We start from the raw sequence: 115,343 nt of genomic DNA, 5'->3' as shown, positions 1-115,343 counted from the left end.
GACAACGTCCCCATGGCAGGTATTCCTGAGTCCTTCAAGGTGCTGGTGAAAGAGATCCGCTCCCTTGCCTTGGATATCCAGCCCATGCAGGAGCGCTCAGCTGAGCCTGCGATTGATCTGAACGATCTTGACCGCGAAACCGAGGATGTTTTGGCAGACCTTGCTGACGCTTCCATCATCGATTCCGTCGACGCCGCCGCCGATGAGCTTATCGGCGAGCCTGTGGCGACTACCTCTGCGAAGGAGTAAGCACTGTGGCAGATTTCGAAGCTAGCGATTTCGATGCGGTAAAGATCTCCCTTGCCTCGGCTGACCAGATTCGTTCTTGGTCACATGGTGAGGTTAAAAAGCCTGAGACCATTAACTACCGCACCTTAAAGCCCGAGCGTGATGGCCTGTTCTGCGAGAAGATTTTCGGTCCTGCAAAGGATTGGGAGTGCTCGTGCGGCAAGTATAAGGGCATCCGTTTTAAGGGCATTGTCTGCGAGCGCTGCGGTGTCGAGGTTACCTCGGCCAAGGTTCGCCGCGATCGCATGGGTCATATTGAGCTTGCCGCTCCGGTAAGCCATATCTGGTACTTCAAGAGTCCTACGAGCTTCCCCATGAGTCGTCTTTTGGATATTAAGTCCAAGGATCTGGAGAAGGTACTCTACTTCGCGAGCTATATCGTGACCGAGGTAGACTACGAGGCTCGCGAGGCCGATGCTGACGATCTGCGTGAGGAGCTCGCAGCCGATCTGGAAGAGATTGATGCCGAGTGCGCTCGCCAGGTTGAGAGCCTGAAAGCCCAGGGTGACCCTGAGAACTTTGATGACTTCTCTGATGAAGAGCCGCTGACTCCCGAAGAGGTTGCTGCGGGTATCATCGACATTGAAGAGGAGATGAAGGAAGAAAAGCAACTCCGCAAGGATGCCTTTAACGCCTTCATGAAGCTCACCGCTCGCGACCTGGTGTCTGACGAGCCGCTTTTCCGCGAGATGCGCCGCTATTACTCCATGTACTTCAAGGGTGGCATGGGTGCCGAGGCCATTCGCGAACTTTTGCGTGGCATTGACTTGGCAGTTGAGGCAGAGGAGCTCAAAGAGATCATTGCCGACGTTGATGGTCAAAAGCAGCGCCGTGAGAAGGCAGTGAAGCGCCTCGAGGTGGTAGACGCCTTCTTAAAGGGTGGCAACGATCCAGCCAATATGGTGCTTGACGTGGTTCCGGTTATTCCGCCTGATCTGCGCCCCATGGTGCAGCTCGATGGTGGTCGCTTTGCCGCGTCTGACTTAAACGATCTGTATCGTCGCGTGATTAATCGTAACAACCGTCTCAAGCGCCTGCTTGACCTGGATGCCCCTGCGATCATCGTAAACAACGAGAAGCGCATGCTTCAGGAGTCGGTTGACGCCCTCTTCGATAATGGCCGTCGTGGTCGTCCGGTTTCTGGACGCGGTGGCCGTCCGCTCAAGTCTCTTGCTGAGGCCTTGAAGGGCAAGCAGGGTCGTTTCCGTCAGAACCTGTTGGGTAAGCGCGTAGACTACTCCGGTCGTTCGGTTATTGTTACCGACCCCAAGCTCAAGCTTCACGAGTGCGGCCTGCCTAAGGCCATGGCACTTGAGCTGTTCAAGCCCTTTGTTATGAAGCGCTTGGTAGAGCTGGGCAAGGTTGAGAATATCAAGAGTGCTAAGCGCGCAATTGATCGCAGCGCCAGCTTTGTGTGGGACATCTTGGAAGAGGTCATCGACGGTCGCTTGGTGCTCCTCAACCGTGCCCCAACGCTGCACCGGTTGTCGATTCAGGCCTTTGAGCCCGTCCTCGTTGAGGGTAATGCCATTCACCTGCATCCGCTCGTCTGCGCTCCGTTCAACGCGGACTTTGACGGCGACCAGATGTCGGTTCATGTGCCCTTGTCGTTGCAGGCACAGGCCGAGGCTCGCGTGCTCATGCTTTCCTCAAATAACCTGCGCTCCCCGGCATCAGGCAAGCCTGTGAACATTCCTTCTCAGGACATGATCATCGGCGTGTACTACCTCACTCAGGCTCGCGATGATCTGCCTGGCGAGGGTCACATTTTTGCCAGCTTTAACGATGCGCTTGCAGCCTACGATGCTCGCGCCGATGTTGATTTGCAGGCCAAGATTCAGGTTCGCGTGAGCGCTGAGAATGCCAACGCTGAGGAGGATGGCAAGCTCATCTTCCGCGTGATGCAAAATCGTGGCGAGTATGTTGACTTTGACGTGACCGGAAAACGTACGGCTCGCTTTGAGACGACGATTGGTCGCATCATCTTCAACCGTCAGTGCCTGCCTGAAGACTATGAGTTCATCAACTATAAGATGATCAAGGGCGATGTGGCTCGTCTCGTAGCAACCTGCTGCGACCGCTATCCGCAGGCTCAGGTGGGTCCGATTCTGGACGCCATTAAGTTCTCTGGCTTCCACTACGCTACCCGCGCAGGCCTTACGATCTCGCTTTGGGATGCTCTAATTCCTGAGGATAAGCCTCAGATCTTGGCGGACGCTCAGGCAAAGGTTGACCAGATCAACGAGTACTACGAGGAGGGCTTCCTCAACGAGCAGGAGCGCCATATCGAGGTTGTTAATGAGTGGACTTCAGCAACCGATGCGGTAGCTGCTAAGATGCTTGACCTCTTTGACGAGGAGAACCCCATCTACATGATGGCCGACTCCGGTGCTCGTGGTTCGAAGACGCAGCTCCGCCAGCTTGGTGGTATGCGTGGTCTGATGGCAGATATGTCTGGTGAGACGATCGACCTTCCCATTAAGGCAAACTTCCGCGAGGGTCTGCTCCCGCTTGAGTACTTCATCTCTACGTACGGTGCTCGTAAGGGTCTGGTAGACACGGCATCACACACGTCTGACTCCGGATACCTCACTCGTCGTTTGGTCGACGTGGCACAAGACGTGATCGTTCGCGAGGACGACTGCGGCACCACCGAGGGCGTAACCTATGACCTCGTGGCTGCTGGCACCGATGACTTGAATGTTGATCTGGTGGGTCGCTGCCTGGCAGACGACGTTGTTGCATCAGATGGCACGGTGCTGTTGGCTCGAGATGCCTATATTGAGTCTGAGGCCGATCTTGAGCGCCTAGTTGCTGCGGGTATCAAGAAGATTAAGCTTCGCGCCCTTCTGACCTGCCGCTCTCACTATGGCGTTTGCCAGAAGTGCTATGGCTGGGATCTTTCAACCCGCCGCCCGGTTGCCATTGGTACCGCCGTTGGTATTATTGCTGCCCAGTCCATTGGTGAGCCGGGTACACAGCTGACGATGCGCACCATTCACTCCGGTGGTGTTGCTGGCGTTGACGATATTACGCAGGGTCTGCCCACCGTTGGTCGTATGTTTGACGTTGTTGGCAACGTGAATGAGAAGATCTTGGGTCGCGAGGCCGATCTGGCTACCTTCACCGGTCATCTCTCTATTAAGCCGGAGAAGTCCGAGTACGTACTGACGATCACCGATCCGGATGACGCCACTCGCGTACTGGAAGAGAAGCGCGTGCCTGCATCGGTTCGCTTTATGCCCGAGATTGAGGATGGTTGCGAGGTTCGCGCTGGTGATCAGATCACCAAGGGCTTTGTGAACTTTAGAAACCTGCGTCGTCTGACCGATATTGAAAGCACGATGCACACCTTCGTGAAGAGCGTGAAGGACGTCTATACGAGCCAGGGTGTTGACCTGAACGATAAGCATATCGAGGTCATTGCTCGCCAGATGCTGCGTCGCGTTCAGATTACCAACCCGGGTGACTCTCGCTACTTGCTGGGTCAGTATGTGGATCGCTACGAGTATGCCGATGAGGTTGAGCGCGTGGCTCGCGAGGGTGGTAATCCACCTACGTCCGAGCCGGTTATCTTGGGCACCTTGAAGGTTGCCTCAAGCATTGACTCGTGGCTGTCTTCTGCATCCTTTATCCGCACTGCTGGCGTGCTTACCGAGGCTGCCATTGAGGGCAAGGTTGATCGCCTGCTGGATCTGAAGTCCAACGTTATTGTGGGCAAGAAGATTCCTGTGGGTACGGGTTTGAAGCCCTATGACGATGCTCAGCTTACCTACCGTACAGCCGATGGGTATCGCGCCATTGAGCGTGCGGCTCAGGGTCAGAAGTCCTTGCCTGACTGGGCACCTGAGGAGCTCAAAGAGCTCGATGGGCAGCTGCCACAAGAGCTCGATTGGGCTGGCTACGACGAGTTTGGCGGCGTAGACGGATCCCTTACGCGCAATGGTCGTACCATCTCTGCTGAAGATGCACGCCTGTATCTCTTTGATGATCTGGGCGTATCTCAGCGCTGGACAAATAAGTTCAGTGAGGTTGGCATTGAGAACGTGGGCGATCTGGTTGGCAAGTCTGAGGAAGATCTCCTGCGCATCGATGGCATTGGTGCGAAGGCGATCGAGGAGCTTCGCGATGGCTTGGAGCAGCACAACCTGCTTCATATCCTGGATAAGCCTGAGGACATTGCCGATGATGAGGATCTCTCGCAGCTGTTGCAGATGGTCTTCTCGCCAGATGGCTCTGACGACATCTTGCTCGGCTCAAGCGCTCCGCGCAGCCACTTCAACTCCGATGAGGAGATGATTGGTGCCCCGGCAGACTCTTCTGCTTCTAAGGCCGGCGGCGTTATTAACGAGGACATGGCCTCGTTGGATGAGCTTCTCAACCAGCTTGTTGAGTCAGATGACGCCGATGGCCCTGAGGAGAGCGAGGACTAAGCTGTCCGTTCTCTCAGCTACTGAGAGCGATTGCTTGTTGTGAGCGCCCCGGATCCGCTATGCTCGGATCTGGGGCGTTTTCTTAATCGTTGTGAGCTGGTGATTTGTACCGAATACGCGACTGGTGCTATAGCAGGGGAGGCCAGCCGATTCTCAGAGCGGATCTCGAGGATTTCTGGTGGTACTTTGTTGGAGCCGTATGTATATTTGGCACGCTGCTTACCGCCGTAAACGCTATCAACCTCTATGCGATTCTTGCAGAAGTGAGCGGCTCTTCTGACGCTTAAGGTGCTTTGCTAACCATCCACTACGAGCAGGGCTTGTCGTGCTATGGTTGTGCGGTTAGCTGTGAAGCCGGCTTGTCCGGTGTGCACCTGGAGGATGAACTCATGGCTCTATCGATCGGCATCGTCGGCTTGCCCAACGTTGGCAAGTCAACCCTGTTTACCGCTCTCACTAAAAAAGGCGGTCTTGCTGCTAATTATCCATTTGCAACAATTGATCCGAATGTTGGGATTGTAGACGTGCCCGATGCTCGTCTTCATGAGCTTGCAAAAATCGTGCAGCCAAAGCGAATCTTACCTGCAACTGTTGAGTTCGTAGACATTGCAGGCTTGGTGAAGGGTGCCAACGAGGGCGAGGGTCTTGGTAATCAGTTCTTAGCAAATATCCGCGAGACGGATGCAATTTGTGAGGTAGTGCGCTATTTCAAGGATCCTGACGTGGTGCATGTAGATGGCAGGGTAGACCCGGCAAGTGATGCTGAGACTATCATGACCGAACTTGTACTTGCCGACATTCAAACGCTTGAGAAGCAGGTTCCCAAACTGGAGAAGGAGGCGCGTCGTGATCGCGCCTTGGGAAATAAGCTCGACCTTGCCCGCCGACTCATAGCATGGCTGAATGAGGGTAATCGAGCAGCGGCTCTGGAGATGAGCGCGGAGGAGCGAGCCTGTGCACGCGAGTTTTTCTTGCTCACCATGAAGCCCATGCTCTATGTTGCCAACGTTGATGAAGATGCCTTAGGTGAAGAACTGACCCCCATCGCGGGCGTGCCTCCAATTCCCATTTGTGCCAAGGTTGAAGCTGAGCTTTCTGAGCTCGAGCCTCATGAGGCTGCAGAGTATCTGGCCGATTTAGGTCTTGAGCATTCAGGCCTTGAGACCTTGGCGCAAGCTGCATATCGCCTCCTTGGCTTGCAGAGCTATTTTACCGCCGGTGAACAGGAAGTTCGTGCGTGGACGGTTCGCCAAGGTGCTACGGCTCCTGAGGCTGCCGGTGTGATCCATACTGATTTTCAGCGTGGTTTTATTAAGGCCGAAGTTATTTCGTATGACGACTATGTTGAGCTTGGTGGAGAGCAGGGAGCTCGAGCTGCTGGCAAGCTCCGCATGGAAGGAAAAGACTACGTTATGGTCGACGGTGATGTGGTTCACTTCCGCTTCAACGTTTAAACGAGGAGACACTATGTTCTCAATATTTGCATTTGGCAAGCGTGGCGGCATCATGGCGATGGTGCTCATCGTGTTGGCATTCATTCCTATGGTGGCTGCGGCTCTGATTGTTCCGGGCTTAGCTGAAAGCGTACCCATGAGGATTGCGCAGGACGGGGAGGTACTGCGCTGGGGCAGTCGTTTTGAGCTCCTCCTCTTGCCTGTCCTTTGCTTGCTGTTGAGTTTGGCCACACTTGCAAGTGGAAAAAAGTCGGCATCAGCTCTTAATGATGAGCCATCCATGGCAGTGATGACCTTTGAGCGCTTTATGCGCAACGGCATCATTACCGCTTTGATTCTTAATGCTGCGAATGCGTACATGCTTTATATGGTTATAACGGGACATGGACTGGGTTTCTAAGACAGAGAGCTTCCAAGAACCGACCTCTGACACCAATCGGTTGCGTGCGGTACCTGTTGGCCAAGAGGATGCGGGGACTGACGCAGCTATTGTTCTTACCGATGCTCGCGTGAGCATGGGAGACGTGCAAATCCTCGATGGCGTATCGTTCACGCTGTGCCCCGGTGAGCTGGTGGCACTTGCAGGTGAGAATGGGTCGGGAAAAACTACCCTTGCTCGCCTTGCTGCAGCCACGCTGGTATCGGATGCGGGAACAGTTCGTATATGCGGTATGGATCCTGCTGCCACACGTCGTTCGCGTGCGCGTGCTCGCCGCTTTGTGGCATCGGTTGCGCAAGACCCAACCGACCACATTGTTGCCGAGACGGTCTTATCTGAAGTTGCTTTTACACCGATTAACCGGGGCTGTGCCGAGTCTGAGGTACGCGAACGCGTGACGGCGGCGCTAAAAGCAACAGGCCTTTTGGGTTTTGAAGAGCGCGAGGTCTGGACGCTCTCGGGTGGAGAGCTCGTGTGCGTGGCAATTGCCGGTGCACTTGCTGAGCGCTCGCGCTTTTTGGTGCTTGATGAAGTGACCGCCATGCTCGATCCAGCCCTTCGTACGTCGATCTTCTCAATGGTGAAGCGGCTTGCTCATGATGAGGGTCTGGGCGTGTTGCTCGTGACTCATAACCCGTATGAGATGGTCGCTGCCGATCGTGTGGTGGTGCTCGATCGGGGAAAAATTGCTTTTGATGGCAGGCCAGAGAAGCTGTTGAGTCATAAGCAAGAGCTTTGGGATCGCATTGCAGGTCAGGGTCATGCTGCTCGTGAACGTGCAGCCAGCGTGTGTGCAGCGCCCACTCAAAGCGAGGAACATCGTGCCTTCCCGTCATCAGGCTCGCTGCTTGAGATGCGCGATGTTTCGTTTTTTCACAACGGCTCAAAGACTCCCGCGCTCGCACACATTACCCTTACGGTTGCGCCAGGAGAAATCCTTTTAATCATAGGTCCTTCAGGTTCTGGAAAATCAAGCCTTGCAGCACTTGCAGCCGGACTGCGTCGCCCCTCGAGCGGAGAAGTTCTTATTGCAGGTGCGCCGGCCATGCCGGGATGTGCAGCCTTGGCTCAGCAGCGGCCAGAGAGCCAGTTTTTCTTAGAGACGGTGCGCGAGGAAATCTCCTATGCTCCTCTGCAAGCAGGTTATTCTTCTCAGAATGTGGCTGATCGTATGGTTCGTGCCGTGGAGGCGGCACAGGTGCCCGCCGCCCTGCTGGATCGTGATCCGTTCTCGCTCTCAGGTGGCCAACAGCGCCGTGTTTGTCTTGCTTCGGCGCTTGCCCAAGGGAGCGATGTCTATATCTTTGATGAGCCAACAGCCGGAATGGATGCGTCTGGCGCAGCTGATGTGCATCGTTTGGCGCGGCAGTGCGCTCATGATGGCGCAGCGGTGCTCGTCGTTTCACACGATGTTGATGAGTGGCTTAATACCGCAGATCGAGTTGGTTGCTTATGTGCAGGGCAGCTAGCCTTTTTAGGAACCACCGACGAGTACGCTTCTCTGATACAAGAAGCAGGCTCTGGGGTGGACACACCCGCGTTTGTAGGGCGTGCATCTCTGCCCATTGCGCTGAGCGCAAGCAATCCCTTGCTCGCTCCAGCTCCAGCGCCTTCCATGCCTGCACAGCACGTGCATGGAGCGCATACATCCACTCTTGAGTCTGAGCGGTCTCTCCCTGCATTGCCTACAGTCCGCGTATCAGTTCTTGAGCTTGAAGGCACTTCCTCTAAACGATCGAGCGCGTATAGAGCTGTTCTGGCACGCTCGCAATCGCTTATGAGCGGATCGCACCCGCTTGACGCTCGGGTAAAACTTGCACTGTTTATCTGTATGCTGGTGCTTGTGCTCGTAGCTCCGATACCTCTGCTTGTGCTCTCACTCATCCCGCTTGGCGTTTTGCTTCTAGCAAGCGCTACACAGGGGTCACGTATTCTTCTACCACTTCCAGCCTTGGGTATTGCGATACTCGCTCTGGTGGCAAATCTCGTATCGTGCGATGGCTCTGCATCAGTTGCTGTATACGGCCCTGTTGGCCTTGATCCTCATGCAGCCTTGCGGTGCGCCCATGCGCTTTTACGGCTCGGGATTGTTCTTGGCTGGGCTCAGGTCGTGGCGCGTACCACGCGCTCATCAGATTTGGCTGATGCTGCAGTAGAGTTGGTGTCTCCCGTTTTGCGTCGGCGTTCTTCGGTTGTCGCAGTGCGTACGATGGTGTCTATTGCGCTTACCACCATGCCGCTTGTGGCAAGGGAGTATACGCGCATTGGTGATACGCAGCGAAGCCGTGGTGCTCCGCTTGATCGCGGGTCACTTCTCGGGCGCATTGCAGCCCATAGTGCCATTCTCATACCCTTGACCTCAGGGCTTTGGCGTCGCGCTGATCGGCTTGCCGCCTCTATGGAGGCACGTGGTTTTGATCCGGCGCGGCCTGCCGTATCCACCCCGCTTCCCGCACGAGATCGGCGCATACTCGTAGCTGGTCTGATTGCATCAATCATTCTTTTGATGCTTGTATTGGTTATTCGGTAGGTATTCCCAGGGGCGAAAGGCAGTTATGTCTCAAGCACATACATCTCATCCTAGTGGCGTGGCGTCTGAGCGTGGTGCCTCGCATGCCGATGGCTCTGAAAAGGGGAGCGAGCAGCTTTCTGTGCACACGGATGCTACCAGCGAAAACGCTACACTTCATGCTTTGCGCATGGAAGCTCCGAGCGCGGACAATATATGCGCTTTTGCAGAGTCCTTAGGTGTGGGTGAAAACGCGCTGGATACCGATGAGCTACAAGCTACAGCAACAGCGGTGCTTAAGCTCTCATACAACGGTTCTGCCTTTTCTGGCTTTGCTGAGCAGCCCGGTGAGGTTCGAACGGTAGCAGGGGATCTTCGAGTTGCTCTCGAGACGTTTTTGCGTCGTCCCGTTGAGCTTACCTGCGCGGGCAGAACTGACGCGGGTGTTCACGCAGTTGGTCAGTACGTCAGTTTTCCGATTACGTGCGAGGAGCAACAGATGAGTCAGCGCCGGTGGATGCGGGCGCTCTCGGCGCTGTTGCCAGCAGATATTGGAGCTCAGGCTCTGTATCATGCCGCTCTTGGTTTCTCAGCTCGATTTGACGCGAGAGCTCGCACCTACACCTACCGAATAGCGACCGGGGAGGTGGCTCCCACGCTCACGCGGCAGTTCACATGGTGGCACTGGGGCGAGCTCGATATTGCTGCTATGGAGCTGGCTGCAGCCGAGCTCGTGGGTGAGCAGGATTTTAAAAGCTTTTGTAAGCTTGCCTCTGCGATAGGTCGCCCTACGCATAGAAACGTCCATGCGGTGTCATTTGCTCGTGAGGTGCAGCTGGGAGAGGAGCTTATTGCCTTTACCATTACGGGAAACGCCTTTTTGCATTCCATGGTACGCACCATCGTAGGCACGCTTGTGCAGATAGGGGAAGGCAGGCACGAGCCTTCATGGATGCGTGAGGTAATTGATGCATGCGATAGGCAAGCGGCAGGGCCGACTGCTCCTGCGGCTGGTCTGTGCTTTATGCGTGTGTCCTATGATGAGGGCGTGTTGACCCTCTGTTCTTGATGTGCCGCTGGCGCAACGTAGGTTTGGGCGTAAATACTCTGCGATACCATGCAAACAACCTGATGAACAGGAGGCTTGCGTGGCTCGAACAGGCGTTAAAAAACCCCGGATTTCGGTAGTTCTGCCTGTCACACATGCTGGCCAGAGTATTGCTCGCACCATTGAGAGTATTCAAAACCAGAGCTTTCGAGAGTTTGAGCTCTTGGTTGTTGAAGAGGGCTCCAGCCGCTATGAGATCTCTTTTGCGCGTCGTGCAGCCGAGCATGATATCCGCATTGAGGTACTTGAGCGGTCTGCCAACAAGACGCTTGTGCAAGCAGGCGTGCTGGCTGCTCGGGCATCTCAGATCATGGTGATGGAGGCGGGAGACTGGATTGGGCCTGATTTTTTGCAGGCACAATTGGTAGCAGAGGCCTCGAGCCGTCCATCAGTGACGGTACCTGCTGCAGAGGGCTTAGATAATCCTTCCGCTCCTGGTCTTCATGTGTTGGTTCCCGAACGCGTGAGCCAGCATGCTCAGACTGACCGGGATGTTCATACACGCGCGTTGCCTTCACGTCCGCATACAGATGTCCAGCATGCGCGCCAGGCCTTTATGGAGCTCATTGCTTCAGGTATGTTGAATCAGGGTACCGGCGTGCTCATGCCTGCCGCTGCCGCACAGCAGGCAGCAGAACAGGGTGCAGCTGATGCGTTTGAGCTGCTCGTCGCTGTTGCTCAAAACCTTGATTCGCTGAGCTTGGTGCATGATGCGCGTTATAACGATGGGGTCATGCAAAGAAAGCCCGTCCGTTTTGATGCTGAGCTCTATGGTCGCTGCGAGCGTCATCATATGCTGCTCGCAGACTTGGTGGCTCGTTGGGATTTATTGGATGATCCAGCCACGGTTGAGGCCTTGCATCGCCATCATTTGCTCGATGTAATCAGCTGTATTGAAAATGCCTGTGCCCCCACAGCAGCGCTTACCGCACCTGAGCGCCGTCGCCTTGTTCAACGCATGATTGATACGGCATCAACACGTATCTCAATTGAAAAGCTTCGCTCTTCGAGCCGGGAGTTTGGCCCTATGTTTGGAGCCATCGCTTGCCGATCCGTTCTTGCATGTTGCATGGGTGCGTGGATTCACGGGCTGACGGAGCGTTTCTTTACACCCTTTTCTTTGGAGGGATCACCTGCGTAAGGTGTGAATGTTGCGCAGAGCCCTCTCAGCTTGGCTTCTTGCTCGCTCGATTGTTGTTTCTTGAATACCTTCCCGCAGGTAGAAGATGCTGGAATAGGGCTCATGCTTTCCCACATGCGCCACTGTCCAGCACTGTTGAGCACTCGTTTCTTCACGGCATACTGCCTTATCATCCCTCTCTCACTCAGGGCACATCAGCTGGGGCAGCTCGCGTCAGTTGTCCGTTTATTCGGATGATTTATGCAAGGTTTTAATATACGTTCAGAATGCACGATACGTATAAGCTATGCAGTGAGCATAGGTTTCTTCTGGGTGTATAGGAATATCTGAGTAAGAAGAGATAAGATATAGAAAACAACGTCGACTGCCGTGTCGATGTATATCCAATACTGAACGAAGATGGAAGGTACAAGATGGCTAAGAAGCGAAATAATCGCCAGGATGCAATTCGTGAGATTGTGCGCGATAAGGATATTCGTACGCAGCGCATGTTGGTGGACGAATTGCGTGAGTACGGTTTTGAGTGCACGCAGGCTACGGTCTCGCGCGATATTGCAGACATGGGTCTCAGAAAGCTGCCCGAGGGCATCTATGTCTTGGCCGAAGATCTGCACCTGCAGCGGATGGTCTCTGAGTTGGTAGTAGGCGTTCAGCGTTCGGATAACCTGGTGATTGTGAAAGCTCAGCCGGGCACTGCCTCAGGTATTGCAGCTGCGATCGACGGAGCCGAGATGCCTGATGTTTTGGGCTCGCTTGCTGGCAACGATACGATTTTGGTGATTGCGAGCACGGCAGAGGATGGGGAGCGCTTTGAGGGCATGATCAGTAAGCTCAGGAGTGTTCGCAAATAACTTGGCGCACATACGAAAAGTAGGTACGAGCAGATGCATCTCACTTTGATGCGTGCTCGTACCTACCATCGAGGTCGAAGCTCTTGTTTCAATCTATACGCGAGCTACTCCTCAAAGTCGTCTCGATCGTCATCGGGGTTCTCGTTGTGGCCACCAGTGCTTGGTTGGTTATGAGTACCCGGCTGAGGATTTTCTGGAATATCGGCGTTAGGCAGGTTGCCCTGGTTTTGGCCGTGTTCCTCTGTCTCCTCAACTTCCTCTTCCTCATCTTCGTCCTTCTCGTCCTCTTCTTTCACAAGAGGCTTAGAGAACTTCCAACGAGTATTTTCCTTATATGCTGGTGCGTCTCCTGTGGGGAATTCTTCACGCTCCACGCCTTCAAGCGCAGCGGTCATAAAGTTTCTAAAAATCGGCAGCGGCAGGGCGTGAGTGTTGTAGCCAATATTGGCATTGCTTCCAGAATGACCAGTCCAGATGGCGCAGCAAAGCTGCGGGGTATAGCCAACAAACCAGAGGTCAGTCGTAATGCCGTTGTTACCAGCCGTACCGGTCTTACCTGCAGCGGGTTGGTTCACGCTTGGAGCAAAGCCAGCACCAGTACCACCGCCGTGCAACACGCCTTTCAGCACCTCGGTTACCGCAGCAGCCTCGCCTGCTGAGAGCACCTGGTCAGGCTTATCATCGTGTTGATAGAGCGTCTTGCCATCGCGCGAGAGAATCTCAGTAATGGCAACGGCCTTGCGATGCTTGCCACCGTTTGCAAAGGTTGCATAGGCCTCTGCCATTTCAAGGGGCGTAAGGTTGGCGGTACCCAAGGTCAGGTTGGGCTGTCCTACAAATTCTGCACGCTCAGCGGTCGTGTTAATGCCGAGCTTTTTGCACATATCTGCTACGGCACCATAGCCAATGGCTTCTTGAACCTGGATATAGCCGGTGTTAGAAGACACGGCTGTTGCTGCGGCGAGTGAGCGCACACCATAGTTAATTTTGCCGTAGTTTTGAACGGTAAAGCGCTCTCCGTTAACCGTAAAGTTCATCGGGGAGGAGCAATTGAGCAAAATGCTTGGGTTCATACCCGCATGAATGGCAGCTGCAAGCGTGAGGCCCTTAAATGAAGAGCCAGCAGAGCGACGAGAGAGCGTATGGTTGGTGTGAGCACCGGCTTCGTCGTAATAGTTGCGACCGCCCACCATGGCTTTGATGTAGCCAGTCTTGGGATCAAGGGCGATAAGACCAACATCGAGGCTGTCTGCGCCCAGATCCTCAAGGCGACCAACGGCAGCTTGCTCAGCCTGTGCTTGGATGGTGGGATCGATGGTCGTTTTAACCGTGAGTCCACCTTTATAAATCACGTCGGTCGTAAACTCTTCCTGTAAAAGCCCACGTACGTAATCAACAAAATAGGGGAAAGCGAGGGTTCCGCTGGCAGGAATCTCCTGCACGTTCAAGGTGAGCTCTTCTGCCTGGGCAGCGTCGTGCTCCTCCTGGCTAATGATCTGGTTTTCTAGCATTCGATCCAAGACGATATTGCGGCGCTGAACTGCAAGATCGGGATTAATGGTTGGGTCGTACTGAGAGGGCGCATTGGGCAGACCAATGAGCAGTGCAGCCTCAGCGAGGCTCAGATCCTCTGCCGATTTGGAGAGGTAGGTTTCTGCAGCGGTTTGGATGCCATAGGCTCCATGGCCGTAATAGATGGTGTTCAGATACATCATCAAGATCTCGTCTTTATTAAAGATCTCTTCCATCTTAAGAGCCAAGAATGCCTCGCGAACCTTACGTTCAATGGTGACATCAAACTGCTCTTCAGAAAGGATGGTATTGCGCACGAGCTGCTGAGTAATGGTCGAAGCGCCCTCGTGGCCTCCCGTGAGCTGCACCAAGGTAGCGCGGGCAATGCCAATAAGGTCTACACCGTTGTGCTGATAAAAGCGGGAGTCCTCTGTGGCAATGGTACCTTTGAGCACATAAGGAGAAACATGCTCCAGTGAGGTAGTCTGTCGGTTTTGCACATAGAGGCTTGCGATCTTGTTGTTATTGGCATCCAAGATCTCTGTTGGCTCGCTTGCCAGATAAGCATTCACATTGGTGTAGTCAGGCAAATCAGAGAGCCAGCGATGAACGTTGGCAACCATGCCAATGCCAAAGGCAACGCCTGCGATGATAAAAAATCCGAGCAGTGAGACGAGAACAACCGGAATAATATGCGTTTTTGCTCGCCTGCGGCTCGCGCGCTCGCGTGGGCCCATGCGCACCTCCAAAGGAGTGGGTATACACGTACGTTCTCAACAGATTACTGCAAGCGGGACATTTGCGCTGCGGCCTTCTGCGAGCAGGTTGAAGAAAACACAGCTTTGCAGACAGCTTTGCGGGGATGGGCAGCTGTGAACTTGGGCTGAATTTTGCCCGACGAATCGAAATAACACCAATTTCTAGCAATTAGGGCTTGCTTTTTGTGGCGGGGGGGGGGGGTACTCTCTCGAGAGATACCAATATGTGCTGAATACCTTGGGGTGCGATCCATGCGGAAGGGCAGAGAACAAAAGAACATAGCAACTGCTCGTCCGTTGTCTGCGGATATTGCCTCCTTGCTTTTTAAAGTGGCCTTTGTTGGAGCTCTCTTCTTAGGCATGTTCTCGTTTATCTTTGGCGCTTTTCGCTGCGCCGATATCTCAATGTCCCCCAGCATAAAAGACGGGGATATGGTTTTGGACTATCGCCTTGATAAGAATTTCCATCTTCATGATGTTGCAGCATTTACCTACGAAGGTACGCGCATGGCTGCTCGGGTAGTCGCACTTCCTGGAGACGAAGTTGCGATTACCGCCGATGGTCTCGTAGTAAACGGCTCGGTTCAGCAGGAATCGGGAGTCTATGGATCGACGACGCAAGTAGCACAGGGCATTACCTTTCCTCTCACCGTCGGAGACGGACAGATCTTCGTACTGGGTGATAACCGCGAGCAAGCAATCGACAGTCGAATCTTTGGATGTGTGGATGTGGCACATGCAGAGGGCAAGGTAGTTGCCATTCTGCGCACACGAGCTGTCTGAAGCGAGCGGGTGATACGTGGTCATACCGTCCAAATGGGGGCGTACGACATAGATAAGAGGGAGCTCAAACGGGTTTCCGCTGAGAAAAAGAGAAAGGTATTGCGTATGAAGATCATGGAGCAGGTGAAGCATAAGATAGTGGTCTTGGCTACAGCTTGTGCTTTTGTGGGCACTGCGGTGTTTGGTGCCGCGACGCCCGTGCTGGCAGATCCCGTGCCGACCACAAACGGTGATGTAACCATTACCAAGACGCTAAAAGGCGCTACGACTTCTTTACCAGCGAGCCAGACATTTACCTTTCATTTTGCCAAGAAGGAGCTCACTGAGACTGGTGCTGCTGCTCTGAGCGAGACCCCGGAGATTGCCGATAAGGTAATCACGATCGGTTCTGATCAAGGCAACTATCTCATGAAAGAGGTTGAAGGCGCTACCACGACCTTGACTCAAAACCTGAAGTTCAACGTTACTGATGGGCTGACCTTCCCTCACGCTGGTGTGTATGCCTGGACTGTTACCGAGACCGGCAGTGTTGCTGGCATCACCATGTCAAAGGCAGAGTACACGTTGCGGATTTATCACGACAATAACGGGCACAATACCGTGACGGTCGAAAAGAAAAAGAACGATGCAGGCGAGGAGAACGGTACCGGCAAGGTCGCGCCGAATCCGACAGATCCTACGAATCCAAACGATCCTGATAACCCTGATAATCCAGATACCCACAAGTCTGGTTTCATCTTCAATAACGTGATGATTCCTGGTGAGATCACCGGTAACAACAATCTGAAAATCACCAAAACGGTTAACGGCGACTTTGGAGATCGAACCCGTCCGTTCCAGTTCCACCTCACACTGACCAAGCCTACGACAGCTACAGCAGCAGCTGCTACGGCTTATGTGTACAACGCCGATAACAATAAGGCATCTAACGACGTCCTTACCTTTACCTATGGAACATCTCAGGCCTTTACCTTGAAGCATGGCCAGTACCTCAAGTTTGAGGATGGCATGGTAGACGGTACGACCTATGTGCTTACAGAAGATGGTGTGCCAAGCTACACCGCTGCTGCAACCACCGTTATGGGTGGCGGTTCCGGAGTTGCCGCCAATAAGGCAGCTGACGGCCGGAGCGCCATTAGCGCAGGCAATGGTGTCTACGCTGCTGCTGGTGCTACAAACGCTGGCGCTAATACCGCAGACGTTACCAATACCTTTGCTGAGGTAACCCCCACCGGCATCGCTATTAGTGTGCTTCCCTTTGCCGTGATGGTACTCATCCCGGTTGCTGCGGCTGCAGCCTGGGTTATCTCTCGTCGCCGTAGCGGCGAGGGTGCCTAAAGCACCTGTAGGAGCATCTTGAGAGCGCGACACCAACGTGTGGGTGATGCACCCGTTGCTGGTACGCCAGGCGTCGGTAAGCGATATGCACGCCTGATCGTACATAGGCTTTCTCAGGCCTTTGATGCCGCGTTGTTTGCCGCGCTCTTCTTGATGCTGGTGGTGGGTCTTTACGCCTTGTGGGATGCAAATGCTGTGTACCGTGCAGCAGATGCAACCCGATGGCAGGCCTATATGCCCACTGATGCCGATCACGGTAGCTACGATGAGCTGGTGGTACTGAACTCAGATGTCGTCGGGTGGATCAACATCTATGGCACGCATATCAACTATCCCTTAGTACAGGGCAAGAGTGATTTTGAGTATCTGAACAAAGATGCCTCTGGCACCTATTCACTGTCTGGATCGCTCTTTCTTGATTCTCGATGTTCAGCTGAGTTCAGAGATTTCAACACCATCATCTACGGCCACCACATGGATCGCGATGCGATGTTTGGTGAGATAGGCAACTTCGCCGATGCGAAGTACTTCGACGCGCGGGAATACGGAACGCTTTATGTCGGTAAAGGCTCGGATGCAGGCAAAATCTTTGGTTTGCACATCGTAGCCTTTGTCCCTGCAGACGCCTATGACGGTACGGTCTACCGACCGGGCGTCGAAGGTGCAACCGATCAGCAAGCTTATTTCAACCATGTACGAGCTCAGGCCACGCTGACGCGGCCAGTGGATGTGGATAGCCAAGCCGGTGAACGGGTGGTGTTGCTCTCAACATGTTCCGATGAGAGCACAAATGCACGTTCGATTGTTGTTGCAAAGATCGAGCAGGAGGTTCATGAAGACACCTTCAAGGAAGAGGTCAGAACCGGAGTCGGCATTGATATTCCAGAAGGATGGCTTGATTTTCCTTGGCTCGGATGGGCAGCGCTCGTAACGCTGCTAGCGCTCTTGCTTGCCTTCATCTTGCGCTGGGCTGCAAGAAGAAAAGCGCGAGCAACGCGCGGTGCTCACTTTGCAAAGGATGCGTAGATCTTTCCGCTTGCGCTGGATTGGTACCGGAAGCTGAAAGACGAGAGATAGGAACTGAGACATGAAAGTGATGATGCAAAGAAAAGCGAGGCGGACAGGCACGGTTCACGTGATGGTGCTGTACGTCACGCTTATCTGTCTATCTCTGCTTTTTGGCGTCTGCCGCCCTGTATCAGCGGCGCCAGCCGAGGTCTCCGTCGGCGTGCATCAAACACTTGATTACCCGGCAGGCGAGAGTGGCCTTATCAAGAAATGGCGGTATTCCCTTGAGCGGAAAACCCCAGGCGCTCCGCTGCCTGAGGGCGCAGAGGGTGATACGTACGTTTGGTCAATGGAAGGCAACACTGCTTCCGCTATTCAGATCGTCGCCCCTGTCAGCCCTGGTAGCTATTGGTATCAAATGCGCCAAGAGGTTCCAGAGGGTCTGTCCGCTTCTTACACGACCGATTCCACCGTCTATGACGTCTGCGTGCACGTGGGTTCAGAAGGCGCATTGACGCTTATTTACTACGACGACGGCATGAAGGTAGTAGATCCAGGTTGGACAGTTGGATATACAAAGCCTTTGCCCAAGCCTCAAAAGCCAGAAGGAATCATAAGCGCGATTGCCTCTGCACTTCCTCAGACCGGCGATATGTCTTGGTTTGTGATGGGAGCTGCTGCCCTTCTTGCGTTTATTGGCGTCTGTATAGCGCTGGTGGGTCGAGCAATCTCGAGGCAAAAGACGGCATTGCCAAAGAATAAAGGAGCAAACGTTGATGAGAACTAAGAAGAATAACCGCTTGGCGCGGATCCTTCTCGCTGCCACAATGGCTACAACGCTTACGCTCGCTCCTGTGATGCCTGCGATTTCGGCGGCTTTCACCTCATGGAACATCAGGGTTGCAGAGGCGCAAGAAGTTGTACGTGAAGGTGACCTCGCTGCATCATCCGATACAAGTGCTTCCGCCGCTGACGCTGCAGATGAGGTACCGGCAGCTCAGTCTGAATCGCTGGAGAAAGCAGAGGGCGATGAGAGCCAAGGCGCTGCTTCTGGCGAGATTGATGGGAAGTCTGCTGCCGCTGAGAATATGCCCTCTGGTTCGCCACGAGTTGTTCGATCAGTTTGGCCAAGGTATTCTAGCACCTGTATTAATACAAGAACCCATCAGCATTACAGCAGTATCTATGAGGCGTTGACGGACACGGTCTATCCCGTGCGGTCTGACGACGTGATTGAGATGATTGCTGCTAACGATTTCGAGACCAAAACGATAGATATTCCTGCCAATATGCGCATTACCATTACAACGGCCGATGGCGTGGACAGCTCTACCATTTCTTTTCATACCAGCAAAAAGAACGGCGATCCGCTCTTTTTGGTTCATGCAGGTGCCACGTTGACGATCGACGGTACGAAAAACGGTCAGAATGGATCTGAGCATAACGGCATTATTCTTGATGGCTCTACCTCTAAGGGCGTAAGGGGTATACAGGTCGGTACTGCCAATGATGCCGAAGCCAGGTTAGAGCTCACTGATGTAACGGTACAGAATTTTGATGCGGCCAATCAGCTCGACATTAATAAAGATCGTTATGCAGCGGGTATTTCGGTGTATTGTTCTGCTGCCACACTTGCCGGTACCACCCTTGTGTCCGCGTGCACGAGCTCCTATGTGGGCAACTCTGTCTATCACAAAACTGCCGGCGGTGTTGCGGTGGTTGGTTCGGGAACTGCAAGAACCCCGAATACCGCAACACTGGAGATGGGCAAAGATGCTACGGTGAGCGAATGCGTTGGTGAGACTGGTGGCATCACGGTAAACGGCGGTGGATATGCGCATATTCAGGGCAGCGTTACTGATAATAAAACGGTGAGTACCGGTGTTAGCTATCACTGCGCTGGAGGTATCTATATAGGTGGCGTGAAGGGTAGCGGGTATCCGAGCACCTATGACGAAGACCCTGCTATGACAGGCCTGGGTGGAAATGTACTGATCGAAGGCGCTTTTATCACAAATAACAAATCCCTTCCATCCAATGATGATGCATACCATCCCTCAGCTGGAGGCGTCTTTATCGACGCCGGGCGTCTCACCATTCATGGTGCAACCATTACAGGTAACAACACTATCTCCTTCGGGCGTAACTCGGGTGGTGGTGTTGCAATGAACGAAGAGCGTATAACCGATGGAATTAGATGGCAGAATACAACGATGATTTCCGGTCTCACGCTGTCCGGTAAAGTAATCGCTAAAGATAATACGGTGGGAGTCGGTGCCAACATATTCAGGTCAAATATCAATATTTCATCTGACCTTGCGCTCGGTACACAGGTGTTGAGGATAGACGGCGACCTTACCCCAGACTCCTATGTGGGGATTGCAGCAACCATGGGAAACAGGATGGGGCCGCGTTCTACGTTCCCCACCTGGCCTAGTAAGAGTATATGGAGGGGAACTTTCGCTGATGACGTGGTGCCACTGCGGAGCTACCCGGGTGTTGAATTTGCAGCTGCGGTGAGTTCAAATCCAGATGAAAACAGCGATATTTATCTCACGGCTAACGCAAGTCCTCGATATACGAGACCCGGAAACCTTACTTATCCTGCTGATCCTGACGCCATTGCCCACTGCCCCAATCCAGACTTTCCCTACTCCACCTCGACTTTGGATACGCAGAGTGTGAAGTATGATCGGAATAGCTACAACGGTAGATACTCAGGAGATGCACGTCAGATAGCCAATTTGCACACCTTGGTAAATGATTTCGATGAAAATCTAAGTGCTGTTGCGGCACCTGAGAACTTTGTGCCTTTTATGCATGACTACAATCATACGGGATACGTGAAGGGTCGTTCTGACCAGTCGACTGCCTATTCGCCTGGATATCCAGTGACCTCTCCTTATGGCACTGCTGCCATCATCTGGGGTTACAATGGCACCCTGAAGGTGACTAAAGAGCTTGCTGCCGATGCGGATTCGCCGTACAGTGTGGATCGCGAGTTTTCCTTTACGGTGAAAACTTCTACAACGGATGGCTCGACTCCTTCTTCGTACAGAGGATTTATTTACAACGCCGACAATACCTCCACCGGCACCTCTGTGACCGCGACGCCTCAAGGAGAAGAGTTTAAACTGAGGAACGGTCAATATCTCCTATTTGGAGGACTCCCCACAGGCGAGGTAGGACAGGAACAAACAAGACAAATAACGGTGACCGAGACGGACGGCACCTCAACTGCAGGAAGCGATCCTACTCGAACCTTTGCGACGACGGTTGCTGAGGCGAATGATCTAGGTAATGCGGGATCTAACAGTTCAGGTGAGGCAGCTTGGACAGGCTTTCCAACATATCAGGATAAAACGAATGAAGTGACCTTTACGAATAAGCTGCGTACGGGATCTTTGTCGGTTACCAAGGTAGTGACAAATCTTCCGGAAAACACGACGGCTCCTTCGTTTAATCTCACCCTTACCGTGACCCTTCCTGCTGGCGTGATGGCCGATGCGTCCAATTCCTATGAGGCATCGCTCACGCAAGGAGCGGGAGCCTCTGCTGCGGTTACTCCTGAAGTGAGAGTGGGCGCATCTTCTGCGCTTATCTATACAGCGAGTATCACGGATGGGTCTGTGCTCACTATCCCGAACTTGCCGGTAGGATCTACCTACGTGCTTTTGGAAGATGGTTCAGATACCTATCGGGCGAGTGCTATCGTTCGTACTCTCAATGCAGACGGCAATGCCGTGAGCGATACTCATTCGAGCGGTGTTGGGCAGAGTTTACGTCTGTCGTATGCAGAAAACCCCGAGGGTGACGCTGGTGAGATAGACAAGGCTCGCATTGCCTACGTTGATAATGCAGCTGCTCAGGACATACCGAACCGAGTTGAGCTAACGAACATTCGTGCTCTTGGCTCGCTGCATATCTCTCAAGAGACGACCGGTGCTTTAGCGAATCTGGACGGAGAGTTTGACGTGACCGTCATACTCTCTTTGCCGGACGGCTGTACGCTTCCCGCTGACTATGCAGCAACCAAGACTGATTCGAGCGCAGCGGGTAACGCTGCTGCCACGAGTGCTGTTCAGGCAGAATATGGAACACCGTATACGTTCAAAGCTAAGCTCGCTAACGGTGATAGCCTTGATTTCAATGATGTACCTGAAGGAACTACTTACACCATTGTTGAGGATGGGGTGGATGGGTATACCGCGTCCGCTGCCGTCTCAACTGCAAACGCGCAAGCGGAGACCATTACTGGCGTGCGTGGTCAGGGAGTCACTGCGCATTATGATCAGACTTCCGATACTGCTGTTGGGAGAACGAAGAATGCCATTATTGCCTTAACCTCAGCTCAGGGAGGGGAAAGCCCTAATAAGGTTCAGCTGACCTCAGTGATGGCGAGCGTGCCCATCACGGGATTGACGCTATTCGGTAGCGCAGGCATGAGCATACTCGCTACCGTGGGCGTTCTGGTTGCAATCGCTGCAGGAACCTACATTGTGTGTCGTCGGATACGCAGCTAGATTTCGACGTAGAGAAGGAGCATGGCTGTAGCTGAGCGGTGAGTTTCATAACCGTCTGATGAGATGACTCACACAGTAAAACTCTGGATCACGGGCGTTGTATAACGGCGTCGGCGGCTGAGGATCCAAGAGATATTCGCGAGCAGAGAGGACTGAGGTTCTCTTTGCTCCCTTTTTTTGAGTTGCGAGCGGGAAGAGCAGATGTGTTTTTGAGGCATTGGGGTTTTTGAGCCACAATTCGGATTCTAGTAGGAAAAAGATTCGGATTTTGGTAGGGGAATCATTCGGATTTTGGGAGCATGGTGCTAAAGAGCTGGAAGTAAGAGGTGTGCATGGCTCAATCTCAAGACCATCAAGTCGTTCGTCCTAAAGGTTATCGCCCGCGTATTGTTGATGCACAGATTCAGGCATATCTTAAGCTGTTTGGCGCGATTGAAGTTTCGGGAACAAAATGGTGCGGCAAAACGTGATCATCTCTTACTCATGGGTCATCGGTGACATATGTTGACCGTGGGGCAAATCTCCAAATCGCCTTGGCAGACCCTTCCTATGTGCTTGTGGGAGACCGTCCGCATGTGATAGATGAGTGGCAGCGTGTTCCTGCAATCTGGGATACCGTGCGCCATGCAGTCGACGATCTGGCGGGCGAAAAGGGAGCATGGATTCTTACAGGATCATCAACGCCACAGAAGGAGCAGGTTGCTCATAGTGATGCCGGTCGGATCGGTCGTATCCGCATGCATCCGATGACACTTGCTGAAATGGGAAAGTCCACCGCCCAGGTGAGTTTGGCAGGTCTTTTTGAGGATCAGTTCGAACCTTGTGCTTGTGAGAGCGGAATCGAGGACTTGGTTCAGTTGGTTGTTCGTGGCGGATGGCCAGATGAGCGCCTGAGCGATTCGCGTGATGTACTGATTGTGGTGCGGGATTATTTGGAGTCGGTGTTCACACAAAGCGTGGTGCAGCTGGGAGAGAGTGAGGAACTGTCGCGTCGTACTGCGAACTCTCTCGCGCGAAACCTTGGACAATTTGCCAAGATTGGAACCCTTGTACGTGATGTGTATGCCTATGATGCCGACGATGAGATACTGCAGAGCGATAGGAAGACGGTTGCTGCTTGTGTAAATACGCTCTGTCGCCTGTATCTTATCGACGAGGTGCCTGGTTGGGTGCCCGCTTCGCGTTCTCCTAAGCGCATGCGCGTGAAGCCCAAGCGTTACTTTGCAGATCCTTCGCTTCCCGTTGCACTGCTGGGGCTTTCTCCTGAGGCATTGCTGCAAGACTGGCAGACGTTTGGCTTAGTGTTTGAGAACCTTGTTATGCGAGATCTAGACGTGTATGCGCGTGCACTTGACTATACATTGGCAAATCCTGTGCGCTATTACCATGATGACTCTGGTCTTGAGGTCGATGTAATTATCGAGAGGGTAGATGGGCGATGGGCGGCGGTTGAGATAACAGTGAGCCCCGATAAGGTTGACGAAGCCGCCGAGAACCTGCGCGGAATGAGCGATAAAGTGTGTAGCAATGAGCGAGCAGGTATGCGCAAACCGTCGTTTCTTGCTGTTATTACGGGGGTGGGTGAGGTTGCGTATCGCCGGAGTGACGGCGTGTATGTCATCCCAATCCGTGCTCTTGGAGCATAGAGGCCTTGCCTGCTGATGCTCGATCATCACGTTTCTGGCGCATTTTAGAAAGGCGTGAATATGACCTTCATCCAGCTTACGTACGTGCTTGCGGTTGCTCGCGAGGGCTCCATGAGCCGTGCAGCAAAGGCGCTTTTTATCTCGCAGCCAAGCCTTTCTACTGCTATTCAAGAACTTGAGGCTGAGCTTGGCGTCACACTCTTTTATCGTACGAGCACCGGCGTTGTAGTAACAACGGATGGCGAGGAGTTCTTAGGCTATGCGCGCCAAGTCATAGAGCAGACCGACCTGATTGAGGAGCGTTATTTTGGCAGCGCTCCCGTTAAGCATCAGTTCTGCGTCTCGTGCCAGCACTATTCATTTGCCGTAGAGGCGTTTGTTGCCCTCATTAAAAAGTACGGCGGCAGAGAGTACGATTTTCGTATCCGCGAAACCCAAACATACGAGATTATTGAGGATGTCGCTGCACTGAGAAGTGAGGTTGGCGTTTTGTATCTGAATGAGTTCAACCGCTCGGTGCTGATGAGAACGCTTACAGACAAAGCATTGCGCTTTACCCGCCTATTCATTGCAAGCCCCCATGTATTTGTGGGAAAGGCGAGCCCGCTCGCGAGCCGTGAGCGTGTTACGCTCGCTGACCTTGAGCCCTATCCACGCCTTTCGTATGAGCAAGGCGAGCATAATGCGTTTTATTTTGCTGAGGAGCTTGAGAGTACGCGAGCAAGCGCTAAAGACATTTTAGTTCGAGATCGGGCAACGCTTTTCAATCTCATGGCTGGGCTTGACGGATACACAATTAGTAGCGGTGTGATTAACTCTGATTTGTACGGGCCAAATATTGTAGCTGTACCTCTTGAGGGTGATGACGCCATGGAGATCGGCTATATCACACATACACGCGTAGCTCCGGGTTCATTTGGTGAGCACTATATTGAGGAGCTGACCCGTACTGCCGAGGCTGCTCGGCGTATGGGTAAAGCGCGGTAGAGCGCACGCGCGCACGACTCCGCTACCTCAGAAACTGAGAACTTGCACTACGTCAGGCACCGCTCCGATTATGCTTCGTCTCAAAAATCCATGCATGACCTGCAGCTATAGGCATGAGCTATGGCGCTATATCAACAGTCCGTATTGGGCAGGCACGTGTTTGCCCGTTAGGATTGCTTGCAATACACATCAGGGTTTCGCGCTCGCACCCATGTTGAGAGGACAGATGTCATGGCAGTACCTACCGCCCCGTTTCGTTACGACTTTGTAGGGAGCTTTTTGCGCCCCGCACGTCTTGCTGCTGCTCGCGCCGATTATGCAGCTGGAAAGATTGATGATGCTGCACTTCGCGCGGTTGAAGATGATTGCATTCGAGAGCTTGTTGCCAAACAGCAGGCGGCCGGCTATCCCGTTATTACCGACGGAGAGTTTCGCCGCAGCTACTGGCACCTTGACTTTATGTGGGGGTTCAACGGGATTGAGCATATCGAGCTTGATCACGGTTATTACTTCCATGGTGAGGAAACGACCCATGGTTCGGCCGAGCTCTCAGGAAAGATCAGCGGCGAGTCCCATCCCTTTGTTGAACATTTTCGCTTTGTGAAAGCACTTGAGGATGAGCATACCGTTGCTAAGCAAACAATTCCTGCTCCGGCTCAGACCTTGGCTGAGCTATTCCGCGAAGACAATGGAAAAAAGACTCGCGAGATCTATCCGAACGATGATGAGCTGATTGAAGATCTTGCCGCAGCGTATCGCACGGTCATCCGCGATCTGTATGATGCGGGCTGTCGCACGATTCAGTTTGATGATTGCACCTGGGGCATGATTGTTGATGAGGGCTATTGGCGCAACAAGATGGGCATCAATTCGTCCATTGAGGTTGAAGCCGAACGGTATTTGCGTGTGAACAACTTAGCGCTTGAGAACAAGCCTGCTGACCTTGCCATTACAACACACGTTTGTCGGGGCAATTACCACTCTGCTTATGCAAGCAGCGGCCCTTACGACAAAATTGCCCCCTACCTGTTTGCTCAAGAGCAGGTAGATGCCTTCTACCTTGAGTTTGACGACGAGCGCTCCGGGGGCTTTGCGCCTTTACGTGAGGTGCCAGCGCCTAAGAAAGTTGTTTTGGGACTCGTCACGACCAAGCATGCTGAGCTTGAGAATGAAGCAGTGCTCCGTGCCCGTATTGATGAAGCTGCAGCCTTCGTGCCAAAGGATCGTCTCTGCCTCTCACCACAGTGCGGCTTTGCCTCGTGTGAGATTGGTAACAAGCTCACTGAGGATGAGCAGTGGGCAAAGCTTGCGCTGGTGAAGCGAGTTGCTGAGCAGGTGTGGGGTAAGTAAGATCGTGTAGCGAGCGTGTTGAGCGAGCTTTGAGCCGCTATCTTGTGCTAGCGATTCCTCCCAGTAGTCATGGATTGATTCCCACTCTTCGTGCAACGTGTTGCGATAAGGTTGGGAATTAACAGCGATCCGAATAGCTCACCTTTTCACCTTAAACTCGCATCTCCCGCCACCTGATGCGCATGCTAGCTAGTATAGTGGGGAGGTTGCAACGCGTATGAGCACCGCCTGGTTGGCGAGGGTGCTATCCCACTGAGGAGGACAGAGTCGTGCTTTCCGTAGATGAGCAAATGCGCATTATTGCGTCGGGTGCCGCACAGATCGTTCCCGAGGCAGATCTAAAGAAGAAACTTGAGCGCGGAACGCCCTTAAATATTAAGTTAGGTGTGGATCCTACCTCGCCCGATCTGCATCTTGGTCATGCAGTGCCTTTGCGCAAAATGCGCCAGTTTCAAGATCTTGGGCACCGTGTAACGCTCATTATTGGCAACGGTACAGCCATGATTGGTGATCCGTCGGGCAAAAATAGCACGCGCCCGCAGCTTTCTCAGGAACAGGTTGAGGCAAATGCGGCTACCTATGTTGCGCAGGCGATGAAGATTCTCGATCCTGAGCGCACGACTATTGTGCATAACGGTGACTGGATTCTCTCGCTTGATCTAAAAGATCTTCTGGCAGTTGCCAGTAAGTTTACGGTGGCGCGTATTCTTGAACGCGATGATTTTACGCGGCGCTATCAAAATCAGACGCCGATTGCCTTGCATGAGTTCCTCTATCCGGTTATGCAGGCGCTTGATTCGGTCAAAATTGAATCAGACGTCGAAATGGGTGGTACTGACCAACTCTTTAACTTGCTCGCTGGGCGTGAACTGATGGAAAAGATGGATATGGAGCCCCAGATCGCGCTCACCATGCCGCTTCTTGAGGGAACTGACGGTGTGCGCAAGATGAGTAAGTCGTACGGCAACTATATTGGTCTGACCGATGCTCCGGCTGAGATGTTTGGCAAAACCATGTCGATTCCGGACGAGATGATTGCCAAGTATTACCGGCTTGCAAGTTCAAAAACACCCGCTGAGGTTGATGCGCTTGAGGCTGCTCTGGCAGACGGCACGGCTGATCCATATGAGCTGAAGCGCGCGCTTGGTCGCGATCTTTGCGATACCTATCATGGAGCTGGTGCAGGAGATGAGGCACAGGCTGAGTTCGATCGGGTCTTCAAGCAAAATAAGCTGCCTGATGATATTGAAGAGGTCACGGTTGATTTAAGTCCCGCTGAAGATGGCAGCCTGTATCTTGCTGGCCTGCTTAAGGAGGCAGGGCTTGCACCTTCGGCTGCTGAGGCTCGCCGCCTCATTGATGGGGGCGGTGTCAAAATTGATGGTGAGGCCGTGGCAGCTAAGAGCTATAACGTCGACGCTCAGCTACTCAAATCGGGTACCATTTTGCAGGTAGGGAAGCGCAAATTTGCCCGCCTTGCATAACGCACTGCCTGCCTTGTCTGTTAGTTGGTGACAGAGGCGCTGAAGTGCTGTTTGAGGCTATGGCGAGGTTCTCGTGTTGAATCGTGCGCGCCTGTAACCATGCGCGCCTGCTCATGGCGGCGATGCGTTCTTTTCGCATGTGGTGGCGCATGCCTTGGAATCGTGCGAAGATATACGCGTCTAGCATCGCTAGACCACCGCGGACGGGCAGGGGCCCCGACGCGATCGTCGTGTTATTGAACCGCGCGTCCTCGCCCTGGTGGCCGCGCCTCCTGCAGGGTGGCGGCGTATGCGTCCTGCGAGTATTCATCGGAGAGAAGGGACACGCCGATGCGCATTATTCGAACAGCTAATTATGAGGAAATGAGCGTCCGGGTAGCAGCAATTATTGCTGCTCAAATTACGCTTAAGCCCGCATCTAAGCTGGGCCTGGCAACAGGGTCTACGCCTTTGGGAGCCTATCGCGAACTTGTTGCCGCCCATCGTGAGGGTGCACTGGATTTCTCCCAGGTCAGCACCTATAACCTTGACGAGTATCGCGGCCTTTCTGGAGATGATCCTCAGAGCTACCGTTATTTTATGGACGAGCATCTGTTTTCTCAGGTCAATATTGACCGAGCTCAGACCCACGTTCCCGATGGTTCGAATCTAGACGCTGCTGAGGCGTGTGCGTCATATGATCGCCTACTTGAGGCGGCAGGATACGTGGATCTGCAGCTGTTGGGTATTGGCAATAATGGTCATATTGGATTTAATGAGCCTGACGATTGTTTTGCCACTGGTACACATTGCGTCGATTTGACCGAGAGTACGATTGAGGCAAATAGCCGCTTGTTTGAGAGTCCTGATGATGTGCCTCGCCAGGCTTATACCATGGGTATTCAGGCAATTATGTTTGCCCGCCGCGTGGTTGTGGCAGCAAGTGGTACGAAAAAAGCTGAAGCCGTTCGTGCCATGTGTGAAGGCCTTGTCACGCCTTCTTGCCCGGCCTCTATTTTGCAGCTGCACCCCGACGTGATTCTTATAGCTGATGAAGAGGCGCTGTCTCTTTGCCACTAAGCGTGAGTAATGAGGGCGCATAGCGAGGGCGTATTGTAGACGTATGGGCTCTCATAATCGTTCGAGTTTTCTGAGGCTCTCTGCCAAAGGCGGAGAGCCTCTTTTTACCTGCATGTTGAGTTTTCCATAGCAGGGGTTAATTCTATGCTCAATCTTACAGATTGCTAGCCTCAAACCAACATGATGACCACGAGAACAAGGCGCTTATGGGTCAATCTAGCGATTCATACAGGTAGTTAAAAATAAGATGATAAATTAGACAATATGCTGGGTAGGTACTGAATGTAACACTGCTTTCTGTGCATGTATGCAACATGGTGAGAGGAGGGGTTCTTACGGATATCTATCAACGAAATGGGAACATACACAGCCCTTTCTAACAGAGGCTCGCCGTTCTTCTTATTCACACCCGCCTCTTCACGCTCATGCCATAGCGTGGTCTTCCACAGCGGCAGGGAGGTTTGAAATGGCTGAGTTTGATGAGGCATCTGAACAAGGATGGATGGTTGAGCGACCCTTTTCGTCAGATATGGGGTCTTTTGTAGACGAGCCTATGGGCGCGGCGATGTTTGTTGATCGTGCACGGATTGTGCGTCGGCTTATCGAGGCGGCGACGTCTGCTGGGATTGCGTTTGTATGTGCACCCAAAGGTTTTGGTAAAACGGCAATCCTGCTGCAATGTGCCGCATCCATCCGCACGAGCTCAACTACCTATTCTGGCAAACCGGCCCGTTCGGTTGCTTTGATTGGCGGTGCTTCTCTGAGTGCGCCTGATTTATTTGAACGTATGGAGCAAGCGCGGATGGACTGCGAACATCCAGAGGGTGCGGTACTGCTCATAGATGGTGTGCCTGCATGTACCGATAGTGAGGCGGAGCAATTTATCAGACGCATGCGGACGTACCGCGAGCATAGTATGACCATCATTGTTGCGTGTACACCTCCAGCACGTCCGATAATTAATGCAGTTGGCGATTCATATAAGATGAGCGCCGCTACGCTCAAAGTTCAGCCTGCCGAATATGCGAAGTGGGCAAAAGCGCTTGTTATTTCTCCGACCCTTGATGTGTATCAGTTGACCTTAGGCATTCCCGCACTGGTGTCGGCTCTGGGGAGCTTGGCTGCTGGCGAGGGAGGAGATGAGCATCTTGATTGTGCGGTCGCAGACCTGTATTCAGAAGTACTTGCAGAGGTAGCGCGTATAGGTGGGTCGCTCAGTCGTTTGATGCCTTTGTTAATCTTGCTCGAAGCGGGTCGCATTGCAGATCTTGAGCGTGTGGGTATGCGCGTTGCGGGTCCTGTACTGCGCCGCTTGATTCGTGAGTACCCTGTTTTTCATTTTGACGAGGACGATCAGTCATTTTCTTGCTTGGGTACACATGCGGGTGTGCCGATGAGAGTCTTGCGGTCAACGATTTGTGCCGACCATCCAGAACTGCTCACTAAAGCCATTCGTATTCATTTGAGTGCAAATAGGGTAGATGCAGCAATTGAGCTGATGGAACAGAGTTGCACCGCTGATCAGATTCTTGAGATGGTGGGTTCATATCCGGTTGCTTTTACCCTCGCGGGACGCTCGAGCTTTGTGCGCACGGCAGTGGCTATTTTGGATGCAGAGGCTGCTGCGCAGATAGATGTTGGCGTAATTGCAGCCTTATATCTCTCGTCACTTTCGTCGGGAGACTATCGGCTTGCTCGCTCTGCTGCGCGCATGTTGTGTCGTCGCGCTTCTGAGATAGAAGAGAGTATTGATCCAAAGGATTGGGCGTGTGTTTTGGCGGCTCGCCAGCTGTGGGCTTCGTGCACAGGTATTGATCTTCCTGAGCTGTCTGGAGACTACCTACGCCATGCGATCGATGACCGTGCACGCCTGTTGCTCGAGCATGCGCGCTCTGAGCGCGAACTGCTTGCCCAGGGCTCGGCAGACGTGCGAGATGTGCCGGCCTTGAGCGCGGCTCAGATTACCGGGCAAGCGCAGCTCAATCTGATAGATGTGCTTTCTGCTTTGGATGGCCTGGTACAGACTTCAATCGTAGCGGGTGAGCTTGCCATCAGAGATGATGATCGGCTACTGTCTGATCTTACGCGCGTTTTGACTACCAGAAAGTTGGCTCCGATCGCCGCGCGAGCTCGTGCCGTTGCCTCGCTTCGTCGACTGTTTGCAGGCATGCCTGTGGTGGATGAGCGAGCCTTCTGCGACATGATTACGGTGGCAGTTCGTGAGTCAGATCTTGAGATGCAGCTCTTTTTCATGGTTGCCGATGGCTGGCAGTCGCTCGCGGTTAATCAGCTGGTGAATGGGCGTTTTCGTGCGCAGCAGGTTTTGCGCCTCGCCGCGAGCGAACATAGCTTCATTCGTCGCTGGGCTGAACTATTAGAGCGAACGGCAATTGTGCTCAATAGCTCTCGGGTGACGCTGCGCGAAGAAGCGGAAAGTTTGAACCTATCCCATCTAGCAGATGACCCAGCAGAGGCTTGGTGCGTTGCCTTGCAGCTCTCGGCTGCTCGCTTTGACTCCGATCTTTCTGCGTGGTTTTCGCTTAATCGAGCGACCTTGCTTGATGAGGGGTTTCGTCCGGTGGTGCGCCTTGCCTTGGCGCTTGCAGCCGCGCGCTCAGCAGCACTTCGGCGGCTGATTCCAACTGATTTGGCTGCATCCTATCTCTTTCAAACTGATGAGGAGACAGGTGGTTCGCTCCCCTCGGGTGCCAATATCGATCTCGTCTCTGGGATTGTTGAGATTGGCCAGCTTGAAATAAAGCTCTTTGGCGGTTTTCAGATATCGCGCAACGGACATCATCTTACGAGCAGAATTTGGCATCGGAAAAAAGCGGGCATTTTGGCCGCACGACTCACGCTTTCGCTTGGAGCCTTTGTGGGTCGTCATGTGCTAAGTCAAGAATTATGGCCATCAGCAGATATGCGCCATGCTCGCCAGAGTCTCTACACAGCAACATCTGCATTGCGCGCAGCGCTTGGCCAGGTAAAGGGAGGGCCGCAGTATTTGCTTACCCAAGGGGAGGGTATGGCGCTCAATACCAATTATGTGTATTCGGATACGGCAGAATTTGATGTGCTTGCCAGAGAGATTCTCTTGCAGCGCACAGGTAGCACGCCGCGCCCGGTGCTTGATGCCTGTCTTAAGCTTGAGCAGCTCTATCAGGCTCCGCTCTATGTACCGGGCACAGCAGACATTACCTTCTTCACGCGGATGCGCGATTCATATGCCTCTCGATTCGCGGATTGCATGGTGCGAGGGATGGAGCTTGCCTTTGAGGATGAGGATCTGGTGGTTGCAAGCTGGCTTGCGGAAGCGGCGTTTAAGTTGGCACCACGGCGAGAGGACGTGCTGCGCTGGGTCATGCGCATTCTGAGCGAGACCGGCAGAAAGCGAGAGGTGGTCGATCTCTATAGCGCGCATTTGCAGTATCTGGAGCGAGACTTGCACCATGAGCCTGACCGGGAAACGGTGAGGGTCTACGAGCAAGTGATGAGCTCAGGTGGGCTGCGGGCGTTTCAGTAGGTGAGGCGTGTGTGCACGCTCAGACGCGTATGTATTCTTACTGAGCGTACGTGAAGGTTGTTACATCAAACATGCCCTCAGGACGGATTCTCAGCTCAGGGATAACCGGCAGCGGCAAAAAGATCATGCCCATGATCGGATCCAGAGGCTCTTGAATGCCGAGCGCACGAGCCTCAGCTACAAAGGCCTCATGTTCTTGAGCTACATCCTCTGCGGTTCCATCAGACATGAGACCTCCCAGCGGAAGATCCATCCGCACACGTACTTGACCATCTCGTGCAATAACAAAGCCGCCTTGGCCAACACCTTCAACTGCTGCGAGCATATCGTCGGGGTTATCGCCCACCACGCAGATATTATGAGAATCGTGACCAATGCTTGAAGCAATTGCTCCTCCAGAAATGGTAAAGCCACGTACCCAGCCACGACCAATGTGCTTGCCAATCAGGCCGCTGCCAGCAGGTCTTTCGCCATCTGCTCCCGCTGCTTGCGCAGCTACTCCTCGGCCATGGCGCTCAAGTAACATGATGCGGCGAAGTCCCTCATCATCGTCTGGTCGGGCAGTTTTGGTGACGGCAAGGCCGGGGATCACATCAATCACCGCCTCGCCAGGCTTGAACTCATAATCAAATACATCACGTGAGAGCTGAGGCAGCTTCACGGAGCTATGCAATAGTGCTTCGAGACGCTCGACCTCCTTGGTCGTGGGTGCAATCTCACCAACAAAGGTACCCTCGCGAGCAACTAGGCTTCCTGCAGCAAAAACAGCATGCGGCGGTGCGGTAAAGGTCAAGTCATCAAGGAGCAACATGTCTGCACGATGCCCCGGAGCAATGGCTCCTCGACGCTCGAGCGGAGATAACGTACTTGCTCCATGCTCAAGTCCCATGCACTCAGCGGTAGAAAGGGTTGCCATGCTAATAGCCAAGATCGGATCAATGCCAGCCTCAACTGCTACGCGGCAGGCATTATCAATCATCCCTGAGGCGAGGGCATCAGAGGGTGCACGATCGTCAGTTGCAAAGCAGCAGCGCCGCGCCCGCATTGGATTCTCCAGCAGGAGTGGCGAGAGATTTTCTAGGTCATGGCTGCAGGTTCCCTCACGGAGCATGACATACATGCCACGAGAGATCTTATCTAAGGCCTCCTCGGGCAGTGTCGATTCATGATCGGCAATAATGCCGCAGGTAGCGTATGCATTGAGGTCTCTGCCAGCTACGAGTGGAGCATGCCCATCAACCAAGGTGGACGTGGTTGCTTTCGCTGCTTCAATCCGAGCCACCGTTTCTGGATCAGCGGAAAATACGCCGGGGAGATTCATCATCTCGCCCAAGCCAAAGACCTCACCCGGTCGAGCTTGTATAAACTCAAGCATGTCTGCAGCGCTAATGGTGGCACCCGCTTGTTCGTCGGGCAGCGCTGGCACACAAGAAGGCATCATAAACTTGAATGAAATGGGGGCGCGCTTTCCATCTTCAATCATGAAGGCGAGGCCATCTAAGCCGCATACGTTTGCAATCTCATGGGAGTCTGCAATGGCGGTGGTCGTGCCGCGCGTGAGTGCTAAACGAGCGTATTCGGAGGGGCGAATATTGGAGCTTTCAATATGAAGGTGTCCGTCAATAAAGCCCGGGCAAAGTAGGCGACCCTGGCAGTCAATCACTTCATGTGCCTCATAGCCAGCGGCGCAGTCAGGCTCGCGGTCTCCAAATAAAACGCCCACAATAACCCCGTCTTTGACGGCAACTTGACCTGGAGCAATGCGATTTCCCAAGACATCTACAATGCGGGCATTCACAAAAAGGGTATCGGCCAACATACGACCTTGAGCGGCATCAATGAGGCGGGCGAGCTCAGGCTGAGACATTAAGGGCTCCTCTCAAGGGCGGTGATCAAGCGGTGATAGTCTTATGGTAGCGTGCCAGAAGAGTCTATGTGTCGGTAATTGGATGAAGGGTTTTGTTCCTTCGTTTTTTGAGCGCTCTAAATCATACACGAGGCAAAGATTGCACTCGTTTTGCTTAGCGACATGCTGATCTGTACAGACGTACAACATGGAGGGTTTCGTCTCTTCGCCAAGCGTCGGCAAAGCTTTTGTGCTCCTAGGGTATGCTGAATCGGGTACACAGAGCTCGGCGAGTACGCACCTCAGCACGTGTGTACCTGCGCGTGAGCCTGTGCGCCAGGGCGTGCATATGACCAATTCAGTCTGCTGGGCTGTACGGCAGATAGAGACGATAAGATACTGACGGAACCAAGACGTACGACATAGACGTAAAACTCCCAAAAGGAGGAGACATGATTAAACTCATTGCATCAGACATGGATGGCACGCTCTTAGACGAGCACAGTGAAGTACCAGCAGAAACATTTGAACTCATCTTGGCCTTGCGTGAGCGCGGCGTGCATTTTGCAGCCTCATCTGGCCGCCGTTTTGATCGACTGTGCGAGTTTTTTGCCCCGGTTAAAGACCGTATGGACTTTGTAGCGTCAAACGGTGCCCAGGTCTATGTTGAAGGCGAGCAGATTGACCGCGAGGTGTATTCCCACCTCGCCATTAAAAAGCTTGCTCGGACAGTCAAGATGTTTCCCAATATGCACCTTGCTCTTTTCGATCGTGTGAAGTCTTTCTTGCTTGACGATGAGGATAAGTTCATTCGCGAGCTGGATAAGGATCTGCCCAATGTTGAGCGGATCTATGAACTGCCAAGCCCTGAAGTCAATATTTTGAAGGCAACCATTTTTTGCGATGATGGCAACGTGATGGATAACGCCTATGTGCTCCAGCGTGAGCTGGGCGATCTCTTTACCTTCGCTCCCTCGGGAAGCTCCTATATTGACTGCATGCAGCCAGGAATCTCCAAGGCATCGGGTATCAATCAGATCATGGAGTACTACGGCATTGAGCGCGAGGAAGTTATGGCCTTCGGCGACTCCATGAACGACTACGAGATTATTCGATTCGTAGGCGTAGGCTGTGCGATGGCCAATGGCCGTCCGGCTCTCAAAGCTGTTGCAGATCGGGTGATTGGTAAAAACACCGAGCAGGCGGTTCAGGCTGAGATGCGTCGTATTTTGGAGAACCTGTCCTAAACCCTTCGTGGCTACGCTCGGTGGCGACCGCCTTGAGTGCTGACCGCCTTGAGCGGCACCCGAGTGTGCGCACCCGCTCCAAGCGACTGCCTTGCGCGGCCAAACTCAGTGCCCACCGCTCTGAGCGTTTCTGTTCTAGGTAGATGCCCGGGGCGACCGCTTTAAGTGGCGGCTCCCTCAACCTGTCCTGATTACAAGCACCTTCGCTGTTCGTTTGTGAGGCCATGTGCGCTCGCGATCGCTCTAAACGAACACTTTTCAAACCTCATCTTTGTGCTCGATACACTGTCCGAATGGTATGGGGGCACTGTGCTCCCGCAGGATAGGTATCTCGCATATGCGAGGTAGGGAGGGGTGCTCGATGCTCAAGACCGTCATCATCGCCGATGACCTTACGGGTGCAAATGATACGGGAGCCATTCTTGCCCAAGATGGGTTCCACGTTGGCACCGTTATCAAACGCGATCGGATGGAGGATTTTTCCTCCTTTAACACGCTCTGTGTGAGTACAGACAGCCGGGCAATGTCTGCCGAAGATGCCTATGAGGCAGTGCGCTCTGCCGCCGCTCTCTTTCCACACCACCCCGATATGCTATGGAGCAAGCGCATCGATTCAACACTGCGTGGCAATGTGGGAGCAGAGATCGATGCCATTTTGGACCATTTGGGCGAGGACTACCACGCTATTGTGGTTGCATCCTTTCCCGGCTCTGGCCGCAGCTGTGTTGGCGATATTCTGCTTGTGCATGGTGTGCCGCTTCAGCTGACTGAGGTCTCCCGTGATCCCATTACGCCAATAACGACCTCACGCGTGACCTCAATCGTGCGCCAGCAAACGCGCCACGAGGTTGGTTATATTGGCCTTGAGGTAGTAGCCGGTCCCTCACTTGGCTTGCTTGAGGAGCTGCATGAGGTGCTCAAGAAGCACCGAGTCGTTGTTATTGATGCGGCAACACCTCATGATATTCGTGCCATTGCAGCATGCTGTGCTGCGAGCGGCGAAAAGATTGTGGCGATTGACCCCGGTTCGTTTACTGCAGCTCTGGCAGACTACACCTTTAATCGCGCGAAATATGAGACTGAGCAGTCGATCCTTTGTGTGGTTGGCTCTGCCACTGAGCTAACACAAAAGCAGATTGCCTATCTTCGTGCGAAGGACGACCCCTTTGTGGTGAAGGCAGAAGTTGCGCGTTTCTTTGAACCCAAGACCCGCGCAGAAGAAATTAATCGGCTGGTAGAGGCGATCACCTCGGCGCAAGACCGACAAATCTTAGCGATTGTTACCACAGAATCTGCTGCTGATCTTTTGAATTTTGACGATATTCCAGCCACTGCTGGCATGAGTCGTCGTGAGTGTGCAACAACCATCACGGCCGCCCTTGCTGAGGCATCCGAGCGCATCTTGGAACTGTCTGGCGAGCGCATTGGTGGACTGTATGCCTCGGGCGGCGATGTCTCAATCGCCATTTGTGAGCGCTTGGGCATCTCCGGCTTTGACGTAAAGATGGAGGTCATTCCGCTGGCGATCTATTCTCGCTTGGCGGGCGGCACTCGGCCTCAGATGCCGGTTGTTACCAAGGGTGGCCTTGTGGGCAAAGAAGACACCCTCTTCCAATGCGTGGACTACCTCAAAGAAAAGATCAAGTAAGCAAGACAAAGGCGCGATAGCCGAGACTGTCGTATCAAGTAACCTTTGTTTTTTAGATTAGGAGACACCATGGACGATGGCATTCGGATGCTGCTCAGTTTGGTGATAGGCCTCGCAGCGCTCGTCATCCTCATTACCAAGACGCGAGTACACGTGTTTCTAGCGGTCATTCTCTGCGCGATCTTCATTGGCCTTGCAGGGGGCATGGAAGTCAACGACGCGATGACCGCGATTACGACCGGCTTTGGATCGTCGCTTTCAAGCATTGGCATCATCATCGGCTTTGGTGTCATGCTCGGCAAGTTGCTTGAGATCTCAGGCGCAACCAATGTGATGGCCGGTACCTTTATTCGCCTCTTTGGGCGTAACCGGGAATCAGAGGCACTGGCGCTTTCCGGCTTTGTGACCTCGCTTTCGATCTTTTGTACCTCGGGCTTTATCATTTTGGCACCGCTTACGAAAGCGCTCTCGCGCCGCTCGGCAAAGTCGGTGGTTACCTTAGGTATTGCGTTGGCTGTTGGTTTGGTAGCGAGCCACTCGCTTGTTCCTCCGGCAGCAGGGCCGATTGGCGTAGCTGGAATCTTAGGCGTAAACATTGGCACCTTTATGTTCTATGGCACGATCGTGTCGATACCGCTCATTGTGGTGGGTGTGATCTATGCCAACTGGGTAGGCAAGCAGATTTTTCAGGTACCCGATGCAGGCGAGGGATGGACGCGCGACCGAGCAGCCGCTGAGGCGCTCGCTCAAAGCTTAGAAGATGAAGAAGAGACTGAGCAGGCAGGGGAGCATATGTCTGCGCTCGTGGCCTTCGCTCCCATTTTGACTGCCATCCTGCTCATTTTGATGAAGACTGTCTTAGCTCAGCTTGGCATTGAGCATCCTGTGATTGACCTTTTGGGTCAGCCCGTCTTTGCGTTGGCTATGGGTTTGCTGGTTGCAATCTTTGGTTTGACGCGCCAGTTCAGCACTGCAGAAACGCTGGCGGCAATGGAAGAGGGTCTCAAGGCTTCAGGCAAGCTGATGCTGTTGGTAGGTGGTGGCGGGGCCTTAGGTCGCATTATTCAGGTGAGCGGCTTGGGTGACTATATTGCACAAAGCATTATGGCAACTCCGATTCCGCCGATCTTGCTGCCCTTCCTCATTGCGCTGTTGCTGCGCGTAGCACAAGGGTCAGGCTCGGTAGCCATGATGACGGCAGCTTCGGTGGTGGCACCCATGGTTCCGGTTCTAGGTTTGAACCCGGCACTCGCTGCCTTGGCTGCCTGCGTAGGTGCTCTGCCGTTCTCTCACTTTAATGACTCATATTTCTGGGTGATCAACGAGACGATTGGAATTGAAGAAACCCCTGAGCAGATGCGGGTATGGTCGGTAACCTCCACCTTAGTAGGGTTTACTGCCCTCATCACCCTGCTCATTATGAACGCCATTCTCTAGCACTATTATTGGCTGGTAGCCAAAGCTACCGCCTCGAAAGGAGCATGTATGAAACCCATCATTGCGATTCCTCTGGGAGACCCTGCTGGCATTGGCCCGGAGATTACGGTCAAGTCGGTTGCGAGTCTTGAGGTAGCTGCCAAGGCGCGCTGTGTGGTGGTAGGAGATGCCAAGGTAGTTCGCCGCGCTATTGAGCTTACCGGCGTTGACTTGAAGCTGCAGATTATTTCCAAGCCGGCAGAGGCTGTTTGGGAAGGTGGGGTGTTGAACCTGATCGACCTTGATAATGTGGACATGGAGCGCTTCCATTTTGGTGAGATCTCAGCCATGTGCGGCCAAGCGGCGTATGACTATATTGAGCGCACCATTACCCTTGCTATGAATCGCGAGGTAGATGCTGTTGCCACAACCCCTATTCATAAGGAGGCGTTGCGCGCAGCAGATATTCCGTATATTGGCCACACTGAGATCTTTGGTGCGCTCACGAATACCGAAGATCCGCTGACCATGTTTGAGGTTCGCGGCATGCGTGTCTTCTTCCTGTCTCGCCATGTGTCGCTGCGTCAGGCCTGCGATATGGTGACCGAAGAGCGCGTTACTGACTATGTGCGTCGTTGTACGGAGGCTCTGCGGCGTTTAGGTGCCGAGGAAGGCACGATGGCAATTGCGGGCTTGAATCCTCACAGTGGCGAGCATGGTTTATTTGGCGATGAGGAGATGCGCGCAATCTACCCAGCGGTAGAGAAGCTGCAGGCAGAGGGTTATAACGTAGTGGGCCCCATCGGTGCAGACTCGGTCTTTCATATGGCCTTGCAAGGACGGTTTACGAGCGTGCTTTCGCTCTACCATGATCAGGGCCATATTGCGACGAAGACGCTTGACTTTGAGCGCACGATTGCCATCACCAACGGCATGCCTATCCTTCGCACCTCGGTTGACCACGGCACTGCTATGGATATTGCAGGCAAGAATATCGCAAGTGAGGTCAGCATGGCAGAGGCCATTATGCTTGCGGCAAAGTATGCTCCCAACTTTGTTGCCTGATACACTCTAGGCAACGGGTCTGCCCGGAGCCGGCCTCGTGCTGGTTCCGGTCGCGTGCTTTTTGAGGGGGATCCGATGACGGAATACGCAGAAGAACGCAGGGAGCGTATTGTCCAGCTGATCTCAGAGGGCGGCCGCATCCAAGTGCAGCGCCTGGCTGAGCTGTTAGAGGTGAGCCCGATGACCATTCGGCGCGACCTTGAACGTCTGGAGTCTGAGGGGTCGATCTCTCGTGTGCACGGAGCTGCGAGCCGAGGGCGTGAGCGCGGCTATGAGCTCAAGCGTGCCGATAATGTGGGAGAGAAGCGTGCCATTGCCGAGGTTGCTGCTGATTTCGTTCATTCGGGTGATACGGTATTTTTGGACGCAGGTACCACGACCTTTGAGATTGCCCGGAGAATCCTCGATGTGCCCGATCTTACCGTGGTAACCGTTGACATTAAGATCGCCTTTTTGTTTACGCAGTGCTCTGACGCTGAGGTGATGTGCTGTGGTGGCTTTGTTCAGCGCGAAACGGGATGCGTGGTGGGAACGTTTGCGAATCAGATGGTGGGCTATGTTCAGTTTGATTGTGCGTTTTTAGGCGTTGCCTCAATTAGCCGTGATTTCAATGTGCTCACACCAACCATGGACAAGGTGACGATGAAGCGCACGGTTATTGCGGGCTCTGAGCGTTCGTATTTAGTTGCCGATGCTTCTAAGTTCAATCGCAAGGCCTTGCTGAAGGTGAACTCGCTCGCGGCGTATACGGAGGTCATAACGACGCGGACGTTTAGCCCCGATGAGGAGGCGCGCCTTGCTGCCTTAGGTGCGTGCATTCATGCGGTGACGGTCTGAGTGCTTGTGCTCGTGGCGATGGGCTACTTGCACGCTATGCTCGCAGACGAGCGACCAAGGAGTTCCATAATCGTTTGAGCAACCCCATCTTCATCGTTGGTGGCGCAGGTGAGATCTGCAACAGCTGCTGCTTCTGCCTCTGCATTGGCCATAGCAACGCCGGTGCCAGCGCGTGTGAGCATTTCTACGTCGTTAAGGTTGTCTCCAAATGCCCAGGTATGTTGTACATCCTCGCCTAAATAGCGGCAGAGCCACTCAAGAGCTCGGCCTTTGGTGGTTCCTCCCTCCATGACCTCGATGTTAACCGGATATGAGCGGGTAACTTCAATGTCTGCAATGTTTGCAAGACCCTTCATCACGGCATCGCGATCAGCCGGGTCTTTCCAATACATGGCGACGCGCTCGAGCAGCTCAACGCGGGGAATAATCTCAGCTGGATCCTCGTCAATTGGGGTGCGCGTGCGTCTCATGCCAGCAAGTACATGAGGGTCAGGAACAAATTCACCCAGGCGTTCAAACTGATCGCGACGGGTAAGACAGGCTCCATCGGCAAAGATATCAAAGGTCACGTCTCGTGTTTGAGCAACTTCCCAAACTGCCAGGGCTTTCTTTCGGTCGAGCGGACGGCTGGAGAGGTACTGGGCGGCCTCGAGCTTGGTAGGATGGGCTGAGGAGAGTTTTAGAATTGCAGCTCCATTGGCAGTGATGACATAGTGAACTGCGGGGTGCGCAAGAATCGGTGCCGGAATGCCGCCTGCTGCCCGCCCGGTGCAGGGGACAAACTCAATAGCTGCCTGAGCTAAGGCGTCAAGGGCACGCTCGCTTGCCGCGCTCATCGTTTTGTTCGTGGTGAGAAAGGTGCCGTCAAGATCAGAAAAGATGATCATGGTCTGTCCTGTCGTCTGCCGAGTTGTCGTGAACATCGTTTGCTGCTGCGTGCTCTCCGATGGTGTCGGTATTGTTTGCTTGTGCGCGCTCTCTGTTGCTGCCCTCGGTGTTGCTTGCTTGCTCACACTCGCCGGTGCCGCTGTCCTCAGCGCGCTCGACGTTATCATCCGTGGGAAAAACAAGCGGACGCTCGGTGAGGGGAATATAGGTGCGCTCCTCGAGCACCGGATTATAGGCGGGGCGGATAATCCGATGGGCTCCAAAGAGCTCTTCCATTCGGTGCGCTGACCAGCCAGCCATGCGTGCCACGGCAAAAAGTGGCGTAAACAGCGCCTCGGGAATGCCGAGCATGAAATAGATAAATCCGGTATAAAGATCAATATTGGCGCAGATTGGCTTATTCATGTTCCGAACGTCACGCATAACGACAGGGGCGAGCCGCTCAATGCGTTCAATTAAGCCAAACTCAGCTCCCAACCCCTTGGTTTCAGCGAGATGCTTGGCGTAGCGCTTACAGAGCTGGGCGCGGGGGTCGCTCAGGGTGTATACGGCGTGCCCCATCCCATAAATTAAGCCGCTACCATCAAAGGCCTCGCGGCGGAGGATCTTTTCCAGATAGGCAGCCAGCTCATCCTCATCTTCCCAGTTTGTTACATGGTCGCGAATATCGCGATGCATGTCGACCACCTTGGCATTTGCGCCTCCGTGGCGCGGGCCTTTGAGTGAGCCGATGGCGGCTGCATAGGTGGAATAGGCATCCGTAGCAGAGCTCGAGAGTACGCGGCAGGCAAAGGTTGAGTTATTACCGCCGCCATGTTCAGCGTGGAGCATCAACATAACGTCGAGCAACATTGCTTCCTCGTGCGTAAAGCAGCCGTCTTCACGCAGTACTTGCAAAATAGTCTCGGCAGTTGAGAGCGAGGCATCAGACGAAGGGATGACCGCGCGCCGTCCTTCTTGGTGAGCAGAAGCAGAGGCGTGTGCGATAGCCGCGATCCGTGGTAGGCGCGCGAGGAGCGAAACTGCGATGTCCATCTCGTGCTCAGGCGAGGTATCGTCGGGGTCTGCGTCAAAGGCGTAGAGTAACAGCACGGCGCGGGCAAGCACATTCATGATGCTTGTTGAGAGGGTAGAGGTGGGAAACTGCGTGAGATACCCTTCAGAGATATGGCGGTTTGCTCCTATACGATCAAGGAAGTCCTTCAGCTCAATCTCGTTAGGAAGGGCACCGGTGAGCAAAAGATAGGCCACTTCTTCGTAGCCAAAGCGGTCTTCTTCGCGCGTGGTGGTAATGATGTCTTCAATGTCATAGCCGCGAAGCGATAGTCGACCCTCATCGGGGATAACGCGGCCTCCCTCGCGCACATATCCGTGAACGTCGGCAATACGAGTAAGACCCGCTACCACACCTGATCCGTCGCTATTGCGAAGTCCTCGTTTAACGTTATGACGAAAGAAGAGATCCTCGTCGTATTCCTGGATGGCAGCACCCTGGTAGAGCCGCATGCTTTCTGGGGTGATCTGGCGGCTTGCCTCATAGTCTACGACCAGACGAGAGAGGGCGTCGTCAAACCGATACAGGATATTTTGGGTCGTATAGGGCACGATGCCCTCCCTTCCAGTGTTCTCGCGTGCGTGCGGCTTGCGGATGTGTGGCTTGCGTGCGTGGTAAGAGCTGCTTTCCTCTACACCTTGCTTGCGGATGTGTGCCTCATGCGCGCTACTCGCTGCTTTCCTCTACACCTTGCTTGCGCACGTGCGCCTCGTTCGTGTTACTCGCTGCTTTCCCTGCACGCTGCTTGTGGATATCATCACCCAGCAGGTCAACGATGCCGAGTGATTCTCCAGGATCGAACGGCTGAGAGGTCGAGTGATTCTCCAAGACCGCACAGCTTAGAGGCGATACATGAAGTTGAAGACATCCTCGCGCTGCATTTGGATGGAAACCCCAACCTCCTCCGCTGCCTGAGCGAGACTTGCCTGGAGATCCGCGAAGGTGGTGGACGCTCCTTCAAGATCAGCGATCATGGTCATGGTAAAGATGTCACCCACGATGCTTTGAGTAATGTCTTTAATATCCACAGAGGCGTCACCTAAGATCTGGGCAACAGCCGCCACAATGCCGGCGCGGTTTTTGCCCAAGACGGTAATAACAATGCGGTTGGACGAGGTTTCTGCCATGGATCCTCCTGTGCTGCATTCGGATAGTTTACGAAGCGTCGGTGCAGAGATCGTAGGTTGCCAACGTACGTGCCTGAAGCTCACGTGCATCTCACCAGCATACGCTTCTGCGGGCTTGCTCGTGTTTTGCTTATGCTGGCGACGAGCTGATTCGCGATCGTATCGACGCTGATGATGACGTGCGTACCTTCGATCGTTCTGCGTTGGCGTCTGCGAGTGTGCTCGTGACGCAGTTCATCCATTGTACCGAGTCTGGGCTTTTGTATGCCCAAAACTCAGTTTGAAACCAGAGAAGCAATGCTTGTGGGCGAGTGGCGCTTTTTGATGTGATGCTCTTCGACAAATGATGACCCGGCAAACTTTTCAGCGCCCAACAAATGGCGGCTCTGACAGGTGGGGTGCTCAATCAGTGGTGTATTCGGTAAATGATGCACACGGCACGTAATAAGTCCGTCAAACTCTCAGTGCCCATTAGTGGTGTCTCTCATAGCCTCAAAGCACCCCGCCAGTGGTGACCAATCAGTGGCGTCTCGACAAGTGGTGCCCTGACAAGTGGTGTCGCCGCCCTCGTTGGTGTCCGCCTGCGAAATTCCTGTGCGCATATCGAAAGTTTTTACGGCTGTGTTACACTACTCAACTGCTGTAACGAGCCTTGGTCGGAAACCAAGGCACCCTTTCGTTCTGGTCGGTAACCAGAACACGAGACAAGAGGAGCCCTGCCATGAAACCTGGAATCCATCCTGAGTACGTAGACTGCACGGTGCAGTGCAGCTGCGGAAACACCTTCAAGACTCGCTCAACCAAGGCTGAGATTCACGTCGAGCTTTGCAATGAGTGCCATCCGTTCTACACCGGTCAGCAGAAGTTTGTAGACACCGGCGGACGCGTCCAGCGCTTCTCCAGCAAGTTTGGTGGTGCTGCCCAGGCCGCTCTCGATCGTGAGGCTGCTAAGCGCGCCGAGCGTCAGAAGGCCGCTGAGGAGGCTGCCGCTCAAAAGGCTGCCGAGCGTGAGGCAAAGGCTGCTGAGAAGGCCAAGCGTGCTGAGCGTTATGCTGCCGAGGCTGCTAAGAAGGCCGAGGAGGCTGCTGCCGCCGCTCCTGCTGAGGCCGCTGCTGAGGAGGCAACTCCCGAGGCTGCCGCTCTTGCTGCTGAGGAGACCACCGAGGCTGCTGAGTAAGCAAACTCGTGCTCGGAGCGCAAGGTCCTTGCTGCTGAGTAGGTTCTTCAATGCACGAGGTGCAAGGTCGTTGTTGAGCAAGTAGGCTCGTGTTCACAGTACAAGTCTTGTGCTGCTCAGCTAACGTCCAAGTTTGCTACAAGAGCAAAGCCCGAGCGCATACATTCGTTCGTAACAGGCTCGCATCCACTTATGGGTGCGAGCTTTTTTGTTGGGAAGAACGTGTGAGGCGTCCGTGCTTGCGTCCACAAACGGGTGCGTGCCTTTTTGTCGGGAGAGCGCGTGGAGCGTCCGTGCTCGCATTCGCTCATGGGTGCGAGCTTTTTTGTTGGGAAAAACGGGTGGGGTGTACGTTTTGGTGTCGTTGCGACCATTTTTGCCTGCACTTCGCGTCAAATCTGTGTCTAGAGGACAATAAATGTACTAATACAAACCCCCGTCTGGGCTTTACTGGCGTTTTCAAGCTTTGTATACATCGTCGCCCGCCTCACCCACACCACCTCGCACGCGCCAGCTACGCCGCCACCCTCACCCCGCCCCACCCACGTAACCCCGCCCGCACTGCCCACATATGCGACAGATGTCGATATGTCCGTGGTTTCTCCGTGCGTACATGCATTGTGCGCACTTCAAAGCGACCGAGCAGCTAGAGTTAGTGCGATTCAGCGTTTTTCGAGTAAGGGAAAACCACATGGGATTCGTTTCTAAGCTACTCTCCTTCGGCGCCGATAAAGATTTGAAGCGCTACCGCAAGATCGTCGAGCAAATCAACGCGCTCGAGCCATCATTTGAGCAGCTCTCCGATGCAGATCTGCGCGCCAAAACGGCAGACTTTCGCACGCGCTACGCCGCCGGTGAGACCTTAGATGCCCTGCTGCCTGAAGCCTTCGCAACGGTTCGAGAGGCTTCTAAGCGCACGCTTGGCATGCGCCACTTCGATGTTCAGCTCATCGGCGCTATGGCCTTGCACGCCGGTCAGATTGCTGAGATGAAAACGGGCGAGGGCAAGACCTTGGTCTCCACGCTCGCCGGTTATCTGAACGCCATTGCTGGCGAGGGCGTCCATATCGTGACGGTTAACGACTATCTGGCAAAGCGTGACTCTGAGTGGATGGGTCAGATCTACCGCTTCTTAGGCATGAGCGTTGGCCTACTCCAAAACGGCATGGCACTTGAGCAAAAGCGCCCCGCCTACGCAGCAGACGTTACCTATGGCACGAACTCAGAGTTCGGCTTTGATTACCTGCGTGACAATATGGTTGTCAGCGCTGAGCAGCGTATGCAGCGCGGCCATGCCTATGCCATCGTGGACGAGGTTGACTCGATCCTGATTGACGAGGCGCGTACCCCGCTCATTATTTCTGGTGCGGGAACCAAGAGCGCCACAACCTATAAAGACTTTGCTCGCGCGGTCAGGGGTCTTGAGCGCGGCGAGGAAGTTCCGTTTGATGCGCTGATGGGCGGCGAGCCGGTTGAGCCTACGGGCGACTTTGTTATGGATGAGGCAAAGCACACCATTGCCGCAACCGATCGAGGTCTCAAAAAGATCGAGTCCCGTCTTGGCGTAGAAGACATCTACGCAGATCTTTCTGGCCAGCTGGTCAATCACCTGCAGCAGGCCTTGAAGGCTCAATACATGTTCCACCGCGATAAGCAGTATGTGGTCACAGGCGGCGAGGTTAAGATCGTCGATGAGTTCACGGGTCGTATTATGGAAGGTCGGCGCTACTCTGAGGGTTTGCACCAGGCAATTGAGGCCAAAGAGGGTGTGCTGGTTCGTGAAGAAAATCAAACGCTTGCCACCATTACGCTGCAAAACTACTTCCGCCTCTACACTAAGCTCTCAGGCATGACCGGTACAGCTCTTACGGAAGACGCTGAGTTCCGCGAGATTTATAAGCTTCCGGTTCAGGTCATTCCGCCAAACCGTCCGGTGATTCGTAAGGATCACGAGGATCTGGTCTATCGCACTGAGGCTGTCAAATTTGAGGCAGTGGCAGACGATGTAAGCGAGCGCCACGCCAAGGGTCAGCCCGTGCTGGTAGGTACGGTTTCAATCGAGAGCTCAGAGCGGCTGTCTCGCCTGTTGAACAAGCGCGGTATTCGCCACGAGATCTTGAACGCTAAGCTCCACGAGCGCGAGGCGCATATCGTAGCTCAGGCAGGTCGCTTAGGTGCCGTTACCATTGCAACGAATATGGCTGGTCGTGGTACCGATATTTTGCTCGGCGGCAACCCCGACGAGCTTGCTCGCGAAGAGATTATGGGCTTGGATTTTGGCATTGATCAGCCCACGCTTGCCCAAATTCTTCTGCTAGGAAATCCCGCTCGCATTACGCCTGCAGATTTAGCGGCACTTGGTCTTGAGGTTGAGCAAGAAGCGCTCGATGCCATTGCGAAAGCGTTGCAAGAGGCAGAAAAAACCGCGCGTGCTCGTTGTGCTGCTGAGCGCGAGCAGGTGCTCCAAGCTGGTGGTCTTACGGTTATTGGTACCGAGCGCCACGAGTCACGCCGTATTGATAATCAGCTGCGAGGCCGTGCTGGTCGTCAGGGCGACCCGGGCGAGACGCAGTTTTATCTCTCACTCGAAGACGACCTCATGCGCCTCTTTGGCGGAGACCGCATGGATCGCGTCTCTAAGATGATGGTCAGCTCTGATATGGCGGATTTGCCGATTCAGCACAAGATTATTTCGAAGAGCGTCGAGGGTGCCCAGCGAAAAGTTGAGAGCATCAACTTCTCGATGCGTAAAAACGTTCTTGAGTACGACGACGTTATGAACAAGCAGCGCCAGGTGATCTATACCGAGCGCAATAAGATCTTGGATGGCAAGGATCTCTCTGAGCATGTAGACGAGGTCATTCACGATACCGTTCGCCGCTGCGTAGGCGAGTTTGCTCTGCCCGACGCCCGCGATGAGCACGATTTGGATGCCCTGCATCGCTGGATGGTAGAGCTTACCGGCAGACCGAATCTGGCAGTTCCCGAAGATGGTGCGCCTGAGAAGGTTATCGATGAGGTGCTCGCTGTGGTAGAGAAGCTCTACGCAGAGAAGTCTGCTCGCTTGGGCGAGGAGCTCATGCGCGAGTTGAACCGCCAGGTCATGCTTCGCGTTATTGATACGCGCTGGATGAATTACCTCCAGGAGATGGACTACTTAAAGCAGGGCATTGGCCTGCGTGGCTTTGGCCAGCGCGACCCTCTTGTTGAGTATAAGAGCGAGGCGTTCCAGGCCTTCCATATCTTGGTTGATACCATGTATGAGGACTATCTCAGAACGGTGCTTCGCATTGAGGTTGCCGAGGCGCCGCGTGCGGTTCCTGCATCTGCAGAGGTACCGTCGCTTGCCGGAGCATCCTTCTCAGGACCTGCTCAGGTTGATGGAGATTCTGGATCCTCAACCTTTCGGCGCGAGGCAGCGGCGAGTGTAGACCGTGTTGCTGGCCGAGCTCCGCAAGGCGAGGGCGGCGCTGGTTCATCGGTGCGCACCTATGTAAAGGCAGAGAGCGGAGACGCCTATGCCTCAGTTGGCCGAAATGATCCATGCCCTTGTGGCAGCGGTAAAAAATTCAAAAACTGCCATGGGAGGAATCGCTAATGGCATCTGAGTCCGATATCGATTCAGCTGAGGTTACTGCAGCTGACCTTGATGCGATGGCAGATCGCCTCGCTGAGGTTGAGCAGTACCTGCATGTTGAGGAGAAGCGGGCGCGTGTGTCGGAGCTGGAGCGCAAAAGCGCTGAGCCGAGCTTTTGGGATGATGCAGATGCTGCGCGCTCGGTTATGGCCGAGCTGTCCCGAGCAAAAGATGATGTTTCCTCGATTGAGCAGGCTCGTGAGCACCTTGCTGATATCCGTGCTGCCCTTGAGCTGGCAGAAGAGATGAATGGCGATGACGCCCAAGAGCTTGCTCATGAGGCAGCCGCTGGTGCTGCCGCACTGACTCGAGCCCTTGATGATATGGAGCTTACGAGTTGGTTTACCGGTGAGTTTGATCACGGGAGCGCCATCGTAACCATTAAGCCGGGGCAAGGTGGCCTGGAAGCGCAAGACTGGGCTTCTATGCTGCTCAAGATGTATCTCAGATACTGTGAGCGTCGCGGCTGGAAGGTAACCATTAACGATTGCCCGGCAGCTGAGGTTATCGGCATTGATCGCGCAACCTTTACCGTTGAGGGTAAAGACGCCTTTGGTATGCTGCGCGCAGAAGCTGGTGTGCATCGCTTGGTACGTATCTCTCCCACTGATGCAAAAAAGCGTCGTCAGACCTCGTTTGCTGGTGTTGAGGTTATTCCGCAGTTGCCTGACGATATTGAGATTGATATTGCCCAAGATGATCTGCGGATTGATGTATATCACGCCAGTGGACCGGGTGGTCAGGGCGTAAATACGACCGACTCTGCCGTGCGCATCACGCACCTTCCAACCAATATTGTGGTTACCTGCCAAAACGAGCGTTCTCAGATTCAAAACAAGGCTGCCGCTATGCAGATCTTAAAAGCTCGTCTGTATGAGCTGGAACTTGAACGTCGTGCGGAGCAGCTCGATGAGATTCGAGGTCCCAAGCAAGCAGCAGGCTTTGGTAATCAGATTAGAAGTTATGTTCTTTATCCTTATCAGATGGTTAAGGATCTGCGCTCGGGCGTAGAGACAGGCAACGTGGAGGCCGTTCTAGAAGACGGTGACCTCGATCCCTTTGTGGTGGGCTATCACCGCTGGCTGCTCGGTGGCGCGGAGTATGTGCCGGGCGCTACCGATGAGGAAGATGAGGCCTAGGTGCCCCCCATGATGTCGGACGAGAGCCCTCAAAACCGTGTGCGCTTCGTGGAAGTACACTAAAAGAAACAAATTTATCGTTTTTCTTACAGTTCTGGATTTTTGCCAGCGCTCCACATTACCTGCACATATCTAAAAATCCCCTACGCGCCGAATCGCGATAACGACGCTTTTAGGAAATTGTTTCTTGCGCAGGGGGTGCCCTATCATGGATTGAAAATGATACTCGTGAGGGGGCGATTTAAGGTGAAAGGGCGCGGACAGCATGCCGCAGCATATACAGCTGTCCAGCCAGCCGGACACGTTCGTCCGCTTTCTGCCGACATCGCATCCCTTCTGTTTAAGATAGCACTAGCAGCTGCCATTTTCACGATTGTGTTCTCTTTTGTTTTTGGAGCCTTTCGTTGTACGGACATTTCAATGTCGCCCCAGATCAAAGATGGAGACATGATCATTTCCTACCGTTTAGATAAAAAATTCCATGCTCATGATGCAGTTGCCTTTGTATACGACGGCAATCGTATGGCATCTCGTGTGGTGGCACAAGCCGGAGATACGGTAAATATCACCGATCAGGCTTGGTTGTAAACGGATCACTACAACAAGAATCAGGCGTTTTTGGAGCCACCACCCAAGTGGTTGGAGGCGTGACATTTCCACTTACCGTCGGAGAAGGCCAGGTCTTTCTTCTAGGCGATAACCGTGAGCAAGCAAGCGATAGCCGGATCCTTGGTTGCGTTGATATCGCAAAAACCGAAGGAAAGGTTGTTGCCATCCTGCGTACACGGGCGGTGTAGGTCGTTTAAGTGCGACGGCTACCGGGTGAGCTACCTGGAAGCGGTTGAGCTTGAACGGGAGCAACCTCAATGAATGCAAATTCAACGAGGTTGGTTCTAACCGATCGGAACCGCTGGTTTGGTCGGATCTGCGTGGCGCTCATGAGCCCTTATACATCCCTGCGCGTGGGTGTTGGGATACCGGGGCGGCTTTGACTTCTTCTACAAGGCCGCTGGGATGAAAGAACGGAAAGGAAGAAAGCATGAAAGTTCAAGGTATCTGGAAGCAAAGCGGGGTGGGTCGCTTCGCAGCTATGCTGCTTGCACTGGTAGCGGTGCTGGGCTTTAGCACTCCTGTATTTGCAGAGGGCGTACCGACGTCCAATAACAATGAGGTGACGATCACCAAGACCCTCCAGGGTGCAACAACTGCCCTGCCCACAGGTCAGGAGTTCACCTTCACCTTTACGCCCCTGTTCCTCAATGGTGAGGACGGCGCAGCTACCGCTGAGGAGACTCCGACGATTGATGCCAAGACGATCACCATTGGTACGGGTAATGGCAACTTCATCATGAAGAAAGTCAACGGTGCTACCACGACACTGACTAAGAACCTGAAGTTCGACGTTACTCAGGGGCTTACCTTCCCTCACGCAGGTGTCTATGGCTGGACCGTTGTCGAGACCGATGGCGGCGTTGAGAACGTGAGCTACTCCAAGGCAAGCTAGATTCTTCGTATCTATCGCAAGCATGATAAAACGAACGTTGTTACCGTTGAGAAGAAAAAAGATGATAAGGGTGGAGAAGCCAATACAAAGGTTAAGCCCAATCCTGATGATCCAAGCAACCCGAATGACCCGGAGAACCCCGATAATCCTGATAAGCACAAGTCTGGCTTTGCCTTTGCCAACAAGATCATGTCTAAAGCCATTACGGGTAATAACGATCTGAAGATCTCTAAGACCGTTGCTGGCGACTTTGGCGACCAGACCAAGCTCTTTAGCTTCACACTGAAGCTTACCTTCCCTGCGACCGCAACTTCTAAGGACCCAATCAAGGCAACCGTTGTGAAAGATAAGGACGGTACGACGGTAACCACTGCCCCTGGCTCTGCTCAGGGTGTTTACACCTTCAATAATGGTGAGACGGTTACCTTCAAGCTCGCTCATGGTCAGAGCTTGAAGTTTGCCGACGGTATGCCTGACGGTACGACCTATGTCCTCGTCGAGGAAGGCGTGAACGGCTACACCGCTGCCGCTCAGACCGTAATCGGTGGCGCTAACGCTGTTGCTGCCACCAATGCTGGAGCTAATGGTGACGTTGTCATTGCAGAAGGAAATGGCGTCTATGTTTCCGCTGCTGCGACCACTAAGGGTGAAAACAGCTCTCAGGTGACCAACACCTACAAGACCGTAACCCCGACCGGCATCGCCATTAGCGTGCTGCCCTACGTCCTCATGGTTGCTGCTCCTGTTGGTGCTGCCGCAGGCTATGCTGCTATGAAGCGTCGCCAGGGCGCTCAGGCGTAAGTGCACCGAGCATCCCTGCCCGCGTGACGCCCCCGCGATTTGATCAAGCCCGCTCGGTTGCTGAGCCCACCGATCGCATGCCAGTTGCTGGCATGCGGTGGGCTCGCACCGGGGTGCGCGTGGCCTCAGCAGCCTTTGATGCTTTGGCCTTCGCCTTCCTCTTTGTGGTCTTTATTGTGGGGCTTTACGCCTTGTGGGATGCGCAGGCGGTGTATGGATCGGCAAGCGCTCCTCGTTGGCAGGCTTTTATGCCGACGCCTGAGAGTCAGGAGAGCTACGACGAGCTTGTTGCGGCAAATCCCGATGTTGTTGGTTGGCTTGATATCTATGGCACTCACATCAACTACCCCTTGGTGCAAGGTGAAACAGATAGCAAGTACTTAAACCGTGATGCAAAGGGTGCATACTCGCTCACCGGCTCGCTCTTCTTGGATTCCAGCAACGCGCGAGACTTTACCGATTTCAACACCGTGATCTATGGACACCACCTAGATTGCGAGGCCATGTTTGGTGAGATCGGTGAGTTTGCCAATCCGAGCTTTTTCGCTTCACGTGAGTTTGGGACACTTTTTGTTGGAACAGGCCCTTATGCAGGCATGACCTTTGGTTTGCATATCTTGGGTTTTTTACCAGCAGATGCCTATGACGGTGCGGTGTATCGACCCGGCGTGGTGGGAGCCTCTGAGCAGGAAGCGTATCTGGAGCATCTGCGTTCACTGATGACCTGTTCGCGCACGGTTCAGGTGGTACCCAGCGACGGCGATCGGATTTTGTTGCTCTCAACCTGCTCTGACGCTGCTACGAATGCTCGCTCGATTCTGGTAGTAAAGGTTGAGTCGGAGGTTCATGAAGACACCTTCAAAGAAGAGGTCAGAATCGGAGTTGGCATCGACTTGCCTGAGGGCTGGTTGAGCTTCCCGTGGACTGGATGGGCAGCACTGCTTGCCTTGTTGGCTTTGCTGGTTGGTGTGATCTTGCGCCAGCTTGCTCGCCGCCATGCCAAAAAGCGTGAGCGGCGCGTGGAGGGAAAGCACTTTAGCTCTTGAGCTACGTTCATCCACAAGCTCAAGGCAGATACGTGAGTGAGGCAGGCGGATACGTGTGCGGTACGGAGAAAAAGATAAGGAGGACATGGTGAAGACAGTACATACATCAGTACGCATGAAGGCTCTAAGCTTGAGCTTGTTCGTGTGTGCTGTGCTCATTGTTGCCCTTCTTGGTCTGTTCCCATCATGTGCGTGGGCAGAAACCACACCAGAGTTCACACTCTCGGTCTTTCAAAAGCTCAACTACTCAGCAGGGGAGAGCGGGCTTATTACCAGCTGGGACTATGAGCTCACGGCGCAAACTGAAGGAGCGCCCCTACCAGAAGGTGCTCAGGGCTCAGTCTTTTTTTGGCAAATGAGAGGTAGCGACGAGCGCACCTGGAAGCTTTCTGCACCTGCCGCCGGGCAGGAGTATCGCTATGAGATGCGCCAGGTAGCTCCTGCTTCCTTGCCGAGTGTCTATACCCCCGATGCTCATGTCTATGATGTGCGCGTGATTACGGGAACTGACGGCTCAATTACCGTCCTCTGCTACCTCGCAGATACCAAGGTGGCAGATCCAGGTTGGACGGTTTCATATGAGCGTCCACAAGAGCCCGGCAAACACCCCGGAGGCTTTGTTTCAAAGATCATGTCGCTTTTGCCTAAGACCGGAGACCTCTCTCAGATGGGTTTGATTGCGGCAGGCATGATGGCACTTGCTGGTTCAGGTCTCATGTGTGTTCGTAAAGGCGTTGTTGGTGCTACACACGTTGATGGTGAAGATGCAAGTCAGAAGGATATCCACGATGTTGAGGAGTAAGAGATCGGTGCTAGCGCAAGCTCTGGCCGTCATCCTCATGGCGGTATCCTTAAGCTTGCTTCCCCATGCAAATCCATTTGCCTTAGCGGATGAGACTGCTTCTGTTGCAGCGTCTGAGCAATCGAGTGGCGAGGCTGAAGCAAGCGTGGCTGCTGAGGGTAATGTCGCTACCAGTGCAGATGCTGCTCAAGACCAAACGAGCGAGGATGCTACCGGTGAGGCATCTGTCGCCGATGGACGTGGCGAGCCGATGGCCTTCTTTGCGCGCCCTGCCCGCGCAAGCGGTGGCTGCTATGTGGCGAGTGACCCGGGTCGTCTCTATACAAGCATTGAAGAAGCTCTCGCGAATGCCCAAGATGAGGACACCATCTTTCTTGTGAGCGATGTGAATCTTTGCAAGGGTGTCTTAACGAGCACTGATCGTGACGTCATGGTTACGAAAAAGAAGATCACCATTAAGAGCGCGGGCATTGCTACGAACAAGGTAAATTTCTATAAGAAGTGGTCACTGAGTGTCCTTCGAGACACAACACTGAATTTAGAAAATGTTACCTTAAAAGAGGCGAGTACAACCCTGATCGGTCGTCGTGAGAGACCTATGGTCTCCGCCATGGGAGAGCTTGTGCTTGGTAATAGAGCATCAATTACCGTAGCCAGGCCAGATCTGACGCTTCAAAAGACTGCGCGCTATCAATCGACTTCTGCTGTGTATGTTGGTCAGTCGGGCACCTTTACCATGCGCGATGGGTCTGTGATCACGAATTTCAAGCAACCGAATACAGATACGGCGGGTGCTGCTGTAATCATCGATGCTGATGGAACGATGAATCTTGAGGGTGGTTCCATCACCGATTGTTCTGCATCCTCTGGTGGAGCGATTCTCAATAAGGGCACCTTCAATATGAGTGGAGGCGAGATCTCCCACTGTACTGCTACGAAGGGCAATGGCGGGGCGATCTACTCTGGCTTATCGTATGCGAAAGCGGTCAATCTGACTGGTGGATACATCTCTACATGCACAGCAACCGAAGATGGCGGTGCTATCTATACGGAGCAGCCAACCGAGATCTCCCGCATGAGAATCGACGGCTGTTCTGCCAAGCGTGGGGGAGCGATTTTTATTGCCAAGGGAGCTCCGCTGACGCTCGGTAATACAACGGTGCAATCAAATAAGGCTGCTCGGTATGGTAGTGCCATCTATGCTGCTGGTGGCGGTCAGCTTACGTTTAATGATGGAACAATTATTGCCGATAATATCGTGGATAATTTCAATGTTACAGGCGTTGACAGATTTCTGCCCTGTGCCGTTGCCGCTCCTATGGGATCTTCAAAGCTGAGGATAGGGGGTAACGTTCAGGTTGCTTCGAACCTGAACAATGGTGGCAAGGCGAATATTTCATATAATTTGTGCAATGAACGCATTGGTGATGGAAAGCCCATTGATATCATCGCTGATCTCTCTGAGGACTCAAGCATTGAGCTGTATGGTCCTAAAGATGATACTGATGCGCTCTACCATCCTGTTGCGGTCTTTGCACCTTCTACTACTCCTTCGCTCGAGCAGGCAAAGCTGTTCTTCTCAGACACGGGCAATGTTGCCTTTAACGTTGATGGTCGAGATGTGCGTTGGCGTGGTGCCTGCCGCCTCAAGCAAGGAGATGGTGACTGGGGGTATTACTTAACCTTAAGTGATGCCATTAAAAGTGTATGGCCTATGGGTCAAGAGGCGCATATTGAAATGTTGGTCGATCACTATGCGACCGAAAATCCAACTCAGTCAGATTTGCGAACCATTTTTGAGATTCCTGCAGGCAAGAATGTTAAGATCACGGCTTCACCAGGCGATGATTTTAAGAACGCGCACTGCACCTTTGACTTTCCTAAGCGCGACTTTGTAGCTTTTCGAGTTCGAAGCGGAGCGGCGCTTACGCTTGATGGTCTTAATTCGACGGATGAGTCTTCGGGCAATGGACTCGTCTTTAGCGGCGGTGTTTCTACGCCAGTTGAGTCGATGAGACAGATTGACTCCTATCGTCAGGTTATGCTTCGAAACGAAGGTCAATGCTCTATCAACGATGTTACCTTCGAGAATTTTAACAGTCGCGAAGACTCAAATGATCAGTGGCTCTACGGCTTGTTGACGTCCTATACCGATAATGTACGCCAGGATCCCGAGCAGTGTCGTTTGGAGCTGCAAGGTACGACACTGATCAATAATATTCGCATGTACGGCGGAGCTATTCATGAGCTTGCTGGAGGCGTGGGTGTCTTCGGTGGCAAATTTAATATTGGCCCGGATGTACTCATTTCCCACTGCCATGGTCCAACAGGTGGCCTTGCCGTTGTAGGAGGTGCCGTTGGGTACTTCTCGGGTACGATCTATAAGTGCTCTACCTTGGGCAATGGCACCGATCAGATGACGAACCAGGCTGCTGGCGGCATCTTTATGAGCACAATTAATTCGCTCAAACATCCAACGACTCTTGTGGTTGAGAATGGCAAGATCATCGACTGCAGAGGTTTGACATCAACGCCGGACGTTGCAGCTTCTTTGGGTGGTATATACGTTTATGGTGGCAGCCTGGAGATTCATGGCATTACGATTGAAGACTGCTCTACCAATGCGTATTGGAGAAACGCCGGCGGTGCCATCAGCTTAAATACGCAAAAGCCCGTTAAAGCGAATGTGTACATGGATGGTCTTTGCATCATTCGAAATAACAAAACCAAGCATCCTGACGGAAATCGTAATGTCAATCTTGGCTCAGACATGTCTATTGACTATCGCAGCATATACCTCAATGTGGGAGATATGGATCCTCGGAGTGAGGTGCATGTATGGGCATCATACGGCGACTCGCTCAATCTGCGGCGCAATTCAGTTGATATTCCCTTTGGCATTGCTAGCCTTAGCGGTGTTGCCTCTGACGCTAAGAATTTGAATACGTTCATTAATGACCGAGACCCACATCTGAGAGGTGCGGCTTCGTATAAAGGATGGGCACCCTCCAATCTCGATGCTGATGCTCCGCACTATCCTGCCGCCGTCATCTGGGCTGAGACAAAGACGGTGCAGGTGTCCAAGAGGCTTGAGGACGTGTACGTGTTCGGCCCCGGACCTGGGCCTATCGCATTCAAGTTCAAGGCGAGCTCAGCCACGCAGGGCTACGCAGGCAAGGTGTACGACTCCGACAATAACGTGATTAACGATCTCGTGACTGCTTATCCCGAAGATGAAGAAACGCCCAATTCCTACTTCGAGCTGCGAAATGGCGACTACGTGAGGTTCGAGAATGTCTCAGCTCAGCCCGCGAGCCCGGATCTCGAACAGATCGTGATCACCGAGGTCGACGAGCGCGTGTCAGACACTAATCCGGACACAGGGCGGCCAGTCGATCCTACGGCTCCCTTCATAGCAATTCCTAGCGGCGAATCACACAGTTACCCAGATGGTGTGGTTGTTTACGGTACTCGTCCTGCGTGGGCTTCTACGGTGCCCTCTAAACTTCCCGAATTCTGTGTCTTTTATAATATCCTGCAGACGACGTCGCTCAATGTGAACAAGCAGGTAAAGGGTTCGTATGCCGATCGCACGAAATCCTTTGATTTTCATATAACCTTCCACTTCCCTAAGGGGCTGCCCGACAGTGAGAATGGCTATAAAGTCTGGTTCTCTGGCACCTCCTCTGGGAGTGTGCAGCTTAAATCTGGTCAGGCATGGCCATTCTCGCTCAAGGATGGGCAGGATATTACCTTCAGCAATTTGCCTGCGGGGACGACCTATGAGCTCGTTGAAGATGGCGCGGATGGGTATCGCTCATCTGCCAAGGTTGAGACGCTGTCGAAGGACGGGAAGGCTGATTCGGCAAACATTGCTGCCGGTGCTGCGGGTGCGGGACTCACTATTGATCCGACTCATACGCCCCAGGCGCGTCTTGCTTATAAAGACCGTGGAATCATCGTGAACAAGGTGTCGGTCACCAATGAGATGCCCGAGATCGTGCCAACGGGTATTCCTATTGGCGATGATACGTTACCACTTTGGCTTGTAGGCTTGTCTGCAACTTTCGTCGTTGCCCTAGGTGTTGGTGGCATTGTCTGGCGTCGTCGGCGGAGTCATCATCGCTGTCGTCACGCTCGATCGTCGTAAGCGCGGGTGTAAGCGGCGGGAGAGGCTCTGCCGCGCGGGCGTGGCGAGAGCGTGGCCTGAGCGAGGTCTAAGCGGGGTCTGCACGCGGGCGAGGGTCTGCGTGAGAGCGTGCATTTTGGTGTTGTTAGGAGCATTTTTGCCCGCACTTCGCGTCAAATCTGTGCCTCAAGGACAATAAATGTACTAAATTAAACCCCCTATTCCTTTCTTGAGCCATGCGCACGAACGTTTTGGCTACAAATTTCAAACGGGATCTAGCGGATTTGTGGTACCTTCCCTAAGCAGTTTGGCGCACTGTCGGAACTACTGGTGAGCGACAGCATGCGTGTTGCCGGAAGCATTCACCTGCTGCACATCGAGAGTGCCGCAGGATCGTATGCGAGAGTCATATGCGAGCTGGCGTTCTGTGCAGCACAGCTTAAGAACTGCTGGATCGTGTAAGCGCTGCGGAATCGTGTGAGCGTTGCTTGCACGTATGCATGCTGCTAGACAGGAGTATGCGGGCTGGTATTGTGGACAGCGCAGCATGCGTGTTACCGAAAGCATTCACCTGGTGCAGGCCGTGCGTGTCGCAGCATGCGTGCCGAAGAGAGTATGAGCGCCGCTTTGCAGTGTGTGCCACCAGGTAGGGAGGGATCGTTCGTGATACGTCGTCGCATTGATATTAAGAGCATCATTCGATCGCGCTTCATTGGTGATCTCCCCTTAATTGTTGCGGGTTGTGCGATCGCCGCTTTTGCCACCGATGCGTTCATGATTCCAAATGGACTCGCTGCCGGTGGCCTGACGGGTCTTGCGACCATTACTGCCGAGGTTGCTCGCTGGCATGGCATCGTGTTGCCGGTTGGTGTGCAAACGATCGTGATGAATGCCTTGCTGTTGTTGATGGTGGTGCGTGCTGGTGGCGTTCGGTATGCCGTGCAGACAGTCACCGGCTTTGTACTCCTGGGATTTTTTACTGACTTGTTCTCCCCCTTTGTGGCTCCCTTGGGATCTGACGACGTGATGCTCGCCGCGCTTTGGGGAGGCATCATCTCGGGCATTGGTTATGGTCTGGTATTTCGTTGCGGTGCAAATACGGGAGGCTCAGATACCATCGGCCAAATTATTTCTCGTAAAACCTCTCTGCCCGTCGGCAGCACCGTTATGGCAATTGACGTGGCAGTGTGTGCTGCTTCCGCTCCGGTCTTTTCTCTTGAACAAGCACTCTACGCTGCCATTTCTATGGTGCTCATGGGGTTCATTGTGAACGCCGTGGTAGACGGAGGAAATCGCCAGCGTGCCGCCTTTATTATCTCGGATGCGTATCGTGAGATCGAGCGCGTGATCTTAACTGATATGGATCGTGGCTGCACCGAACTTTTGGCGCGTGGAGCCTATACGCAGCGTGAGCGTCCGGTGCTGTTGCTCATCATGAGCGTGAGCGAGGTGAGCATCGTGAAGACGATCGTTGAGGAATATGATCCAAACGCTATCCTCATGATCACCGATGTGAACGAGGCAATTGGCTATGGCTTTAAGCAGATTGGCTCGTAAGTGTACATGTAGCGCCGTTGCCGGAGGCAGCAAGGAGCGCCGCCGGGAAGCAGTGGGGAGTGCCGTTGCCGGAGGCAGCAAGAAGCGCCGCTAGCAAGCAGTAAGGTGCGTCGCTTGTGAAGCTCCTATGATCGGTAGGGGCATCCTCGATGATCGCGAACCGTATAACGGCCTCATTGGGCATCCTCGCCGAAGCAGGTGTTCAAGTTCTCGTGCGTGCGCATACAATTGGCTCAGATTGTCCGTCTTTTGGACGATGCCAATTGATGAAGGGAGCCGTATGGCCTTCGATTTTACGAGCATACTTGATCGTTCTGGAAAAGACTCTATTGCTACCGATGGCTTGGGTATCGCCCCTGGTGCACCTGAGCCCCCGGCATCTGGCTTTGATGCCATCCCCATGTGGATTGCCGACATGAGTTTTCCGGTTGCTCCCTGTATTATCGAGGCGATTCAGGCTCGTCTGGAGCATCCGTGCTTTGGCTATTTTTCACCAAGCGAGGCCTATACTCAGGCGATTATCAGCTGGCAGCGCCGGCAGCACGGGCTTCTAGATCTTGCACCCGAGCATATTGGATATGAGAATGGCGTTTTGGGCGGCGTGGTTTCTACTGTACTTGCAGCGGCAGCTCCCGGAGACACGGTGTTGATTCATAGCCCAACCTATATTGGCTTTACGAGGAGCTTGGAAAACGCTGGTTTTCATATTGAGCTCTCGCCACTGGTCAAAGATGAGCAAGGTGTCTTCCGCATGGATTTTGATGATATGGAAGCACGTCTTGCGAACACTCATGCTCATGTTGCCGTGCTTTGCTCGCCGTATAATCCGATCGGTCGCGTGTGGGAGCGCGAAGAGCTCGAGCGTGCGATGGAGATTTACGCGCGCCATGACTGCATTGTGGTTTCAGATGAGATCTGGTCTGATGTCGTGCGCCCGGGCGTTGTGCATATTCCCACGCAGCAGGTGAGTGAGGATGCCCGCCGCAGAACGGTTGCCTTATATGCGCCGAATAAGAGCTTCAATATTGCGGGACTGGTGAGTGGCTATCACATTATTTACGACGAGGCGCTGCGAGATCGGGTGGTTGCCCGTTCAACTAAGTCACACTACAACGCAATGAATATGCTTTCGATGCATGCGCTTATTGGGGCATATAGCGATGAAGGAGCGGCTTGGGTTGCGGAGCTGAATCGCGTGCTTGCCGCTCATGCCGATCGAGCCCGAGCGTTTTTTGGCGAGCATGCACCAACGATTGATATCAGTGCGCCGCAAGGAACCTATATGCTATGGCTTGATGCAGGCGAGTGGTGCAAAGAGCGGGGATGCAGCTTGGATGAGTTGCTTGCTGCGGGCTGGCGTGTAGGCGTGGGCTGGCAGGATGGCCGTCCTTTCCACGGGCCATCTCATATTCGAATGAACTTGGCACTTCCAGAAGCACGACTTGAAGAAGCGCTCCATCGCTTGGCAGATCATGTGTTTGACGTGTAGAGAGAGGGCGACCGCAGCGGCCAGAGCCGCGCACTTTGGCGCGCTCGCGAGCCCGGCAGCACTCCGCCCCGTCACTTTTCGCTTGCAAGGAAGTCGATGGCATATTGGGCGGCAAGCATCGCTCCGGGAGCGAGCACGCTCTCATCTATCTTGTAGTAGCAGCTGTGTTGCGCAAAGGTTGCTCCAATCGCGGGATTTCTCGTACCAATAAACACCAGTACGCCCGGCACCTTTGCAAGAAAGGCGCTAAAATCTTCTCCCGACATCGTGCCTTGGTAGTGAGCAAGTGCAGCAGGTCCCATGATCTTGGCTGCTGCGCGAGCACAGAGTTCAGAGGCGCGCGGGTCGTTTTCTACTTTGAGGTTCGCCACGGTATAGTCGCTCAAATGTGCTTCTGCTCCAAGGGCTGCCGCCGTGTGCTCAGCAATGCGCTTAATAAGACCAGGCATCAGATCGTGCGTCTTATCGCTATAGATGCGTACGGTACCGCTCAGGTGGGCTGAGCCAGCAATGACATTGCGTGCAGTGCCGCCTGCAATTTCTCCTACGGTTACCACGGCGGGGTCGTAAGGAGACAGGTCGCGGCTCACAATCGTTTGCAGAGCACACACAATCGATGCTGCCGCCATAACGGCATCGGCTCCACGCTGCGGCATGGCACCGTGGCAGCTCGTTCCTTCTATATCGATACGAAACCAATCGGTATGCGCCATGCGAGGGCCGGCTTCACAGCTGATCGTTCCAGCGTCGACCTCACTCCAAATATGCATGGCAAATGCGCCATCGACTCCATCGGTAGCTCCAGCGTCTACCATGAGCTGAGCTCCCTGCCCATTTTCCTCTGACGGCTGAAATACGATTCGAACCTCACCGCGCAAAGCATCGGTCATCTGGCTCAGAATCGTTATACAGCCAAGCATCATGGCGATATGGCAGTCGTGTCCGCACGCATGCATACGACCCTCATACGCGCTGGCGAAGGGTTCGCCCGTGCGCTCAACAACGGGCAGGGCATCAATGTCTGCACGCAGCAAGATTCGGCGGCGCGGCTCTCCGTTTGGCAGGTAGGCGTCAGGAGCAGTTCCGCGAAGGGTGGCGACCAGTCCGGTTTTGAGGGGTCGTGTATAGGGAATGCCAAGGTCAGTGAGGGCGCTCGCAATAGCTTCGGTCGTCTGAAATTCCTCCATACTCAGCTCGGGATAGCGGTGGAAGTGGCGACGAAGCTCAATGATGTCCGGCTCTGCTTTGTGTCCAAGTTCACGGATGGTTTGGCTAACAGGATCTGGGGTGCTTACGTGAGTGCTTGAACGTTCTTGTTCATCCTCTGCTCGTGCCATACAGGCCTCCTCAGTTGCGAGCACACATACAGTACGTTCATGCTTTACTTGATGAGACTGTAGCACGCCTGCGCTTCTTGCTGCAGGAATTGGGGAGCGCGTATACACTGATGTGCGCACCGATTTTGAAAGGCGCCTATGTCACTAGAGTTTCGCGCATCTTCTGCAGCGCATGGCATCTCGCACGCGCGCGTGCCAGCGTCCAGCCTGCCTGCTCCTAGAGCACGCTCTGAGCAGCGCTCGTCAGCCCCCGCAGCACACTCTGAGCAGCACCCACACGCTGCAACGCCTGCGCGAACCGCGCCCGAGCTTTTGGCACCAGCTGGCTCGCCCGAGGCCTTTCGCGCGGCACTTGCCGCTGGGGCAGATGCGGTGTATTGCGGTATGGGCGCGTTTAACGCACGGCGCAAGGCAGAGAACTTTACTGACGAGGCATTTGCCGAGGCCTGCCGCGCCGCTCATATCGCGGGTGCTCGGGTGTATGTGACCGTGAATATCGTCATTAAAGATACCGAGCTCATCGATGCTGTGGAATTGGTGCGGCGCTGCACCATCCTTGGAGCTGATGCCTTCATTATTCAGGACTGGGGTCTTTTTTCTGCCATTCGAACACTCATGCCAGAGATCGAAACTCATATTTCTACGCAAGCGAATATCCATGATGCACGCGCTACGTTGTGGTGCGCCGCCGCTGGAGCCGATCGAGTGACCTTGTCGCGCGAGCTTTCAATACACGAAATAGCGCAGATTGCAAAGACCGATGTTGAGCTCGAAGTTTTTGCTCACGGAGCAATTTGTTTTTCTTACTCTGGGATCTGCTTACTTTCAAGCTTTGTATGCACCGGGCGTTCGGCAAACCGAGGCATGTGCGCCCAGCCCTGCCGCTTGCCCTATGAGCTCATTGATGAGAGCGGCGCATCGATCTCTGCACCAAGGAGAGATCGAGCGCTGTGTCCCCGAGATATGAATACGTCTGAGCTGCTTGCAAGCCTTGTGGAGGCCGGGGCGGGTGCCTTAAAGATCGAGGGTCGCATGAAGGCTCCCGATTACGTGCATACGGTCGTTGGGGTGTACCGCTACACCTTGGATGACGTTCTGGCTTCTCGCGAGGCGGATGCGGCGGAGCGTCATGACCGTGCACGACGGCTCAAGCGTGCTTTTAACCGTGATTTCACCTCTGAGTATCAGAAGGGGAGATCTGGGGATGAAATGATGAGCTATGAGCGATCCAACAACCGAGGCCAGGTCATTGGTGAGGTTATTGCTTGTCGCACGGTTGGCTCCGGACTCGCAAAAAAGCTTCGCCCTGAAGATCGTCGCAATCGAGTAGCGTGTGCAACCTTGCGGCTCTTTGAGCCGATGGGTGCAGGAGACCTGATTGAACTCCGCCATATTGATGCCTTCGATCGGTATCTGACGTTTACGGCTGAGCAGTCTGCGTGCGCAGGAGAAGATGTTGAGGTGCGCATACCGAGGGCGGTTCCTGTGGGAGCTCGCGTGCGGGTGATTCGTAGCCGGGAGGCGATTGAGGCTGCAGACGAGGCACTTCGCCAGACCTGTGTGCGCCGCCGCCTCGTTTCGGTGAAGATCACCGCCCGTCTTGCTCAGCCGTTTTCCGTTGCGCTGACCTGCGTGGATGATCCTTCGCTCAGCGTATGCGCAAGTGGCGCTCCGGTTGAGCCTGCACGAACTCGCGAGGTATCTGCCGATGATTTGGTAGAGCACGTGGGGCGCATGGGTGCGAGCTCGTTTGAGGCTGCCTCGTTTGAGGTTGAGCTTGATTCTGGTTGTGGCCTGGGATTCTCTGCTGTTCATAAGGTGCGTGCCCGTGCGTGTGACCTGCTCGAAGAGCTAATTTTGGCTCCGGTTGTCGCACGAGCAGCGGCAGCGCGCGCACTTCCGCCGTTTGAGCTGGATATGCTGGAAGAGCACGTGGCAGTCCGGTCGACTGTTGTGATCGCGGATGAGCGCAATGCGGATTCGTCTGTTGCCAAGGGTGATGCAGGCCAGCGCGATGCGGATCTGCTTGCGACTCAGTGTGTGGCAGGTACGCGCGATGCGAATTCGCTCACAGCTCGGGGCGAAGTGCTTGTGTTTGCAGATCGGGGAGACGCGCTTGTGTCTGCAGATCGGGGCGATGGGGCTCAGCTCGATGCGCTTGTGTCCGCTCCTCGGCATGAACTTGAGCTTGCTGCTTTGGCACCCGATCTTACGTTTGCCCAGATTGCTCGCACCGCTGGTGGTAATCGCATATACCTTTCTTCTGATGCGCTTGAGGAGGCAGGTCTGAATCCTGCAGATGCGGCTGAGCAGGGCTTCATTCCTGTGTTGGATGAGGTCTGCCGCGAGAAGGATCGTGAGCGGCTTGATCGTTGGGTGATTGCTGGTGCGCCTGTTGCGGTTGGCAATGTTTCGGAGCTCGCTTTTGCTTACGAGCGTGGTGCACAGGCGGAGATTTGTCCGTGCATTCCGGTGCACAATCGTGCGGCAGCGCAGTTTTTGGCGCGCTCGGGAGCGGAGGCTCTGTGGCTTACATCTGAGCTCACGCTTCATGAGATTGAGCATTTTGTTCCTCACGTGCCTCTGCAAACCGGGATCATGATTTTGGGAAGACCGCGCGTTATGACGAGCGAGCATTGCATGCTGATGGTTGCTGATGCCTGTATTCATAACTGCGCTCGATGCACACTGCGCCGCCGATCGCTTTCGCTTAAAAACATAGATGGAAGGCTGTTGCCCGTTCGCACCGATATTCACGGACGTTCACGTCTCTATGAAGATGCGCTCATAGACCTGACACCGCAGATGTCTGCTTTGGCAGCTGCGGGTGTGTTCCGCTTTATGGTGGATGGCACCGTGATGGATGCTGAGGAGTTTGAGAGCTCACTTGCGCACGCCAAGCGAGCCCTCACGGCGGTGCGCGAAGGCAGGACTCCAGCTCAGCGCATGCCCGGTTCTAGTTCGGGCTGTTTGTTTGCTGGCATTGAATAAGCATCGAATAGGGGCTCTGAGTTCTGACCGTACAGAATAAGACAGGCGTGAAACGTATTGTCGTTAGCTCTTGATGGGTTCAAAGAAGGTTCTGCTACGAGGAGTGAAAGCGCGGCGAGATCTCGCAGGTGCCTCCGCAGCGCAGCGAGGACAGCACCGAAGAGATCTACGCCGTGCTTCTGAGCCGCTTCAGGAGAGCAGCGAGGACAGCATCGAAGCGATCGCTGCCACGCTTCGCAGGTACCTCCGCAGCAAAGCGAGGACAGCATTAAGGCGATCTACACCGCGCTTTGCAGGTGCATCAAGAGCAAAGCGATAAGAGCCTCGAAGAAATTGGTACCGCGTTTCTGAGCGAGCGACACATGTTTCCGGTTCGTGACCTTTCGTTCGTGCTGACTCTGCGATGCTAGACTGTCGAGGTCAACACGAGGCTGTACTGATGCACGTGAGTGGTGCAAGGGGGTGGCGCGATGTCGGTCGATGAGGCTTGTGAGTTGGGTTGCAAAGCCGGCTGCGAGCGCGCTGTTTGCACCGAAGCTACCGGCGCTCCCGTATCTACAGCGACGTCAACCTACTCAGCTCAGCACTCATCCCAGGCTTCATCTTCCAAGGCCGCTCATCCATCACCAATCGCACGCCTTCGATCGCGCTCCCATATTGCGCTTCCTGCCCTAGCCGCTGCTTTTCCGCTCACCACTCCCATTATGGCTGGCTTCATTTTGACGGGCATTACCTGCGGAGTCTTTGTATTATCACTCGGCTTACCATGGTGGGCTCCAACGCTGATGTCGATTGCAATCTTTGCGGGTTCATCGGAGTTTGTGGTTGCCTCGTTGCTGCTTGCTCCATTCAATCCAATTCAAACCTTTATTACGGTCTTCATTGTGAACGCGCGCCATCTCTTTTATGGCCTGCCTCTGCTTGAGCGATTCCGAACCTTTGGAGCAAAGCGCCTGTACATGGTGTATGCCTTGTGCGATGAGAGCTTTTCGCTGCAATGTACGCGCTCAGCGCCTGAGGGCATCGATGAAGGCTGGTTTATGTTTTGGATTAGTCTGCTCAATCAGGCGTGGTGGGTTATTGGGTGTACCTTAGGAGCGCTAGTTGGACACCTCTTGCCGACCGGTGTGGATGGCGTCTCCTTTGCTATGACAGCGCTGTTTGTCGTGATCTTTTTGGACCAGGTCGAGCATGAGCGTACACATATTGGTGCCTATGTTGGCTTTGCAGCAGCAGTGGTGAGTCTACTCATCCTAGGGCCTGAGTCCTTCCTGATTCCTGCACTTGCCCTTATCTTGGGATCTCTGCTGTTTGTTCGAGCTCATGTTGAGCCAACCTTAGACGAGGAGGCATCATGAGGAGCGTCGAGCACACACGCACATGCGTGAAGCCATCCTTGGAAGGGGAGGTGTCATGAGCGGCGTGGAGCAGGTGCTTACCATTCTTATTGCAGGTGCTGCAACGGTCTCAACGCGGGTGGCACCCTTTGTGGCATTTCCAGCAAACCGTCCGGTACCAGCGATTATTCGCTATCTGGGGCGGGTGCTTCCTGGTGCAATTTTTGCTTTGCTCATACTGTATAGCTTGCGCCACGTTGATCTTTTGAGCGGCTCACACGGCATTCCTGAGGCGGTGGGCGTACTGGTAGCAGCGGGGCTCTATATCGCTCGGCGCAATATGCTTGTTGCTATTTTTGGAAGTACTCTGGTCTATTTGCTGCTCGTAAACCTCGTGCTCGTTGCTTGAGTGAGGACGTAGGCGCTTCTTGGTCGCCCATGTCTTCGCCCGGTGTCGTATTATGGACTGCGGTACGCAGGCGAGCGCCGCGCTGTTGCGGATTGCGCAGAAGGGCAGGATGCAGATGGTCTCCCGCATCTACGTAGAGAAAAATCCCGGATTTGACGTGGAGGCGCGCCAGCTCATGGCTGAGCTCCACGATATTTTGGGCATTTCGAGTCTTACACATTTGAGAATAGCCAACCGCTATGACGTGGAGGGGATCGATAAGGCGCTGTTTGATCGCTGTGTGCCCACCGTGCTTTCTGAGCCTCAGGTTGACCGGGCAGCTGCAGAGCTTGATCAAGACGATGCTACTGCCGTCTTTGCGGTTGAATTCTTGCCTGGCCAGTTTGATCAACGGGCAGATTCGGCAAGTGAGTGCATTCAGCTCATCTCCCAAGGTGAGCGCCCAACGGTTCGCTCTGCTAAGGTTTATCTGCTCTTTGGTGAGCTGACCGACGCAGATATTGCATCAATTCAGTCCTATGTGGTTAATCCTGTTGAGGCGCGTGTGGCCTCGCTTGATCTGCCGAGCACGCTTGAGCAAACGCCACCAACTCCCGGGGCAGTTCAGGTGCTTGATGGTTTTCGTGTCCTCGATGAGCAGGGGCTCTGTGAACTATCCCAGGACTTAGGCCTTGCTATGGATGAGGCAGATATTGCCTTTTGCCAGCGTTATTTTGCCGATGAAAATCGCGACCCCACAACCACCGAGATTCGCGTGATTGATACCTACTGGTCTGATCACTGCCGCCATACTACCTTTGGCACCGAGCTCACTGATCTTGAGATCGACGACGAGCTCGTACAAGCAGCTTTTGACCGGTATCTTAAGATTCGCTCTGAGCTTGGCCGTGAAGATCGTCCGGTTTGCCTGATGGATATGGGAACCATTGGAGCAAAGCATGCAAAGGCTGCCGGTCTCTTAGATGATTTGGATGAGTCAGAAGAAATTAACGCCTGCACGGTGCGGTGCACGGTAGATGTTGATGGCAAAGACGAAGACTGGCTGTTCCTCTTTAAGAATGAGACGCATAACCACCCCACCGAGATTGAGCCCTTTGGTGGGGCAGCGACCTGCATTGGTGGTGCTATTCGTGACCCGCTCTCGGGCAGAAGCTATGTCTACCAGGCTATGCGCGTAACCGGGGCAGCAGACCCGCGTACCCCGGTTTCAGAGACGCTCCCCGGCAAGCTTCCGCAGCGAAAGATTGTGACCACGGCAGCCGCTGGTTATTCAAGCTATGGCAACCAGATTGGCTTGGCAACCGGCCAGGTGAGTGAGATCTACCACCCCGGGTATGTGGCAAAGCGTATGGAGGTTGGTGCCGTGGTAGGTGCGGCTCCTGCAAGCCATGTGCGCCGCGAGCGCCCAGAGCCCGGCGATAAGGTTATTTTGCTGGGCGGCCGTACGGGTCGTGATGGCATTGGAGGAGCTACTGGGTCTTCTAAGACGCAAAACAAAGATTCAGTTACCACTTCTGGTGCCGAGGTACAAAAGGGCAACGCGCCAATTGAGCGCAAGCTCCAGCGACTGTTCCGCAGAGGGGATGCGTGCCGTCTTATCAAGCGCTGCAATGACTTTGGTGCTGGTGGTGTTTCGGTCGCTGTCGGCGAGCTTGCAGATGGTTTGTATATCGACCTTGACCAGGTAACGAAGAAATACGATGGTCTGGATGGCACCGAGCTTGCAATTTCTGAAAGCCAGGAGCGCATGGCGGTGGCAGTTGCCGAGGATGATGTCGATGCCTTTATGGCGCTTGCTGCTGAGGAAAACCTTGAAGCAACGGTCATTGCGGAGGTCACGCACGAGGCTCGCGTGCGCATGGCTTGGGATGGCGACGTGATTGTCGATCTCTCCCGCGATTTCCTCTCAAGCAATGGTGCGCCGAAGCGCCAGGCTGTGCGCGTTCGCGATGCTCGAGCGGCCAAGTTGCCCGAGGTTCCTGGAGCCTCAGCTTCCAGCTGGACTGAGGCATTCTATGAGCTCGTGAGCGATATCAATGTCGCTTCGAATAAGGGACTCGCTGAGCGTTTTGATTCCACGATTGGCGCAGCTACCGTGCTCATGCCCTTTGGCGGAGCGCGTCAGCTTACACCTGCGCAGGCTATGGTTGCAAGCTTCCCGGTTACAGGGGAGACTTCAACGGTTTCTGGTATGGCATGGGGCTTTAATCCGTATCTGTCCGAACAAGATCAGTTCAGTGGAGCGTACTTGGCGGTAACCGAGAGCTTGTCGCGCCTGGTTGCTAGCGGATTTGACGCACGCCGTGCCCATCTTTCTTTCCAAGAGTATTTTGAGCGCTTGCGCGATGTTCCTGAGCGTTGGGGTAAGCCCGTAGCCTCGGTATTAGGCGCGCTCATGGCCCAAGTTGACCTTGGGGTGGCAGCCATTGGCGGCAAGGATTCGATGAGCGGTAGCTTTGAGGATCTGGACGTACCGCCCACCTTAATTTCGTTTGCCGTAGCAACGGGACAGGCAGAAACGATCGTGTCTCCGGAGTTTAAGGCTGCGGGTCATCGAGTGGTTTTGATCTCTCCTGAACTACAAGAGCATACGATGATTCCGGTTCCAGAAAGCCAGCTTGCCGTCTTTTCTGGTGTACATGCACTCATTGCAAGCGGTAATGTTTGCGCTGTGTCAACACCGGGTTATGGCGGCGTGGCAGAGAGCCTCTTTAAGATGTGCGTGGGCAATCAGCTGGGTCTTAGCCTGAACGCTAGTGATGGCTTGTTTGAGCATGCGTATGGCAGCTTTGTTGTTGAGCTTACAGATGATGCTGAGATTCCTGCAATGCTTGGCGCTCGCGTGGTTGAGCTTGGTCATACCTCCGAGGCGTATACGTTAAAGCTTGCAGATGAGAGCCTTTCTTTGGCCAAACTGCAAGATGTGTGGGAGTCGGGCATGGAAGGGGTCTTCCCATACCGCACTCCTGAGCCGGAGCAGATCGAAGCCGTTGAGGCAATCTCTTACCGCAGGGCAGAAACAGGGCGCATCTTGGCTGTGAGCTCGGAGCACTTTGCACGCCCACGTGTGATCATTCCGGTTTTCCCGGGCACGAACTGTGAATACGATACCGCTCGTGCCTTTGAGCGGGCAGGTGCACATGCCAAGACCTTTGTAGTGGGCAATCTCTCGCCAGAGGCTGTGGCAGAAAGCACACGCGAGCTTGCGCGTTTGATTCGTGAGAGCCAGATTGTCATGTTGCCCGGAGGCTTTTCTGGAGGAGACGAGCCAGATGGTTCGGCCAAGTTTATTACAGCGTTTTTCCGCGCGCCTGAGGTAACCGAGGCGGTGCGTGACCTTTTGCAGGCACGTGATGGTTTGATGCTTGGAATTTGCAACGGTTTTCAGGCCTTAGTGAAGCTTGGCTTGGTGCCTTTCGGAGACATCGTTGATGCGGTCCCTGGCGCTCCAACGCTTACCTTTAATACGATTGGCCGCCACCAAAGCGGCATCGTACATACGCGTGTCGCGAGTGATCTTTCGCCTTGGCTTGCTCACTCGCAAGTGGGAGATATTCACACGGTTGCTATCTCTCACGGTGAGGGACGGTTTGTGTGTGAGGAAAGCTTCTTGTCTGAGATGCTGGCAGGAGGCCAGGTGGCTACTCAGTATGTCGATGCCCATGGTGTGCCCTCAATGGATCTTTCGGTCAATCCGAACGGTTCGCTGATGGCAATTGAGGGCATTACGAGCCCCGATGGCCGGGTCTTTGGCAAGATGGGCCACGTTGAGCGTGCCGGTGCGCACCTGTATAAGAATGTTCCGGGCATTGCTGATATGCCGCTTTTTGAAAGCGGAGTTGAGTACTTCGCATAGGGCCTTTGATCTGATCGAGGTTCGTAGCTGCCATGTGGCGTAATTCTTTTGAACGTGGCGTTATGCGTGAGCGTAGCGCCACGTTCGCTGCGTTAGAGTTGCGTAAAGCTTGGTTCTTATAAACGCAAGGGTGTGCCTGTGTGGGTATACTACAAACACCTTATTGCTTGGCATTTGGAGGATCTTATGAGTAACGAATCGCTAAACATACGTGATGAGCGGACGATTTCCCCGTTTGATCCCACGCTCGATCACTCTACACGGATTTCTCGTCGCCAGTACAACCTCATCATGGGTGGCCTGGTTACCTTGGGCTTTGCTGTTATTGCAGCAGCTGCGTTTTTGGTTATGACGCCTGCGTTTTTCTTTATGGTGTATGAAAACTACGGCCTGGTACTGCTTGCCTCGGTAGTGGTGAGTATCGGTGGCGTTTTTGTCCTCGCACGTGGTATGAGGCGCGAGGGCTTTGGTCAAGCACTCGTGGGTTACGGCATGATTGTAGGATCAATCGGGTTTACAACAGGCATGATCTTGCCTTTGTACGATCTTCCAAGCATTGCAAATGCCTTTGTGGGAACAGCGATTATTGCCACCCTCTTCACCCTGCTTGGGTCTGTGTATCCGCAGGTCTTTGCCAAGATTCGCGGTGTGCTCTCAGTGGCTTTGCTCGGTGCAATTGTGGTCGGTCTCGTGGGTTCATTCATGAATGTATCAATGGCCTGGCTGGACTATGTCGTTATTGCCGTCTTTTGTGGCTTGATTGGATACGACACCTATCGTGCTCAGCAGTGCGAGTCTACCGTGAAGATGGCCATCTTCAATGCAGCACAGATTTGGCTCGATTTGGTGAATATCTTCATTCGCCTCTTAGCGATTGTTGGGCGTCGTCGCTAAGTTTTGCACTTCGAGTTTTGAGTTTTCGCGCGCGGCTGTTAGCGCTTTATTTTATGGACGAGTATGCAGATGTCTTTGAGGAGCTTGCCTAGAAGCCACCAAAATCGTACGGGTTAACACCGGCGTCCTCAAGGGCATCCCAACGCTCCTGGTCGTCCATATTGTCGAGGTTGACCGCATCAACTCCTGCCCTATCGAGCCGCTCTTCGAGCGAGAGATCGTCGTCTCCAGTTGACGTCTTAGGAAACCGCACGAAGTCCATCAGATCTTTGGAAGTGCTCGATCTATCGCTATTCCCAAAGTCAAAAAAGCTACCGAATAGTCCCTTCAAGGCGACCTCTTTCTCGCGCGGTAAGCTGCATCTCAATTGTAGGTCTGCACGACAGCTCGTGTCTATGATGAGGTAGGCGGCGTAGCATGCGAATCGATGCACACGCATGGCTCCGATGCCCGGTTATATCTGCCTGAAGCGGTACGTGTGTCGCAGACGATCGAAATATACCGTGCTTTTTCTAGTTCACAAGTGGGCGGCGTATCTACACTTCTGTCTTTGCTGCGCTGGAATTTGTAAGATTCGCGGTGCACCGTTGTGAGCCCTGTGAGACATCGGTAAGACACGCTGGCAGACCACCTTTTTTTGCAGAAAAGCAGCCATATTCCCCTCTAGGCTTGAGCTAATACAAGCTGCATGATCGGAGGTAGGAAATGGCAGAAGTGGCGAGCGTAGCTATGATTGCTCCTCAGTCTGTTGAGCGGGTGGTCTCATCTCAAGAGGCTGAGCGCATCGGAGAGCTGGTGTGGGATGACATTGAGTGTGCTGCCGAGTGGTGGGAGCGCGAGAAGCACCGGTTTCTCCCAGAGGTCGGGAGAGAGTTTGTGCGGATCGTCCGCCCGTCAGCAGCGGTTGAGGCACACCCTTCTGATAGAGATATGATGCTGGCAAATATGGCCATGACTGAATGGTTCATGTTCGAGCGATCGTTTGGCGCTGAGGGAACTCCGCTGGAAATGTATCGAGATCACTGCCAGGATCCCGATTGCGCCGCACGGCTTGCCCAGGTGATAGATACTCAGTTCTTCTCACGCTTTTCTATTCTTGATAAGGACTTGGAATCAGGCATGGCGGTACTCCAGAGTCTTGCCAATGGGAGGCGCTACGATGTTTATGATCCACATGTCTGCGAGGTTCCGCATTGGAAAGATGGGGTCATTGCAGAGCGTATTGCGAAGGTAGATGGACTGTGGCTCATTGTTGGCCAGATGCATCTGTATGACCATGCTCCAGCAGATGAAACAGGGGCAGATGCACCAGGATCAGTCCATCCTGAAGATAGGGATCAGGCTGAGACGTTGGAGTCAGCCGGTTCTTTCTTGCGGCTGCTCCGCGATTGTATTGGGCATAACGGCAGGTATCGCTCAACACTGAAGGTGTTCTCTGCATAACCATGTTCGTACGAGCTTGCTGACTTTTGCACGAAGTGGCTCCTGCCGCGTAAGCGTGCGTCTATGGTTCGTCTATGCAGCCCGGCGAGTTGTGGGAAGATGGCTTGTGTTATGCCTGAAGGGAGCCGAATGGATCAGAGCCTATTTACCTACGATATTGTTGCAGAAGACCCCAAGACACACGCACGCGCTGGCGTTTTGCATACGCCACATGGAGATATCCCAACTCCGATTTTTATGCCAGTTGGCACGAAGGCGACCGTTAAGGGTTTGCCCACCGAGACGGTGCGCGAGCTTGGTGCAAAGATTGTTCTTGCAAATACGTACCACCTTGCCATGCGACCCGGAGCAGACCTCATCGAAGAGATGGGTGGCTTGCATACGTTTATGAATTGGCATGGTCCGATTTTGACGGACTCTGGTGGATTTCAGGTCTTTTCACATGGAGATGCGGTCAAGCTCTCCGATGAAGGCGTGCGCTTTATTGCTACCGATTACGACGGGAGTCATATTTTCTGGTCTCCTGAGGACAATATGGCAATCGCTCAAAAGCTCGGAAGCGACATCTGTATGCAGCTCGATCAGTGCCCGGGCTACCCTGCTGAGCGATCCTATGTGGAGCGTGCTGTTGAGTTATCAAGCATGTGGGCTGAGCGTTGCTATCGCGCGCATACCCGGCCTGATCAAGCGCTGTTTGGCATTGTGCAAGGAGGCATGCATCTCGATTTGCGGCTTCGGAGCCTCGCTCACCTTGAGTCGGTGGGAGATTTCCCAGGCTATGGGATTGGTGGCTACTCGGTGGGAGAAGACCACGAGACGATGTTTGAAACCTTGGAACCCTTGGTGTCAGAGTATATGCCTCTTACAAAACCGCGCTATCTTATGGGAGTGGGCAACCCCACAACCTTGGTGCGTGCCGTGGCTGCCGGTGTGGATATGTTTGATTGCGTGCTGCCTACGCGAACCGGGCGTATGGGTACCGCCTTTTCGAGTGAAGGTCGGCTCAATCTGCGCAATGCTCGTTTTGCTCGGGATGCAGGGCCGATTGATGCCACCTGTTCGTGCCCGGTTTGTACAGGAGGCTATAGTCGCTCGCTGATCCGTCATTTGGTAACGCAGAAAGAAATGCTTGGCGGCATTTTGCTCTCTCAGCACAATATCCATTTCCTCCTACATCTGATGCAAGAAGCACGTGCTGCCATTATTGAAGGTCGCTACGCAGACTTTGTTTCGTCGTGGATGTCTGGAGAGGGCGCTGCCGATTACTAAGGGTAGCTGTGTGGGGGTATGAGCGGTACGGTACCAAGAGCCAGTTTGTACTCACGAACATCCTCACCGGTAAGGTTTGGGGGTATGAACGGTGCGGTACCAAAAGCCCCGCTCGTCTTGGACGGAGCGGACGAGCGCCCGATTACACGATCAGCCATGAGTTGCTCAAAGGCGAGTGCACGATGGCTGGCAATACGCTGAGGATGGATAGCGATGGATAACAATGATATGCGCGACGAAGAGCTTGAGCGAGCTCAAGATGAGTTTGTAGCCCAGCCTGAGGAGGTGTATCACCGAGGACCGGTGCTCTTTCGCGGGCCGATGATCCCGACGGATAACACCTATGCAAATCTCTTAGCGCCTGAAGGGTCAACCGACTGGCTTCATGCCGATCCTTGGCGTGTCCTGCGCATACAGGCAGAGTTTGTAGATGGCTTTGGTGCCTTAGCTGAGCTCGGCCCTGCCGTTACCATTTTTGGATCAGCTCGTATAGCGCGGCGTGACCCGATGTATCACGCAGCCCGCGAGGCGGGTTATCGTATTGCTGAGCAGGGCGTGGCAGTTATTACGGGTGGCGGGCCAGGCATTATGGAAGCTGCAAATCGCGGCGCTTCTATTGCTGGAGGAAAATCGGTTGGCTTAGGCATTGAGCTTCCTTTTGAGGAGGGGCTCAACCAGTACGTTAACCTTGGGATGACGTTTCGGTATTTCTTCGTCCGCAAAACCATGTTCGTAAAGTACGCGCGCGGAGCCATCATCTTTCCTGGTGGATTTGGCACGATGGATGAGATGTTTGAGCTACTTACCCTTGTGCAAACACACAAGGTTGCAAGCACGCCCGTGGCGCTGGTGGGCTCAGAGTACTGGGGACCGCTCTTTGAGTGGCTGGCAGGCCCGGTGCGCGAATCTGGCATGATTAGCGATTTAGATCCCACCATGGTGACCATCACCGATGATGTAGAAGAGGCAGTAAAAGTTGCCCTTTCAGGAATTCAAGCCTAGCTTGCGGCTCAGGCAAGGTGGGCGCGCAAATTCAGCATCGTTGGATTCGTTGGTGCTAGAAATGCGTATTGAGCTTGCCGGTATAGTACAGGCCGAGGAAGGCGAGCAGAGCTCCCAGCAGAATGATTGAGTTCAGCGCGTAGAGGAAAAGCATCATTTCATCCTCCCATCGAACGGGATTGATCCCTATGTATATCCTACGTCCGCGCATTTAAGAACAAGAAAAGTAATGGTAAGGGTTCTGTGAGCTTTGCTTGTTTGCGCCTCACGGGGAACATGCAGGCCACGCCACGATTGTTCTAGCCCAGATCCTCACGCATAGGGGGATGTACGGTAGAAGCTTGCCAAGAGCGTAATGGGTATAGTCAACCACGAGTGCACGCCTAGGTGTGAATACGAGATCGCTCAGAGCGAGGGAGCGCGTGCAGTATGCTGCAGGGTGTGCGGGCTTGTGTGCGGGCTTTTGTACCACGTACGAGAAAAGGGGGAGTCGTGGGACGAAAATCGGGAGGTCCTGGCGGGCGGCGCGGGCCGGCTCGCGGATCGCGCCGGTTCGGTGTTGAAGGGCTTGTGCGTACGCATAAGGGCGGCGCTGAGGTAGAAACCTCCATGGGGAGCTATCGCATTACCTCACGCGGCCTGAGGGGTGCGATGGACGGCGACCGTGTATCGGTCTCGCTGATACGCGGATCGGGTAGCGGGCGTCGCGCAGTGGTAGATCGTGTAATTGAGCGCGCTCACACGTCGCTGGTGGGGACATATACCACGATGGGACCGCTTGGTGTATTACGTCCCCTTGACGCACGTATCAAGCAAGATTTTTTTATTTTGCCCGGAGATACATCGCCTGCACGTTTAGGAGTTCGTCCCAAAGATATTGTTCAGGGAACGATCGAGATATACCCTTCTTCTGATGAATCAGGGGTCGTCACCTTGACTGAGCGCTTAGGTGATGAGACTGCTCTCGATCTGGGTGTTCGCTCTGTTATGGCGCGCTATGGTCTAGAAGATGGATATGCATCTCAGGCGCTCAGCGCAGCATCAAAGCTAAGTTTAGATCTTGAGGCTGCACTTGCAGATCCGCTGCGGCGCGATATTCGAGACCGCGTGCTTGTGACCATCGATCCTGTTGATGCTCGAGACTTTGATGATGCCATTTCCATCGAAGAGCTGCCTTCTGACAATTGGCGCTTAGGCATTCACATTGCTGACGTTTCTCACTATGTTGCCTGGGGAGACCCGATTGATCTGGAAGCCCGTGCTCGAGGGACTTCTGTGTATCTTGCTGATCGGGTGTTGCCTATGCTGCCTGAGGCGCTCTCGAATGATCTCTGTTCGCTCGTCCCTCATGAGGATCGCTTGGCATGTACGGTAGATATTGAGCTGACGCCTCGTGGCACAATACGTGCGTATGAGTTTTATCCGAGCGTTATTCAAAGCCGTGCTCGCTTAGACTATGAAGCAGTTGATGCCATCTTAAGCGGTAAGGTTGATGTTTCTGAACTCGCACCTGATGCTCAAAGTCGTTCGAGTGAGACGTGCGCCGCATTGCATGAGACCTGCCGCAACACCGACTGCCGCAACACCGACTGCCAACACGCCATCGAGCATGAATCGGCGACTCAGCAGCAGTCGGAGAAGGATGAGCACGGAGAGCGGGAAGACCACGCAAGCGCACAGTCACAGAAGCAACATGATGCGGAGGCTCAAGCTGCTGATCCTGTCGCTCGAGCAAGCGTCGCCATCTGCGAGCTTGCAGAGGCAGGGATCGATCTCGTTGCCCTTCTCACCTCAGCTCATAAAGTGGCACAAGACCGGCTTCGCCTACGCCATCAGCGCGGTGCAATCGATTTTGAAACGACTGAGATTCACGCCATCTTGGATGAGGCTGGCTTGCCCGAAAAGATTGTCGCACGCGAGCGCACAGATGCGACTTCCTTGGTTGAGGAGGCAATGCTTCTTGCGAATGAATGCGTAGCGGAGTACCTCTCCGATAGGGGAATACCTGCAGCCTTTCGTGTGCATGAGGCTCCTGAACCTGAGGACTTGGCTGCTGCAGCTCATCTGCTTCAAGAGATCGGTGCTTTGAGTCCCGAGCTGGCCGCTGCCGTTGAAACGGCAGATTCTTCAGCAATTGAAGCGGCGGTTGAGGCGGTTGCGAATACACCGTTTGAGATGCTTGCAAACAGTCTCTTGCTGCGTGCGATGCGCCGAGCCTTGTATAAGCCAGAAAATACGGGGCACTACGCCCTTGCAGCACCAGCATACTGCCATTTCACCAGCCCAATTCGGCGCTATCCAGATCTGATTGTGCACCGCCAGCTCAAGCACCTCTTGGCTCGTGAGCATCTTGGTCGTGCTGCTGCAGGCGCGAGAAGCCGAGCTCTGGTGGGCAAAGGATCGACCGCCCTTGAGCCAGAACTTGCTCAGATCTGCCAACATGCAAGTGATCGGGAGCGGGTTGCTGAGGCGGCGGCGCATGCTACGCAAAAAATCAAAGTTGCTCAGTACTATCGCCCCCGTATTGGTACGCGCTTAGGTGGAGTTGTGAGCTGGATTGAGAGTTTGGGCGTGTTTGTGCGCCTTGATGATACGGGAGCAGAGGGGCTTATTCGCATGCGTTCGCTTGGCGATGAATGGTGGGATATTGATGCGCTGCGCCTCACTATGACGGGGTCTGAGACTGGACGGCGTATTCGCATTGGATCGCGACTTGAAGTTGAGATCGCAGGCGTTGATGTCCTTCGTGGTCATGTGGATCTCAATCTCGTACGTCTCGTACCTGCGCTACACTGATCCCATCGTATTCGCAAGGAGAGATACATGGATTTGAACATTTCTGCCCGCGATGTTGAGTATGCAGAGAATCTGCTTGCCGCAGGCGATTTGGAAACTGCCAAGACCGTGCTCGAGGAGCTTGTTGGAGTGGTAGAGGAGTGGGCTGCTGCTGAGGTGGCCGACACGTCGACTCGCCAGTGGTTTGCTTTTGATGATGTGTTTGAGCGGCTTGCGTATCGCCGTGTGGAGCAGGATCCTCGCACCTTAGTGCAGGTAGAGGCTCCGCTTGCGCGCATCTATGCCGCCTTGGCCTTCGTGCAAATTCAGCGCGAGGATTTTGGTGCAGCTCGTGAGTCACTTATGCAGGCGGTGCGCTGGAATCCAATGAACTGTACGTACCGGCTTGATTTGGCTGAGATTTTCCGCGCTTTGGGCGATATTCAGCAGTGGGCTGCCATGAGCTACTCCGTTATTGAGCGCGCATCAGACGGAAGGTCAGCCGGGCTCGCCTATGCAAACATCGGTGAGCTGTTTTTGCAAGAAAAAGAGATCGCTGCTGCAGCGGGGGCAGGGCGTTTGGCCTTAGGCCTTGCCCCTACCGAGCCGCGTGTTATGCGGTTACAAAATCGTTTAGCGGCAGAAGACCCTGAACTCGGAAACCTCGAAGACGCTCAGGTGATTGATGCCTTAGCGGCTCAGGGAATTCCAACTGCGCCTTCTGCCGAGATTGCGATTTGCTTGCTCATGTGTGCCACCGATGCTGCTCAGGCAGGGGATAGTGCTGCGGCAACTGAATATACCGTTCGTGCTCATAAGCTGGTAGGTGCCCCGGCAGCAAAGGCGCTTACGGCACTCATTCATGAGACTGATGCCGAGCGTTCGGAAGGTGAGTAGGGTGGCAGGCTCTGCTCGTCGTGAGCGCAAGACCATTTCTAAGAATCGCGTCGCCCACCATGAGTACTTTATTGAGGAGCGCTTTGAGTGTGGGATCGAGTTAGCTGGCTCTGAGGTAAAAAGCCTTCGCGAGCGCCCCGCCCAGATTACCGACACCTTTGCGCTGGTGCGCGATCGTGAGTGCTGGCTTATTGGCATGCATATTCATCCCTATAGCCACGGAGGCGTTTGGAATCGCGACCCAGATCGGCGTCGTCGCTTGCTCTTGCACAAAAAAGAGATTAGCTATCTGGACGGAAAGCTCAAAAGTAAAGGTTATGCCTTAGTGCCCCTGGAGCTTTACTTCAACGCCGATGGTCGCGTGAAGCTCTTGCTTGGGTTAGGCCGAGGTAAAAAGCTCTATGACAAGCGCGAAACTATGGCAAAGCGCGATGTCCAGCGCGAGATTGATCGAGCACTCAAACAACGCAGCCGCTAGCTCAGGGTAGCGCATAAAGTTCGCCTCATGCGCTAAGCTGCCGCCCTATTGTGGCGTGTGGCGAAAAGAGAGTGCGCAAGATCAAACAAGCGCTGAGCTGGATGAACAAGAATTGTGTCGATGATAAGAGCGATGGCTAGGGAAAGGCCAATGGTTGCAAGAGTGAGGCCGAGATGTGCGCCAATTGCAGCGAGACCAGATACGCTTGGGAAAAATCCCTTGAGATAGTCAAGAACGTGTAGATGCACGAGGTAGACGGTGAATGAGTGCCGAGCCACAAAACCGATTACCTGCACGATATATCTTGCGTGTATTCGATCTCCAATTTCAAGGAGACCAAGGTAGATGCCAAGTGCAGCAATTGCATAGAGGGGTGAGTTATCAAAGGCACCTTGTCCGTGACTTGAGTAGCCATGAATGACCAACCAAGTAGTTGCTGCAACGCATAGTGGCGTAAGGATCCATAGAGCGATCCGTGCTCGCTTGTTAGAGAAAAGCTCCTCAACAAAAGGCCCGATGAGGAAAAAGAAGATAAAACCGCCAAACGGGTACGTCCACGAGAAGACGGTACCTCTCGATTGCATGATGAATAGAATCGTAAACCACAGAAGTCCTATGCCGAGATACAACTGCTGTGCGCTTTTTTAAGTGTGGAAAAGGCACGACCTAAGAAGGGTACTACCGCGAGATAGGGAATGAGCCAAAAAAGGAACCAATAGTCGGTTGATCCAAATGGGCCGAGTGAATTTCGAATAAACGTGGACATCAGCGTGCCGAGATCGGGCAGGTTAGGTAAGAGCTGATAGACGGTTCGTAGGAAGAAGAGAATGATGACAGGAATGATGATCCCTCGAGTTTTGCGTACATAATATCCAGTAGGATTCTCGACATTATGTGCTTTGAGATTAAAGCGACCAGAGATCGTAAAGAAAATAGCGTTACAGGTGAAAAACAGCGATTGGCCGGCAATGAGATAGATAGGAGCGACTGTGCCGGAAGGAACGACAATGGTAAGGGAGTGGACAGCAATAACGAAGGTCATGGCTACAACTCGGGCAAAATCGTAGCGCAGGACGCGCCCTTTGCGAGAAGAAGTTTGAGCAGCTGGGACTGTAGAATCTCGATGCATGCGTGTGCTCCAGAAGGTTTGATGATGCGGTGAGTTGACTCCCGTATGATACTTGGTTGGCATACTACTGCAAAAGACCCCTTTCGTGCTTATATGCGTTTGTTCGGGCTGGTACCATAGGTGCAAGGTCGTTATATGCGCATCGCCGGTGCATATAACCCATTCAAGAGCCGAGGGGGCAATCATGGATCTGACCGCGCTTTTCAAGATGAGCTACGGATTGTATGTGGTGAGTGCTGAGGAGGGCGGCGATCGTGCCGCCTGTCTCATCAATACTGCCACGCAGGTAACTGCCGAGCCACCACGCGTGGCCGTTACGGTCAATAAGGACAATTTTACGGCTGAGGTAATTATGCGTGCCTCTGCGTTTGCGCTCACGGCCGTTGATATGACAGCCGATATGCCGTATCTGGGCAATTTTGGTTTCAGATCTTCAGAGACGTATAACAAGTTTGAAAAGTACCAGGTTGCCGAGATCGAGGGCATTCCATATGTGTCTGAGCACGCATGTGCGGTCTTTGCGTGCAAGGTAGTTGAGACGGTGGATGTGGGAACTCATCTCATGTTTATTGGTGAGCTCAAGGCAGCTGAGATTTTGAATGCAGAAGAGCCACTCACCTATGCCTACTATCACAGTACGCTCAAAGGCAAAACACCTAAGAATGCAAGCTCATATCAGGGTGAGTGAGCAGCGAGGCGCGCAAGGCGTGAACTAACATGAGGAGTCAGAGTTTCTGAGCGCAGAGCTACGCGGTGATCTGTGGTTCACGTATACTTAAGGCGCACCGTTAGCTCACAATAGAGGAGGGCTTTATGAGCGACGAGAAGAAGACCTATAAGTTTGTTTGTTTGGTTTGCGGCTTTGAGGTTGAGGTTGATACGCCTGAGCTGCCCGAGGACTATGAGTGCCCAGTTTGTGGCGTAGGCCCAGATCAGTTTGAGGCTGTTGAGGACTAAGCTCGATCCAGATACCTGTGGGTCAGCGGCCGCCTTCGGGCGGCCGTTTTTTGCCCGTGGCTATCGCGTCATCGTGGAGGACCTGGGGGCAATTGGAGGGGAATGCGTCCTGTCTGGTTCGTGCGTTAGAATCGATAGGGCGACGGTAATCGAGCCGCTGATAGTGTTCCTGCGGCATCTGCATAAGGGAGCTTGCGCGTTTATGGCCTTTGTCCATCTGCACAATCACACTGAGTATTCCATGCTTGACGGGGCAACCCGTGTATCAGATATGGTGAAACGTGCGGTCGATTTAGGCATGCCGGCGGTAGCCATTACCGATCATGGCTATCTCTATGGTGTGCCTGAGCTTGATCTGGCTTGCAAGGCTGCACGAAAGGCATCTCCGGAGTATCGCCAGTGGGCACACGATAAGTCTCTGCTGCAAGCAGGGCGCGAAAGCGAGCTCACCGAGCCTGATCGCGAGCAAGATCCGCGCGCGTGGGCTCAGTACCAGTTGGATCTTGAGCGCTTCAAAGCGACGGGTTCGGTGGATGCTCTCACGCCGCCTGAGGTTATCAAGCCCATTTTTGGCTGTGAGATCTATTTCACTCCAGACGATACCTTGGCAAGAGATCGAAAGCCCGAGCTCTATCACATGATCTTGCTTGCTAAGAACAACAAAGGCTATATCAACCTCATGCAGCTGGTGTCTGAGGCGGCGGTTGAGGGCTTTTATTACAAGCCCCGTACAACCCTTGATAACCTCCGGCGTCACGCAGAGGGTCTCATTGGCACCTCAGCTTGTTTGGCAGGTATCATCCCGCGCCATATTGATCGGGGAGATACCGAGGGTGCACTGCGCTGGGCAAAGACCCTACGTGATGTGTTTGCGCCGGGGGACTTCTATATTGAGATCCAGGATCACGGGATTACTACCAACGGCGGCATGACCGATGAGGAGCTTGCTCATCGCTTGATCGAAATTGCCAAGGCGGCAGAGGTGAAAGTCATTGCGACGAATGACTTTCATTACCTCACCCGCTCAGACGCGCCCGTGCAAGACATCATGATGTGCATTGGCATGAACTCCAAGGTAGACGATGCCAACCGCATGCGCATGCAGGGCAGCGAGTTTTATATGAAGTCAGAAGAGGAGATGCGCGAGCTCTTCTCGTATGCTCCTGAGGCCTGCGATAACACGGTTGAGATTGCCGAGAAGTGCTCGGTTGATCTTGATTGGGATAGCATCATCTTGCCGCGCTACCCACTGCTCGATCCTGGCGAGTCTCATGAGACACAGTTTCGCCGTGAGTGCGAACGCGGTCTTGCCCGCTTTTATGGGGATGACTGGGAGCATGCCGTTATTAACGGCGTGAGTGTCAAAGAACGCTTTGAGTACGAGTACAAAATCATTTGCGATAAGGGTTTTGCTGCCTATTTCTTAATTGTTGCTGAGTATGTGCGCTGGGCAAAGGAACAAGGCATTGGTGTGGGGCCGGGACGCGGTTCGGCGGCAGGTGCCATCGTGGCCTATGCGATGAATATCACCACCTTTGATCCTTTGGAAAATGGTCTCATGTTCGAGCGCTTTTTGTCCCCGCAGCGCTCTGAGATGCCCGATATTGATATGGACTTCGACGATGAGCGTCGTCTGGAGGTCATCGAGCATGTTCGCCAGCTCTATGGACCTGAGAAGGTCACGCACGTCATTACGTATTCAACCATTAAGGCAAAACAGGCCATTAACGATGCTGCCCGCGTGTTGGACTATCCGGTCTATGTAGCTCAGCGCCTCTCGAAGATGATCTCTTCAGACCCTTCGGTAAAGCTCAATCAGGTGCTTGAGCGCACGCCTGGCAAAGAGGATCTGTTTAACCCCGATTTTGCAGAGGCGTACCAGCGCGATGAGGATGCTCGCCGCATTATTGATGCAGCGCTTGCAATTGAGGGTTTGATTCGCGGAGAGGGTGTGCATGCTTGTGCAGTTCTCATTTGCCGCGATCCGGTAAACGAGCATGTTCCTACGAAGCTGGATACCAAGGGCGGCGTTGAGATTACCCAGTACGAAGGTCATACCGTGGCAGACATGGGTCTGCTGAAGATGGACTTTTTGGGGCTTCGTACCTTGACGGTTATCTCAAAGGCCAAGGCAAATATCTTGGCAAACCACGGGATTGATATCGATGTTGATAATATCCCCTTCGATGACCAGGCCATCTTTAAGCTCATGGGATCTGGCCATACGGCCGGAGTCTTTCAGGTTGAGTCTGCTGGCATGACCGCAACGATCAAAAATATGAAGCCCACTGAGTACAAGCACGTCGTGGCTCTCATTGCTCTGTATCGTCCCGGTCCTTTGGGTGCTGGCATGGTGTCTGACTATATCGACCGCATGAATGGCAAAAAAGAGGTCGCCTTCTATGATGATCGCCTCTCTGAGATTTTGGGCGAGACCTACGGCACCATTGTGTACCAAGAGCAGGTCATGCAGATCTCAGTAAAGATGAGTGGTTTTTCGGCGGGAGAATCAGACTCGCGCATCAGAAAGCCCGTGGCAAAAAAGAAGATCAAGCTCCTTACGAGCACCGTCTTTACTTGGGACGATGGTGCAGAAGAAACAACGTATGATCACTGGATGAACGGTGCGGTACGCAACGGCTATAAGCGCGATATTGCTCAAAAGATTTGGGACGACGTCTTAGAGTTTGCTTCCTACGCATTTAATAAGAGCCACTCGGCAGGCTATGCCATCTTGGTTATGCAAACTGCTTGGCTCAAGGCTCATTATCCCAATGAGTATATGGCAGCTGTTCTTACCTCCTATACCGGTAAGACCGATAAGATCGTGCACTATGTCTCTGCGTGTCGCCACGATGGCATCTCGGTTTTGCCGCCCGATGTGAATGAGTCTGGTCGCGAGTTTACGGCTACCTCTGAGGGTATTCGTTTTGGACTTGCGGGTATTCGTGGCGTGGGAGAAGGCGTGGCAGATGCCATTATTGCTGAGCGTTCCCGGGGTGGTATCTTCCGTGATCTGCATGACTTTGTTGAGCGGGTCGATGCCTCTCAGGCAAACCGCCGGGTTATTGAGGCGCTCATTAAGGCCGGAGCCTTTGATTTTTCTGGCTATCCCCGCCGCCAGCTCATGGGTTTTGTAGATAAGAACAATCCAGAAAACATTATCGATGCTGCTATTAAGCGCCAAAAAGATCGAGCATCCGGTCAGACCTCGCTCTTTGATGTCTTTGGCGATGTGGAAGGATCCGGTTTTGAACTGGTGGTTCCCGAGCCTGAAGAGGCCGAGTGGGACCGCCATCTCCTGCTTGCCTTCGAACGCGAGGTCTTGGGCATCTATGTTTCCGACCATCCATTGCGGCCGTTTGAGGTGGCGCTTGCGAAGGCGCGTGAGTACTCACTTTCCCAGATTGATACTGGTTATGAGGTTGTTGATCCGGTGAGTGGCACCACGGTGAACCGTGAGATTCCTGAGGGCAAGCCATTTTGGTTCGCGGGCATGGTTGCTGAGGTGTCCAAGCGCGTAACCAAAAACGGTGATCCCATGGCCATTGTGCGCTTGGAAGACATGGAGGGTGAGGCCACCGTGGTGGTCTTTCCCAAGACATATAAAAAGTGTGAGAGCTGTTTGTACGGTGAGGCAGATCCTGAGACGGGAGCCCAGCTTTCAGACGCCTTTATTCGGGTGCAAGGCAAGCTTGAGCGAAGCGATCGAGGAGACCAGATTATCGCCCAAGAAATTGTTGCCTTAGAGCTGAATGAGGGGACCAATCGCCCTCGTGTCTTTGAAATTATGGTGCCGAGCAACCGCTTCTCCCAAGGTAATATGACTCGTTTAGCAGCGATTCTTGCCACCAATCCCGGGGGAGACCGGGTTGAGCTTTTTATTGAGCAAGGCGATGGCAGAACGATGCGAGCAGAGATTCCCACGCGGGTCGATGCTCGCAGCATTCCCTTGCTTGCAGAGGTGCGTGGCATCGTTGGTAATAAGGGCAGGGTCACCATTATTTAGCTTGTGAGGTGTTTGCGCGGTCTGCGGCGATTCTGTGCAGGCTGTGCAGCAAGATTCAACCTGCTAAAATAGGTGCGCTCATGTACTTTAAACGCACGACATGAAGGAGCATCAGTGGGTAACCACTTCCGCACGTCCGGGGATGAGCAGCCGGTTCCCGCAGAACCCGCCATGGGGGAGTCTCCCCTTCATCCAGAAACGGATCACACAACATCTTCCACACCACCTGAGGCAGCGCATGAATTTACCAGTGCGCATGCAGCGGCCATTCCCGACCCGGCTTTGCCGCCACAGGTTCCCGATCCACTTGAGGCAAGCTTGTCCACGGATCCCGCTCTCGCCGAGCGCGGCCCTCTGACGGCGGCAAACTTCCGCACGAGTGAAGGGCCAGCTGTTGTTGGCACAGACGTTGAGGGTATGCGCCAGATGGCAGACGTAAATGCTGCCATTGCAAGCCCAGACTTCACGACGGTTTTCTCGCCGCTTGATAGTGCAGATGCTGAGCTTTCCGATCGCGTGGCTCCGCGCGACCCGGGGGTGGAGCCCGTCATTTTGATGGAGCACCTCACCAAGGTCTATGCTGCTCAGCCCAATAAGCCCGCTTTGGATGACATTAACTTAGCCATTTATCCGGGGGAGTTTGTCTTCTTGGTTGGGCATTCTGGCTCAGGTAAGACCACGCTGTTAAACACCATTCTTCGAAACGTTAAGCCAAGCTCTGGCAAGGTGTTAGTTGCCGGCCAAGACCTGATGCGGATTAAGAATCGCCGCATTCCATTCTTGCGCCGCCAGATTGGTGCTGTTTTTCAGGACTATAAGCTGCTGCCAAACAAGACTGCCTACGAAAATGTTGCCTTTGCTCTGCAGTGCATTGGTAAGCCACGCGGCGTGATTCGTGCTCAGGTTCCTGAGGTATTGCGCCTGGTGGGCTTAGGCGAGCAGATGGATTCTTTGCCCGATCAGCTCTCCGGCGGTGAGCAACAGCGTGTGTCGGTTGCTCGCGCCATGGTAAATCGCCCGCCACTTTTGATTTGCGACGAGCCAACGGGCAATCTCGACCCAGCAATTTCTTTGGGCATTATGAAGCTACTCGAGCGGATTAATCGCACGGGAACGACCGTTATCGTGGCCACGCATGATCGCGAGATGGTTGACTCCATGCACCGGCGCGTGATCGCTCTTGAGGGTGGTCGCGTCATCCGCGATCAGGAGAGGGGAGGCTACGGTAACTATGGCACCCTCTAATCTCGGGTATTCCATTCGCGAGGCCGGAAGCCATTTCGGTCGCAATCTTACGACCTCAATTGGTGCGGTTATTACCATCTTTCTTTCGCTTTTTATTATCGGTCTGTTTGTTGTGGCATCGAGCATGGTCAATTCCATCATTGGTGGTGTTGAGCAGCAAGTAACCATCAGCGCATACATTGATGATGGAGCCTCAGATGCAGATGTTGCTGCATTTAAAAAAGAGATCGAGAGCTGGCCGAATGTAAAAGAGGTTAAGTTCTTAAGCAAAGACGATGCGCTTGAGAAGTATAAGAAGACTTCTGCAAGCAAGGCCGATGCAACAATTAGTGCGCTGGACGGAGAAAACCCGCTTCCTCGCTCCTACACCATTGAGATGGAAGATGCATCTCAGGTTGAAGGCACGGCAAAAAAGCTCCGCGATAATGCCACCTTCCAAAAGATTGTCGATGGTGGCTCGGTGAATGAGTCGGTCTCGTATGGTCGTGAGGAAGTCGCTCGTCTCTTCCAGGTAACGAGCTATATTCGCATTGCTGCTGTTGTGCTTGTAGCGCTTCTGACCTTTGTTGCCTTCATTTTCATGAACAACACCATTCGCCTTTCTATTACTGCCCGCCGCCGCGAGATTGCAATCATGCGCCTAGTTGGAGCTTCAAACGGCTTTATTCGCGGGCCTTTTATTATGGAAGGCATCTTGCAGGCAATTATGGGCTCAACTCTGGCCATTATCTCGCTTGAGCTGGTGCGTAATTTACTCATGCCAAAGATCCAAGCCGGTATGCCCTTCTTTGAGATGGACGTTGCCCTGATCATTTACTTGGCTACCTATGGTTCACTGGTGCTGCTTGGTGTGGTCATTGGTTTGTTTGGCTCAGCAATTGCTATGAGCCGCTACCTCAAGGTGTAGTGCCTGCGCGCGGGTTTTGGAGTGAGTGTTGAGCAATAACTCCGAGCTTGCTAGCGGTTTGCTACAGATTGCGCGCGGGTTTTGGAGTGAGTGCCCAGCAAGGGCAATAACTCCGAGCTTGCTAGCGGTTTACTACAGATTGAGTGCGCGGAGCCTGAGAGTGAGTGTCGAGCAAGAATTCTGAGTGCGCAAGTCGTGTTACATATGCGTGTTTGAACGCCGCTCTGTATATGCAGGGCGGCGTTTTGCTGTACGGGGCGGCGTTTTGCTATGGCTTTTGGTTTGAGTTTGCATGACTGAATTATCTATAGGGGGTTACTATTAGTGCATTTATTGCCCATGAGGCACAGATTTGACGCCAAGTGCGGGCAAAAATGCTCCTCACGACACCAAAATGCACGCACCTGAGGACGGCATGCCTTGAGTCTCGGGACAAGAGGGTTTTGATACCAGATCTTTCAGCGACACGTACAGAGATTCAGCCCGTGTGACAAATGGCGACAAGTCGTCAAAGTCGTTTACAATTCTGCGGTGGGTTGGTACGGTGATCTAACGATTCTTGAGATTGGGAGCGCCAATGAACTTCTGACGCCGTCTTATGCGAGCCTTTACTGCAACGTTGAGCGTTGTTGTGAGTCTTGCTTTGCTCATGCCGCCACATGCCCATGCAGCAGCTATCTTGCTATGAACATGGAAGTGGGGGCTGCACTAAACGCGCAGTTTCGTTACGAGAAGCAGCTGGATATGACCAACGCGCCAGATCGTACGCAGATTCCTGATGTCTCGTTTAGCTATACGATTCGGCCTGCAAAAGAAGGCGAGCTGGGTGTAGGCGATGTGTATCCGAGTCCGGTAGATGATGACTTCTTCACGGTACGCATCCACTCAGGAGTTTTGCCCGACAAGAAAGCCTCCATGCCCTTCTCAAAGATTCGCTTCCGCCCAAATGCTCAGTATTGGCCCGAGCTTACTACCCTCATGGATATGCCGGAGCGTAATTTGCAGTATTACGATCCTGAGGCGGACTTTATTTCGAGTAACGACCGTACATACAGGGTCATGCATTACATCTTCAATAACTGTTGGGGAGAGATTCGTACGTCACTCAGGAACGCTCTCTATTATGTTGATACGCCTTCTGAGTCTTCCCAGCCACATGAGGCAGCCCCTGTTGCAACAGCTTGGCTAAAGAATATGCTTCCGAGCATTGCTTATTTTTCAAGTGATTGGCCTCCATCGTCTCCCAAGATAGTCGAGCGCGAAGATGGCTACTTTACCTATGATTTCTCTGAAGCACATACCTTCCAGTCAAAGAAAGATTTACGCTCTGAGCCTTGGCCGTTGGATTTGATCCAGAAGTATGATTTTGTTGCTCAGGTGGAGTCCACGTTTCAGGCATATGCAATTCGTGCTCCATACCTCACGCGCAAAACGGTAGAGGCAATAACAGGAGAGCTTGTCTCCATTGCTCGGCCACTCTTTTCTCCTGAGGAATATGATGCCTTTTGTGAAATGATCCCTCCTGAGGTACAGGCACTTCAGGATCAAGATCCCACACTGAATGGTCCGGGGACTGCGGTCTACCGTTATGTGTTAACTGAGGATCAGGTGCCCGAGGGCTTTGAGGAGAATACACAGCAGCTCATCGTGGACTATAAGATGTCTGTGATGGGCGCTCATCAAGTGCTGATTTTTGAATCGCCTGAGGCAGCAAAAGCTTATTACGCTGCTGAGGCTAAGTCTTTTTCAGCGGAAGTGTTCCTGCTCAGTTCCCGCCTGAAGTGCCGCACGCTGCGTTTAAGAATGCGTATAAGAAGCAGCCTGAGCCTGAGACTCCTCACGAGCCGAACGATCCCAATGACCCGAACGATCCGGGTGAGGATCCAAATAGACCCAACGACTCCAACGATCCGGGCAATGATCCAAACAGACCCAACGACCCCAATGACCCGGGTAATGATCCAAACAGACCCAAGAATCCAAATGACCCCAACGATCCGAGTGGAGACCCGAACAAGCCGCCCAAGCCCAAGAAGCGTCGTCATCCGCGTCTGCCAAAAACTGCCGATATGAGTGTTGTACTTATACCTGCATTTGGTTCGGCTGGCATGGCGCTTGCGTATGTGGGTATGAAGCGTCGGCGCTGCCAGGTGGAGGACTCAGAGCGATAAGCGGAGCATCGCATGAGCTAGGATCTACTGAGTAGTCGCTGGTCGCCATGAGCAGCGTCAGCTGCGTGGTTGCTGGTTCATTTAGGCTTAACGTCAGCTCAGTCATTGCTGTGGCATTGCATGATGCAAGGAGGCTGGAAGCACATCGCTTCTGGCCTTCTTGCTGAAGATTCCGGGGTGAGTGAGCATCTACTACTCCACCGAAGCTCGTGAAGGTATTTCCCTAGAGGCTCCGGGACGAGTGCATCAACCACCTCACTGATGCCCGTGAAGATGTTTTGCTGAGGACTTCGAAGCAAGCCAGGATCTAGAGCATCAACGAAGTTCATGCAGAATTTTCGCTGAAGGGCTTCCTGCCGCACCGACATCTACAATCTCTGCGAGCGCTTCCGCCTATATCTCAACAAAGCTCTTAAAGATGTACTGGTCTGTTTCGCGTTTGCGTCGATAGTTTTCTTGATAGTCGTGCGTGAAGATCTCGGAATAGATAATCTGCAACACATAGGTGAATGAAATGAGCGAGGAGTAGTTGGAGACCTTGCCAACAACGCGCTCGCTTTTGGGAACGGTAAGAACAAAGCTCGCTTGCTTTGCTAGCCTGCAATCTGGTGAGGCTGTGATGAGCGCAATGGGCACACCCGATGCCTTCAGCTCTTGAGCAAATACCTCGTAGTCGCGGTGAACGCCACTGTATGAAAGAAATATCGCCAGGTCATTGACGGTGCAGTTTGAGGTGTAGGCCAAGGCCATGCCGCCTTCATCGGCCATCAAACAATAGTGTCCAATTTTTGCCATGCTGTTTTTAAATACGCAGCCAGACAGATAGCTCTCACCCTTGCCAAAAATATAGATCTGTTGCGCCTTGAGCGCGGCGTCGGCAATCTGTTTCACCATGTGGTTATCAAGATCCATCTTGGTCTCGTCAATGGTGCCTTTCAGCATGGCGGACAGGTTTGTCTTGATGGTCTCGATGGTGTCAGCGTCATTAAAGGGGCGGTTGCGGTCGATCGTAGCGCTCAGCAAATAGTCGCTCCCGATCTCTTTCATGAGCCGCAAAATGAATTCTCGAAAGCCACCATAGCCGAGCTTTTTGCAAAATCTGATGATGGTGCCCTTTGAGGTATATGTCTCGTGGGCAAGCTTGGTAATGGTGAGTTCATGCAGCTCACTCGTGTTGTTTAACAGATACTGCGCAATCGAGCGATCCGTTTCACTTAAATTTGAGCTGTTTCTCAGCGTTTCTAAGATCATGGCTTCCCCTCAGCCGTTTGAAAAAGAACCGAGCATCCACATACGGGCGGTGTGCGAAGAATGGCAGGCGGTGTTGGTGGCAGAACGAAACATGCATCTATCAAGAGCATCTAGACGGTACCGCAGAGAAACGCATGGGGCAAATGATCAGCTTGTCTTTTACGTTTCTTGCTGCCCATACGGGGTCTGAACCATGAAGCGCCTCGCATGAAGCGCGTCCGTGCATTGTAGCGTGCGGCCATTGGTGAAGCTATGCTCGTTTGCAGGCCAGCGCTTGATGCTTTCCGCCTGATCGCCCCGATGCTCGCCGCTGCTGAAGAGCCCTCATTTGCCAGACATGCCTCCTCTGCAGTACGGAATCGTAGGATGCGGCCATCGGTGCGCCTACGCCTGCCGTATGGATTTGACGTTTACCGAAATGGGAAAAAGGTTCGCTTTTCCGTGTGCTTTGAGCCTCATGTCAAGAATCTTGATCCAGACTCAGGTCTTCTTACCTCGGGAGTATCTATGGTGAAGACAAGATTGCGCTCGTAGCCCTTTGAGCTGGCCGGCACGCTTTGAGGGTCGCGCAAGCGTCTGTCTGAAAGACAGGTGTCAATCGTTCAAGGCAGGGGAGAAGATGAAAAAGATTAAAGCGGCTTTTCAATCATTTGGACACGTGATTGTAGATCCGGTCTTGTATGTCGCAGCTTCGGGGTTGTTGCTTGCTATAGCAACCGTTTGCTCGTTGGGAGGTGGTGCTGTTGCTGATTTTGGCACGCTGCTTTCGGCTGCCACGAACTCTGCCGTAATCGGCAACCTTTCGGTGATTTTTGCCGTGGGTCTTACTGCGGGCTTTGCAAAAAAGCAAAAGGCGAATGCCGCAGTATATGGCCTCATCTGCTATTTGATGTTTCTGTATGTCAATAACGCGTACCTAACACTCACCAAGCAGCTTGCTGAGGCCGGCGAGATGGGGCTTTTTGGAACCGGTCAAGCAATGGTATTGGGACTCCAGGTCACCGACATCAATGTGTTTGGCGGCATTATCGTTGGCTGCTTGAGCGGTTGGGTCTATAACAAGCTCATTGATGTGAATGTGCCTGAGGTTGCGCGCATTTATGGTGGCCCGCGCTTGGCGCTGCTTGCGATGACTCTTGTTTCTATTGTATTTGCACTCGTAGTAACCATCGTCTGGCCTCCTGTGGCAGAGACTATCAATCATGCTTCGGTCTTTATTAACGCATCGGGCGGTTTAGGCCAGTTCATCTACAGCTTTTTGAATCGCGCTCTGATTCCGGTGGGTCTGCACCACTTTATGTGGATGCCATTTGACTACACGGCCATTGGAGGTACGGCGATTGTTGCCGGTGAGAGCTATTCGGGCGCAGCGAATATCTTCTTTGCAGAACTGCCCCATATTGCAAGCGGCGCGATTACCACGATTAACGATTCCGTACGTTTTGCCATGTTTGGCTTTGGCAAGGAGTTTTTGAGCTTGGGCGCTGCCTTGGCCATTGTGTATAACGCACGTACCGAGAACAAAAAAGCCATTATGGCCATGATTGTTCCTCTCTATGTCAGCGCCATGCTTTCGGGCATCACCGAGCCGCTCGATTTCATCCTGCTCTTCGCCTCACCGGCGCTGTTTATGGTGTACAGCCTGTTTTATGGCTTGAGTGAAACGCTGCTCTATCTCTTTGGAGTGCGGCTGTTCAATATCTTTGGCGGTATCGAGCTCATTACGGTAAACATTGCGCTGCCGTGGGGAGTTACTAAGTTCCCACTCTATATAGGCCTAGGCGTGGTGTTTGCGATCGTATCAGCTGTCGTGTTCACCGTGATGATTCGGAAGATGAATATCATGACACCTGGGCGAGCCAAAGACTGGGCAGCTGAGGTTGACGGTGATGCATCTCAAACGATGCCGGTCGCAACCATTACCTCTTCTGAGCAAAATGAGATTGCAACCACCATTATTGATGGCCTTGGCGGAGCAGAAAATATTACGTCGCTTGGTTGTTGCATGACGAGGCTGCGCGTTGAGGTGAAAAACCCCGAGCTGGTAAGCCAGGACACGATTAAAAAGGCTATTGACAAGGGTCTCTTTGTCAACGGAACAAACGTGCAGATTGTTGTTGGCATGGACGTGCATGAATGGTACGACATGTTACGACCCATCTTGCGCCTTGAAGACTAAGTGCGAGCGCTTGGCATGCCCAAGCGGTGTCCGACTGGTATGGACAAGCGCGGCACATGCCTAGCAGCCACGTGTTTACAGGGTGTGTCGAGCTCTGTCGGACAGAGGCTAGCAGCTCCAAGCACAACCGACACCGCCGCTGAGCGTACCTGAGAGGTTTCGAGTCCAAAGATCGCAAGAGTCGTATGCAGTGAGGTACCGACGGCAAGCGTACATGAAAGATATCGAACGAGAAGATCTATGAAGAAAGGAAGTAGCAGCATGAAGGATTTTAAAATCGTTATCTGCGGAGGCGGCAGCACCTATACGGCCGGTATTGTAAAAGACCTGCTGGATCAGAGCCACGAGCTTAAGATTCGTGAACTGTGGCTCTACGATATTGATGAGGAGCGCCAAAACAAAGTTGCCGTTGTTGTACAAGCAGTCGTGGCTCAGTTTGCTCCCGATCTGGATGTGCGTGTTACGACCGATCCTGCTGAGGCTTTTTCTGGGGCGAATTTCATTATGGCTCAGATGCGCGTAGGCGGTCTTGAGATGCGCGTGAGCGATGAAGTGACCTGCTTAAAGCATGGAGTGGTTGGCCAGGAGACCTGTGGCGCTGGTGGTATGGCCTATGGCATGCGTACGATTTATCCCATGTGCCAGCTGGTAGATTACTGTGAGGAATATGCAGCCCCTGATTATTGGATTGTGAATTATTCCAACCCGGCAGCCATTGTTGCCAAGGCTATGCATAAGCTCCGCCCCAACGCGCGCATTCTTGATATCTGTGACATGCCCGTAGAAATTGAGGCTCGTATGGCTGAGATTTTGGGCTGTGAGCTCGACGATATTGAAGTTGACTATTTTGGCCTGAATCACTTTGGCTGGTTCACCAGCGTGCGCTGCAAGGGCGAAGATGTGACCGATAAACTCAAAGCGCATGTGCGCACGTATGGCTATATTTCTGAGGCCAGCTTGAACGATTCGCTGGTGAAAGATCCTGACTGGCAGCATACCTTTGAGAACTCGGCAACGATTTCAACGCTGTTCCAAGACTATCTGCCCAATACCTACTACCAGTATTATTTGATGCCCGATAGCTGCGTGGAATACATGGATATCAATAATACGCGTGGTATGCAGGTTATCAACGGGCGTGAGAAGCGTATGTTTGCTGCATCTGAAGCGCTGCAGCGTGGGGAAGACGTTGACCTGACGCAGTTTTATGTAGGCGTGCATGGACGCTTCATTGTTGATGTGGTGAAATCACTGGCACTCGATTTGCGCCATCGTCATTTGGTGATCGTTCCCAACAACGGCATCATCGAGAACCTGTCTGATGATGCAACGGTTGAGGTGCCGGCATATATTACGGATCGAGGGCCTGAGCCGGTGCGTGTAGGTACCATTCCACGCTTTTATAAGGGTCTGATTGAGAATCAAGATGCCTGCGAGGGACTCATTGTTGAGGCGGTAATTGAGGGGTCCTATCAAAAGGCGCTGCAGGCCTTTACGCTCAACCGCACCATTCCTTCGGCAACGGTTGCAAAAGCCTTGCTTGATGATTTGATTGAGCAAAATAAGGGCTATTGGCCAGAGTTGAAGTAGCTGTTGTAGCAGGAGCTGGCCGTGCAGGTGTCTGCTTGTAAGATAAGCGGTTGGTTCATACGCATATAGCAGGCACTGGCAAAATCGTGCAGAGCCCAAGCATCACCGTCGTGGTGCTTGGGTTTTTGCATACCGATAGCTCGCCGATGTAGAGCATGGGAAGTGCGGGCGTTACTTGCGTTGTTCAAGGCTATAGCTGGGAGCCATATCTCAGGTATGGGGAGCAGCGCCGTGGTGCTTGGGTTTTCGTAAGGCTATAGCTGGGAACGACATGTTGGAGTATGCACAGCTCGGTTGAGGCTTGCGTGTGAATCTCAACGGATATATAGTTGCCCACCGTTCTTCCCGTATACTTTTTCTTGGGAAGCGCCTCAACAAATGAGCTGCTTCGAGCGCACGCGCCACCTCACGTCCCGTCGCAGAAGCGCTCACCTGCCTTGTTTGCTAGGCAGCTCTCAGTGAACGAACGCGGGAATTTGAGCGGGTAGCCGCTGGGGACGTGCCGCGTGGAACAGGAAAGTACGCATTTATGAACCAAATTGACGCGCCGCAAGCCCTCGCCTTCTCCGAGCTTGGCCTTTCTGCGGCCATGCTCGCTGCAGTACAAGACATGGGTTACGAGCGCCCTACGCCGGTACAGGCCGCCTCAATTCCTGAGGTTCTTGCTGGCCGTGATCTTTTAGCAGCCGCACAAACGGGCACCGGCAAGACCGCTGCGTTTTTGCTGCCAACGCTTGATCGCCTGCCCCAGATTCGCGCAAAGCGAGGTCAACGACGAGTACATGGAGCAGGGCCTCGCATGTTGGTGATTACGCCTACGCGAGAACTTGCTCAGCAGATTGATGGGGTCTGTCGGCAGATTTCAGCACACACGGGTCATCGTGCACTCACGGTAGTTGGTGGCGTTTCGTACAATCCACAGCGGAGCGCCTTACAACGCGGCTGTGATGTGCTCATTGCCACGCCTGGTCGGCTAGAAGATCTCATCCAACAAGGAGCTGCCAACTTAGATGAGGTGCAGGTACTGGTGCTTGACGAGGCAGATCGCATGCTCGATATGGGCTTTTTGCCCACGGTTCGCCGTATTGTGAAAACGACTCCAGATGATCGTCAGACCCTCTTGTTTTCTGCAACCCTTGATGATGCGGCAGTCGGCTCAATTACCGATCTGGTACGCGAGCCTGCGCGGGTAGAAATCGCTCCGGCAACCTCTACGGCAGAAACGGTTGATCAGTATGTGTTGCCGGTTTCGCTCGAGGCAAAAAATGGCCTGATTACGCAGGTATTGCATGAGTTTGGTGCCAGCCACGTTATTGTCTTTTGTAGAACTAAGCGCCGTGCAGATACGGTGTGCCGTCGTCTTTCGCGATCGGGTTTTTCTGCCGCAGCAATCCATGGAGACCGGAGCCAAGCCCAGCGTGAGCGCGCACTTCGGGCATTTCGCGATGGCCGGGTCGATGTGTTGGTAGCAACCGATGTCTTGGCGCGCGGTATTGATGTGTCTGATGTGAGCTATGTCATTAACTTTGATGTACCCGAGGAGCCGGTTGACTATATTCACCGGATTGGCCGTACTGGTCGTGCTGGTGAGGAGGGCTGGTCGGTTACGTTTGTAACTGAGCAGGATATAGAGGACTTTTTTGATATCGAAGCACTCATGGGAAAAACGGCAGATCTCTTCTCTTTGGAAGATCGTGCTCGTTTGAATTTGGGCGAGCATCCGGTCTTTGTGGATCCGGCTCGTGTGCCTCGCGATCGTGTTGCGAGCAAGCAAGAAAAGAAACGACGCCGCGATCGTATTGCACGTAAGCTTGCAGCAAAATACGGTGATGATCTACCAGCAGGCGTGCACCGTCGAGTCGCCGGCTCTCGCAAACATATTGGCAAAAAGGATGGCGGAGCCTCCGTTTCCCAGGCGAGTTCTCGGCATCGCCGCGTGTCAGATGAGGAACTGGCAGAAGCTTCGAAGCCCTCTCGCCGCAAGCGCTCAGGTCGTGTGCGGGTACGTGAAGAGGAGCCACGTCGCTCACGTGAGCGTGGCGCGAGTGTTGATGATCGCGCTGCGGCAAAAGAGCGTATAGGCCGTTCACGGCAAAGAGCTGGTCAAAAGAACCGTCGCGTGAGCGAGCAAGCGCCATATGAGCGGGGGAGTCTGAACTCGCACACCTCGCGGCATCGCGCTAAGAACCGCTTTACACACACGAGTGAGGATCAAGGTTCGGGCAAGCGTTCCCACAAAGGTTCTAACCGGCGTGGTGACAATTCCAGCAGGGGCGCTGAGCGTAGAGGATCCCATGATTGGCGAAACCACGATGCCCCTGATGAGCGGCGCGGACGTCGCGGTGGATCTCCCTCTCAAGCAGCTCAGACTCCTACGCGCCGCAAACGATTGGGGCGGCGTCCGGGTGATGGAGGCGGCAGTGGTCGGCGCTAGATAAGGGGATTTGCTCAGATGGATGAAAGAGATCAGGAGTGCACGTCCGTTTTACAAGAGTCGCGCGAGCAGACTGGTGCTCCACGTATACCGGGTGCACCTGTGCCGCCGGGCACGTCGCTGCCGACAGGCAAACCGATACCTCAGGGTGTATCAGTGTCGCAGGGTGTGCCAGTGCCGTCGGACACCGCGCAGCCGTCGGGTGCACCGGTACCACCGGCAGCACCGATCCCGTCACACATTCCTATGCTGCCGGGTACACCCGTGCCGCCGGGCGCATCAGTACCGTCGGACACCCCGGTTGCTCGTCAGCCGAGCCGGGGAATCATGCCAGCAATTGGTTGGTTTATGGTGGCGCTTTTGATGCCCATTGGCCTGTTTGTACTCATGATGGTCGGCGCGATTGCTGCGTTTACTGCTGAGTCCTTTGCAACAAATATTGATCCGAACCTGCTCGCAGTATCCCCCGATCTGCTGCTTCGGGCGGATATCTGCGGTCAGCTGCTCGTTGCGTGCGTTGGGGTTCCGATCTGGCTTGCTATCCGTCGAAAAACCAATGTGGCTCGCCGTCGTACTCAGAGGTGCAAAGGCGCTGGCTTGCGCACGGCGGGTTTGATTCTTCTTGCCGGTCTTGCCCTGCAGATGCTATTAAGCATTGCTCTCAATTGGGTTTTGAGTTTTCTGCCCGAGCTTGCAGGTGAGTACATGGAGCATATGGAAGCGGCTGGTGTAGGTGAGTTCTCGGCACTTTCTCTGCTGACGGTTGCCATACTTGCACCTCTTATTGAGGAGGTAGCCTGCCGTGGCTTGATGTTTGAGTTTTTGCTGAGATCGTTTACCGCACTTCCTTGGGGACGTGCGCGTGTAGCTGCAAAGCAAGTCGTGGAGCCTGCCATGCCCGAGGTGGCACCCACCGTTGAGCAGGGCGCAGCCCAGCGTGCAACTCTCGAGCCAGAGGACGTGCGCGTGTCCCGACCTGCACTCATCGTGGCAATCGTGCTCCAGGGCTTAGCCTTTGGTGCGATGCATTTAAACCTGGTTCAGATTGCGTACGCATTTCCCATGGGAGTCTTGTTGGCCTGGGTACTCTGGCAAACGGGGAGCCTGTGGGCGTGCATCGGCCTTCATTTTGCGGTCAATGCGTCATCCTTTTTGATGGAGCCACTTTTGGGTTCGATGAACGGGTTTACCGTGGCGCTCTTGCTTGCATGCGCGGCCGCTGTCTTTGTTTACTGCATCCGAGCGCTGAATAGCACAGCTCTTCCTGTACGTGATGGCTCGGCAGATTCAAAAGCGACAGTCTAGAAACGCGCATACGATACACGATCGGCAGCCTGGATGTAGGCTGCCGGGCAGCGTGGTGAGGCCAACAAAGGTCAGCGCGACGCCGACGACGGTTGCGGCAAGCGAGCTCACGAGTTTATCTACAAACGAGAAGAGTGTGCCAATAATGCCTGGAGCGTAGTTGCCTGAGCGGAACATCTCATAGTCAGATACATCTGCCACCATAGGAATGGCCATATCTGCCGTTGAATAGTAGGCACCATAGCCCAAGCCATAGAGCACAATAAAGGCCACGGTATAGGGATTGAGCGTGATGTTGATGAGGTTGCCTATCTGATTTCGAGCCACCTGCACCTGCTCTTTGAGGAGTCTGCTGCGGTGATTCGCGCTTTCCGGATTATTTCTTGAATGACCGCTAAGCGCTGTTCGAACTTGGACGGGCTACTATGGTGAACATAAGGCATGAGTGCGCGATACGAGCATGTGGTTCGGGCACGTGGTTCGGGCGGGCAATTTGGGTACGTGGCTCGGACGGGTGGTTCGGGTAAGCGGTAGGCATACAGGGATGGCTGAAGCAACATGGATGAGGACACAAGACAGGCACGAGCAGCAGAGCGCGTCACATCTGCGTCCCAAGCAGGGCAAGGGTTACGCCTCTCTGGCTCTCCAAATAAGCGAGGAGCAGCTAACGATCGAGCGGCGAGTGATCGCCACGAGCGTACTCAGGTGCCGTCTCATACCGAAGACCACACCCCGCTTGCACCTACTGCCCTCGAGCGAAGCGCACAGCCTCCAGCTCGTAAAAAAAGTCGGCGTTCTCGCTTGGCTCATCCTCGCCCTCGCCGTGCGCGCAAGATTCCTCGCAATCACATGCGGATCCCCTGGGAAGAGGTTCTTGATGATCGCGATGTCTTGGCTGTCTCTGCTAGTATCGATGACAAGTCTTCTATTATCTGCCGGGCTGGTCTCTTAGTGCTTTCTGGTGGTGCGGGCGGCTGGCGCGTGCGCGATTGTATGAACGAGATTGCTCGCGTGTTGGGAGTGACCTGTCGAGTTGATGTGGGACTCACAACGATTGAGTGCACCTGTTTCGGCCAAGATCGTGAGATCTTCTCGGAAGGTGTTTCGCTTACCACGGCGGGTGTGAATACCGAGCGTCTCTGGCTTATGGAAGACTTGGTTCGCCGCATTAAGGCTCAGGGTCGCGAGTTTACGGTTGGGGAGTTCCATCGCCTGCTCGACGATATTGACCAGCGGGGGCATCTCTATAACACCTGGCAGGTGGCGCTGGCTTCTGCTTTTGCCTGCGGAGCCTTTGTGTTTTTGCTCGGTGGAGGTCCCATTGAGATGGCCTGCGCCTTTGCAGGAGCCGGTATTGGTAATTTCGTACGCCGAGCGATGACAAACCGCCGCCTTACCTTCTTTGCTGGTGTGGGTGCTTCGGTTGCTGCAGCCTGTCTTACGTATCTGGCCATGCTTGCAGGTATCAGCCTGGTAATTCCTGGAGCGATGGACCATGAGGCGGGCTATATCGGAGCTATGCTCTTTGTGATTCCCGGGTTTCCCCTGATTACGAGCGGGTTGGATCTAGCAAAGATCGATATGCGCAGTGGAATTGAGCGGCTCTGCCATGCAGGCTCAATCATTGTGTTTGCCACCTTGGTCGCTTGGTTGGTGGCGAGTATGGTGAGTCTTTCTCCCGATGATTTTGAACCGCTTGGACTTTCTTTTCCGGTACTCACAACTCTTCGAGTAGCTGCGAGCTTTATTGGTGTCTTGGGCTTTTCTATCATGTTTAACTCGCCGCTTAAGATGGCAATTGCAGCAGGGTCAATTGGCATGATCGCCAACGCCTTGCGACTTTCCTTGGTGGATGTTGTTTCGATGCCGCCTGAGGCTGCTGCCTTTGTGGGAGCGCTGACGGCGGGGTTGCTTGCCTCGGCAGTTGGCCTTCGTTATGGATTTCCGAGGATCTCAATCACCGTGCCTTCAATTGTGATTATGGTGCCTGGCCTGTATATGTACCGGGCTGTGTTTTGCATGGGCAATTTTCAGACCTTGCCTGCCATGGAGTGGGTACTGAGAGCCTTGATGATCGTCTTGTTTTTACCGATGGGATTAGGTGTGGCACGGGCGCTTACCGATCCTGCATGGCGGCAGAGTCTCTAGGCTCATACGTTTGATACGCGTGTTCGGCACGTGACTTGTGGGCGCGTGTGAGCCGGAGTGTAGCTCAAAGAGCACGACGCGACCCTTTTGCTTTGGATCACGAGCGACTGCGATAAGATGAGGCGAAAAGATTTGAGCTGGGGAGGCGTATGAAGGTCGAGGCGTATACCGATGGAGCGGCGCGGGGAAATCCAGGGCCTGGAGGCTATGGTGCCGTCCTCATCTATACAGCGCCTTCGGGCAAAGAGCACACCTTGGAGCTCTCAGGTGGCTATGAGCGCACCACCAATAATCGTATGGAAATCTTAGGTGTCGTCGCTGCCTTAGAAGCCTTAAATCGCCCGTGCGAGGTCACCATTCATTCAGATTCCCAGTATGTTGTGCGCGCCTTTACCGATCGATGGATTTCTGGCTGGATTGCGCGCGGATGGAAGACGGCTGCAAAAAAGCCGGTGAAAAACGTGGATCTTTGGCAGCGCCTGCTTGCTGCAAAAGAGCAGCACGACGTGAACTTTGTTTGGGTGAAAGGCCACGCCGGCAACGCCTTGAATGAGCGAGCAGATGAGCTTGCTACGATGGCTGCAGACTCAGATACACTCAAGGTTGATCAGGGGTTTGCAGATGCGGAGGAGCAGGGTCTTTGGTAGTGCCTGGGCGGCCAGGGCAGTGAGGAGGCGACATGGGTCTCTTTGATCGACTTCGTGCCATGTATAGCTCAGAGGGCAAGTCTGGTGGGGGAGCGGCTTCGATCAGTGCCTGCGAGCGCCAACTCATAGGCGAGCTTGAAAGTCGCCATGCTAAGCATGTACGCCTAGCTCTCATGTTTTCTGGCCGGGTGCAAGGCGTTGGTTTTCGGTGGACAAACCAGTCGCTTGCCCATGAGCGAGGCTTAGTGGGGTGGGCGCAAAACCTGCCCGATGGTCGGGTCTCGATGGAGATTGAAGGACGTGCCGATCGCATCGTGGATCATTTGAGTGCGCTCCACGCCGGATATCGTCACTTTGGTGCTCGCGTACACCTTGACTCCTATGAGTGGTTACGTACCGATGATCAGGCCACCAATTTTGATATTCGTTTTTAGTGAGGCGGCGCTGCTGCCGTGCTTGGGCTCGGCCGCGCGTAGTGACTCGGCTGCGCGTAGTGGCTCGATCGCGCTTGACGACGTTCGATGACGTGCTTGTGGGCATTGCCTCCGTGCTTGGTGACTCTGCCGTCATGCTTGGTGGTATTGCAGTCGCGCTTGGGACACTGGGCGTCGTTGCTGCCGTGCTTGGCGACGTTCGATGACGCGCTTGTGGGCATTGTCACCGTGCTTGGTGACTCTGCCGCTACAAGGAGTCTCAGCCCCGACCGCACATGAGCCTCTGTGCTCTTGGTAGGGGAGCGCTGGAAAAGCGATGCTTTGGTCGATCTCGGGCTAGAATGAGCTGAATGCGATTGGAGCTTTGCATGGCTGCCAAAGGGCTGAAAAAAACAAACGCAATGCGCGAGCTTGATCGCGCAGGTATCTCGTATGCAGTACATGAGTATGAGGTGGATGAGGATGATCTCTCAGGAACTCATGTTGCCACGATTTTGGGACAAGATCCCGCTCGCGTATTTAAAACGCTCGTGACTTCATCTCCCGATGGACACGCGGCCTGCTGTGTTCCGGTTGATCGGGAGCTGAATCTGAAGGCTGCTGCACGAGCTCTGCACGTGAAGTCTCTCACGATGCTTCCTTTGGCTGATCTGCTTTCGACTACGGGCTATGTGCGCGGTGGATGTTCTCCCATTGGTATGAAGCGACCCATGCCGCTGATCGTTGATACTGCCTGTAGAGCGTTTTCTACCATTATGATTTCTGGCGGATGCCGAGGCTTGCAAATAGAGGTTGGCGTCGATGATCTGCTTGCGTATACGCAAGGAGTTCTCGCAAAGATTGCTACGGAGGATCGATGAGGTCTGAACATGAGCCACGACCAGCAGGTGCCCGCTTTGCTCCCGAGAACGCTCGCCCGGATGAGACCTCGGTCTATCTCATGGCAGCAGCTAAGGCGCGGTTAGACGCCGCAGAGTCCGGGTCAACTCAACCTGTCCGTCCTGATGATACGGCTGTCTTTCTAGCTGCTGCATCTGGGCGACAGCACACCTCAGGATCCACGTACGATACGGCGGATATATCTGCTACCCCGCACCCTGGTGTGGCATCAGACCTTGAAGCAACATCTGCCTTTCTCATGGCAGCAGCATCACGTACCGCTCCGGCAGCAGAGTTACCTCCGCTCGCTCCAGAGATGACGGGAGAGATTCGCGAAGAGATTGCTGCAGAACCCGAGTCTGCCGTAGAGCGGGCTGATCGTTCGTCGAGTCTGGTGAGCATTCTGGTCATTATTAGCCGTGTTACCGGATTTTTGCGCATCTCCGCTCAAGCCTGGGCCATTGGCCTCACCATGCTTGCCAGCGTGTATACCCTCTCTGATCAGATGCCAAATGTTATGTATGAGCTGGTCATCGGCGGTATGCTCATTACCTCGTTTTTGCCCGTCTATATTCGCGTGCGTGAGCGCGCGGGCAGTGAGGGTGCAGCGCGTTACGCCTCTAACCTGCTATCTTTTGTATTTTTGGCCATGCTCATCCTGACGGTTCTGAGTTTTATCTTTGCGGCCCCCATCATCTGGACACAGTCTGCAGGAGCCTCAGAATCCTTTGATTTTGATCTGGCGGTCTGGCTTTTCCGCTGGTTTGCGGTCGAGATCATTCTCTATGCTCTCTCTTCCATCTTCTCGGGCGTCTTAAACGCCGAGCGCGATTACCTGTGGAGCAACGCCGCGCCAATCTTTAATAACCTCATTACCATTAGCTCGTTCATTATCTTTGGCGTGGTTACGCGCTTGGGCATGATGAGTGAGGCTCAAGCCATTATTATTTTGGCGATTGGCAATCCCTTAGGCGTCTTTGTACAGGCGTTTATTCAGCTACCGGCTCTTCGTCGCCATGGGGTAAAAATCCGTCCGTATATTGATTTTAAAGATCCGGCGCTCAAAGATACCTTTTCCATTGGCCTGCCAACCTTGGTGGTTACCCTGGTTGCCTATCCTACGACAGCGGTTATGTCGAGCAGTATTTTGCAGGTCAACGCTGCAGGATCAGCAATTTGGTACTACGCTCGCGTGTGGTATGCCCTGCCGTTTTCTATCTTTGCGATCCCGATTTCTATCACAATGTTCACCGAGCTTTCTATCCACCATGCAAAAGGCGAGCAGGGAGCCTTTATTTCAGGCATTGCACATGGTGCATCAAAGACCTTGTTTACGCTTATTCCGTTCAGCCTTTATTTCTTGGTGTTTTCTCCAGCTTTGATTGCGGTGATTGCGAGCAATTCATTTTCACCTGACGAGATTGCGATCACGAGTGGCTATCTTGCGGTTATGGGATTGACGCTGCCGTTTTATGGGTTGTCAAGCTATTTGCAAAAGGTATGCTCAGCCATGATGAGTATGCGTTTTTATGCACTTGCTACCTGCGTGGCGGCGGTTGTGCAGATCATCATTTGTATTCATCTCACGCCAGTTTTTGGTATGTATCTGGTTCCTTTGAGCTCGGTGGTCTACTACGTCATTATCGATATCGTGACCTTGATCAGGTTGCGCATGACCTTGGGAGCGCTGGGTTTACGTTCGGTTATGGTGTCGTGCATTCGCTCGCTTGGTTTTGGCGTGGCAGGAGCACTCGTGGGCTGGCTCATTACCCAGGGTGTAACGCTGGTGACAGGGCCTGCAACCAGCGTTATTTCGGGTGTGTTGCATGCAGCGCCGGCAGGCATCGCCTCGCTTTTGGTGACGTTTGGCCTCTCGTATGCGCTTGGTCTCTCGGATGCCCCCTTCTTTGACGCGCTCTTTTCTCGTTTCTCGCGCCGCGTGAGCCGCCGGGCGCGGGCGTGAGGGGCTGCGGGCGCTGGGGGAGCTGGGCACCGGGTGAGCTGGGCGCGATGCACCACACGCGAAAACGGGAGCCCACGCAAGAACGGGAGCCCACGCAAGAACGGGAGCCCACGCTAGAACGGAAGTCCACACAAGAACGGGTTCCTCGAAGTACCCGCTGTTTCCTGCCTTCCAAAGTAAGGTGACACCTGTACGCTTACTGCTCGCGCCAGCGCCGGATTTTGTGCAGCCCTTAGAGATTGAGTGAGGAGCCAAAAGCGGCGAATGCAGAAGGGCTGCGATTGGTATACCATCTGACGTACGCTTTCAATGCCCACCGGCAGGAAGGTAGAAACATAGATGAAACGTAGCACATCTCGCCTCCGCGCGGTTCCTATAGCCGTGCTCGCTGGCCTCATGACCTTTACCGGCCCGGTTGTTCCGGTTGCCTATGCCGTTAACCACTCGGTTGATGCCTTAAACTCTGAGCTTGCTCAGGCTCAAAAGAAGCTTGACGAGCTTACGAGAAACCTAGAGATTGCTGGCGCTAAGGCTGAAGAGACTCAGGCTCAGATTGATGAAACCAATGAGCAGATTGAGGCGCTCAAGGTCAAGATTGAGGAAGGCCAGCAAAAGGCCTCCGTCGCACAGCAGTCGCTGAAAGAAACGGTTCGCGGCTCATATAAGGATGGCAATGCCACCCTGCTCGACATTGTGCTTTCGGCAGATGATTTTAGCGATCTGACTTCACGCCTCTTTTATGCCAGCGCTGCAGCTCAAAAGCATAACGAGAAGATCGCTTCCGTGAATGCCATGGTAAAAGAACTCAATGCCCAACGAGGCGAGCTGGATCACCGCGAGTCTGAGCTCAAAGAGCTGCACGATCAGCAGGCAGCAGCTGCTCGCTCGCTTGCAGCTTCTCAAAATGAGGCTAAAAAGTATGTTGACGGCCTCTCAAGTGAGTTGAGAGCAGCCTTAGAGGCTGAGCGTGCAGCAAAGGCAGAAGAGCAGCGCCGTGCTGCAGAAGAGGCAGCTCGCCAAGCGCAGGCTCAAGCCCAAGCAGAGCAGTCGTCTTTCAATGCTGGCAACACTTCGTCTGCTGCAAGCTCTTCTTCAAATAGCTCAAGCTCGTCTGAGTCCAGCTATACCCCTGCACCTCAGCCTTCGGCTTCTTCGGGTGGTTTAGATGGATCGGTAGCGAGTACCATTATTTCTGCAGCAACAGCTCAACTTGGCCTTCCGTATTCATATGGTGCATCCAGCCCGGGTGTAGCCTTTGACTGCTCAGGTCTTACCAGCTACGCCTATGCCCAGGCAGGCATCAGCATCCCTCACTCTTCGCGTGCTCAGTACGCTCAGGTGCGTGCTGCTGGAAACCTCAAGTCAGGCACTGGTTCGCTTGCCGTCGGTGATCTGGTGTTTTACCAGTCCGGTGGTGTGATCTACCACGTTGCCATCTATATTGGTGGCGGCCAGGTCGTGCACGCAAATGGCTATGGTCAAGGTGTGGTTATCACCGGCGTTACCTACGACGCAGGCTTTTGCGGCGGCGGGAGTCCCGTATAGGCTTCTTATCTGATGGGAGTTTATACCGTAAGGCCTGATGCGATACGCAAAAAAGCTCCCGGTATAGGCCTCTCGATCTGACAGGAGTTCATACCTCGATGCAAGCAAGATTGCAGGATGAGGCAGACGTTCGCAAGCGTCTTGTCCCCGTGGTACTCGGTGCCGATATTCTCGGCTATACCTTTGTTCGTGAATTTCATAGTCTCTATGGCCTCACATCTATTGTGCTTGCAGAAGCAGATGTGAAGGCCACGTCTTCGAGCCGCTTCTCGGATTATCGTATCTTGGGATCGAGCATTGAAGACGAGGACTTTCTGATCTCGTACTTAACTGAGCTTGGAAAAGAGATTGAGCGCGAAGGCCGCCTCGGTATCATTGTGGGCTCGGGCGACTGGTATGCTCGCCTGCTCTCTGAGCATAAGGCTGAGCTCGAGCCATGGTTTGTGATCCCGTATATCTCCTTTGATCTGTTGGATCGGCTTACTCAAAAGGAATACTTCTATCGGCTCTGCGAGGAACTGAACATTCCATATCCGGAGACGCATCTTTTTGATTGCTCCGATCCTGATGCAGAGATTCCGGCTGAGAGCTTTCGCTATCCGCTGATTGCCAAGCCGTCCAATTCGGCCTTGTATCACTATGCTGAGTTTCCTGGCAAGAAGAAGATTTTCGAGGTAGAGACCCCGTCTGAGCTCAAAGAAATATTTGAGGCCATGAAGGCATCGAGCTATGATCGAGAGCTGATCGTTCAGGATTTTATTCCGGGAGACGACGATGGTCTGCGCACGATTAGCGTCTTTACCGATGCAGAAGGCGATGCTGTGATGACCTGCTCTGGTCGCGTGGTGCTTCAGGATCACTCGCCTTTGGCAATCGGTAACCCGGTGGTAATTCTTTCTGAGCGGGTTGAGCCTGCGATTGCAGATGCGTGTCGGCTGCTCAAGCATGTGGAGTATCGGGGATTTGCTAATATTGATGTGAAGTTTGATCCGCGTGACGGTACCTATCGTTTCTTTGAGGTCAATACGCGCCCGGGGCGCAATTCGTTTTATGTCACGCTTGGCGGTGTTGATTTTGTCCGCCTTATTGTGGAAGAGTTTGTGCTCGGCGGTGTGGTTCACGGCGGAGATGCAACTGACGAGTTTGCCTATGCGTGCGTGCCGCCCATGGTGGTGCGCCGAACCGTAAAGGATGTTGACCTGCGCGAGCGAACACTTGCTATGTACAGATCAGGTAAGGCGTCGTTCCCCCTGTTTTATGCGCCAGATAGCTTGGTGCAGCGGTTTTGGGCGGCGACCATGTATTTTAACCAGATCAGAAAGTTCAAGCGCTATGTTTGGGATACGGGTGGCAAGCAGGCTGCCTCGCTTTAGTAGTGGTTGGATGGTGCGCAGCTGTGATGCTGCGGGTGCACAGGCGGCGAGCAAGCAACTGCATTTTAGCGGTGGGTCGGCGTGCAAGTGTGATGCCGCAGGTGCATGGACGGCACGTCAGCCACTTCGCTCTCGTAGTGGTTTGGTGTGCTGCATGGCTCGAGCTTGGTGAGTAGCTTTCAAGGGAGGTGTGGCATGAAGACCGATGAGCATATTGAGGCAGATGAGCCTGCTGTTTTCTCGCATACTGCCTCCCTGGAAGATTGCCCAGCGGACGCACCTTCATCCAACTCTACCGAGAGCGCTGCACCCAGCAACACTTCCGCTGACAGAGCTGGCACTGCGCCCGCCCGACGCAAAGCCCCGTTTCCCTTTTCTCACCGTGCCGCAGCTGCCCACGTTGAGCAGGCAGGGCCTGGAGGGGCACCAAGCTTAGTGGATCAGGTTGCTCGCGTACCGGCAGAGCCCGGGTGCTACCTCTGGCGCGATGCTGCCGGTGAGGTCATCTATGTTGGTAAGGCCAAAAACCTGCGCGCCCGCATGCGCCAGTACGTCACTCTCTCAGATGATCGAGATAAAATCCCCCTCATGATGCAGGTTGTGGCGAGCTTTGACTATCTGGTGGTTGATAGCGAGCATGAGGCCTTGGTACTTGAGCGCAATCTCATTGCTCAGTATCACCCATACTTTAATGTGGACTTCAAAGACGATAAGTCCTATCCCTTTATTGCGGTTACCAAAGGCGACGTATTTCCTGCTATCAAATATACACGTGAGCGGCATCGCGCGGGTACACGCTATTTTGGTCCGTATACCGATGCTCGCGCAGCTCGTGCAACCATCGATACCCTGCGCCGTGTCATTCCCATTTGCTCGGGTACCTGCGCTGAGTGGAGGCGGGTGCGCCGCATGGCTGCAAAAGCTCCCGAGGATGCCGATATTATTTCTATGCTTCTAGCCGAGAAAGGTCGCCCTTGTTTTGACTATCACGTAGGCAGAGGGCCAGGAGCCTGTGTGGGTGCAATTTCTCCCGAAGAATATGCAGACTCAGTGCGCCGTGTTGAGCGGTTTTTGGCAGGAAAGCGCAGTGAAGTTATCCATGAGCTGACCGACGAGATGGAAACAGCGGCGCAGAACTTGGATTTTGAACGCGCTGCTCGTGTCAAGCGCCGACTTGAGGCCATCTCTGCTCTCAACGACCGGCAGCAGGTAGTTTTTCCCACCGATGTTGACCTTGATCTCATTGGTTTTTATCGCGAGGAGACGATCGCCGGTGCCTGCGTCTTTTGTGTTCGCGAGGGAAGAACTGTTCGCAGTGCCGAGTTTATTCTGGATAAGGGCTTGGACGTTTCGGTAGAAGAGCTGACAGCAGGCTTTTTGAAACGTTACTACGATGAGACGGCAGATATTCCCGCAGAAGTGGGAGTGGGCGTCGAGCTTGACGATGCTGAGGTCATTGGGGAGTGGTTAACTTCTAAGCGGGGGCGCGTTTGCCATGTGCGCAGACCTCAGCGTGGCGAGAAGCGGCATCTGCTCGACACTTGCGAGCGCAATGCCCGGCACGCTCTCATGCGCTATATGATGCGTACTGGTTATGCGGATGATCGTACGAACCGCGCCTTGCTTGAGCTGGAAAGTGCTCTTGCGCTTCCCTCGCCGCCGCTTCATATTGAGTGTTTTGATATTTCAACCTTGCACGGTAGCTTTACCGTAGCCTCGATGGTGGTCTTTACGAATGGGCGGGCAGACAAGAGTCAGTATCGCCGGTTCAAAATTCGCGCGGAGCTTGAGGAGGCAAACGACTTCCTCTCCATGCAGGAGGTCTTAGGTCGACGGTATGCGCCTGATCGCATGGCCGATACGCGTTTTGGCGCACGGCCAGATTTGCTCGTGGTAGATGGTGGTAAGCCCCAGCTTTCCGCAGCGCTTAGCCAGCTTGAAGCTTTGGGACTAGATATTCCCGTCTGCGGTTTGGCAAAAAGCGACGAGGAGGTCTTTGTTCCCTGGTCTGATACACCGGTAATCTTGCCAGGGGGATCTGCCTCGCTTTATTTGATCAAGCAAGTACGAGATGAGTCTCACCGTTTTGCGATTACCTTCCATCGCGAGCTCAGAGACAAGGCAATGACGGCTTCGGTACTCGATGAGGTTCCCGGTGTGGGGCCTGCGCGGAAGCGTTCGCTCATGGCTCATTTTGGATCGATGAAGCGCCTGCGTGATGCAGAGGTTGAAGACATCGCTCGCGTGAAGGGCATTCCTGCAGACGTTGCCCAGGCTATCTATGACATCTTGCGTGCATAGGCACGCTATTGGTGCGACGTATCAGCAATGATCAGTTTTGGTCCATGAGGCATTGCTTCAATCCGTGTGCGAGCGATATCAGAAATGCCATCATCAGTAATGAGAACATCTATATCTTCAAGATTTGCAAAGGAAACAGGAGCAAAATGATCGATCTTGCTTGAATCAAGCAGCATGATACTTCGTTCTGACCTGCGCATGAACGCCCGCTTGATACTTGCTCCTTCATAGTTGTCTGCCGTGAGCTCATATTCGAATGAAAATGCTGTTGCACCGAGGAAGCAGCTACGTGCGGCATAAAGCTCAGCCTGCTCGACAGTGAGGGAGCTTGATGTGTAGTGAAAACCCTGCCTGAGCATGCCTCCCAGCATAATAATTGAACAATGAGGAAGCTTTGTTTCAGCTGTTGAGGCAACGGATAGATCATGCGTGATAATAGTAAGGCCAGCTACCCCTTCGAGGGCATTTATCAGTTCAACAACTGTTGATCCCGAGTCACAGAATAGCGACTGACCTGGCGAGACGAGCTTTGCCGCCTCTGCGCAAATTGCTATCTTTTTCTTAGAATTCGTATGAGCTGAGTGCTCAAGAGGCACTTCAACAGTTGGAGAGTTGAGCGGGATCGCTCCTCCGTGTGTTCGCTTAAGGAGTCCACGAGATTCAAGAATCCGTAGGTCACTTCTGAGAGTTGCAGGTGAGACGCCAAAAAGCTCTGTTAGATCTGCAGTCCGTACATGTGAATCAGTGGTGAGCAAAGTGATGATCTTTTGACGACGCTCTTCGGCGAAAAGAGATCGGCTTTCTTCAGGAGCTATTTCCATATCTGAAGCCACGGGTTTGTCTTTTGTCATCGCGGAATCCTTATCCCGATTTATTATCTGTCAATCTTCATTTTAGGGATAACAATTGTTTTGGATAGAGGAAGGACTTGAAGTAGGTCTTTTAACATCCATTTAGTTCAGCTGAAAATAATATCAGTGGATCTTTCTATTATTGATTTCTTTCATTTAATACCGAATTCTGTCGAAAGCCTACCGTTTGCCGATCGATTATTGCCATATTTTTCCTATATAAGTACAAAGTAATAGAAAGCAAAAGCAAACGATAGTGAAGGGAGGGTTGAAATGGTTGAAATCCTACTGGTAACTCATGGAGGGCTTGCTGAGGGGTTGTTATCCAGTCTCGCGATGGTAGCGGGAAATACGGATTGCTGCTGCTCTCTGTCTCTTCATGAGGGAGATGCTCCCGAGGTGTTTGCCGAGAAGCTTACAAAAACCGTGCAGAGCTTATGTACGAAAGAGGTGGATGGCCTGCTTGTTCTTGTAGATCTTCTAGGGGGAACTCCGTTCAATTCGGTGTTCAGATTGTTACGTGATCTGAAGGGGGATGATGTTCGCTGCATTGCTGGAGTGAATTTTCCCATGCTGATTGAGGCAGTTTTCAATTGCGAACGGTCTGATCTCGATGAGCTGGAGCGCATGTGTCTCGAAGCTGCACATGCGGGAATCGTCAGCTGTTCTGAGTTGATGAATGTGAAGCAATAGATCTCATTCAACACAAAATACCGAAAGCATGGTGAGGGAAATGCTTATTCAAGCTTTACTAGTAGCACTGATCACTACATGTTCAACGTGGTGGTTCAGCCATGCGGTAACCCGCACATGGTTGTATCCGATCTGGTCAGGTTTTCTGGTTGGCGTTGTCATGGGTCAACCAGTGGAAGGGATGATGATCGCTGCAGCGATCAATCTCCCATACGTGGGCTTTATTACTGCAGGTGGTTCGATGCCGGGTAATCCGCAGTTCGCAGGTCCTGTTGGAACAGCGCTTGCACTTGTTTCAGGTTTAAGCGTCAACATGGCAACGACGGTCGGAGTCATTCTGGGAAGCGTGACCATTCTGGTCTGGACGGCATACATGTCAATAAATACTTTTTGGGTTCACATGGCCGAAAAGTATCTTGAAAAAGGAAACATTCGAGCGATGCGTTTTTGCAACTACGTACCATCCTTTTTTGTCTCAGCCTTACTTAATGGTGTACCTGCATTTCTCGTTGTGATGATGGGAGCGCCGTTTGGAGAGTGGCTTCAGTCATTCCCAATGTGGATCGTTGATGCGTTTGGCATCATTGGTGGCATCATGCCAGCTCTGGGTATTGCAATGCTTCTGCAGTATTTAAATAAGTCAAAACTAACGCCGTTTTTCTTTCTGGGCTTCGCGCTTGCCCAGTTTGCAGGCTTTTCAACAATGATCATCACATTTTTAGGCGTGATAGTCGCGGTACTTATCTACAACTTTAATGGCTTTTCTACAGAAATGGCAGGTGAGTAACAATGTCTCAGGTGAAGAAAAGCACATTGATAAAAAACTGGCTTCTGACGTATTCATCTGAAACGTGCTACAACTATGAGCGTCTTCAGGGTCTTGGTAATACAAATGCATTTGTTCCCGTGATTAGAGAGCTCTATCCTGAAGATCAGCAGGCAGAAGAGCTCAAAAAATACCTGGTTTTCTATAATACGGAACCGTCATGGATGGGTCCGATCATCAACGGAATCACGACTGCGATGGAAGAGAAGCGGGCAAACGGCGCAGAAATTACGGCTGACGAGATTACAGTACTCCGATCAGCACTTATGGGTCCAATGGCGGGTATTGGTGATACGGTGTCACAATCCATTGCATACCCGGTTTTGGCAGGTATCTGTATTCAGCTTGCGCTTGCTGGTAACTTTGCAGGGCCGATTTTATTTGAAGTTGTTTTTAAGATTTTGATGCTGGCAACGGGCTACAGCATGTACATGCTGGGATACCGCCGGGGTCGTGATGCGATCGTTGAGATTTTGCAAAGTGGACTCATTAATCGAATTCTAGATGCGGTGAGTGTTGTCGGACTTATGGTGGTTGGCGCTATGACAGTGCAAAACGTTGCACTAGATGTAGCGTTTGCAGAATTTACTTGGGTAAATGAGCTTGGTGACGTGACGTTCAACTTGCAGCATGGAGTGTTTGATGCACTGTTGCCTGGCCTGCTTCCACTGCTCGTAGTCTTAGGCACTTGGGGACTTCTGCGCAAGCGCGTAAAGCCACTTACCATGGTTCTTATCATCTTTGCCTTGGGCTTTGTGATAGTTGGACTCAAAGCTTTGTGCGGCGCATATATGTAAGAATCGACTAAAGAGTGCAGTCAAAGAAATAGCTTATGAATACGCTTTGAGTCTATGAAGGCTAGGTGCTTGGAATGTCTGATGAAAAAATCGATATTTTCCCGTCGATCATGTGCGGCAAACCTTGGGAGCTAAAAGAATATATTCAGGCATTTGAGGAGGCAGGGGTGAGCGGTATTCATTTCGATGTAATGGATGGACATTACGTTCCTAATATTATGCTCGGCATGGATGATTACCAAGCAATTCGCTCTCTCACGTCGCTTCCTCTCGATATTCATGTAATGACGACCAATCCTGAAGGTTTCTTTAACTACTTTCTGCCCCTATCGAAGGGTGATCGATTTTGTTTTCATCCTGAAGTCTGTAAGCAGCCTTATCGGTTGCTTGAGAAGATTCGCCGTGAGGGCGCGAAGGCCGGTATCGTGCTGAGCCCTGGGGAGCCGGTAAGCTATGTGAAAGAATGCCTCGGCGTGCTTGATTTTGTCCTCATCATGGCAGTAAGCCCTGGATTTGCTGGACAAACGATGGTTCCTGATCACCTCAGTAAGATATCTCGAGTGCATGCATTGGTCAGCGATGCCGATCATCCCATCGAGATTGTCATTGATGGAAATACGACGGTTGCTCATGCCACAAAAATGGTTGGTGCAGGAGCTACCGGACTCGTGATTGGAACCTCTTCTGCTATGGCTGAGGGCCCGGGAGCCTTTGTCGATTTATATCACGACTATACCAACCGTATCAGCGATTCTAAGAACTAAGAGTTCGTATAGAACGCGAGCTGCGTTTATTTAGCTGCAGGTACCTCAGCCAATTGTGAGCAAAATGGGAGAGGATGAAGATGGCTCAAGATAGCAATCTTATTTTTTCGCGTATTGATGATCGTTTGATTCATGGTCAGGTCATGACTGCTTGGCTTCATGCTTATGGCAACGTTACACACGTACTTATTGTTGATGATGATGTGAGTACGGATCCATTCATGGTTCAGATGTTTTCCCTACTCGTTCCGCCAAAAATTTCGATTGAAATTCTGTCGGTTGCTGATGCGCTTGCAAAATTTAAAGCAGGACTCGACAAACCAACGATGTTGCTGGTAAAAACGCCAGCTACCATCGCGCGTTTAGTTGAGGGCGGTGTGGAAATCGATACGCTCAATATCGGAGGAATGGGAAAGACTGCCGATCGTACCAAGTTTTTCCAGAATATCTCTGCGTCGTCTGAGGAGCGCGAAATTCTAAAGAAGCTGCTTCAGGAAGGCATGCACATCGAAATCCAGATCGTTCCTGCACAGAAGTGCGTGGACGTGTCGTCTCTGCTTGCCTAGGTTTCGATCCATCAATTTTTTCCGGATGAAAGAAGGAACCTGTAAAAATGCGTGATTATTTCTCTCCATCTTCGTACTACGAAGGCAAAACGATGGAGGCATGTCGCCTTCACGCTATCGGTGATTTTAGATATGAGGAGATCCCTATTCCGAGACCGGTGGGAACTCAGCTCCTAGCTAGAATTTCAGCATGTGGTGTCTGTGGGTCTGATATTCCGCGAATCTTTTCGCTTGGAACAAGCAAGCAGCGCTATCCGCTCGTGCTCGGACATGAGTTTGCTGGCGAGATCGTTGCAGTTGGTGAGGCTGCCGATGCAGGTTTGATTGGGAAGCAGGGAGCCTTCTTCCCCTGTATTCCATGTCGTACCTGCGGTCCGTGTCTGACGGCGGACTATGCAATGTGCGAGGATTATGATTATCTAGGTAGCCGCAGTGACGGTGGGTTTGCGGAATACTGCCTGATTCCGAGCGCTTGGCATTTTGTGCCGAGCAGCAACCCCGAGGTTCCGGGTGATGTGCTGGCGATGACAGAGCCTTGTACGGTTGCGCAACATGCAATTAGGAATGGTTCGGTGTGTGCCGGTTCTTCTGTGTTGATCTTTGGCGCTGGCCCTATCGGCATCATGGCTGCTCGGTGGGCGAAGATCTTCGGGGCGTCTCTTGTGGTGTTAGCTGAGATCAATGAGGAGAAAGTCGAGTTTGCTCGTACTCGCGGTCTTACGGTGATCAACAGTACAAAACAGGATATTCGTGATGCATTCCGTGCTTTGAATGATGAGAACGATGCCGATGTTACGGTTGAGGGCACAGGATCTGGAGCTGCGCTTGGACAGTGCGTCGAGTGTACTAAGACGTTTGGAACCATTTCGCTGATGGGAAACCCCGCTCACGATACGACTGTTTCACTGTCCCAGCATAGTTCCATTCTCCGAAAGGAGCTTACTCTGCATGGCGTCTGGAATTCTCAGTTCTCATCGGCGAGTTTCAACGAGTGGCGTTTTACCATGGAAAAGCTTGATAGCGGGGAGATGCAGGTTGAGGATCTGATTACACATCGCAGCTCTCTGAAGGATCTGCCTGAGCTATGC

85 protein-coding genes (2 of these 85 running past the window's edge) are annotated in these 115,343 nt (G+C 53.5%); 73 read left to right on the top strand and 12 right to left on the bottom strand.

All coding sequences use genetic code 11. The features are described 5' to 3' along the window. From rpoB to K6V98_RS01980, 8 genes are all read left to right on the top strand, one after another. Positions 1-249, top strand: partial view of a DNA-directed RNA polymerase subunit beta gene (gene rpoB, locus K6V98_RS02015; RefSeq protein ID WP_222199020.1) — the 3' portion only. Its footprint begins 3,228 nt before the window's first position; only the last 249 of its 3,477 coding nucleotides appear in the window; its start codon lies beyond the left edge, outside the window; the stop codon is at positions 247-249. A gap of 5 nt (positions 250-254) precedes the next feature. Continuing rightward, positions 255-4,721, top strand: a complete 4,467-nt coding sequence (locus K6V98_RS02010; RefSeq protein WP_222198872.1) for a DNA-directed RNA polymerase subunit beta' — start codon at positions 255-257, stop codon at positions 4,719-4,721. Between the two features lie 389 nt (positions 4,722-5,110). Further along, a complete protein-coding gene (gene ychF / locus K6V98_RS02005) occupies positions 5,111-6,175 on the top strand; it encodes a redox-regulated ATPase YchF (RefSeq protein WP_222198870.1) in 1,065 nt (354 codons plus the stop codon). A gap of 13 nt (positions 6,176-6,188) precedes the next feature. Beyond that, positions 6,189-6,575, top strand: a complete 387-nt coding sequence (locus K6V98_RS02000) for a DUF1648 domain-containing protein (protein WP_306792663.1) — start codon at positions 6,189-6,191, stop codon at positions 6,573-6,575. Further along, positions 6,559-9,144 carry an ATP-binding cassette domain-containing protein gene (locus tag K6V98_RS01995; RefSeq protein WP_222198869.1) on the top strand — a complete coding sequence of 862 codons (2,586 nt, stop codon included), beginning with the start codon at positions 6,559-6,561 and terminating at the stop codon, positions 9,142-9,144. Before K6V98_RS02000 ends, K6V98_RS01995 begins: the two co-directional genes overlap by 17 nt. A gap of 25 nt (positions 9,145-9,169) precedes the next feature. Beyond that, positions 9,170-10,192: a tRNA pseudouridine(38-40) synthase TruA gene (gene truA / locus K6V98_RS01990; protein ID WP_306792662.1), complete on the top strand. Its 1,023-nt coding sequence runs from the start codon at positions 9,170-9,172 to the stop codon at positions 10,190-10,192. Positions 10,193-10,271: 79 nt separating this feature from the next. Continuing rightward, positions 10,272-11,372 (top strand): glycosyltransferase family 2 protein, encoded by a 1,101-nt coding sequence (locus K6V98_RS01985; RefSeq protein WP_222198867.1) that lies wholly within the window; start codon positions 10,272-10,274, stop codon positions 11,370-11,372. Between the two features lie 413 nt (positions 11,373-11,785). Continuing rightward, the gene (locus K6V98_RS01980) at positions 11,786-12,223 is read left to right on the top strand and encodes an arginine repressor (protein WP_222198866.1); all 438 of its coding nucleotides are present in this window, start codon (positions 11,786-11,788) and stop codon (positions 12,221-12,223) included. Positions 12,224-12,327: 104 nt separating this feature from the next. Here the strand turns inward: K6V98_RS01980 and K6V98_RS01975 are convergent, their stop codons facing one another. Continuing rightward, positions 12,328-14,472 carry a transglycosylase domain-containing protein gene (locus K6V98_RS01975; RefSeq protein ID WP_222198865.1) on the bottom strand — a complete coding sequence of 715 codons (2,145 nt, stop codon included), beginning with the start codon at positions 14,470-14,472 and terminating at the stop codon, positions 12,328-12,330. Between the two features lie 273 nt (positions 14,473-14,745). Between K6V98_RS01975 and lepB the strand changes: the two genes are divergently transcribed. The 12 genes from lepB (at position 14,746) to K6V98_RS01920 (ending at position 32,194) form a co-directional block, all read left to right on the top strand. After that, the gene (gene lepB, locus K6V98_RS01970; RefSeq protein ID WP_222198864.1) at positions 14,746-15,276 is read left to right on the top strand and encodes a signal peptidase I; all 531 of its coding nucleotides are present in this window, start codon (positions 14,746-14,748) and stop codon (positions 15,274-15,276) included. A gap of 105 nt (positions 15,277-15,381) precedes the next feature. Then, positions 15,382-16,614, top strand: coding sequence for a DUF7601 domain-containing protein (locus K6V98_RS01965; RefSeq protein WP_222198863.1), 1,233 nt, complete (start codon positions 15,382-15,384; stop codon positions 16,612-16,614). 18 nt (positions 16,615-16,632) lie between these two features. After that, positions 16,633-17,640, top strand: coding sequence for a class B sortase (locus tag K6V98_RS01960; RefSeq protein ID WP_222198861.1), 1,008 nt, complete (start codon positions 16,633-16,635; stop codon positions 17,638-17,640). Between the two features lie 61 nt (positions 17,641-17,701). After that, positions 17,702-18,409, top strand: a complete 708-nt coding sequence (locus tag K6V98_RS01955; RefSeq protein ID WP_222198860.1) for a hypothetical protein — start codon at positions 17,702-17,704, stop codon at positions 18,407-18,409. Further along, the gene (locus K6V98_RS01950; protein WP_222198859.1) at positions 18,399-22,145 is read left to right on the top strand and encodes a DUF7601 domain-containing protein; all 3,747 of its coding nucleotides are present in this window, start codon (positions 18,399-18,401) and stop codon (positions 22,143-22,145) included. The genes K6V98_RS01955 and K6V98_RS01950 overlap by 11 nt, the downstream gene beginning before the upstream one ends. A gap of 332 nt (positions 22,146-22,477) precedes the next feature. Further along, complete coding sequence (locus tag K6V98_RS08660; protein ID WP_306792661.1) at positions 22,478-22,615, top strand: hypothetical protein; 138 nt, start codon at positions 22,478-22,480, stop codon at positions 22,613-22,615. Positions 22,616-22,639: 24 nt separating this feature from the next. Continuing rightward, positions 22,640-23,791 carry an ATP-binding protein gene (locus K6V98_RS01945; protein WP_371734501.1) on the top strand — a complete coding sequence of 384 codons (1,152 nt, stop codon included), beginning with the start codon at positions 22,640-22,642 and terminating at the stop codon, positions 23,789-23,791. 60 nt (positions 23,792-23,851) lie between these two features. After that, positions 23,852-24,778: a LysR family transcriptional regulator gene (locus K6V98_RS01940; protein WP_222198857.1), complete on the top strand. Its 927-nt coding sequence runs from the start codon at positions 23,852-23,854 to the stop codon at positions 24,776-24,778. A gap of 231 nt (positions 24,779-25,009) precedes the next feature. After that, positions 25,010-26,128: a 5-methyltetrahydropteroyltriglutamate--homocysteine S-methyltransferase gene (locus tag K6V98_RS01935; RefSeq protein ID WP_222198856.1), complete on the top strand. Its 1,119-nt coding sequence runs from the start codon at positions 25,010-25,012 to the stop codon at positions 26,126-26,128. Positions 26,129-26,397: 269 nt separating this feature from the next. Beyond that, the gene (gene tyrS / locus K6V98_RS01930; RefSeq protein WP_222198855.1) at positions 26,398-27,612 is read left to right on the top strand and encodes a tyrosine--tRNA ligase; all 1,215 of its coding nucleotides are present in this window, start codon (positions 26,398-26,400) and stop codon (positions 27,610-27,612) included. A 330-nt stretch (positions 27,613-27,942) separates the two neighbouring features. Then, positions 27,943-28,671: a glucosamine-6-phosphate deaminase gene (nagB, locus tag K6V98_RS01925; RefSeq protein ID WP_222198854.1), complete on the top strand. Its 729-nt coding sequence runs from the start codon at positions 27,943-27,945 to the stop codon at positions 28,669-28,671. Between the two features lie 466 nt (positions 28,672-29,137). After that, positions 29,138-32,194, top strand: a complete 3,057-nt coding sequence (locus tag K6V98_RS01920; protein WP_222198852.1) for an AfsR/SARP family transcriptional regulator — start codon at positions 29,138-29,140, stop codon at positions 32,192-32,194. A 37-nt stretch (positions 32,195-32,231) separates the two neighbouring features. On the opposite strand, the gene K6V98_RS01915 is transcribed toward K6V98_RS01920, so the two are convergent. Next, on the bottom strand, positions 32,232-34,061 hold the full coding sequence (locus tag K6V98_RS01915; protein ID WP_222198851.1) for an adenine deaminase: 1,830 nt from the start codon (positions 34,059-34,061) through the stop codon (positions 32,232-32,234). A gap of 431 nt (positions 34,062-34,492) precedes the next feature. Between K6V98_RS01915 and K6V98_RS01910 the strand changes: the two genes are divergently transcribed. The 5 genes from K6V98_RS01910 to K6V98_RS01890 all read left to right on the top strand — a co-directional run bounded on the left by K6V98_RS01910 (position 34,493) and on the right by K6V98_RS01890 (position 40,253). Further along, a complete protein-coding gene (locus K6V98_RS01910) occupies positions 34,493-35,287 on the top strand; it encodes a Cof-type HAD-IIB family hydrolase (RefSeq protein ID WP_222198849.1) in 795 nt (264 codons plus the stop codon). A gap of 361 nt (positions 35,288-35,648) precedes the next feature. Continuing rightward, positions 35,649-36,935, top strand: coding sequence for a four-carbon acid sugar kinase family protein (locus K6V98_RS01905; protein WP_222198848.1), 1,287 nt, complete (start codon positions 35,649-35,651; stop codon positions 36,933-36,935). A 69-nt stretch (positions 36,936-37,004) separates the two neighbouring features. Continuing rightward, entirely contained in the window at positions 37,005-38,372 is a 1,368-nt protein-coding gene (locus K6V98_RS01900; protein WP_222198847.1) for a GntP family permease, read from the top strand. Positions 38,373-38,420: 48 nt separating this feature from the next. Continuing rightward, the gene (gene pdxA / locus K6V98_RS01895; protein ID WP_222198846.1) at positions 38,421-39,416 is read left to right on the top strand and encodes a 4-hydroxythreonine-4-phosphate dehydrogenase PdxA; all 996 of its coding nucleotides are present in this window, start codon (positions 38,421-38,423) and stop codon (positions 39,414-39,416) included. A gap of 75 nt (positions 39,417-39,491) precedes the next feature. After that, positions 39,492-40,253: a DeoR/GlpR family DNA-binding transcription regulator gene (locus K6V98_RS01890; protein WP_222198844.1), complete on the top strand. Its 762-nt coding sequence runs from the start codon at positions 39,492-39,494 to the stop codon at positions 40,251-40,253. A gap of 23 nt (positions 40,254-40,276) precedes the next feature. On the opposite strand, the gene K6V98_RS01885 is transcribed toward K6V98_RS01890, so the two are convergent. The 3 genes from K6V98_RS01885 to K6V98_RS01875 all read right to left on the bottom strand — a co-directional run bounded on the left by K6V98_RS01885 (position 40,277) and on the right by K6V98_RS01875 (position 43,322). Beyond that, the gene (locus K6V98_RS01885; protein ID WP_222198842.1) at positions 40,277-41,140 is read right to left on the bottom strand and encodes an HAD hydrolase family protein; all 864 of its coding nucleotides are present in this window, start codon (positions 41,138-41,140) and stop codon (positions 40,277-40,279) included. Beyond that, positions 41,124-42,746: a citrate synthase gene (locus K6V98_RS01880; protein ID WP_371734500.1), complete on the bottom strand. Its 1,623-nt coding sequence runs from the start codon at positions 42,744-42,746 to the stop codon at positions 41,124-41,126. The genes K6V98_RS01885 and K6V98_RS01880 overlap by 17 nt, the downstream gene beginning before the upstream one ends. Before the next feature lie 288 nt (positions 42,747-43,034). After that, positions 43,035-43,322, bottom strand: a complete 288-nt coding sequence (locus tag K6V98_RS01875) for an ACT domain-containing protein (protein ID WP_222198841.1) — start codon at positions 43,320-43,322, stop codon at positions 43,035-43,037. A 721-nt stretch (positions 43,323-44,043) separates the two neighbouring features. Here K6V98_RS01875 and rpmE point away from each other — a divergent pair. The 12 genes from rpmE (at position 44,044) to K6V98_RS01815 (ending at position 60,603) form a co-directional block, all read left to right on the top strand. After that, complete coding sequence (gene rpmE / locus K6V98_RS01870) at positions 44,044-44,499, top strand: 50S ribosomal protein L31 (protein ID WP_222198840.1); 456 nt, start codon at positions 44,044-44,046, stop codon at positions 44,497-44,499. 691 nt (positions 44,500-45,190) lie between these two features. Next, positions 45,191-48,097, top strand: coding sequence for a preprotein translocase subunit SecA (gene secA, locus K6V98_RS01865; RefSeq protein WP_222198839.1), 2,907 nt, complete (start codon positions 45,191-45,193; stop codon positions 48,095-48,097). After that, the gene (gene prfB / locus K6V98_RS01860; RefSeq protein WP_222198837.1) at positions 48,097-49,275 is read left to right on the top strand and encodes a peptide chain release factor 2; all 1,179 of its coding nucleotides are present in this window, start codon (positions 48,097-48,099) and stop codon (positions 49,273-49,275) included. Before secA ends, prfB begins: the two co-directional genes overlap by 1 nt. A 246-nt stretch (positions 49,276-49,521) precedes the next feature. Then, complete coding sequence (locus tag K6V98_RS01855) at positions 49,522-49,863, top strand: S26 family signal peptidase (protein ID WP_222198835.1); 342 nt, start codon at positions 49,522-49,524, stop codon at positions 49,861-49,863. Positions 49,864-49,910: 47 nt separating this feature from the next. After that, positions 49,911-50,072 carry a S26 family signal peptidase gene (locus K6V98_RS08765; protein ID WP_371734511.1) on the top strand — a complete coding sequence of 54 codons (162 nt, stop codon included), beginning with the start codon at positions 49,911-49,913 and terminating at the stop codon, positions 50,070-50,072. Positions 50,073-50,314: 242 nt separating this feature from the next. Then, on the top strand, positions 50,315-50,779 hold the full coding sequence (locus K6V98_RS01845; protein WP_222198833.1) for a hypothetical protein: 465 nt from the start codon (positions 50,315-50,317) through the stop codon (positions 50,777-50,779). A 189-nt stretch (positions 50,780-50,968) separates the two neighbouring features. After that, entirely contained in the window at positions 50,969-51,580 is a 612-nt protein-coding gene (locus K6V98_RS01840) for a DUF7601 domain-containing protein (protein ID WP_222198832.1), read from the top strand. 23 nt (positions 51,581-51,603) lie between these two features. After that, positions 51,604-52,626, top strand: a complete 1,023-nt coding sequence (locus K6V98_RS01835) for a class B sortase (RefSeq protein WP_222198830.1) — start codon at positions 51,604-51,606, stop codon at positions 52,624-52,626. Positions 52,627-52,711: 85 nt separating this feature from the next. Further along, the gene (locus K6V98_RS01830; protein ID WP_222198829.1) at positions 52,712-53,428 is read left to right on the top strand and encodes an LPXTG cell wall anchor domain-containing protein; all 717 of its coding nucleotides are present in this window, start codon (positions 52,712-52,714) and stop codon (positions 53,426-53,428) included. 7 nt (positions 53,429-53,435) lie between these two features. Continuing rightward, positions 53,436-57,578 (top strand): DUF7601 domain-containing protein, encoded by a 4,143-nt coding sequence (locus K6V98_RS01825; protein WP_222198828.1) that lies wholly within the window; start codon positions 53,436-53,438, stop codon positions 57,576-57,578. Positions 57,579-58,223: 645 nt separating this feature from the next. Beyond that, positions 58,224-59,114 (top strand): YitT family protein, encoded by an 891-nt coding sequence (locus K6V98_RS01820; RefSeq protein WP_222199016.1) that lies wholly within the window; start codon positions 58,224-58,226, stop codon positions 59,112-59,114. A 280-nt stretch (positions 59,115-59,394) separates the two neighbouring features. Continuing rightward, positions 59,395-60,603, top strand: coding sequence for a MalY/PatB family protein (locus tag K6V98_RS01815; RefSeq protein ID WP_222198826.1), 1,209 nt, complete (start codon positions 59,395-59,397; stop codon positions 60,601-60,603). Between the two features lie 71 nt (positions 60,604-60,674). On the opposite strand, the gene K6V98_RS01810 is transcribed toward K6V98_RS01815, so the two are convergent. Then, on the bottom strand, positions 60,675-61,940 hold the full coding sequence (locus K6V98_RS01810; RefSeq protein WP_222198825.1) for an amidohydrolase: 1,266 nt from the start codon (positions 61,938-61,940) through the stop codon (positions 60,675-60,677). 138 nt (positions 61,941-62,078) lie between these two features. Here K6V98_RS01810 and K6V98_RS01805 point away from each other — a divergent pair, with 138 nt between their 5' ends. The 5 genes from K6V98_RS01805 to K6V98_RS01785 all read left to right on the top strand — a co-directional run bounded on the left by K6V98_RS01805 (position 62,079) and on the right by K6V98_RS01785 (position 71,427). Further along, a complete protein-coding gene (locus K6V98_RS01805) occupies positions 62,079-64,931 on the top strand; it encodes a U32 family peptidase (protein ID WP_222198823.1) in 2,853 nt (950 codons plus the stop codon). Positions 64,932-65,401: 470 nt separating this feature from the next. Beyond that, positions 65,402-66,289 (top strand): AzlC family ABC transporter permease, encoded by an 888-nt coding sequence (locus K6V98_RS01800; RefSeq protein ID WP_222198822.1) that lies wholly within the window; start codon positions 65,402-65,404, stop codon positions 66,287-66,289. 55 nt (positions 66,290-66,344) lie between these two features. Continuing rightward, positions 66,345-66,677 carry a branched-chain amino acid transporter permease gene (locus K6V98_RS01795; RefSeq protein ID WP_222198820.1) on the top strand — a complete coding sequence of 111 codons (333 nt, stop codon included), beginning with the start codon at positions 66,345-66,347 and terminating at the stop codon, positions 66,675-66,677. A gap of 115 nt (positions 66,678-66,792) precedes the next feature. Continuing rightward, on the top strand, positions 66,793-70,533 hold the full coding sequence (locus tag K6V98_RS01790; protein ID WP_222198819.1) for a phosphoribosylformylglycinamidine synthase: 3,741 nt from the start codon (positions 66,793-66,795) through the stop codon (positions 70,531-70,533). A gap of 186 nt (positions 70,534-70,719) precedes the next feature. Beyond that, positions 70,720-71,427, top strand: coding sequence for a Bax inhibitor-1/YccA family protein (locus K6V98_RS01785; RefSeq protein ID WP_222198818.1), 708 nt, complete (start codon positions 70,720-70,722; stop codon positions 71,425-71,427). Positions 71,428-71,515: 88 nt separating this feature from the next. Here K6V98_RS01785 and K6V98_RS01780 read toward each other — a convergent pair whose 3' ends face one another. Further along, positions 71,516-71,758 carry a hypothetical protein gene (locus K6V98_RS01780; RefSeq protein WP_222198817.1) on the bottom strand — a complete coding sequence of 81 codons (243 nt, stop codon included), beginning with the start codon at positions 71,756-71,758 and terminating at the stop codon, positions 71,516-71,518. A 374-nt stretch (positions 71,759-72,132) separates the two neighbouring features. On the opposite strand from K6V98_RS01780, the gene K6V98_RS01775 reads away from it, so the two are divergent. From K6V98_RS01775 to smpB, 6 genes are all read left to right on the top strand, one after another. Further along, entirely contained in the window at positions 72,133-72,870 is a 738-nt protein-coding gene (locus tag K6V98_RS01775; protein ID WP_222198816.1) for a hypothetical protein, read from the top strand. A 129-nt stretch (positions 72,871-72,999) separates the two neighbouring features. Further along, on the top strand, positions 73,000-74,139 hold the full coding sequence (gene tgt, locus K6V98_RS01770) for a tRNA guanosine(34) transglycosylase Tgt (RefSeq protein ID WP_222198815.1): 1,140 nt from the start codon (positions 73,000-73,002) through the stop codon (positions 74,137-74,139). 213 nt (positions 74,140-74,352) lie between these two features. After that, positions 74,353-75,141, top strand: a complete 789-nt coding sequence (locus K6V98_RS01765) for an LOG family protein (protein ID WP_222198814.1) — start codon at positions 74,353-74,355, stop codon at positions 75,139-75,141. 492 nt (positions 75,142-75,633) lie between these two features. Continuing rightward, positions 75,634-77,937 (top strand): ribonuclease R family protein, encoded by a 2,304-nt coding sequence (locus K6V98_RS01760; RefSeq protein ID WP_371734499.1) that lies wholly within the window; start codon positions 75,634-75,636, stop codon positions 77,935-77,937. 27 nt (positions 77,938-77,964) lie between these two features. Continuing rightward, positions 77,965-78,813 carry a hypothetical protein gene (locus K6V98_RS01755; protein WP_222198812.1) on the top strand — a complete coding sequence of 283 codons (849 nt, stop codon included), beginning with the start codon at positions 77,965-77,967 and terminating at the stop codon, positions 78,811-78,813. Between the two features lies 1 nt (position 78,814). Beyond that, a complete protein-coding gene (gene smpB / locus K6V98_RS01750; protein WP_371734498.1) occupies positions 78,815-79,291 on the top strand; it encodes an SsrA-binding protein SmpB in 477 nt (158 codons plus the stop codon). 32 nt (positions 79,292-79,323) lie between these two features. Here the strand turns inward: smpB and K6V98_RS01745 are convergent, their stop codons facing one another. Together K6V98_RS01745 and K6V98_RS01740 are read right to left on the bottom strand one after the other, a co-directional pair. Next, the gene (locus K6V98_RS01745; protein WP_222198810.1) at positions 79,324-79,875 is read right to left on the bottom strand and encodes an acyltransferase family protein; all 552 of its coding nucleotides are present in this window, start codon (positions 79,873-79,875) and stop codon (positions 79,324-79,326) included. A 29-nt stretch (positions 79,876-79,904) separates the two neighbouring features. Further along, positions 79,905-80,483, bottom strand: a complete 579-nt coding sequence (locus K6V98_RS01740) for an acyltransferase family protein (RefSeq protein WP_222198809.1) — start codon at positions 80,481-80,483, stop codon at positions 79,905-79,907. Positions 80,484-80,604: 121 nt separating this feature from the next. Between K6V98_RS01740 and K6V98_RS01735 the strand changes: the two genes are divergently transcribed. From K6V98_RS01735 to K6V98_RS01710, 6 genes are all read left to right on the top strand, one after another. Beyond that, a complete protein-coding gene (locus K6V98_RS01735; protein WP_222198807.1) occupies positions 80,605-81,108 on the top strand; it encodes a flavin reductase family protein in 504 nt (167 codons plus the stop codon). A gap of 125 nt (positions 81,109-81,233) precedes the next feature. Next, complete coding sequence (locus K6V98_RS01730) at positions 81,234-81,377, top strand: rubredoxin-like domain-containing protein (protein ID WP_222198806.1); 144 nt, start codon at positions 81,234-81,236, stop codon at positions 81,375-81,377. 202 nt (positions 81,378-81,579) lie between these two features. Further along, positions 81,580-85,386, top strand: a complete 3,807-nt coding sequence (gene dnaE / locus K6V98_RS01725; RefSeq protein ID WP_222198805.1) for a DNA polymerase III subunit alpha — start codon at positions 81,580-81,582, stop codon at positions 85,384-85,386. A 114-nt stretch (positions 85,387-85,500) separates the two neighbouring features. Beyond that, positions 85,501-86,631, top strand: coding sequence for a cell division ATP-binding protein FtsE (gene ftsE, locus K6V98_RS01720; RefSeq protein ID WP_371734497.1), 1,131 nt, complete (start codon positions 85,501-85,503; stop codon positions 86,629-86,631). Continuing rightward, positions 86,618-87,538 (top strand): permease-like cell division protein FtsX, encoded by a 921-nt coding sequence (gene ftsX / locus K6V98_RS01715; protein WP_222198803.1) that lies wholly within the window; start codon positions 86,618-86,620, stop codon positions 87,536-87,538. Before ftsE ends, ftsX begins: the two co-directional genes overlap by 14 nt. A 744-nt stretch (positions 87,539-88,282) precedes the next feature. Beyond that, positions 88,283-89,611, top strand: a complete 1,329-nt coding sequence (locus K6V98_RS01710; protein ID WP_222198801.1) for a hypothetical protein — start codon at positions 88,283-88,285, stop codon at positions 89,609-89,611. A gap of 491 nt (positions 89,612-90,102) precedes the next feature. Here the strand turns inward: K6V98_RS01710 and K6V98_RS01705 are convergent, their stop codons facing one another. Beyond that, positions 90,103-90,960: a MurR/RpiR family transcriptional regulator gene (locus K6V98_RS01705; RefSeq protein ID WP_222198800.1), complete on the bottom strand. Its 858-nt coding sequence runs from the start codon at positions 90,958-90,960 to the stop codon at positions 90,103-90,105. Positions 90,961-91,579: 619 nt separating this feature from the next. Here K6V98_RS01705 and K6V98_RS01700 point away from each other — a divergent pair. The 4 genes from K6V98_RS01700 to K6V98_RS01685 all read left to right on the top strand — a co-directional run bounded on the left by K6V98_RS01700 (position 91,580) and on the right by K6V98_RS01685 (position 98,468). Beyond that, positions 91,580-93,139, top strand: a complete 1,560-nt coding sequence (locus K6V98_RS01700) for a PTS transporter subunit EIIC (RefSeq protein ID WP_222198798.1) — start codon at positions 91,580-91,582, stop codon at positions 93,137-93,139. 261 nt (positions 93,140-93,400) lie between these two features. Then, on the top strand, positions 93,401-94,729 hold the full coding sequence (locus K6V98_RS01695; RefSeq protein ID WP_222198797.1) for a 6-phospho-alpha-glucosidase: 1,329 nt from the start codon (positions 93,401-93,403) through the stop codon (positions 94,727-94,729). A 529-nt stretch (positions 94,730-95,258) separates the two neighbouring features. Beyond that, on the top strand, positions 95,259-97,163 hold the full coding sequence (locus K6V98_RS01690) for a DEAD/DEAH box helicase (RefSeq protein WP_222198796.1): 1,905 nt from the start codon (positions 95,259-95,261) through the stop codon (positions 97,161-97,163). An 18-nt stretch (positions 97,164-97,181) separates the two neighbouring features. Then, the gene (locus tag K6V98_RS01685; RefSeq protein WP_222198795.1) at positions 97,182-98,468 is read left to right on the top strand and encodes a CPBP family intramembrane glutamic endopeptidase; all 1,287 of its coding nucleotides are present in this window, start codon (positions 97,182-97,184) and stop codon (positions 98,466-98,468) included. Here K6V98_RS01685 and K6V98_RS01680 read toward each other — a convergent pair. Then, positions 98,451-98,795 carry an MFS transporter gene (locus K6V98_RS01680; RefSeq protein WP_222198792.1) on the bottom strand — a complete coding sequence of 115 codons (345 nt, stop codon included), beginning with the start codon at positions 98,793-98,795 and terminating at the stop codon, positions 98,451-98,453. The genes K6V98_RS01685 and K6V98_RS01680 overlap by 18 nt on opposite strands. 231 nt (positions 98,796-99,026) lie before the next feature. On the opposite strand from K6V98_RS01680, the gene K6V98_RS01675 reads away from it, so the two are divergent. From K6V98_RS01675 to uvrC, 9 genes are all read left to right on the top strand, one after another. Then, positions 99,027-100,616 carry a threonine/serine exporter family protein gene (locus K6V98_RS01675; RefSeq protein ID WP_222198790.1) on the top strand — a complete coding sequence of 530 codons (1,590 nt, stop codon included), beginning with the start codon at positions 99,027-99,029 and terminating at the stop codon, positions 100,614-100,616. A gap of 149 nt (positions 100,617-100,765) precedes the next feature. Then, positions 100,766-101,263: a ribonuclease HI gene (gene rnhA / locus K6V98_RS01670; protein ID WP_222198789.1), complete on the top strand. Its 498-nt coding sequence runs from the start codon at positions 100,766-100,768 to the stop codon at positions 101,261-101,263. Positions 101,264-101,295: 32 nt separating this feature from the next. Beyond that, a complete protein-coding gene (locus K6V98_RS01665; protein ID WP_306792659.1) occupies positions 101,296-101,697 on the top strand; it encodes an acylphosphatase in 402 nt (133 codons plus the stop codon). A gap of 74 nt (positions 101,698-101,771) precedes the next feature. Then, positions 101,772-101,903 (top strand): hypothetical protein, encoded by a 132-nt coding sequence (locus K6V98_RS08655; RefSeq protein ID WP_306792658.1) that lies wholly within the window; start codon positions 101,772-101,774, stop codon positions 101,901-101,903. A gap of 162 nt (positions 101,904-102,065) precedes the next feature. Then, a complete protein-coding gene (gene ybaK, locus K6V98_RS01660; RefSeq protein WP_222198788.1) occupies positions 102,066-102,557 on the top strand; it encodes a Cys-tRNA(Pro) deacylase in 492 nt (163 codons plus the stop codon). Then, positions 102,554-104,539 carry a murein biosynthesis integral membrane protein MurJ gene (gene murJ / locus K6V98_RS01655; RefSeq protein ID WP_306792657.1) on the top strand — a complete coding sequence of 662 codons (1,986 nt, stop codon included), beginning with the start codon at positions 102,554-102,556 and terminating at the stop codon, positions 104,537-104,539. Before ybaK ends, murJ begins: the two co-directional genes overlap by 4 nt. A gap of 339 nt (positions 104,540-104,878) precedes the next feature. Next, entirely contained in the window at positions 104,879-106,084 is a 1,206-nt protein-coding gene (locus K6V98_RS01650; RefSeq protein ID WP_222198787.1) for a C40 family peptidase, read from the top strand. A 98-nt stretch (positions 106,085-106,182) separates the two neighbouring features. Beyond that, positions 106,183-107,457: a carboxylate--amine ligase gene (locus K6V98_RS01645; RefSeq protein ID WP_222198786.1), complete on the top strand. Its 1,275-nt coding sequence runs from the start codon at positions 106,183-106,185 to the stop codon at positions 107,455-107,457. A 195-nt stretch (positions 107,458-107,652) separates the two neighbouring features. Beyond that, positions 107,653-109,758, top strand: coding sequence for an excinuclease ABC subunit UvrC (gene uvrC, locus K6V98_RS01640; RefSeq protein ID WP_222198785.1), 2,106 nt, complete (start codon positions 107,653-107,655; stop codon positions 109,756-109,758). Between the two features lie 5 nt (positions 109,759-109,763). On the opposite strand, the gene K6V98_RS01635 is transcribed toward uvrC, so the two are convergent. Next, positions 109,764-110,609, bottom strand: coding sequence for a DeoR/GlpR family DNA-binding transcription regulator (locus K6V98_RS01635; protein WP_222198784.1), 846 nt, complete (start codon positions 110,607-110,609; stop codon positions 109,764-109,766). A 273-nt stretch (positions 110,610-110,882) separates the two neighbouring features. Here K6V98_RS01635 and K6V98_RS01630 point away from each other — a divergent pair, with 273 nt between their 5' ends. The 6 genes from K6V98_RS01630 to K6V98_RS01605 all read left to right on the top strand — a co-directional run. Further along, the gene (locus K6V98_RS01630) at positions 110,883-111,302 is read left to right on the top strand and encodes a PTS sugar transporter subunit IIA (RefSeq protein ID WP_222198783.1); all 420 of its coding nucleotides are present in this window, start codon (positions 110,883-110,885) and stop codon (positions 111,300-111,302) included. Between the two features lie 40 nt (positions 111,303-111,342). Next, the gene (locus K6V98_RS01625; RefSeq protein ID WP_222198782.1) at positions 111,343-112,089 is read left to right on the top strand and encodes a PTS mannose/fructose/sorbose/N-acetylgalactosamine transporter subunit IIC; all 747 of its coding nucleotides are present in this window, start codon (positions 111,343-111,345) and stop codon (positions 112,087-112,089) included. A gap of 2 nt (positions 112,090-112,091) precedes the next feature. Beyond that, complete coding sequence (locus K6V98_RS01620; RefSeq protein ID WP_222198781.1) at positions 112,092-112,925, top strand: PTS system mannose/fructose/sorbose family transporter subunit IID; 834 nt, start codon at positions 112,092-112,094, stop codon at positions 112,923-112,925. A gap of 74 nt (positions 112,926-112,999) precedes the next feature. Further along, positions 113,000-113,689 carry a ribulose-phosphate 3-epimerase gene (locus K6V98_RS01615; protein ID WP_222198779.1) on the top strand — a complete coding sequence of 230 codons (690 nt, stop codon included), beginning with the start codon at positions 113,000-113,002 and terminating at the stop codon, positions 113,687-113,689. Positions 113,690-113,769: 80 nt separating this feature from the next. After that, positions 113,770-114,255 carry a PTS sugar transporter subunit IIB gene (locus tag K6V98_RS01610; protein ID WP_222198778.1) on the top strand — a complete coding sequence of 162 codons (486 nt, stop codon included), beginning with the start codon at positions 113,770-113,772 and terminating at the stop codon, positions 114,253-114,255. Positions 114,256-114,302: 47 nt separating this feature from the next. Beyond that, on the top strand, positions 114,303-115,343 hold the 5' portion of the coding sequence (locus K6V98_RS01605) for a galactitol-1-phosphate 5-dehydrogenase (RefSeq protein WP_222198777.1). The gene runs 69 nt beyond the window's last position; 1,041 of the gene's 1,110 nt are visible here — the first part of the coding sequence; the start codon lies at positions 114,303-114,305; its stop codon lies beyond the right edge, outside the window.

Origin of the sequence: Collinsella ureilytica, assembly GCF_019795105.1 — a bacterium.
In the GTDB taxonomy this organism is placed as follows: domain Bacteria; phylum Actinomycetota; class Coriobacteriia; order Coriobacteriales; family Coriobacteriaceae; genus Collinsella; species Collinsella ureilytica.
This window is presented reverse-complemented; position numbering and strand designations above follow the sequence as displayed.

What these genes read in the sequence shown, in the direction of transcription:
- K6V98_RS01785 (WP_222198818.1), top strand. Translation starts at nt 70,720, where the DNA reads ATGAGTAACGAATCGCTAAACATACGTGATGAGCGGACGATTTCCCCG.
- K6V98_RS01610 (WP_222198778.1), top strand. Translation starts at nt 113,770, where the DNA reads ATGGCTCAAGATAGCAATCTTATTTTTTCGCGTATTGATGATCGTTTG.
- uvrC (WP_222198785.1), top strand. Translation starts at nt 107,653, where the DNA reads ATGAAGACCGATGAGCATATTGAGGCAGATGAGCCTGCTGTTTTCTCG.
- K6V98_RS01635 (WP_222198784.1), bottom strand. Translation starts at nt 110,609, where the DNA reads ATGACAAAAGACAAACCCGTGGCTTCAGATATGGAAATAGCTCCTGAA.
- K6V98_RS01845 (WP_222198833.1), top strand. Translation starts at nt 50,315, where the DNA reads ATGAAAGTTCAAGGTATCTGGAAGCAAAGCGGGGTGGGTCGCTTCGCA.
- K6V98_RS01705 (WP_222198800.1), bottom strand. Translation starts at nt 90,960, where the DNA reads ATGATCTTAGAAACGCTGAGAAACAGCTCAAATTTAAGTGAAACGGAT.
- K6V98_RS01965 (WP_222198863.1), top strand. Translation starts at nt 15,382, where the DNA reads ATGAAGATCATGGAGCAGGTGAAGCATAAGATAGTGGTCTTGGCTACA.
- K6V98_RS01790 (WP_222198819.1), top strand. Translation starts at nt 66,793, where the DNA reads ATGGTCTCCCGCATCTACGTAGAGAAAAATCCCGGATTTGACGTGGAG.
- K6V98_RS01625 (WP_222198782.1), top strand. Translation starts at nt 111,343, where the DNA reads ATGCTTATTCAAGCTTTACTAGTAGCACTGATCACTACATGTTCAACG.
- K6V98_RS01710 (WP_222198801.1), top strand. Translation starts at nt 88,283, where the DNA reads ATGACCAACGCGCCAGATCGTACGCAGATTCCTGATGTCTCGTTTAGC.
- K6V98_RS01980 (WP_222198866.1), top strand. Translation starts at nt 11,786, where the DNA reads ATGGCTAAGAAGCGAAATAATCGCCAGGATGCAATTCGTGAGATTGTG.
- murJ (WP_306792657.1), top strand. Translation starts at nt 102,554, where the DNA reads ATGAGGTCTGAACATGAGCCACGACCAGCAGGTGCCCGCTTTGCTCCC.
- K6V98_RS01745 (WP_222198810.1), bottom strand. Translation starts at nt 79,875, where the DNA reads ATGCAATCGAGAGGTACCGTCTTCTCGTGGACGTACCCGTTTGGCGGT.
- ychF (WP_222198870.1), top strand. Translation starts at nt 5,111, where the DNA reads ATGGCTCTATCGATCGGCATCGTCGGCTTGCCCAACGTTGGCAAGTCA.
- K6V98_RS01875 (WP_222198841.1), bottom strand. Translation starts at nt 43,322, where the DNA reads ATGGCAGAAACCTCGTCCAACCGCATTGTTATTACCGTCTTGGGCAAA.
- K6V98_RS01910 (WP_222198849.1), top strand. Translation starts at nt 34,493, where the DNA reads ATGATTAAACTCATTGCATCAGACATGGATGGCACGCTCTTAGACGAG.
- K6V98_RS01840 (WP_222198832.1), top strand. Translation starts at nt 50,969, where the DNA reads ATGTCTAAAGCCATTACGGGTAATAACGATCTGAAGATCTCTAAGACC.
- tgt (WP_222198815.1), top strand. Translation starts at nt 73,000, where the DNA reads ATGGATCAGAGCCTATTTACCTACGATATTGTTGCAGAAGACCCCAAG.
- K6V98_RS01815 (WP_222198826.1), top strand. Translation starts at nt 59,395, where the DNA reads ATGGCCTTCGATTTTACGAGCATACTTGATCGTTCTGGAAAAGACTCT.
- K6V98_RS01735 (WP_222198807.1), top strand. Translation starts at nt 80,605, where the DNA reads ATGGATCTGACCGCGCTTTTCAAGATGAGCTACGGATTGTATGTGGTG.
- lepB (WP_222198864.1), top strand. Translation starts at nt 14,746, where the DNA reads ATGCGGAAGGGCAGAGAACAAAAGAACATAGCAACTGCTCGTCCGTTG.
- rpmE (WP_222198840.1), top strand. Translation starts at nt 44,044, where the DNA reads ATGAAACCTGGAATCCATCCTGAGTACGTAGACTGCACGGTGCAGTGC.
- K6V98_RS01900 (WP_222198847.1), top strand. Translation starts at nt 37,005, where the DNA reads ATGGACGATGGCATTCGGATGCTGCTCAGTTTGGTGATAGGCCTCGCA.
- K6V98_RS01920 (WP_222198852.1), top strand. Translation starts at nt 29,138, where the DNA reads ATGGCTGAGTTTGATGAGGCATCTGAACAAGGATGGATGGTTGAGCGA.
- K6V98_RS01795 (WP_222198820.1), top strand. Translation starts at nt 66,345, where the DNA reads ATGAGCGGCGTGGAGCAGGTGCTTACCATTCTTATTGCAGGTGCTGCA.
- K6V98_RS01690 (WP_222198796.1), top strand. Translation starts at nt 95,259, where the DNA reads ATGAACCAAATTGACGCGCCGCAAGCCCTCGCCTTCTCCGAGCTTGGC.
- K6V98_RS01775 (WP_222198816.1), top strand. Translation starts at nt 72,133, where the DNA reads ATGGCAGAAGTGGCGAGCGTAGCTATGATTGCTCCTCAGTCTGTTGAG.
- pdxA (WP_222198846.1), top strand. Translation starts at nt 38,421, where the DNA reads ATGAAACCCATCATTGCGATTCCTCTGGGAGACCCTGCTGGCATTGGC.
- K6V98_RS02000 (WP_306792663.1), top strand. Translation starts at nt 6,189, where the DNA reads ATGTTCTCAATATTTGCATTTGGCAAGCGTGGCGGCATCATGGCGATG.
- K6V98_RS01650 (WP_222198787.1), top strand. Translation starts at nt 104,879, where the DNA reads ATGAAACGTAGCACATCTCGCCTCCGCGCGGTTCCTATAGCCGTGCTC.
- K6V98_RS01740 (WP_222198809.1), bottom strand. Translation starts at nt 80,483, where the DNA reads ATGCCAACCAAGTATCATACGGGAGTCAACTCACCGCATCATCAAACC.
- K6V98_RS01975 (WP_222198865.1), bottom strand. Translation starts at nt 14,472, where the DNA reads ATGGGCCCACGCGAGCGCGCGAGCCGCAGGCGAGCAAAAACGCATATT.
- K6V98_RS01675 (WP_222198790.1), top strand. Translation starts at nt 99,027, where the DNA reads ATGGATGAGGACACAAGACAGGCACGAGCAGCAGAGCGCGTCACATCT.
- K6V98_RS01940 (WP_222198857.1), top strand. Translation starts at nt 23,852, where the DNA reads ATGACCTTCATCCAGCTTACGTACGTGCTTGCGGTTGCTCGCGAGGGC.
- K6V98_RS01730 (WP_222198806.1), top strand. Translation starts at nt 81,234, where the DNA reads ATGAGCGACGAGAAGAAGACCTATAAGTTTGTTTGTTTGGTTTGCGGC.
- dnaE (WP_222198805.1), top strand. Translation starts at nt 81,580, where the DNA reads ATGGCCTTTGTCCATCTGCACAATCACACTGAGTATTCCATGCTTGAC.
- K6V98_RS01755 (WP_222198812.1), top strand. Translation starts at nt 77,965, where the DNA reads ATGGATTTGAACATTTCTGCCCGCGATGTTGAGTATGCAGAGAATCTG.
- rnhA (WP_222198789.1), top strand. Translation starts at nt 100,766, where the DNA reads ATGAAGGTCGAGGCGTATACCGATGGAGCGGCGCGGGGAAATCCAGGG.
- K6V98_RS01685 (WP_222198795.1), top strand. Translation starts at nt 97,182, where the DNA reads ATGGATGAAAGAGATCAGGAGTGCACGTCCGTTTTACAAGAGTCGCGC.
- K6V98_RS01830 (WP_222198829.1), top strand. Translation starts at nt 52,712, where the DNA reads ATGGTGAAGACAGTACATACATCAGTACGCATGAAGGCTCTAAGCTTG.
- K6V98_RS01905 (WP_222198848.1), top strand. Translation starts at nt 35,649, where the DNA reads ATGCTCAAGACCGTCATCATCGCCGATGACCTTACGGGTGCAAATGAT.
- K6V98_RS01805 (WP_222198823.1), top strand. Translation starts at nt 62,079, where the DNA reads ATGTCACTAGAGTTTCGCGCATCTTCTGCAGCGCATGGCATCTCGCAC.
- K6V98_RS01765 (WP_222198814.1), top strand. Translation starts at nt 74,353, where the DNA reads ATGGATAACAATGATATGCGCGACGAAGAGCTTGAGCGAGCTCAAGAT.
- ybaK (WP_222198788.1), top strand. Translation starts at nt 102,066, where the DNA reads ATGGCTGCCAAAGGGCTGAAAAAAACAAACGCAATGCGCGAGCTTGAT.
- K6V98_RS01810 (WP_222198825.1), bottom strand. Translation starts at nt 61,940, where the DNA reads ATGGCACGAGCAGAGGATGAACAAGAACGTTCAAGCACTCACGTAAGC.
- K6V98_RS01885 (WP_222198842.1), bottom strand. Translation starts at nt 41,140, where the DNA reads ATGATCATCTTTTCTGATCTTGACGGCACCTTTCTCACCACGAACAAA.
- secA (WP_222198839.1), top strand. Translation starts at nt 45,191, where the DNA reads ATGGGATTCGTTTCTAAGCTACTCTCCTTCGGCGCCGATAAAGATTTG.
- K6V98_RS01890 (WP_222198844.1), top strand. Translation starts at nt 39,492, where the DNA reads ATGACGGAATACGCAGAAGAACGCAGGGAGCGTATTGTCCAGCTGATC.
- K6V98_RS01995 (WP_222198869.1), top strand. Translation starts at nt 6,559, where the DNA reads ATGGACTGGGTTTCTAAGACAGAGAGCTTCCAAGAACCGACCTCTGAC.
- K6V98_RS08660 (WP_306792661.1), top strand. Translation starts at nt 22,478, where the DNA reads ATGGCTCAATCTCAAGACCATCAAGTCGTTCGTCCTAAAGGTTATCGC.
- K6V98_RS01645 (WP_222198786.1), top strand. Translation starts at nt 106,183, where the DNA reads ATGCAAGCAAGATTGCAGGATGAGGCAGACGTTCGCAAGCGTCTTGTC.
- K6V98_RS01935 (WP_222198856.1), top strand. Translation starts at nt 25,010, where the DNA reads ATGGCAGTACCTACCGCCCCGTTTCGTTACGACTTTGTAGGGAGCTTT.
- K6V98_RS01695 (WP_222198797.1), top strand. Translation starts at nt 93,401, where the DNA reads ATGAAGGATTTTAAAATCGTTATCTGCGGAGGCGGCAGCACCTATACG.
- K6V98_RS01630 (WP_222198783.1), top strand. Translation starts at nt 110,883, where the DNA reads ATGGTTGAAATCCTACTGGTAACTCATGGAGGGCTTGCTGAGGGGTTG.
- K6V98_RS01620 (WP_222198781.1), top strand. Translation starts at nt 112,092, where the DNA reads ATGTCTCAGGTGAAGAAAAGCACATTGATAAAAAACTGGCTTCTGACG.
- K6V98_RS01665 (WP_306792659.1), top strand. Translation starts at nt 101,296, where the DNA reads ATGGGTCTCTTTGATCGACTTCGTGCCATGTATAGCTCAGAGGGCAAG.
- K6V98_RS01700 (WP_222198798.1), top strand. Translation starts at nt 91,580, where the DNA reads ATGAAAAAGATTAAAGCGGCTTTTCAATCATTTGGACACGTGATTGTA.
- K6V98_RS01950 (WP_222198859.1), top strand. Translation starts at nt 18,399, where the DNA reads ATGAGAACTAAGAAGAATAACCGCTTGGCGCGGATCCTTCTCGCTGCC.
- nagB (WP_222198854.1), top strand. Translation starts at nt 27,943, where the DNA reads ATGCGCATTATTCGAACAGCTAATTATGAGGAAATGAGCGTCCGGGTA.
- K6V98_RS01915 (WP_222198851.1), bottom strand. Translation starts at nt 34,061, where the DNA reads ATGTCTCAGCCTGAGCTCGCCCGCCTCATTGATGCCGCTCAAGGTCGT.
- prfB (WP_222198837.1), top strand. Translation starts at nt 48,097, where the DNA reads ATGGCATCTGAGTCCGATATCGATTCAGCTGAGGTTACTGCAGCTGAC.
- K6V98_RS01615 (WP_222198779.1), top strand. Translation starts at nt 113,000, where the DNA reads ATGTCTGATGAAAAAATCGATATTTTCCCGTCGATCATGTGCGGCAAA.
- truA (WP_306792662.1), top strand. Translation starts at nt 9,170, where the DNA reads ATGTCTCAAGCACATACATCTCATCCTAGTGGCGTGGCGTCTGAGCGT.
- K6V98_RS01955 (WP_222198860.1), top strand. Translation starts at nt 17,702, where the DNA reads ATGAAAGTGATGATGCAAAGAAAAGCGAGGCGGACAGGCACGGTTCAC.
- ftsX (WP_222198803.1), top strand. Translation starts at nt 86,618, where the DNA reads ATGGCACCCTCTAATCTCGGGTATTCCATTCGCGAGGCCGGAAGCCAT.
- K6V98_RS01800 (WP_222198822.1), top strand. Translation starts at nt 65,402, where the DNA reads ATGTCGGTCGATGAGGCTTGTGAGTTGGGTTGCAAAGCCGGCTGCGAG.